This window comes from Tigheibacillus halophilus, assembly GCF_042683165.1.
Lineage (GTDB): Bacteria > Bacillota > Bacilli > Bacillales > Amphibacillaceae > Tigheibacillus > Tigheibacillus halophilus.
In genome coordinates this window covers 340,804-456,127 of record NZ_JBHUIZ010000005.1, presented here as the reverse complement: position 1 = coordinate 456,127, position 115,324 = coordinate 340,804, and the positions used below count along the sequence as shown (strand labels likewise).

104 protein-coding genes and 1 riboswitch are annotated in these 115,324 nt (G+C 43.1%); of the genes, 53 read left to right on the top strand and 51 right to left on the bottom strand.

What is annotated here, in order from left to right; genetic code table 11:
* Positions 1 to 44: 44 nt before the first annotated feature.
* Together ACFSMW_RS08470 and ACFSMW_RS08465 are read right to left on the bottom strand one after the other, a co-directional pair.
* Positions 45 to 1,685: a hypothetical protein gene (locus ACFSMW_RS08470; protein ID WP_390354740.1), complete on the bottom strand. Its 1,641-nt coding sequence runs from the start codon at positions 1,683 to 1,685 to the stop codon at positions 45 to 47.
* A complete protein-coding gene (locus ACFSMW_RS08465; protein ID WP_390354738.1) occupies positions 1,675 to 2,472 on the bottom strand; it encodes an ABC transporter ATP-binding protein in 798 nt (265 codons plus the stop codon). The genes ACFSMW_RS08470 and ACFSMW_RS08465 overlap by 11 nt, the downstream gene beginning before the upstream one ends.
* A gap of 226 nt (positions 2,473 to 2,698) precedes the next feature.
* On the opposite strand from ACFSMW_RS08465, the gene ACFSMW_RS08460 reads away from it, so the two are divergent.
* The 5 genes from ACFSMW_RS08460 to ACFSMW_RS08440 all read left to right on the top strand — a co-directional run bounded on the left by ACFSMW_RS08460 (position 2,699) and on the right by ACFSMW_RS08440 (position 7,715).
* The gene (locus ACFSMW_RS08460; RefSeq protein ID WP_390354737.1) at positions 2,699 to 3,706 is read left to right on the top strand and encodes a zinc-ribbon domain-containing protein; all 1,008 of its coding nucleotides are present in this window, start codon (positions 2,699 to 2,701) and stop codon (positions 3,704 to 3,706) included.
* 231 nt (positions 3,707 to 3,937) lie between these two features.
* Positions 3,938 to 5,047 (top strand): ABC transporter ATP-binding protein, encoded by a 1,110-nt coding sequence (locus tag ACFSMW_RS08455; protein WP_390354735.1) that lies wholly within the window; start codon positions 3,938 to 3,940, stop codon positions 5,045 to 5,047.
* Between the two features lie 19 nt (positions 5,048 to 5,066).
* Positions 5,067 to 5,840 (top strand): ABC transporter permease, encoded by a 774-nt coding sequence (locus tag ACFSMW_RS08450; protein WP_390354781.1) that lies wholly within the window; start codon positions 5,067 to 5,069, stop codon positions 5,838 to 5,840.
* 22 nt (positions 5,841 to 5,862) lie between these two features.
* The gene (locus ACFSMW_RS08445; protein WP_390354734.1) at positions 5,863 to 6,645 is read left to right on the top strand and encodes an ABC transporter permease; all 783 of its coding nucleotides are present in this window, start codon (positions 5,863 to 5,865) and stop codon (positions 6,643 to 6,645) included.
* The gene (locus ACFSMW_RS08440) at positions 6,642 to 7,715 is read left to right on the top strand and encodes an ABC transporter substrate-binding protein (protein ID WP_390354732.1); all 1,074 of its coding nucleotides are present in this window, start codon (positions 6,642 to 6,644) and stop codon (positions 7,713 to 7,715) included. Before ACFSMW_RS08445 ends, ACFSMW_RS08440 begins: the two co-directional genes overlap by 4 nt.
* A gap of 121 nt (positions 7,716 to 7,836) precedes the next feature.
* Here ACFSMW_RS08440 and ACFSMW_RS08435 read toward each other — a convergent pair whose 3' ends face one another.
* Complete coding sequence (locus tag ACFSMW_RS08435) at positions 7,837 to 8,289, bottom strand: hypothetical protein (protein WP_390354730.1); 453 nt, start codon at positions 8,287 to 8,289, stop codon at positions 7,837 to 7,839.
* Between the two features lie 146 nt (positions 8,290 to 8,435).
* Here ACFSMW_RS08435 and ACFSMW_RS08430 point away from each other — a divergent pair, with 146 nt between their 5' ends.
* The 5 genes from ACFSMW_RS08430 (at position 8,436) to pstB (ending at position 14,091) form a co-directional block, all read left to right on the top strand.
* A complete protein-coding gene (locus ACFSMW_RS08430; RefSeq protein ID WP_390354728.1) occupies positions 8,436 to 9,782 on the top strand; it encodes a sodium-dependent transporter in 1,347 nt (448 codons plus the stop codon).
* Positions 9,783 to 10,012: 230 nt separating this feature from the next.
* The gene (locus ACFSMW_RS08425) at positions 10,013 to 10,996 is read left to right on the top strand and encodes a PstS family phosphate ABC transporter substrate-binding protein (protein ID WP_390354726.1); all 984 of its coding nucleotides are present in this window, start codon (positions 10,013 to 10,015) and stop codon (positions 10,994 to 10,996) included.
* Between the two features lie 48 nt (positions 10,997 to 11,044).
* Entirely contained in the window at positions 11,045 to 12,007 is a 963-nt protein-coding gene (pstC, locus tag ACFSMW_RS08420; RefSeq protein ID WP_390354724.1) for a phosphate ABC transporter permease subunit PstC, read from the top strand.
* A gap of 1 nt (position 12,008) precedes the next feature.
* Positions 12,009 to 12,890, top strand: coding sequence for a phosphate ABC transporter permease PstA (pstA, locus tag ACFSMW_RS08415; RefSeq protein WP_390354722.1), 882 nt, complete (start codon positions 12,009 to 12,011; stop codon positions 12,888 to 12,890).
* 358 nt (positions 12,891 to 13,248) lie between these two features.
* Positions 13,249 to 14,091 (top strand): phosphate ABC transporter ATP-binding protein PstB, encoded by an 843-nt coding sequence (pstB, locus tag ACFSMW_RS08410; RefSeq protein WP_390354720.1) that lies wholly within the window; start codon positions 13,249 to 13,251, stop codon positions 14,089 to 14,091.
* 98 nt (positions 14,092 to 14,189) lie between these two features.
* Here the strand turns inward: pstB and lepB are convergent, their stop codons facing one another.
* The 5 genes from lepB to ACFSMW_RS08385 form a co-directional block, all read right to left on the bottom strand.
* Positions 14,190 to 14,738: a signal peptidase I gene (gene lepB / locus ACFSMW_RS08405; RefSeq protein ID WP_390354718.1), complete on the bottom strand. Its 549-nt coding sequence runs from the start codon at positions 14,736 to 14,738 to the stop codon at positions 14,190 to 14,192.
* A 53-nt stretch (positions 14,739 to 14,791) separates the two neighbouring features.
* The gene (locus ACFSMW_RS08400; RefSeq protein ID WP_390354716.1) at positions 14,792 to 15,001 is read right to left on the bottom strand and encodes a hypothetical protein; all 210 of its coding nucleotides are present in this window, start codon (positions 14,999 to 15,001) and stop codon (positions 14,792 to 14,794) included.
* A gap of 126 nt (positions 15,002 to 15,127) precedes the next feature.
* Positions 15,128 to 17,008 (bottom strand): molecular chaperone HtpG, encoded by a 1,881-nt coding sequence (gene htpG, locus ACFSMW_RS08395; RefSeq protein WP_390354714.1) that lies wholly within the window; start codon positions 17,006 to 17,008, stop codon positions 15,128 to 15,130.
* Between the two features lie 302 nt (positions 17,009 to 17,310).
* A complete protein-coding gene (locus tag ACFSMW_RS08390; RefSeq protein ID WP_390354712.1) occupies positions 17,311 to 17,736 on the bottom strand; it encodes a YwnF family protein in 426 nt (141 codons plus the stop codon).
* A 132-nt stretch (positions 17,737 to 17,868) separates the two neighbouring features.
* Entirely contained in the window at positions 17,869 to 19,035 is a 1,167-nt protein-coding gene (locus tag ACFSMW_RS08385; RefSeq protein ID WP_390354710.1) for a TraB/GumN family protein, read from the bottom strand.
* 418 nt (positions 19,036 to 19,453) lie between these two features.
* Between ACFSMW_RS08385 and ACFSMW_RS08380 the strand changes: the two genes are divergently transcribed.
* On the top strand, positions 19,454 to 19,672 hold the full coding sequence (locus ACFSMW_RS08380) for a hypothetical protein (protein WP_390354709.1): 219 nt from the start codon (positions 19,454 to 19,456) through the stop codon (positions 19,670 to 19,672).
* A 266-nt stretch (positions 19,673 to 19,938) separates the two neighbouring features.
* On the top strand, positions 19,939 to 21,162 hold the full coding sequence (locus ACFSMW_RS08375; RefSeq protein WP_390354708.1) for a dicarboxylate/amino acid:cation symporter: 1,224 nt from the start codon (positions 19,939 to 19,941) through the stop codon (positions 21,160 to 21,162).
* Between the two features lie 83 nt (positions 21,163 to 21,245).
* Here the strand turns inward: ACFSMW_RS08375 and ACFSMW_RS08370 are convergent, their stop codons facing one another.
* Entirely contained in the window at positions 21,246 to 22,658 is a 1,413-nt protein-coding gene (locus ACFSMW_RS08370) for a SpoVR family protein (protein WP_390354779.1), read from the bottom strand.
* Positions 22,659 to 22,823: 165 nt separating this feature from the next.
* Here ACFSMW_RS08370 and cbpA point away from each other — a divergent pair, with 165 nt between their 5' ends.
* On the top strand, positions 22,824 to 23,453 hold the full coding sequence (cbpA, locus tag ACFSMW_RS08365; protein WP_390354706.1) for a cyclic di-AMP binding protein CbpA: 630 nt from the start codon (positions 22,824 to 22,826) through the stop codon (positions 23,451 to 23,453).
* A gap of 110 nt (positions 23,454 to 23,563) precedes the next feature.
* Entirely contained in the window at positions 23,564 to 23,938 is a 375-nt protein-coding gene (locus ACFSMW_RS08360) for a protein YmzB (RefSeq protein ID WP_390354705.1), read from the top strand.
* Positions 23,939 to 23,994: 56 nt separating this feature from the next.
* On the opposite strand, the gene yhbH is transcribed toward ACFSMW_RS08360, so the two are convergent.
* The 3 genes from yhbH to ACFSMW_RS08345 all read right to left on the bottom strand — a co-directional run bounded on the left by yhbH (position 23,995) and on the right by ACFSMW_RS08345 (position 28,313).
* On the bottom strand, positions 23,995 to 25,164 hold the full coding sequence (gene yhbH / locus ACFSMW_RS08355) for a sporulation protein YhbH (protein ID WP_390354703.1): 1,170 nt from the start codon (positions 25,162 to 25,164) through the stop codon (positions 23,995 to 23,997).
* 182 nt (positions 25,165 to 25,346) lie between these two features.
* Positions 25,347 to 27,242, bottom strand: a complete 1,896-nt coding sequence (locus ACFSMW_RS08350) for a PrkA family serine protein kinase (RefSeq protein ID WP_390354702.1) — start codon at positions 27,240 to 27,242, stop codon at positions 25,347 to 25,349.
* Between the two features lie 216 nt (positions 27,243 to 27,458).
* Entirely contained in the window at positions 27,459 to 28,313 is an 855-nt protein-coding gene (locus ACFSMW_RS08345) for a hypothetical protein (RefSeq protein ID WP_390354700.1), read from the bottom strand.
* 296 nt (positions 28,314 to 28,609) lie between these two features.
* Between ACFSMW_RS08345 and ACFSMW_RS08340 the strand changes: the two genes are divergently transcribed.
* The 3 genes from ACFSMW_RS08340 to ACFSMW_RS08330 all read left to right on the top strand — a co-directional run bounded on the left by ACFSMW_RS08340 (position 28,610) and on the right by ACFSMW_RS08330 (position 30,935).
* The gene (locus tag ACFSMW_RS08340; protein ID WP_390354698.1) at positions 28,610 to 29,383 is read left to right on the top strand and encodes an amino acid ABC transporter substrate-binding protein; all 774 of its coding nucleotides are present in this window, start codon (positions 28,610 to 28,612) and stop codon (positions 29,381 to 29,383) included.
* Positions 29,384 to 29,496: 113 nt separating this feature from the next.
* Positions 29,497 to 30,156, top strand: a complete 660-nt coding sequence (locus ACFSMW_RS08335; protein ID WP_390354696.1) for an amino acid ABC transporter permease — start codon at positions 29,497 to 29,499, stop codon at positions 30,154 to 30,156.
* A gap of 35 nt (positions 30,157 to 30,191) precedes the next feature.
* A complete protein-coding gene (locus ACFSMW_RS08330; protein WP_390354695.1) occupies positions 30,192 to 30,935 on the top strand; it encodes an amino acid ABC transporter ATP-binding protein in 744 nt (247 codons plus the stop codon).
* A gap of 25 nt (positions 30,936 to 30,960) precedes the next feature.
* Here the strand turns inward: ACFSMW_RS08330 and ACFSMW_RS08325 are convergent, their stop codons facing one another.
* Positions 30,961 to 31,245: a hypothetical protein gene (locus ACFSMW_RS08325; RefSeq protein WP_390354694.1), complete on the bottom strand. Its 285-nt coding sequence runs from the start codon at positions 31,243 to 31,245 to the stop codon at positions 30,961 to 30,963.
* 120 nt (positions 31,246 to 31,365) lie between these two features.
* Between ACFSMW_RS08325 and ACFSMW_RS08320 the strand changes: the two genes are divergently transcribed.
* Both ACFSMW_RS08320 and ACFSMW_RS08315 read left to right on the top strand, forming a co-directional pair.
* Positions 31,366 to 32,118: a hypothetical protein gene (locus ACFSMW_RS08320; protein ID WP_390354692.1), complete on the top strand. Its 753-nt coding sequence runs from the start codon at positions 31,366 to 31,368 to the stop codon at positions 32,116 to 32,118.
* A gap of 213 nt (positions 32,119 to 32,331) precedes the next feature.
* Positions 32,332 to 33,585, top strand: a complete 1,254-nt coding sequence (locus ACFSMW_RS08315; protein ID WP_390354690.1) for a dicarboxylate/amino acid:cation symporter — start codon at positions 32,332 to 32,334, stop codon at positions 33,583 to 33,585.
* 288 nt (positions 33,586 to 33,873) lie between these two features.
* Here the strand turns inward: ACFSMW_RS08315 and ACFSMW_RS08310 are convergent, their stop codons facing one another.
* The 3 genes from ACFSMW_RS08310 to ACFSMW_RS08300 all read right to left on the bottom strand — a co-directional run bounded on the left by ACFSMW_RS08310 (position 33,874) and on the right by ACFSMW_RS08300 (position 37,645).
* On the bottom strand, positions 33,874 to 34,458 hold the full coding sequence (locus ACFSMW_RS08310) for a hypothetical protein (protein ID WP_390354689.1): 585 nt from the start codon (positions 34,456 to 34,458) through the stop codon (positions 33,874 to 33,876).
* A gap of 10 nt (positions 34,459 to 34,468) precedes the next feature.
* Positions 34,469 to 35,647 (bottom strand): Alp7A family actin-like protein, encoded by a 1,179-nt coding sequence (locus ACFSMW_RS08305; RefSeq protein ID WP_390354687.1) that lies wholly within the window; start codon positions 35,645 to 35,647, stop codon positions 34,469 to 34,471.
* A 705-nt stretch (positions 35,648 to 36,352) separates the two neighbouring features.
* Positions 36,353 to 37,645 carry a hemolysin family protein gene (locus ACFSMW_RS08300; protein ID WP_390354685.1) on the bottom strand — a complete coding sequence of 431 codons (1,293 nt, stop codon included), beginning with the start codon at positions 37,643 to 37,645 and terminating at the stop codon, positions 36,353 to 36,355.
* A gap of 620 nt (positions 37,646 to 38,265) precedes the next feature.
* Here ACFSMW_RS08300 and ACFSMW_RS08295 point away from each other — a divergent pair.
* Positions 38,266 to 38,544, top strand: a complete 279-nt coding sequence (locus ACFSMW_RS08295) for a hypothetical protein (RefSeq protein WP_390354684.1) — start codon at positions 38,266 to 38,268, stop codon at positions 38,542 to 38,544.
* A gap of 80 nt (positions 38,545 to 38,624) precedes the next feature.
* On the opposite strand, the gene qoxD is transcribed toward ACFSMW_RS08295, so the two are convergent.
* The 10 genes from qoxD to ACFSMW_RS08245 form a co-directional block, all read right to left on the bottom strand.
* Positions 38,625 to 38,981: a cytochrome aa3 quinol oxidase subunit IV gene (qoxD, locus tag ACFSMW_RS08290; protein WP_390354682.1), complete on the bottom strand. Its 357-nt coding sequence runs from the start codon at positions 38,979 to 38,981 to the stop codon at positions 38,625 to 38,627.
* On the bottom strand, positions 38,982 to 39,587 hold the full coding sequence (gene qoxC, locus ACFSMW_RS08285) for a cytochrome aa3 quinol oxidase subunit III (protein WP_390354680.1): 606 nt from the start codon (positions 39,585 to 39,587) through the stop codon (positions 38,982 to 38,984).
* Complete coding sequence (gene qoxB, locus ACFSMW_RS08280; RefSeq protein ID WP_390354678.1) at positions 39,580 to 41,523, bottom strand: cytochrome aa3 quinol oxidase subunit I; 1,944 nt, start codon at positions 41,521 to 41,523, stop codon at positions 39,580 to 39,582. Before qoxB ends, qoxC begins: the two co-directional genes overlap by 8 nt.
* 15 nt (positions 41,524 to 41,538) lie before the next feature.
* The gene (gene qoxA, locus ACFSMW_RS08275) at positions 41,539 to 42,501 is read right to left on the bottom strand and encodes a cytochrome aa3 quinol oxidase subunit II (RefSeq protein ID WP_390354676.1); all 963 of its coding nucleotides are present in this window, start codon (positions 42,499 to 42,501) and stop codon (positions 41,539 to 41,541) included.
* A gap of 355 nt (positions 42,502 to 42,856) precedes the next feature.
* The gene (locus tag ACFSMW_RS08270) at positions 42,857 to 43,615 is read right to left on the bottom strand and encodes an SDR family oxidoreductase (RefSeq protein WP_390354674.1); all 759 of its coding nucleotides are present in this window, start codon (positions 43,613 to 43,615) and stop codon (positions 42,857 to 42,859) included.
* A 39-nt stretch (positions 43,616 to 43,654) separates the two neighbouring features.
* Positions 43,655 to 44,212, bottom strand: a complete 558-nt coding sequence (folE, locus tag ACFSMW_RS08265; RefSeq protein WP_390354777.1) for a GTP cyclohydrolase I FolE — start codon at positions 44,210 to 44,212, stop codon at positions 43,655 to 43,657.
* Positions 44,213 to 44,545: 333 nt separating this feature from the next.
* A complete protein-coding gene (locus tag ACFSMW_RS08260; RefSeq protein WP_390354672.1) occupies positions 44,546 to 45,874 on the bottom strand; it encodes a CitMHS family transporter in 1,329 nt (442 codons plus the stop codon).
* Positions 45,875 to 46,006: 132 nt separating this feature from the next.
* Positions 46,007 to 46,741: a response regulator gene (locus tag ACFSMW_RS08255; protein WP_390354671.1), complete on the bottom strand. Its 735-nt coding sequence runs from the start codon at positions 46,739 to 46,741 to the stop codon at positions 46,007 to 46,009.
* Between the two features lie 2 nt (positions 46,742 to 46,743).
* Entirely contained in the window at positions 46,744 to 48,381 is a 1,638-nt protein-coding gene (locus ACFSMW_RS08250; protein WP_390354670.1) for an ATP-binding protein, read from the bottom strand.
* A 237-nt stretch (positions 48,382 to 48,618) separates the two neighbouring features.
* The gene (locus ACFSMW_RS08245) at positions 48,619 to 49,500 is read right to left on the bottom strand and encodes an SH3 domain-containing protein (protein WP_390354668.1); all 882 of its coding nucleotides are present in this window, start codon (positions 49,498 to 49,500) and stop codon (positions 48,619 to 48,621) included.
* 414 nt (positions 49,501 to 49,914) lie between these two features.
* On the opposite strand from ACFSMW_RS08245, the gene ACFSMW_RS08240 reads away from it, so the two are divergent.
* The 6 genes from ACFSMW_RS08240 to ACFSMW_RS08215 all read left to right on the top strand — a co-directional run bounded on the left by ACFSMW_RS08240 (position 49,915) and on the right by ACFSMW_RS08215 (position 58,688).
* A complete protein-coding gene (locus ACFSMW_RS08240) occupies positions 49,915 to 51,312 on the top strand; it encodes a cytochrome ubiquinol oxidase subunit I (protein WP_390354666.1) in 1,398 nt (465 codons plus the stop codon).
* Positions 51,302 to 52,315, top strand: coding sequence for a cytochrome d ubiquinol oxidase subunit II (gene cydB / locus ACFSMW_RS08235; protein ID WP_390354665.1), 1,014 nt, complete (start codon positions 51,302 to 51,304; stop codon positions 52,313 to 52,315). Before ACFSMW_RS08240 ends, cydB begins: the two co-directional genes overlap by 11 nt.
* On the top strand, positions 52,315 to 53,955 hold the full coding sequence (gene cydD / locus ACFSMW_RS08230) for a thiol reductant ABC exporter subunit CydD (RefSeq protein WP_390354663.1): 1,641 nt from the start codon (positions 52,315 to 52,317) through the stop codon (positions 53,953 to 53,955). Before cydB ends, cydD begins: the two co-directional genes overlap by 1 nt.
* Positions 53,956 to 53,986: 31 nt before the next feature.
* The gene (cydC, locus tag ACFSMW_RS08225; RefSeq protein ID WP_390354661.1) at positions 53,987 to 55,717 is read left to right on the top strand and encodes a thiol reductant ABC exporter subunit CydC; all 1,731 of its coding nucleotides are present in this window, start codon (positions 53,987 to 53,989) and stop codon (positions 55,715 to 55,717) included.
* Positions 55,718 to 55,962: 245 nt separating this feature from the next.
* Positions 55,963 to 57,165 carry an ornithine--oxo-acid transaminase gene (locus ACFSMW_RS08220; protein ID WP_390354659.1) on the top strand — a complete coding sequence of 401 codons (1,203 nt, stop codon included), beginning with the start codon at positions 55,963 to 55,965 and terminating at the stop codon, positions 57,163 to 57,165.
* Between the two features lie 296 nt (positions 57,166 to 57,461).
* Positions 57,462 to 58,688, top strand: coding sequence for a DUF819 family protein (locus ACFSMW_RS08215; RefSeq protein WP_390354657.1), 1,227 nt, complete (start codon positions 57,462 to 57,464; stop codon positions 58,686 to 58,688).
* 25 nt (positions 58,689 to 58,713) lie between these two features.
* Here the strand turns inward: ACFSMW_RS08215 and ACFSMW_RS08210 are convergent, their stop codons facing one another.
* A complete protein-coding gene (locus tag ACFSMW_RS08210; protein WP_390354655.1) occupies positions 58,714 to 59,610 on the bottom strand; it encodes a LysR family transcriptional regulator in 897 nt (298 codons plus the stop codon).
* 152 nt (positions 59,611 to 59,762) lie between these two features.
* On the opposite strand from ACFSMW_RS08210, the gene ACFSMW_RS08205 reads away from it, so the two are divergent.
* On the top strand, positions 59,763 to 60,983 hold the full coding sequence (locus ACFSMW_RS08205; protein WP_390354653.1) for an MFS transporter: 1,221 nt from the start codon (positions 59,763 to 59,765) through the stop codon (positions 60,981 to 60,983).
* A 201-nt stretch (positions 60,984 to 61,184) separates the two neighbouring features.
* On the opposite strand, the gene ACFSMW_RS08200 is transcribed toward ACFSMW_RS08205, so the two are convergent.
* Complete coding sequence (locus tag ACFSMW_RS08200; RefSeq protein ID WP_390354652.1) at positions 61,185 to 62,192, bottom strand: DUF3231 family protein; 1,008 nt, start codon at positions 62,190 to 62,192, stop codon at positions 61,185 to 61,187.
* A gap of 208 nt (positions 62,193 to 62,400) precedes the next feature.
* Here ACFSMW_RS08200 and ACFSMW_RS08195 point away from each other — a divergent pair, with 208 nt between their 5' ends.
* Positions 62,401 to 62,760: a Lin0512 family protein gene (locus tag ACFSMW_RS08195; protein ID WP_390354650.1), complete on the top strand. Its 360-nt coding sequence runs from the start codon at positions 62,401 to 62,403 to the stop codon at positions 62,758 to 62,760.
* 111 nt (positions 62,761 to 62,871) lie between these two features.
* Here the strand turns inward: ACFSMW_RS08195 and ACFSMW_RS08190 are convergent, their stop codons facing one another.
* The 5 genes from ACFSMW_RS08190 to ACFSMW_RS08170 all read right to left on the bottom strand — a co-directional run bounded on the left by ACFSMW_RS08190 (position 62,872) and on the right by ACFSMW_RS08170 (position 65,573).
* Positions 62,872 to 63,012 carry a YpzI family protein gene (locus ACFSMW_RS08190; protein ID WP_390354649.1) on the bottom strand — a complete coding sequence of 47 codons (141 nt, stop codon included), beginning with the start codon at positions 63,010 to 63,012 and terminating at the stop codon, positions 62,872 to 62,874.
* A gap of 43 nt (positions 63,013 to 63,055) precedes the next feature.
* Complete coding sequence (locus ACFSMW_RS08185; RefSeq protein ID WP_390354647.1) at positions 63,056 to 63,289, bottom strand: hypothetical protein; 234 nt, start codon at positions 63,287 to 63,289, stop codon at positions 63,056 to 63,058.
* Positions 63,290 to 63,548: 259 nt separating this feature from the next.
* On the bottom strand, positions 63,549 to 64,355 hold the full coding sequence (locus tag ACFSMW_RS08180; RefSeq protein WP_390354645.1) for an SDR family NAD(P)-dependent oxidoreductase: 807 nt from the start codon (positions 64,353 to 64,355) through the stop codon (positions 63,549 to 63,551).
* Positions 64,356 to 64,368: 13 nt separating this feature from the next.
* Positions 64,369 to 64,803 (bottom strand): MarR family winged helix-turn-helix transcriptional regulator, encoded by a 435-nt coding sequence (locus tag ACFSMW_RS08175; RefSeq protein WP_390354644.1) that lies wholly within the window; start codon positions 64,801 to 64,803, stop codon positions 64,369 to 64,371.
* A 14-nt stretch (positions 64,804 to 64,817) separates the two neighbouring features.
* Positions 64,818 to 65,573, bottom strand: coding sequence for an SDR family NAD(P)-dependent oxidoreductase (locus ACFSMW_RS08170; protein WP_390354642.1), 756 nt, complete (start codon positions 65,571 to 65,573; stop codon positions 64,818 to 64,820).
* A 223-nt stretch (positions 65,574 to 65,796) separates the two neighbouring features.
* On the opposite strand from ACFSMW_RS08170, the gene pbp4 reads away from it, so the two are divergent.
* From pbp4 to ACFSMW_RS08135, 7 genes are all read left to right on the top strand, one after another.
* Positions 65,797 to 67,836, top strand: a complete 2,040-nt coding sequence (gene pbp4, locus ACFSMW_RS08165; protein ID WP_390354640.1) for a penicillin-binding protein PBP4(5) — start codon at positions 65,797 to 65,799, stop codon at positions 67,834 to 67,836.
* Between the two features lie 178 nt (positions 67,837 to 68,014).
* On the top strand, positions 68,015 to 69,418 hold the full coding sequence (locus ACFSMW_RS08160; protein ID WP_390354638.1) for a DUF1565 domain-containing protein: 1,404 nt from the start codon (positions 68,015 to 68,017) through the stop codon (positions 69,416 to 69,418).
* A 156-nt stretch (positions 69,419 to 69,574) separates the two neighbouring features.
* On the top strand, positions 69,575 to 69,964 hold the full coding sequence (locus ACFSMW_RS08155; protein ID WP_390354636.1) for a BlaI/MecI/CopY family transcriptional regulator: 390 nt from the start codon (positions 69,575 to 69,577) through the stop codon (positions 69,962 to 69,964).
* Complete coding sequence (locus ACFSMW_RS08150) at positions 69,961 to 71,769, top strand: BlaR1 family beta-lactam sensor/signal transducer (RefSeq protein ID WP_390354634.1); 1,809 nt, start codon at positions 69,961 to 69,963, stop codon at positions 71,767 to 71,769. The genes ACFSMW_RS08155 and ACFSMW_RS08150 overlap by 4 nt, the downstream gene beginning before the upstream one ends.
* A gap of 159 nt (positions 71,770 to 71,928) precedes the next feature.
* Complete coding sequence (locus ACFSMW_RS08145) at positions 71,929 to 72,723, top strand: hypothetical protein (RefSeq protein ID WP_390354632.1); 795 nt, start codon at positions 71,929 to 71,931, stop codon at positions 72,721 to 72,723.
* Positions 72,724 to 72,727: 4 nt separating this feature from the next.
* On the top strand, positions 72,728 to 73,195 hold the full coding sequence (locus ACFSMW_RS08140) for a hypothetical protein (protein WP_390354630.1): 468 nt from the start codon (positions 72,728 to 72,730) through the stop codon (positions 73,193 to 73,195).
* Between the two features lie 28 nt (positions 73,196 to 73,223).
* Positions 73,224 to 73,679, top strand: a complete 456-nt coding sequence (locus ACFSMW_RS08135; protein ID WP_390354628.1) for a CBO0543 family protein — start codon at positions 73,224 to 73,226, stop codon at positions 73,677 to 73,679.
* A gap of 6 nt (positions 73,680 to 73,685) precedes the next feature.
* Here the strand turns inward: ACFSMW_RS08135 and ACFSMW_RS08130 are convergent, their stop codons facing one another.
* Entirely contained in the window at positions 73,686 to 74,582 is an 897-nt protein-coding gene (locus ACFSMW_RS08130; protein WP_390354626.1) for a LysR family transcriptional regulator, read from the bottom strand.
* Positions 74,583 to 74,696: 114 nt separating this feature from the next.
* Between ACFSMW_RS08130 and ACFSMW_RS08125 the strand changes: the two genes are divergently transcribed.
* Positions 74,697 to 75,887, top strand: coding sequence for a coenzyme F420-0:L-glutamate ligase (locus ACFSMW_RS08125; RefSeq protein ID WP_390354624.1), 1,191 nt, complete (start codon positions 74,697 to 74,699; stop codon positions 75,885 to 75,887).
* Positions 75,888 to 76,104: 217 nt separating this feature from the next.
* Here ACFSMW_RS08125 and ACFSMW_RS08120 read toward each other — a convergent pair whose 3' ends face one another.
* Positions 76,105 to 79,338 (bottom strand): efflux RND transporter permease subunit, encoded by a 3,234-nt coding sequence (locus ACFSMW_RS08120; RefSeq protein ID WP_390354622.1) that lies wholly within the window; start codon positions 79,336 to 79,338, stop codon positions 76,105 to 76,107.
* Positions 79,339 to 79,637: 299 nt separating this feature from the next.
* On the opposite strand from ACFSMW_RS08120, the gene ACFSMW_RS08115 reads away from it, so the two are divergent.
* Together ACFSMW_RS08115 and ACFSMW_RS08110 are read left to right on the top strand one after the other, a co-directional pair.
* On the top strand, positions 79,638 to 80,543 hold the full coding sequence (locus tag ACFSMW_RS08115; RefSeq protein WP_390354620.1) for a TetR/AcrR family transcriptional regulator: 906 nt from the start codon (positions 79,638 to 79,640) through the stop codon (positions 80,541 to 80,543).
* Between the two features lie 63 nt (positions 80,544 to 80,606).
* Complete coding sequence (locus ACFSMW_RS08110; protein WP_390354618.1) at positions 80,607 to 81,794, top strand: class I SAM-dependent rRNA methyltransferase; 1,188 nt, start codon at positions 80,607 to 80,609, stop codon at positions 81,792 to 81,794.
* A gap of 57 nt (positions 81,795 to 81,851) precedes the next feature.
* Here ACFSMW_RS08110 and ACFSMW_RS08105 read toward each other — a convergent pair whose 3' ends face one another.
* The 5 genes from ACFSMW_RS08105 to ACFSMW_RS08085 form a co-directional block, all read right to left on the bottom strand.
* Positions 81,852 to 82,385, bottom strand: coding sequence for a hypothetical protein (locus ACFSMW_RS08105; protein ID WP_390354616.1), 534 nt, complete (start codon positions 82,383 to 82,385; stop codon positions 81,852 to 81,854).
* A 74-nt stretch (positions 82,386 to 82,459) separates the two neighbouring features.
* Positions 82,460 to 83,101: a CPBP family intramembrane glutamic endopeptidase gene (locus ACFSMW_RS08100; protein WP_390354614.1), complete on the bottom strand. Its 642-nt coding sequence runs from the start codon at positions 83,099 to 83,101 to the stop codon at positions 82,460 to 82,462.
* Positions 83,102 to 83,141: 40 nt separating this feature from the next.
* Positions 83,142 to 84,311: a GNAT family N-acetyltransferase gene (locus ACFSMW_RS08095; protein WP_390354612.1), complete on the bottom strand. Its 1,170-nt coding sequence runs from the start codon at positions 84,309 to 84,311 to the stop codon at positions 83,142 to 83,144.
* A gap of 173 nt (positions 84,312 to 84,484) precedes the next feature.
* Complete coding sequence (locus ACFSMW_RS08090) at positions 84,485 to 84,634, bottom strand: hypothetical protein (protein WP_390354610.1); 150 nt, start codon at positions 84,632 to 84,634, stop codon at positions 84,485 to 84,487.
* A 303-nt stretch (positions 84,635 to 84,937) separates the two neighbouring features.
* Entirely contained in the window at positions 84,938 to 85,831 is an 894-nt protein-coding gene (locus tag ACFSMW_RS08085) for a LysR family transcriptional regulator (RefSeq protein WP_390354608.1), read from the bottom strand.
* 214 nt (positions 85,832 to 86,045) lie between these two features.
* Here ACFSMW_RS08085 and ACFSMW_RS08080 point away from each other — a divergent pair, with 214 nt between their 5' ends.
* The 3 genes from ACFSMW_RS08080 to ACFSMW_RS08070 all read left to right on the top strand — a co-directional run bounded on the left by ACFSMW_RS08080 (position 86,046) and on the right by ACFSMW_RS08070 (position 89,716).
* Positions 86,046 to 87,266, top strand: coding sequence for an MFS transporter (locus ACFSMW_RS08080; RefSeq protein WP_390354606.1), 1,221 nt, complete (start codon positions 86,046 to 86,048; stop codon positions 87,264 to 87,266).
* Between the two features lie 337 nt (positions 87,267 to 87,603).
* The gene (locus ACFSMW_RS08075; protein ID WP_390354604.1) at positions 87,604 to 87,801 is read left to right on the top strand and encodes a hypothetical protein; all 198 of its coding nucleotides are present in this window, start codon (positions 87,604 to 87,606) and stop codon (positions 87,799 to 87,801) included.
* Positions 87,802 to 88,114: 313 nt separating this feature from the next.
* Positions 88,115 to 89,716, top strand: a complete 1,602-nt coding sequence (locus ACFSMW_RS08070; RefSeq protein ID WP_390354602.1) for a catalase — start codon at positions 88,115 to 88,117, stop codon at positions 89,714 to 89,716.
* A gap of 190 nt (positions 89,717 to 89,906) precedes the next feature.
* Here ACFSMW_RS08070 and ACFSMW_RS08065 read toward each other — a convergent pair whose 3' ends face one another.
* The gene (locus ACFSMW_RS08065; protein WP_390354600.1) at positions 89,907 to 90,611 is read right to left on the bottom strand and encodes an SDR family oxidoreductase; all 705 of its coding nucleotides are present in this window, start codon (positions 90,609 to 90,611) and stop codon (positions 89,907 to 89,909) included.
* Positions 90,612 to 90,880: 269 nt separating this feature from the next.
* Complete coding sequence (locus tag ACFSMW_RS08060; RefSeq protein ID WP_390354598.1) at positions 90,881 to 91,411, bottom strand: hypothetical protein; 531 nt, start codon at positions 91,409 to 91,411, stop codon at positions 90,881 to 90,883.
* Positions 91,412 to 91,677: 266 nt separating this feature from the next.
* Here ACFSMW_RS08060 and ACFSMW_RS08055 point away from each other — a divergent pair, with 266 nt between their 5' ends.
* Positions 91,678 to 92,364, top strand: coding sequence for a hypothetical protein (locus ACFSMW_RS08055; protein WP_390354596.1), 687 nt, complete (start codon positions 91,678 to 91,680; stop codon positions 92,362 to 92,364).
* 55 nt (positions 92,365 to 92,419) lie between these two features.
* Here the strand turns inward: ACFSMW_RS08055 and ACFSMW_RS08050 are convergent, their stop codons facing one another.
* From ACFSMW_RS08050 to cidR, 3 genes are read right to left on the bottom strand one after another with little or no spacing between them, the layout of a single operon-like run.
* On the bottom strand, positions 92,420 to 93,586 hold the full coding sequence (locus ACFSMW_RS08050; protein ID WP_390354594.1) for a tetratricopeptide repeat protein: 1,167 nt from the start codon (positions 93,584 to 93,586) through the stop codon (positions 92,420 to 92,422).
* 49 nt (positions 93,587 to 93,635) lie between these two features.
* Complete coding sequence (locus ACFSMW_RS08045; protein ID WP_390354592.1) at positions 93,636 to 94,130, bottom strand: GNAT family N-acetyltransferase; 495 nt, start codon at positions 94,128 to 94,130, stop codon at positions 93,636 to 93,638.
* Positions 94,131 to 94,161: 31 nt separating this feature from the next.
* Positions 94,162 to 95,058, bottom strand: a complete 897-nt coding sequence (cidR, locus tag ACFSMW_RS08040; protein WP_390354590.1) for a cidABC operon transcriptional activator CidR — start codon at positions 95,056 to 95,058, stop codon at positions 94,162 to 94,164.
* A gap of 115 nt (positions 95,059 to 95,173) precedes the next feature.
* On the opposite strand from cidR, the gene ACFSMW_RS08035 reads away from it, so the two are divergent.
* The 4 genes from ACFSMW_RS08035 (at position 95,174) to ACFSMW_RS08020 (ending at position 98,643) form a co-directional block, all read left to right on the top strand.
* Positions 95,174 to 95,545: a CidA/LrgA family protein gene (locus ACFSMW_RS08035; protein WP_390354588.1), complete on the top strand. Its 372-nt coding sequence runs from the start codon at positions 95,174 to 95,176 to the stop codon at positions 95,543 to 95,545.
* Positions 95,542 to 96,225 carry a CidB/LrgB family autolysis modulator gene (locus ACFSMW_RS08030; RefSeq protein WP_390354586.1) on the top strand — a complete coding sequence of 228 codons (684 nt, stop codon included), beginning with the start codon at positions 95,542 to 95,544 and terminating at the stop codon, positions 96,223 to 96,225. Before ACFSMW_RS08035 ends, ACFSMW_RS08030 begins: the two co-directional genes overlap by 4 nt.
* A 156-nt stretch (positions 96,226 to 96,381) precedes the next feature.
* Positions 96,382 to 98,151, top strand: coding sequence for a class I adenylate-forming enzyme family protein (locus ACFSMW_RS08025; RefSeq protein WP_390354584.1), 1,770 nt, complete (start codon positions 96,382 to 96,384; stop codon positions 98,149 to 98,151).
* Between the two features lie 15 nt (positions 98,152 to 98,166).
* The gene (locus tag ACFSMW_RS08020; RefSeq protein ID WP_390354582.1) at positions 98,167 to 98,643 is read left to right on the top strand and encodes an acyl-CoA thioesterase; all 477 of its coding nucleotides are present in this window, start codon (positions 98,167 to 98,169) and stop codon (positions 98,641 to 98,643) included.
* An 83-nt stretch (positions 98,644 to 98,726) separates the two neighbouring features.
* Here ACFSMW_RS08020 and ACFSMW_RS08015 read toward each other — a convergent pair whose 3' ends face one another.
* Positions 98,727 to 99,329 carry a YdeI/OmpD-associated family protein gene (locus ACFSMW_RS08015; protein WP_390354580.1) on the bottom strand — a complete coding sequence of 201 codons (603 nt, stop codon included), beginning with the start codon at positions 99,327 to 99,329 and terminating at the stop codon, positions 98,727 to 98,729.
* Positions 99,330 to 99,511: 182 nt separating this feature from the next.
* Here ACFSMW_RS08015 and ACFSMW_RS08010 point away from each other — a divergent pair, with 182 nt between their 5' ends.
* From ACFSMW_RS08010 to ACFSMW_RS08000, 3 genes are all read left to right on the top strand, one after another.
* Positions 99,512 to 100,570, top strand: a complete 1,059-nt coding sequence (locus ACFSMW_RS08010) for an LLM class flavin-dependent oxidoreductase (protein WP_390354776.1) — start codon at positions 99,512 to 99,514, stop codon at positions 100,568 to 100,570.
* 12 nt (positions 100,571 to 100,582) lie between these two features.
* Complete coding sequence (locus tag ACFSMW_RS08005) at positions 100,583 to 101,149, top strand: NADPH-dependent FMN reductase (RefSeq protein ID WP_390354578.1); 567 nt, start codon at positions 100,583 to 100,585, stop codon at positions 101,147 to 101,149.
* Positions 101,150 to 101,496: 347 nt separating this feature from the next.
* A complete protein-coding gene (locus tag ACFSMW_RS08000; protein ID WP_390354576.1) occupies positions 101,497 to 102,900 on the top strand; it encodes an alanine/glycine:cation symporter family protein in 1,404 nt (467 codons plus the stop codon).
* A gap of 30 nt (positions 102,901 to 102,930) precedes the next feature.
* Here the strand turns inward: ACFSMW_RS08000 and ACFSMW_RS07995 are convergent, their stop codons facing one another.
* Positions 102,931 to 103,551 carry a fumarylacetoacetate hydrolase family protein gene (locus ACFSMW_RS07995; RefSeq protein WP_390354775.1) on the bottom strand — a complete coding sequence of 207 codons (621 nt, stop codon included), beginning with the start codon at positions 103,549 to 103,551 and terminating at the stop codon, positions 102,931 to 102,933.
* 303 nt (positions 103,552 to 103,854) lie between these two features.
* Positions 103,855 to 103,960: riboswitch (SAM riboswitch) on the top strand.
* Positions 103,961 to 104,102: 142 nt separating this feature from the next.
* On the opposite strand from ACFSMW_RS07995, the gene ACFSMW_RS07990 reads away from it, so the two are divergent.
* Genes ACFSMW_RS07990 through ACFSMW_RS07975 form a run of 4 tightly spaced genes read left to right on the top strand, consistent with a single transcriptional unit; the run spans position 104,103 to position 107,926 of the window.
* Positions 104,103 to 105,128 carry a methionine ABC transporter ATP-binding protein gene (locus tag ACFSMW_RS07990; RefSeq protein ID WP_390354574.1) on the top strand — a complete coding sequence of 342 codons (1,026 nt, stop codon included), beginning with the start codon at positions 104,103 to 104,105 and terminating at the stop codon, positions 105,126 to 105,128.
* Entirely contained in the window at positions 105,118 to 105,780 is a 663-nt protein-coding gene (locus ACFSMW_RS07985) for a methionine ABC transporter permease (RefSeq protein WP_390354572.1), read from the top strand. The genes ACFSMW_RS07990 and ACFSMW_RS07985 overlap by 11 nt, the downstream gene beginning before the upstream one ends.
* 47 nt (positions 105,781 to 105,827) lie before the next feature.
* Positions 105,828 to 106,694 carry a MetQ/NlpA family ABC transporter substrate-binding protein gene (locus ACFSMW_RS07980; protein WP_390354570.1) on the top strand — a complete coding sequence of 289 codons (867 nt, stop codon included), beginning with the start codon at positions 105,828 to 105,830 and terminating at the stop codon, positions 106,692 to 106,694.
* Between the two features lie 14 nt (positions 106,695 to 106,708).
* Entirely contained in the window at positions 106,709 to 107,926 is a 1,218-nt protein-coding gene (locus ACFSMW_RS07975; RefSeq protein WP_390354568.1) for a M20 family metallopeptidase, read from the top strand.
* 97 nt (positions 107,927 to 108,023) lie between these two features.
* Here the strand turns inward: ACFSMW_RS07975 and ACFSMW_RS07970 are convergent, their stop codons facing one another.
* The 4 genes from ACFSMW_RS07970 to ACFSMW_RS07955 all read right to left on the bottom strand — a co-directional run bounded on the left by ACFSMW_RS07970 (position 108,024) and on the right by ACFSMW_RS07955 (position 115,110).
* Positions 108,024 to 109,145: a DUF4145 domain-containing protein gene (locus tag ACFSMW_RS07970; RefSeq protein ID WP_390354566.1), complete on the bottom strand. Its 1,122-nt coding sequence runs from the start codon at positions 109,143 to 109,145 to the stop codon at positions 108,024 to 108,026.
* A 67-nt stretch (positions 109,146 to 109,212) separates the two neighbouring features.
* A complete protein-coding gene (locus ACFSMW_RS07965; protein ID WP_390354564.1) occupies positions 109,213 to 110,154 on the bottom strand; it encodes an MBL fold metallo-hydrolase in 942 nt (313 codons plus the stop codon).
* 162 nt (positions 110,155 to 110,316) lie between these two features.
* Positions 110,317 to 111,741 (bottom strand): aldehyde dehydrogenase family protein, encoded by a 1,425-nt coding sequence (locus ACFSMW_RS07960; RefSeq protein ID WP_390354562.1) that lies wholly within the window; start codon positions 111,739 to 111,741, stop codon positions 110,317 to 110,319.
* A gap of 180 nt (positions 111,742 to 111,921) precedes the next feature.
* The gene (locus tag ACFSMW_RS07955) at positions 111,922 to 115,110 is read right to left on the bottom strand and encodes an SNF2 helicase associated domain-containing protein (protein ID WP_390354773.1); all 3,189 of its coding nucleotides are present in this window, start codon (positions 115,108 to 115,110) and stop codon (positions 111,922 to 111,924) included.
* Positions 115,111 to 115,324: the final 214 nt, after the last annotated feature.

Sequence of the window (115,324 nt, the reverse complement as noted above, 5' to 3'; positions counted from 1 at the left end):
TGCCGGTGCTGGGACACCCCTTGTCAGGGCGTAAATATACCACTTCATTCAAGCATTTTCCTGCTCGAAAAGATGTTTTTCCATGCTGCAATGGTTACGATCAGCAAAACGACCAGGTAGATGTACTTTCCGAGGACAATCAAAGTCGATACATAGTGTAAGGCAGCAAACACACCAACAAACGCCATCATCATGAAATACTTGATAGTGCTGCCAGCTTGACTGGTTGCTTCGAACTTTTCAGAGAAAGGAAAGTCATCTCCCTTCAGCAGCTTATATGAAATCAATGTCTGCAATATCGCGACAACACCTACAATCAGCATATCCGGTATGATACGCACCGAAAAAATCCCGACAAATATCACTGCCACCAAGATAAAAATGGGGAGCAGCAGCTTTACCAGCATGGCCTTCAATGCGGCACTGTAGCTTTTCAATGCATCTTCCACAGGGGCCGCACTTAGTACCCATGCCGCCTTGTATTTGCTGGAATAGCGCAGCATCGACACCGTCACTCCGATAATGATCAAAGCAAAATAAACATTGAGATAGCCTTTACCCTGCACAACCTCCGCATAGCTTTGGGAATGGAGCAGATTAAAGATGAAAATAAAAGGAAATACAATGGCCATTCCAAGGGAAGGGTACACCTTCAGCTTAAAATCACGTTCTTCCCCCATCAAAATATAAGAAAATCGAAAGTAAGCACGCTCTGCTTTGCTTCGGCACAGTAGTTTTTCCCACATGGTAATCAGCGGACGTCTTTTTTGTTTCCCTTTAGCTGGCTGTTCCAATAGCTTTTCGAGATTTCTTTCAAAGGCAGGCATGAGACGATAGTACAAATAAATCGCTATCAACGGAATAAGCAGAGCCATAATCGATAACATCATAATATGGGCAGCCGTATCATGATGCAATATCAGCTCAAATGGCGCCGCAAACCAAATTGGCGGAAGAAACACATGCCACCAGCTGAAATGATAGACAAAGCTTAAATCGACAAAATCAAACACCCTGATGGCCACCTGGTAACCGATTATCAGGCAAATGGATAGAATGATTTGCACATAATTAATAATATCTTGCAGCTTATCACCATTGAAATAACGAAGAATGAAGATGTAAACTAGTGCTGTCAATGCAATGATGAATAAGATCATCCAAATAGTCGATAGAAGAAACAAAAGGAAATAGCCGATGCCATGTTTGATTAGCATGACAATAGACGGTACCCCCAGAAAAGCACCCGTCATCATCAGCATATACAGTGTTAAATGTACCATTTTTGCAGCATTGATCGTTCGGTCATCCACCGGCTTTGTATGCAAAATAGTTTTGTCCCGAACATCAAGCAGTACCGTGGAGAAGTCGGAAATCATGGATGTCATCGAGATGAACATGCTGATACCGAAAACGATGGCCAGTTGAAACATGTAATTATCGCCGATCAAGATGAAAAAAATCAATGCAATGCCATATAGTGCGTATATCCATAAGGATTTGACAAACTGATTACCTTCTTTTTTCTTCGAAGCATTTCCACTGAAAATTGTCGGCACCCTGCGCTGGTCCATGATCAGCTTCACTTCCAGAATTTTACGCATGACTGGGTAGTTAATGCCAAATTTGCGGAAGAGGGATTGCAAACGGTCGAGCAGCTTTAATGAACGAAATTCATTCTTCATGTCCTGCTGCCTCCGTGATCAGGTCAGCAATGCCATCCGCTCTTTCTTCATGTCCGACAAAGCCCGTAAGCTGATTGAAAATATCTTCCAAAGATCCTTCTTTACTTTCTTTGCGAAGTTCCTCAAATGACCCATCAGCCGCAATATGACCATCCGCAAGTAATACAATTCGATGGCTGATTTTTTCCACCACATCCATGATATGTGAGGAATAAAAAATCGTCTTCCCTCTTTCTGCCAATTTTTCCAAAAGCTCTTTGATGATCATCACACTATTTGCATCAAGTCCACTTAGCGGTTCGTCCAGAAAAACCAAATCGGGATCATGCAGCAGACTGGAAATGATCAGTACCTTTTGCCGCATGCCTTTAGAAAACGAAGATAACCGTACATGAGCCGATTCTTCCAGCTCAAAAGCTTCCAGCATCTGCCCAGCTTTTTGCTCAGCATGTTGCCGCTGCATACCATACAGTTCACCCACAAAGGTGAGGTATTCCATTGGTGTAAGTTGGTCATATACATCCGCATTTTCCGGAACATAGCCGATTTTTCGTTTATAACTATCATCCCCGGATGCGATGTTTTTCCCAAAAATTTCTACCTCGCCATCATATCCACTTGCAAGTCCGAGGATAATTTTGATGGTTGTACTTTTACCAGCTCCATTAGGTCCAATGTAGCCGATAATCTGACCACGGTATACGTCAAGATTGATGCCGTTAAGTACCTGTTTGTTCGGATAACGCATGAACAAATTTGTTAGTGAAACGATTTTTTCGTCAACCACTCACTAGCCCCCCCTTATTTCGAAAGAATTTCTGCACTTCTAAAATTTCTTTCTACAAACATATCAATCCGGGAAAATGATTGCAAGAGCGGTCCAGGTAATGAATACCTACGTTGGCTTTATGCACATCGTCTGGCCGCTTGCTTCTTTTGGGTCATTTCCTTCAAAAAACATTTCCCGAATATCCCATCTTAATGTTAAAATTTAATGGAAATCTCTTTAGAAAATGCTGCATTTCTGCGGCGTATCTTCCTATACAGATGTTATCGAAAGGCAGGTGTCCATCCTGTATTGTTCTAATTGCGGCTCCCCATTGCCAAAAGACGTTTATTTTTGCCCAAATTGCGGCACGGCGCTTTCAACAGAGGTAGTATCTACGCTTACCTCATCTCCTGCCGGAATAAACACGAAGCAGTCATCAGCAAATACAAATAAAGACCTGACAGATGAAATCGCCAATTTTGTCGGTCCAAATGCACTGTACTACCTTCGGGGCTGGCAGAAGTCTTCTAAAAAACGCTGGCAGATCAACTTCGCCGCGTTATTCCTTTCTTTTTTCTGGCTCGGTTACCGGAAAATATATAAGCCTATTTGGATTGGTGCCTGCATTTATCTGTTGCTCATGCTATCGCTGGCAATAGGCGGGTATTCGTTCAACACGCCATTCATTCTTGATCCCGCAAATGTACTTTTTACTGCTGGCTTTCATTTGCTTGCGGCATTATTCGGCAATAAATGGTATGAAAAATATGTAATGCAGCATATTGCAGTGATAGACCGTCTGGATATACCCAACGGTCAAAAAAAGATGCTCTTTGAAAAACATGGCGGGGTCGGTTTTGCAGGTGTAGCATTTGCCGTGATGGTGCTTGCCGTGATGTTTATCATTCCGCCTGCTTTCTATCCTGCACCTGCACACCATGATACGGTCAACGCTATTCGCTATAGCCATTTTGAAGAAAATCCAGATTTGGTAGTCGATAAAGTTCTCGACTTTGTTTTTGAAAATGGCAAATGGAGTCTAGCGGACAGGTATGGGCAAACAAGCATCGTTTCTTATGTTGGCACTATTATCGAAGACGAGAAGCCACATGAAGTCACTATCGAATTCTACAAGCTTGATGATACAAAGAAGTTTGAAACGGATACAATCATAGTGGACGGCAAAAAATTGGATCAAGCCTCTGCAAAAAGCTTTTTGGACTATATATATGGGAGATACAGGCAAAGGTGAAACAAAGTGGGCGTATCGCCGCCATCAAGCATTTTTACAAGCTATATCGCATACATTCCACACCAAAAAAAACAATTCCATTTTCACTGCATTCATGCAATAATAAATCGACATGCAATCATGTCGTTTCAAACGGGAATGATGATGAATAGATCAATCCGGTCAGTCCGTCCCTATAGCACTTCAATACAAGAGTGCAACGGGGGGCTGTCCTTCTACAGGAGGTTGAAAATGAGCGATAACACGATTATTAAGTTTGAGAATGTGACAAAGCAGTTTGGCGTGGATGCTCCTGTGCTGGATCATGTGAATTTTGAAATCGAGCGCGGTAAATTTTACACACTGCTGGGTCCTTCTGGCTGCGGCAAAACTACGATATTGCGTTTGATAGCCGGTTTTCTTCAGCCGACCTCAGGCGAAGTGCGTTTCGACAATCATATATACAATCATGTCCCTGCCAACAAAAGACAGGTTAATACAGTATTTCAGGATTATGCGCTTTTCCCGCATTTAAATGTATTTGAAAATGTTGCCTTTGGATTGCGCATCCAGAGATTCAAACAGAAAAAAATAACGGAAAAAGTGAAAGAAGCTTTGAGCTTTGTAAATCTGGCCGGATATGAGCAACGGGAAATCAGCGAAATGTCCGGTGGCCAAAGGCAACGCGTCGCAATAGCACGTGCAATTGTAAACGAACCGCAAGTGATTTTGCTGGACGAGCCGCTGTCTGCTCTAGATTTGAAACTGCGGACACAAATGCAGTATGAATTGCGCGAGCTCCAGCGCCGGCTCGGCATTACCTTCATTTTTGTCACCCATGACCAAGAGGAAGCGCTGGCCATGTCAGATGAGATTTTTGTCATCAATAAAGGCAAAATCCAGCAGAGTGGAACACCGACCGATATTTATGATGAACCGGTCAATCGCTTTGTCGCGGATTTCATCGGTGAGTCAAACATTGTCAAAGGCACGATGATTCGGGATTTTCTCGTGTCATTCACAGGTAAGGAATTTGAATGTGTCGACCAAGGCATTCAAGCGAACAGGAAAGTAGAAGTCGTCATCCGCCCTGAAGACTTACAAATCGTTCCTTGGGAAAAAGGTAAGTTGCAGGTCAGTGTGCATTCAACACTATTCCGCGGCGTGCATTATGAGATCATTTGTCATGATAAAGATGGCAATGAGTGGCTCGTACACTCTACCAAGAAAGCCAAAGCAGGTGAACAGATTGGACTTTACTTCGACCCGGAAGCGATCCATGTCATGGTCGTAGGGGAAACGGAGGAAGAATTCGACCGCCGGCTGGAGTCTTATGCGGAGGAGGATACCATTGGGGAATAAGCGATATCAAAAATTGTACATGATTCCTTATGTTTTATGGATTGTTTTCTTCGTTGCTGCACCGCTGCTGCTCGTGCTTTATTATTCATTTTTCGATGTAGAAGGGCACTTTTCACTGGTCAACTATCAAAAATTTTTCACACCTGTATACTTGAAAATGACATTCAGTTCTTTCTGGTACGCGTTCTTGATCACATTGATCGCGTTAATCGTTTCTTACCCGACTGCTTATTTATTGACAAAAACCAAACATAAGCAGTTCTGGCTGTTGTTGATCATCGTCCCCTCATGGATCAATCTGCTTTTGAAGGCTTACGCGTTCATTGGTATATTCGGCCAGTATGGACTTGCCAATAGCCTTCTGGAAGTTTTCGGCATTGGGCGGCAGCAAATCTTGTTTACTGATTTCAGTTTCATTTTTGTCGCAGTATATATTTTTATACCGTTCATGATTCTGCCAATTTTCAATGCGCTGAACGAACTGAATGACACCTATATAGATGCCGCAAAGGATCTCGGCGCATCCAAATGGACAACCTTCCGCAGGATCATTTTCCCATTGACAATTAATGGCGTGAAATCTGGCTGCCAGATTGTGTTCATCCCGGCGCTATCATTATTCATGCTGACAAGGCTGATAGCAGGAAGCCGTGTGGTCACACTTGGTACAGCGATTGAACAACATTTTCTTGTGACCCAGGATTGGGGCATGGGTGCGACAATTGCAGTCTTTTTGATCATTGCCATGTTCCTGATCATGTTCCTGACAGGTGACAGAAAGCGGGGTGTGTAAATTGAGAAGAAGCTTATCGCCAATGGCGCGAATTTTTCTGGTTGTGGTCTTTTTCATTTTGTACGCACCCATTTTTTACCTTGTATTCTACTCATTTAACAAGGGTGGTACCATGATTCATTTTACCGGCTTCACACTGGACTGGTATCGTGAATTGTTTCATGATACGCGTCTGCTGATCATCGTATTAAACACACTGATCATTGCGCTGCTGTCTTCCATTTTTGCTACGATTATCGGTGTGTTTGGCGCACTCGGTATTTATACATTAAAGAAAAAAAGGACGAAAAACACTTTTTTATCTTTAAATAATATATTGATTGTCAGTCCGGATGTCATCATGGGAGCGTCGTTCTTGATCCTTTTCACGTTGATCGGTTTGAAACTCGGCTTTTATTCAGTGCTGTTATCCCATATCGCGTTTTCTATTCCGATCGTTGTGCTGCTTGTCTTGCCAAAACTTTCCGAAATGAAGCCGTCTCTGCTGGATGCAGCGCGGGATTTGGGGGCCAATAACTGGAACGTATTGACAAAAGTTGTTTTCCCTTATATCACTCCAGGCATTTTTGCAGGCTTTTTCATGGCGCTGACTTATTCATTGGATGATTTCGCTGTCACCTTTTTTGTAACTGGCAATGGCTTTTCCACGTTATCAGTTGAAATTTATTCACTGGCCAGACGTGGCATTTCATTGAATATTAATGCATTGTCAACAGTACTGTTCGTTGTCACGATTGCCCTGGTCGGCATTTACTACATGGTTACCCGCCGAGTGAACATGAAAGGAGTGAATGTTCGCAAATGAAAAAACTCCTGGCCTTTTTAGCCGCTGGACTGGCGGTTTGTGTGTTGCTATTGTATATCGTCCATGATTTGAATAAAGGTGAAGGATATGCTGGTGGAAAAACGCTGACTGTCTATAACTGGGGCGATTACATCGATACCGATCTGATCAAACAATTTGAGAATGAAACAGGAATCAAGGTTATCTATGAAACATTCGATTCTAATGAGGCTATGCTGACAAAGATTCAGCAGGGCGGGACTACCTATGATGTGGCAGTTCCTTCCGAATATATGATCGATAAGATGATCAAGGGAAATTTGCTTCTCCCGCTTGATCGTTCCCAGCTCCCCAATTTAAAAAATATCGATAAACGTTTCATGGATTTGCCTTTTGATCCAGGAAATAAATATTCTGTGCCTTATTTTTGGGGGACAGTCGGCATTGCCTACAACCCAAAACTGCTGGGTGGAAAAAAGCTGCGGAACTGGAACGATTTATGGGACCCTGCGCTGAAGCATAAAATACTGCTGATTGACGGAGCACGTGAAGTAATGGGCATGGGGCTGAACAGCCTTGGATATTCGCTGAATGACACGAACCGTATACATCTGCAGGAAGCCAAACAAAAACTTTCCTCCCTGATGCCAAACGTCAAAGCTATTGTCGGTGATGAGAATAAATTGCTTATGCAAAACAATGAAGCAGCTATCGCAGTACTTTGGTCGGGTGACGCGGCAGATATTATGGCAGAGAATGAAGACATCGACTATGTGGTGCCTTCAGAAGGATCGAATTTATGGTTCGATAACATGGTTATCCCAAAAACAGCTAAGCACGTGAAAGCTGCCCATCAATTCATCAATTTCATGCTGGGTGCCAAGGTGGCTGCGCAGAACACGGAATATGTAGCGTATTCTACACCGAATAAAGCTGCCTTGAAATACATGCCTAAGGATATGACGGAGGATAAGCGATTTTACCCGCCCCCTGCATTAACTGACCGGCTGGAAGTTTACGAAAATCTGGGGCAAAAGAACTTGGCTTATTATAATGACTTGTTTTTGGAATTCAAAATGCATCGCAAATAGTGATATTCATTTCTGAAGCATGGCGGGGCCGTTTATCGGGACATCCCCTCGTTTGCAACAGCTCATTTGCAAATAATCGATAGCAAATGGGCTGTTTTTGTTTGCAAATACGCTATTTATATCAACCAATGAAGTTAATGAGCAAAATCATATACAACCAGCAGCCCACAAGCGCACCCAATCCAACAGCCGCTCGCTTCATACTATACACAGGCCTTCGTTTATCCAGGACGTTATCCAGCACAAAGAAGATAACAGCAGCAATCATGCTGACCTGCCATAATATAAGCCCAAATGCAATGTGAAATAATAATGAGAAAAGGCGTTGTGGCCATAGTTGTGGCCATAACGGTATTTTTTTGGAGATATAGCCTGCCATTATATCTGAAATAAAAGACGCAAGAGTGCCATAGATTATAATAATCGGCCCGCTGTACATCAGGTACACCGTCCACCAGCCAATTGTATTAAAATCAATTCCCTTTACATAATTAAACGCAAGCAGAAAGCTTATAAGGAGACTTGTACCAGAAGCAGCTATGACTTTTCTGCAAAGCATACTTTCTATCTTCACATGTGTGACCCCCGTGCTCGATCCTTTTTTATTGTTTGGTGATGTTATTTATTTCTTTTTCGCAACAAAACGTATCAATCTATTGACAACCGCCTGGCAGTAGATGAAAATTAGCCTATTATAAATATATCAGAAAGGTGAAATTCATGGAACATAGAGAACATTTCGCAACGAAAATCGGCTTTATTCTGGCTGCAGCAGGATCTGCTATCGGTCTTGGCGCCATTTGGAAATTCCCTTATACAGCAGGACAAAATGGCGGGGGAGCCTTTCTGCTTGTCTTTTTACTTTTCACCATCATCCTTGCCCTGCCATTGCTGCTTGGTGAATTCAGTGTCGGCCGTTTCGCCCAACAGGATGCAGTCCGGTCTTTTAAAAAAATCGCGCCGGATGGCGGATGGCATTGGATCGGTATCCTGGGTATGGTGACCTGCTTCATCCTCCTTTCTTTTTATAGCGTGATTGGCGGATGGATCGTCGTTTATCTGATTAAAGTTGCCAATGGCAGCTTGTTTGATTTAAGTGCATCGCAGTATGCTGATGCATTTCAACAGACAATTTCCAACCCTTATATCAGTTTGGGCAGTCAATTGATTTTCTTGCTTTTGACCATTTTCGTGGTTGCCAAAGGTGTCCAGAAAGGGATTGAAAAAACATCCAGCATCATGATGCCTGCACTGGCCATTCTTTTTATCATCTTAATCATTCGTTCGGTTACATTGGATAACGCTGTAGCGGGAATGAAATTCCTATTTGTTCCTGACTTCTCCAAGTTGACATCCCATACGATTTTAGATGCGATGGGGCAGTCTTTCTTCACATTAAGTCTTGGTGTATCCGTAATGATTACTTACAGCTCTTATTTACCAAAAAGCGCCAGCTTGCCGCGCTCAGCACTGTCCATTGTCGGCATGAACATTCTGGTGGTACTGTTTGCCGGCCTTGCTATCTTTCCGGCAGTATTTTCATTCGGTTTGGAACCTGATGCTGGGCCCGTTCTTTTATTTAATGTATTGCCGACAATCTTCAGCCAGCTCCCGCTGGGAATGATATTTTTCGCAGCATTTTTGCTTGTATTTCTATTCGCTGCCCTGACCTCAGCCTTTTCCATGCTGGAAATTATTGTCGCAGTGATTTCACAAGGAAATATGCAAAAGCGCAGAAAGTGGTCATGGATCATCGGCGCTGCCATATTTGTTGTCGGTATACCTTCCGCTTTGTCATATGGTGTGCTGTCAGATGTAAGTATCTTTGGAAAAAGCATATTTGATTTGGCGGACTTCACAGTAAGTAATGTTTTGATGCCAATTGGCGCTCTGCTTATCGCACTGTTCGTTTCATGGAAAATGAAAAAATCCGACCTCTATACCGAAATGCAGCAGGGAAGCAATATCAAGAAAGGTATATTCAACACCTGGTTCTTCCTGATCCGCTATCTTGCGCCCATCCTAATCATCGCCGTCATGCTGGATGTATTGGGTATATTCAGTTGACTAGTGGGACTGTCCCTCTCGACGCTAAATTGTTAAAGCGTTGTGGGGGTTTTTTTTTGCAAAAAAGGTGCCCTCAAATGACAAGTGGCGGCAGGTGAACTAGGAAAACCTTACTGCGAAAGCAGCGTTATTTACATTGTTTTTACATTGTACTTACGTTGCATTCACAATTCTCTCTTATACTGAAGATGCAAGAAAAATAGCTGTATAAAAAGGGGAGGAATGACAAGATGAAAGGGAAAGTTTTCATTACTGGGCTGTTGCTGGCAGCAATAGTTATCATGACAGCATGCTCATCCGCAACAAATGAAGATGGAACAGAGGCAGCTGCTAAAAAGAACAATAACGCACAGGAGGCCTTGGAAGGCAGTGTGACCATCGACGGTTCTGGTACAGTCTATCCACTCATGGCAAGGCTTGCAGAAGAATATATGTCCACAAAAGCTGAAAATGTATCTGTCGAGGTCAGCCGGTCGGGAACAGGCGCAGGTTTTAAAAAGTTCCTTACAGCAGGCGGCACAGATTTCAATGACGCTTCTCGTAAAATAAAGGATGAAGAAGCAGAAGAAGCGAAAAAGCAAAATATTAACTACCGCGAGATCAAAGTAGCACTGGACGGGCTGACATTCGTAACGAGCAAAGACAACAACTGGGCAAATGAAATGACAGCAGAGGATTTAAAGAAGATATTCCTTGCTGATAGCAAGGTGACAAAATGGTCGGATATCAATCCAAAATGGCCAAATGAAAAGATCAATACCTATGGTCCTAACGAAAACCACGGCACCTATGAATTTTTCTATGAAAATATCTTGGAAGAAAAGGATCTGGTCAGCAATATCAATTTGCAGCAGGACTATTCCACACTTGTCAAGCTTGTATCAGAAGATAAGAACGCCATCGCCTTTTTCGGTTTTGGTTATTATGCGACCAACAAAGAAAAAGTACAGGCTGTAGCTGTTGACTTTGGCAAGGGTTCTATCGTCCCTTCACTGGATTCGATTGCGGAGGATGGTGATTACGCAGACTTTACCCGTCCGGTGTTCACTTATCTGAATGTGAATGCTGCCAAGGAAAAACCGCAAGTGCTTGATTACAGCCAGTATGTGGTAGAACATGCCAATAAATTTGCGGGAGAAACAGGTTTTGCGCCTATCACTGACAACGAGGTGCAAGAAAACTTGGCATTTCTGAGGGAACTTCAAAACGAATGACAGCAGTAATTCAGTCATATCACTTTTTGAAAGCAGGTGAATAAACCGATGATTCCAGAAAAAACTGCCCCACAGCCTGATGGGGCACAGCAACAAGTCCGGATACTTATTGCTGAAAACAGAAGTAAACGGAAGTGGTCCAGGTGGCTTGAAAAGATGATGCCTACATTGCTTTTCCTGCTTACCAGTGTAACCGTGTTAACAACCCTGACAATTTTATTCACTTTGCTGACAGAAACAGTGTTGTTTTTCAAACAGGTCTCCATACTGGAGTTTTTCACTGGCACCATTTTAAAACCGTTGAGTCAGCAGCCGGAATTTGGTATCCTGCCGCTTATCAATGCGACATTGATTTCTACATTCATCGCCATGATAGTCGCTGTACCTATCGGTATGATGACAGCTATTTATCTAAGTGAATTTGCATCTCCTGGTATCCGCAGGATTGTCAAACCAATTTTGGAAGTATTAGCTGGCATCCCAACCATCGTATATGGTTTCTTTGCTATCACTTTTGTCACGCCATTGCTGAAATATATCATTCCGGGGCTGGAAACGACTAATATTCTCAGCCCCGGTATCGTCATGGGCATTATGATCGTACCAATGATCGCTTCCATGTCAGAAGATGCGATGGGAGCTGTCCCGCTTGATATGCGTGAAGGAGCATTGGCACTCGGTGCAACAAAATTAGAAGCGTGTCTGAAAGTAGTTGTGCCCGCAGCATTATCAGGCATCATAGCATCATTTGTTTTAGGGATTTCCAGGGCAATTGGTGAAACAATGATTGTTACCATTGCCAGTGGCAGCTCCAAGCAATTCACATTTGATATCACACAGTCCATGCAAACGATGACCGCTTATATTGTTGAAGTGACCGGCGGCGATGCTTCTGCCGGCTCGACTATCTATTACAGCCTATACGCAGTCGCTATGACACTATTCGCTTTCACATTCATCATGAATCTAATTGCCAGAAAGATCACCAAGCATTTTCGGGAGGGATACTAGCATGAAGAGCATTCCGGCTGTACAGCTTGAAAAGTATATGCACAGACGTATCATCAAGAATAAAATCGCACGTGGTATCTTTTTCCTCTCTGTTCTCTTCTGTTTATCTGTTCTGGCCATGTTGCTGGGACGGATTTTCACACAGGGGATCCATTGGATCAATTTCGATTTTCTTTCCGGTAAATTATCAACCCTGCCGGAACGAGCGGGTATTTTCGGTGCCATCCTTGGTACAGTCTGGCTGATGCTGGTTGTCATCCCTGTCACGATGATTATCGGTATCAGCAGTGCCATTTACCTGCAGCTTTATGCGAAAAAGGGCAGAATGCAAGGTTTTATCCAAACCAATATAGCTAACCTTGCAGGGGTACCATCCATCGTATACGGCATTTTAGGATTGACTGTTTTTGTCCGTGCACTGGATTTGGGGAGCGTTGTTTTAGCTGGCGGATTGACGATGGCCCTGCTTATTCTTCCAATCGTGATTGTAGCAAGCCAAGAAGCTATATTGGCAGTCAACGATGATATCAGCAGCGCCTCTTACGGAATAGGGGCCAGTAAATGGCAAACGATCAGACACATCATTATTCCCGCCGCACTTCCTGGGATTCTGACTGGAGCCATTCTATCTTTATCACGGGCAATTGGTGAAACAGCACCATTGATTGTCATTGGCATACCAGCTTTTCTGATACCTTTTCCTGGAAGTATCATGGATAAATTCACTGTATTGCCGATGCAAATCTATTATTGGACGCTGGACGCCACGCTCGTCAGCGAGTATGCTAATTTGGCCGCCGCGACCATCATCGTCTTACTTTTCTGCTTACTGTTTTTAAATGTATCAGCCGTTTTCATACGAAACAAATTTCAACAAAAATAAATTAAAAGACCTGCGATTGTCAAGGTTACGTTTGTTTTTCTAATGTGGTTAAACCACAAGGAGTGAAAAGAATGGTCCCAAGTGATTCTAAGACCATTATCCAGGCAGATGATAAACTCATTTTTGAAAAGTTCACAAACCGAGTTACCTGTAACGAAAGGCGGCGACTCCTGGGGGAAAAGCATGCGTCTTGAGACGAGTCCCCACAGCGAACGTTTTTGTGAGTGAGAAGGCTCGAGCCATGCCCACGGAAAGCATCCAGCTGCAGTGAAAGATAACGGAGTTACAACAGCTTGTATATATCAGAATGAATAGGCTGAAAATCAATACCTAAATATATTATACGAGGAGTGTTATGATGGGAGCTATTGCAGATATCCAAAAAGCAAAAACAATCCCTTTCCAACAAAATATGGAAGACAAGAAAGCGGGAGCAGCAGCCGGGAAGCGTATCTCTTTTGAAACCCAGCATCTGAATCTTTGGTACGGCGATAAACAGGCATTAAAAGATATTAATCTGCGAATCTATGAAAAAGAAGTGACTGCCATTATTGGTCCTTCCGGCTGTGGAAAATCCACTTTCTTAAAAACACTGAACCGGATGGTGGAGTTGAGTGGTAATGTTTCTATCAAAGGAGATGTCACCTTTTCAGGCCAGTACATTTTTGAAAAATTACTTCCAGTCGAAGTTCTGCGAACAAATGTCGGTATGGTTTTTCAGAAACCGAATCCTTTTCCAAAGAGTATTTATGAAAATATTGCCTACGGGCCGCGTATTCATGGCATACGGAACAAAACTTTATTGCATGAAATCGTGGAAAAGAGTCTGCGCAGCGCCTATCTTTGGGAGGAAGTCAAGGATCGGCTGCATGATAAAGCGTCTGGACTATCTGGGGGCCAGCAGCAGCGTCTTTGTATTGCCAGATGCCTCGCAATTGAGCCGGAGGTGATCCTCATGGATGAGCCAACTTCCGCTTTGGACCCGAAATCAACCTTGAAAGTGGAAGAAATGATCAGGGAGCTAAGAAATGAATACACGATTATTATTGTTACACATAATATGCAACAAGCCGCCCGTATCTCTGACAAAACTGCATTTTTCCTGGATGGCCAGGTGATTGAATATGACCACACTAAAACTGTTTTTCAACAGCCAGCGGATAAGCGGACGGAAGATTATGTGAATGGAAGGTTTGGTTAATGTACAGGGAGCACCCTCCCACTGAATCAATTCCTGAAATGAGGTGTTTTTTCAGTGGGGGGCTGCTCCTCCGCAATGGTTTGGGCAAACACACCATTTTAGTTACCAAGTATTTTCATTTCACTAAATGGGTAGTAGACAATCTTTGTTGTTCCGATTACTTTTTCCATCGGAATGGCTCCAATACTGCGACTGTCCCTGCTTACCCGCCTATTATCCCCCATAACGAATAAATGCCCCTCGGGCACCACTTGTTCGCCTACTGCTGTATCTTTTAATGTAAATGAATATGTCAGCGGATTACCATCCATTACCTTTTCCTTATAGTCTGCCAGGTAAGGCTCATCATAAGGTTCGCCGTTGATGTATAGCGTATCCTTCTTATATGCTATATGGTCTCCGGGCAATCCAATAACCCGCTTCACATAATTCTCTTCATCTGTGGCATGAAAAACGACAACATCAAACCGTTTCGGCTCTCCTATCTTCATGATGATCAAGCGATCCTCATCCTTCAAGGTTGGCTGCATCGAAGCGCCCTTTACCAAACTCGGTTCAAAGAAAAAAGCCCGAATCACAAAAGCTAATACGACAGCTATCAGTAGCGGTTTTGTCCACTCCCAAATATCACGTTTTTTTATAGACATGGTCTTCTCTCCCATATATTTTTAGGACACATTTTACATTCAAAGCTCCCAGATTAGTTTGTTAGCTTGGCAGTTCTATTCACATTCACAGTCGTTAGTAATATAGAAATGATAATCGATAGCACCCCATATTGATTTTTTACAGCTGCCAAGAATACTGCAAGCATTGCAAATAAAATGGACACCAGTAGTAACATGAGCCATTTCCTGTCCTTTACAACGGGCCAATTCAATCTATCACCTTCATCCATAAATAATTCCATATGTTGGCATGATTATAACATATTTTATTGAAATGGATAATCACCGGTTTTGCCTAATCTAAAAAAGCTACGAACGACATGCATTCGTCCATAGCTTTTTTAATACAACACCATTTCCTTTTTCACTCAAGCCATCACTTTGCAAATATCATTCGTGAATGCAACCGGGTCTGCAACTTGCAGGCCTTCGATCAGGAGGGCTTGATTGTACAATAAATTTGTATATAATTTGAATTTGTCTTTATCCTTTTCAAATGACTGCTTCAATGCCTGATAAACATCATGTGACGGGTTGATTTCCAGCACTTTATTCGCCTCGATATGCTGGTTATTCGGCATCGCATTGAGGACCTTTTCCATTTCCAGGGAAATTTCTCCTTCAGCCGACAAGCAAACTGGATGTGATTTCAGACGCTTGGACACTTTGACATTGGAAACTTTACCAGACAGAATATCTTTCATTTCAGCAAACAAATCTTTGTGTTCGTCCGCCTCTTTTTCCGCCTGCTTATTTTCTTCCGTCATGTCAATGCCTAGATCATCACTGGAAACACTGCGAAATTCCTTCTCTTTATATTGCATCAGCATTTTAATGGCAAATTCGTCCACTTCATCTGTGAAATATAGAATTTCATAGCCTTTATCCGCCACCAGTTCTGTCTGCGGTAATTTAGCAATACGATCATTCGATTCGCCCGCAGCATAATAAATATATTTCTGCTCCTGTGACATACGGGATACATATTCATCCAACGTAACAAGTTTCTTCTCTTTGGAGGAATAAAACATTAGCAAATCCTGTAATGTTTCCTTATTTGCACCAAAATCTGCATAAACGCCATATTTCAACTGACGGCCGAAAGCCTCGAAAAATGCCACATAGCTGTCACGGTCTTCGCGCTGCAGCTGCTGCAGGTTTTGTTTAATCTTTTTATTGATATTCTTAGAAATCAATTTCAGCTGGCGGTCATGCTGTAACATTTCCCGGGAAATGTTTAGCGAAAGGTCCTCTGAATCTACCATCCCTTTGACAAAACTGAAGTAATCAGGTAATAAATCAGCACATTTTTCCATGATCAGCACGCCATTAGAATACAGTTCCAAGCCTTTTTCATAATCAGCTGTGTAATAATCATACGGCGTATTTTCCGGGATGAACATGATCGCATTATAGCGAATGCTACCGTCTACTTTGACATGGATATGCTTACGAGGTTTGTCGAATCCGTAATGCTTTTCCTGGTAAAAATTCGTATAGTCCTCGTCTGTCAGCTCGTCCTTATTCTTTCTCCAGAGCGGCACCATACTGTTGATCGTTTCTTCTTCTTTGAACTCCGTATATTCTTCGCTGCCTTCTTCTTTTGGCTCGCTTTTCGTCACTTCCATTTTGATTGGATAGCGAATGAAATCGGAATATTTTTTAATGATTTCCTTCAGCCGGTATTCCTGTGCGTAAGCATCAAAGTCTTCTTCCTCACTGTTTTCTTTCAGCTGTAAAATGACCTCAGTGCCAACGTGTTCTTTTTCACAAGGTTCAATCGTGTAGCCATCCGCGCCCTCTGAGCGCCATTTATACGCTGTATCGCTGCCAAGTGCCTTACTGATGACAGTGACTACATCTGCTACCATAAATGCTGCATAGAAACCGACACCGAACTGTCCGATGATATCATGACCGTCTTTAAGCTCGTTTTCATTTTTAAAAGAAAGCGAGCCGCTTTTGGCAATCACACCGAGGTTGTTTTCCATTTCCTCCTTGTTCATACCGATGCCTGTGTCAACCACTTTTAACGTACGTTTTTCTGCATCTGGCACAATTTCGATATAGTAATCATCTTTATTGAAACTGAGTGAGTCATCTGTCAATGCTTTATAGTAAATTTTATCAATCGCATCGCTGGCATTAGAAATCAATTCCCGTAAGAATACTTCTTTCTGTGAGTAAATGGAATTAATCATCATTTCCAGCAAACGCTTAGATTCCGCTTGAAATTCTTTCTTTTCCATCATTTTGCACTCCCTTTTTCCATTTTCTTATTTTATAATATAACATTATTTTAGCACTCTCAACTACTGAGTGCTAAACAAAGGATAAAATAAGCTGAATTCGTGCGTCATTTGGAAGGTTTCTGGGCCTCATTATGTACTCCTCCCCCAAACACCGCAAATGAGAAGAGAGTGAGACAAAACCTCAGGAAATGTAAAAAAGTTGAGCGGTACCATCTCGACATGGAACCACTCAACTTTTTTTATCCAGCTTATTTTTAGCTGTTTTTGGCTAGCTTTGTTCCAGCCTTTCCCCTATTTTTTTAGCTGATTTGATTTTCCATTTCCAAGAATTTGACGAAATGATACATTCCTCGAAGTGGTTGTTCCTTGATCAGCTTTATATATCTTTTTTTCTCCATTTCTGAAACGACATCACTCTTATCAATTCGTTTCAAAAAATAATTTGTCGACACATGCTGGATCTCTTTTTTCTTATGTTTCGCTTCTTTGGACAAAGCGAAGCCAAATGCCCCAATCACTGCCGTGACTATCAGAGAGATATAATCCTGACTGCCTCCCGGCAAGACGAACAATAGAAAAACCAAGTTAGCAAGCGAGACCCCTATCAGCGGCCAGGACCATAATGCATACTTGGATGCCTTTTTCATCAAGGGGGCGATCATTTTCTGCAGCTGTTCCATTTCTTTCTTTATAAAAGCCGGCATTTCCGTCATAAATACATTCATGCCATCACATCCTTTAATTATCCGTATCTTAACCAGTTAAATCGGTCTATTTCAAATACAACTCTTCGCAAGTCTACACATTTATATTATAACAAATGCAGCCAGTGAATGCTTCCGCGAAAACTGCTTTTGTCAGAGATTCTGGAAGAACAGGCGTATGACATCCGCGCCACCGACAAATGTGCCGATAGAACTTCCGATGTTCGCCAAAACGACAACCAGCAAAATACGGGAGACTTTATTATTCCAAAAACCTTTTAAACTATAAACGTCTTCAGATAAGGTCTCGAAATCTCTTACACTCGGCCTGCGTATGTATGCTTGCACAATACCTACAAACCATCCGGCTGCCAGCAACGGATTTAGCGAGGTGATTGGAGCAGCTACAAATGCCGTTACAATAGCAAGCGGATGGCCAAGGGCAATCAGTGTTCCAAGCGCTGATAAGCTTCCATTCCAGAGAATCCAGCTCAATGTCTGCTGCCAGCCAGCCGCCGGGTTGGAAACAAACGTATAGACAATTGCCGCTATAATCAAAACCGGTATCGACCAACCAATGATTTTTGGTATTTTCGATTTTGGCGGGACTTCAGAGAGCTTTTGCAAATCATGCTCCTTCTGAATTTCCCTTGTGATGCCAGGAACATGTGCCGCCCCTAATACAGCAACAACCTTCTCTCCAGGGGCATCTTTTATTTTTTGTGCCAAATACTGATCCCGTTCATCAATTAACGGTGTTTTCAAGCGCGGAAAGCTTTTTGTGAATTCATGCAGCATGGAATCGATCATATCCTGTGATTTCATCTGTTCCAGTTCTTCTTCAGAAATCGTTTCTCTGCTGAAAATACTGCCAACTACCTGTGTCAGTAGCATGGACTTACCTTTGAGGCCTAAATTATGCCAGATTCTTGAAAAGGTTGTCTGGATATTACGATCGGCAAGAACAAGCTCCGCACCAGTTTCCTTCGCTGAGTGAATTCCTTGAATCATTTCCTGTCCAGGCTGTATATCGAACTGGCTGGCCATACGCCGCTGAAAAGAGGAGATAGCCAGATTCATCAATAGCAATGTCGCCTTTTTATCCTTGATAACTTGAAAAATATCCGTATTCTTCCACTTATTCCCATCCATAATAGAATGATATCGGGCATCATCCAGCTCAATGCAGACAGTATCAGGGTTTTCTGCCGCAATGACTTCCTTCACTTGTTCCGCACTGTTTCTGGAAACATGTGCGGTTCCGATCAATATGTATTCTTTGCCATTCATTTCAATTCTTGTAATGTTTTCTTCTGACATGGGTACCTTCCTTCAGACATGCAGATTTTTTTCCATGAAAATTATGCTTATGTACTAGTTTAAACCACACTATCCGAAAATAGAATTGTTTTATTGAAAAATACGGAAATACAGGTGAATGTACAGACCGAAACTTCATGGGAGCAGTCCTCCGTCCCTTTTCTCCATCTACCTAATTTTGTCACAAAAATAAAGATACAGGGTAGACGAAACGATGATCTCCAGTGGGATACGTACTCCCGCGCCTCATTGGATGATCAATAAAAAATCGCTATGCTAGATATTGCCGCTAATTACCTTTACGCTTGAAAAATGATCTTTTAGAGGTTTCATTTTGCGGAATTGTGGGTATGAGCTACAAGGGTGAAATATATTATATATAGAAACTTTCTATTCTTTTAGAAAGGGAGGTTCAATATTGGGGGAAGAACGGGAAACACTATACGATAAAATATCCGAAGAATTATTGGCCGGTTTTTATTATCAAATCAAGATGAACATCGAGAAAGGAATTTTATCCAACACAATGCATAAAGAAATCAAGTTGATTAAACAAAGTGCAAAACGAAGGAAAATCCCCATGGAGCAGCTTCACGAGCAAGGTAAAAGAATAGTCTCCTCACACCGGACACCTTGATGTGGCATTCTTTTCGTAATCAGGACAAGCGGTTTCCGCCATACAAGAAACCGCTTCCTTCATTCCATTGATGTGTTGATATATTTTTGTTTTCTGAAGACCGAATTACTCCTCCGGCTTCCTCCCCATGACATCAATTTATTCCCAAGCTTATAGCGAGCATCATAGTGAGTATAGAAACCAACCCTACTAAAAATTACTTCCATGCGCAAAAGAAAAAGAGATATAATCAATTGTGTAAATTTAATCTATTAGGAGGAAACGCTATGAATCATAGCCTTTGGAAAAGCTATCGCTTTCCGATTATTTTGCTCTTTTCCATTATACTTGGTGCAGGAATCGGATTTTTATTTGGTGAAAACGCTGTGAAAATAAAACCATTAGGGGATCTATTCCTCAATTTGTTGTTTATGATCGTCATTCCACTTGTTTTCTTTTCCATTTCCTCAGCTATCGCAAAAATGGGAAGTGGCAAACGCTTTGGGAAAATCATGTTGGTGATGATGATTGTTTTCGTAGCGACAGGCATCATCGCCTCTGTTGTAACGATCATAGGGGCAAAGGTGTTCCCTCCTGCTGATGGGGTGAACATCTCCTTGGAAAAAGGTGATGTATCAGAAAAGACAGAACCGATTGCTACTCAGATTGTAAAAACAGTCACTGTTTCTGATTTCACTGATTTATTTTCTCGTTCGAATATGCTTGCACTGATTGTGTTTTCCGTATTGCTTGGCTTATCGGTTTCCCTTATTGGTGAAAAAGGAAAACCACTTGCTGCGTTTCTGGAATCAGGAAATGAAGCGATGCTCAAAATGGTGAAAATTGTCATGTATTATGCTCCGATTGGTCTTGGTGCATATTTTGCAGCTTTGATTGGCGAGTTCGGTCCTTCCCTGATGGGCTCCTATTTCAGAGCAGTGCTTTTTTATTATCCATTGTCCATTCTTTATTTTTTTGTTTTCTTTACCATCTATGCACTTATCGCTGTCGGAAGAAATGGAGTGTTGGATTTCTGGAAGAATATGTTCGCGCCATCTATTACTGCCTTGGGGACATGCAGTTCGGCAGCAAGTATTCCGGTGAATCTGGAATCGACCAAGAAAATGGGTGTTACCCCAGAAGTTGCCGACATCACAATTCCATTGGGAGCCACACTGCACAAGGATGGATCAGTCATGGGCGGTGTATTGAAGATCATGTTCGTATTCAGTATCTTTGATATCCCATTTGACGGACTGCATACGTACTTGCTGATTATCGGTTTGTCTTTGCTTGTAGGTATGGTGATGGGCGCCATCCCGCAAGGCGGAATGATTGGTGAAATGCTTATTTTATCCTTGTTCGGTCTCCCTGTCGAAGCCTTGCCAATTCTTGCAGCAGTTTCTGCGATCATTGATCCGCCAGCTACCCTGTTGAATGTGACGGGGGATAACGTCGCTAGCATGCTGGTCGATAAATTCACCAAAAAAGACAAAAAGCAATCCATATAGTTGATTGCTATTACTGTATTTTTTCGGCATTCACAGGCAAAAGGGATTGCTCTCCAGGCAGAAAGAGCAATCCCTTCTATTTGTTATAAATACCTGCGGTGTACCTTATTGCCATCATAGGTGAATATCGCTGTCCGTTGGTCGATTTCCGTTTCCAAATGAACGACTCTGCCCCACAGCTGGTGAATATAAGGCAATACATGCTCTAAATAGGAAACGTCCAGCTCCACACCTTCATACCCGTGCATCAAATACAATTCGCCATTTCGGAGATAGTCCCCATCCACTACTGTGATGTATGGGAACCCACCATTGACTCGGGTCGACACGAGCTGATCTCGGACATTCTCGTAATCTTTATCGGAGACCTGGTATGTATCTCCTTTTTTCTCAAAAAGATACATATCTTCCCTTGAGACCAGATCCTTAGTCAGGAAGTTGCGAATGAAGGAAATATCGGATTCCACTTCTCTTACTTCAAAAATTTTCTCGCGTCCTGTACCTGGTTTCACCCCTCTCGCTCGCATCTCCTCTGTCGGATTATCATAGCGTTTTTCAATATCTTCAAACATTTTCACACCTAAATAATACGGATTGATTTGTGTCCTTGAAGGCTGGACGACATTCGCATTCAGCTTGGCAAATTCTACTGTTTCAGATGATGTGAGATCCAGCTCTCTCACAATACGCTGATGCCAATATGATGCCCATCCTTCATTCATAATTTTCGTTTCCAATTGAGGCCAGAAATAGAGCATCTCTTCACGCATCATCGTCAGCACATCCCGCTGCCATTCCTCCAACTCACTGCTATATTGTTCAATAAACAGCAACAAATCTTTTTCCGGATGAGGCGGGAACTTTTTGCGCTTTTTGCGCCTGTAAGGCTTTTTATCCTTGTTTCGGTCATCCAAATCCCATAGGTCATCATAAGCAGTCTTTATTTTTCTTTCCGTTGATTCCGCTTCTTCCTCATAAGTCGGAAGCTTAGGACGCATAATGGATGGATCGATATGCTCCTGGATAGAGAGTACGGCATCCAAGAATTTTTCCACTTCGTCTTTGCCATGCACCATTTCGTAGTGGGCGATCCGCTCGGCAGTCGCAGTCATGCTTTCGACCATATCATCTCGCGTATTGGAAAAGCGGATATTATTTTTAAAGAAGTCGCAATGTGCCAGTACATGAGCTACTATCAACTTATTTTGAATGAGTGAGTTCGTATCAAGCAAAAATGCGTAACAAGGGTTAGAGTTGATGACGAGTTCATATATCTGGCTTAACCCTAAATCATACTGCAGCTTCATTCTGTGGAATTGCTTCCCAAAGCTCCAATGTGTATATCTGGTTGGCATGCCGTATGCGCCAAATGTATAAATGATTTCTGCTGGACATATTTCATAACGCATTGGGTAAAAGTCCAATCCAAAACCCTTTGCGATCTCTGTTATTTCGGCGATTGCTTTTTCCAATGCCTTTTCTTCAGTCAATCGGATCCCTCCAAATATGGTTTGTATAGTTTATGATGAGAGAACAAAAAACTTGAATGAAATAAGCATGTGATTTGAAGCAGACTTTATTTAGTAATAATATTTCATAATGATTGAATTTAGTAATCATATATAGCAGAATAGAGATATATCGTGGTGAGGAGTGACGCTATGTTAGTCAAAAATGATTACGTTGCAAAGCATGATGTGGTGTTCGTGAAAGAGAACGACACGAAACAGACTGTTTTCAAGAAGTTGAATGATTCCGGCTACCGCTGTATACCCGTGCTGGACGAAGACAAGAAAACATTTGTCGGCAACATTTACAAAGTCCACTTGCTCGAGTATGAAAAAAATTATGGGAAACTGGATGGAACCGTAAAAGAACTGATCAAAAACAAGAATGGCCATGCCAAGGAAGATGACCCATTTTTCACTGTATTTTCTTTGATTAAACAATTGCCTTACCTGGCAATCGTGGATGAAAATAAAACATTCCTCGGCATTTTGACGAACGGAAATGTCATACAGGTGCTGGAAAATGCTTGGGGAGCGAATAATGGCAGCTATTCGTTGACCATCGGAACGATTGAATACTCCGGTGCTCTGCAAAAGATGCTGCGCGTCGTGAATAAACATTGCAATGTGCAAAGTGTCATTTCCTTAAATAACAATTCCAACTACGTTCGGCGTGTCTGCATCGTCTTGCCAATGGAAGTCGATGAAGCACTGATGAAAAAGGTTTGTGACGACCTTGATAAAAATAATTTCACTGTTACGGATATCGAAACATTGAACTAGGACTTGCGGGCACCTTCATAAAGCTGAAGGTGCCTTCGTTTGAAAACACCTTTTTCCCCTGCATGTTCTTGTCCGATTTGGAAATCCTAAACTGCAGGAGGATGATAGTGTTGAACGAAAAAAACAAACTGGACATCGAAGGTTTGCATGCACAGCTTGAAAAATGGCACGGCAGCCATATTTGCATTAAGAAGGACGAATTACGTGATGTGGATGAAATTCGAATGGAACTGAACAGTATCTCATATGATAAAAACACAAGAAAGCTTGATAATTATCAGTCCCTGTACACGTTACATCTTAATGGCACAGGAAGCATACAAACTGACCGGAAGGAACAGCCGCTGCCTGATGCAGTTTATGACATTCCGCTGGAAGATACAGCCAGCTACAAGATGAATGGCAGTGCGCTGCAACTGCATACCACTCGCGGTACGTACGAAATTAGGCCAGATGGTGATCCGAACATGACACAGAGCGGGTGAAGAAAAGCGGTCACGACCCTTTCTTCATCCGCTCTGCATATTCTGGAAGCTACATTTTACACGGTTGCAGACACTTTTTTCTGAAAAAAGTTTTTCATAGCTGGATAGACATCATTTTTTTCCTTTAACACATAATGCCGAAATTTCGGATCTTCAATATTGCGGAATGTCTTCATCAATGTCGAATAACGGTCATACACATTTACTTCCCCATAACCGAACATATTTGAAATCTTCATGAGCTCCTGTATCAGCCTCGTGCAGCGTGCATTATCTGTCGAAAAGTTCTCCCCATCGGAGAAATGGAAAGGGTAAATATTATAACGGCTTGGCGGATATTTTTCATCTATGACTTCCAGCGCTTTTTGATATGCAGAAGAGCAAATGGTTCCGCCGCTCTCCCCTTTGGTAAAAAACTCCTCCTCTGTCACGACTTTAGCTTCTGTATGATGCGCAATAAATTCAATATCCACATGTTCATATTGCGAACGTAAAAATCGTGTCGTCCAGAAAAAGAAGCTTCTGGCAAGAAATTTGGCAAATGAGCCCATAGATGCACTTGTATCCATCATCGCGATCAAGACCGCATTGGATTCTTGTCTGATCACTTCATTCCATGTCTTAAATCGCAGATCTTCTTCATAAATGGGGGCAATGGTTGGCGTACCCTTGGTAGCATTCCGTTTCAATGCAGATAAAATTGTCCGTTTCTTATCCACATTACCCATCAACCCTTTTTTACGTACATCATTAAATTCCGTTTGTTCGACAATGATATTCGCTTGATCCTTTTCTTCCAGATCAGGCAGCTCCAGCTCCTTGAAAAGAAGTTCTTCTACTTCTGCCATCGATACTTCCGCTTCATAATAGTCTACACCAGGTTTGTCGCCGGCCTTCCCTTCACCTGATCCGCCTTGAGCCTTCTGTTTTCCTGAGCCATCCCTGGCAATGACATCCCCAACCTTGCTGTCCCCACTGCCCTGCCCAACATGCTTTGATTTGTTATGATTATAGCGGATTTTGTATTCATCCAAAGATCTGATCGGTATTTTCACGATATTTTTTCCATCGTTCATCACAATACTCTCTTCTGTGATCAAATCTGGCAAGTTATTTTTAATGGCATCCTTCACTTTTTCCATATGCCTTTCCTGATCCTGAAATCCTTTGCGATGGAGAGACCAGTCTTCTTTGGAAACGACAAAATTTTCCTTTTCCTCCTGCACACTATCCCCACCTTCAGTTTAAGATTACATCCCTTTCTCCAGCTTATGCATCCGTGATAATCAATGTTTGCGCTCTGGCCAAATCCCAGCGCTTTGTCCACGATCCCGGGACAGTCTTTTTTAAAAACAACAGGACTAACCATATTCATTAGTCCTGTTGTTTTTGCTGTTTATCTATAAAATCATCGATTCAGCAAGCTTCCGACGTAACGCAGCAATTCGTTTGCCGAAATGGAATTATAGCCATATTCGTCAATCAGACGGGCCACCACCTCGTTGATTTTTTTCAACTGCTGTTCATCCGGTGTTTTACTGGATGTCGTGATTTTGACAACATCTTTCAAATCGGCGAACAGCTTCTTCTGAATAGCTTCACGCAGCCGATCATGCGAATTGTAATCAAAACGTTTCCCCTTGCGCGCATATGCCGAGATACGAATCAATATCTCCTCGCGAAATGCCTTTTTTGCATTTTCTGAGATACCGATCTGTTCTTCAATGGAGCGCATCAGTTTTTCATCTGGCTGCATTTCCTCACCAGTCAATGGATCTGTCAATTTATTTTTATTGCAAAATGCTTCCACATTATCCAGATAGTTATCCATCAAAGTTTTCGCAGACTCTTCATAGGAATAGACAAATGCTTTTTGTACTTCTTTTTTGGCTATTTCATCATACTCTCTTCTTGCCACAGCAATATAGTTCAAATACTTTTCTTTCTCTTCATCTGTAATGGAAGGATGAGCACCCAAACCGTCTTTTAACGATCGAAGCACATCCAGTGCATTAACAGAAGGCACATCCTTTTGGATGATTGTCGATGAAATTCGGTTGATGACATAGCGTGGATCGATGCCGCTCATGCCCTCATCGTGGAATTCATTTTTCATTTCCGTTACGTCACCCTGATTGAAACCTTCGACAGTCTCACCGTCATAAAGCCGCATTTTTTTAACTAAATCAATACCATTCTTTTTCGATTCTTTCAGTCGCGTCAAAATGGTAAAGATAGCAGCGACTCTAAGTGCATGTGGTGCGATATGCACATGTGCCATGTCACTTTCACGAATCATTTTTTCATAAATACGCTCTTCTTCACTCACCCGCAGATTATATGGAATAGGCATGACAATAATACGTGAATGGAGCGCTTCATTTTTTTGATTGGAAATGAAAGCACGGTATTCCGCTTCGTTTGTGTGAGCGAGAATGACCTCATCCGCAGAAATAAGTGCGAATCTACCCGCTTTGAAATTCCCTTCCTGTGTCAATGACAGCAGATGCCAGAGAAACTTCTCATCACATTTCAGCATTTCCTGAAATTCCATCATGCCACGATTCGCTTTATTCAGCTCCCCATCAAAACGGTAGGCGCGCGGATCAGATTCCGAACCGAACTCGGCGATAGTGGAGAAATCGATGCTTCCTGTCAAATCAGCAATATCCTGGGATTTCGGATCAGATGGACTAAATGTTCCAATTCCGGCACGCTTATCCTCAGAGAAAAAAATACGCTCGACGATGACATCCTCTATCCGTCCACCATATTCTTGTTCTAAACGCATCGTATTCAATGGGGACAGACTGCCTTCAATGCGTATACCATATTCATCATAAAAATCTTCCCGCAGGTGATTTGGTATCAAGTGAAGTGGATCCTCATGCATAGGACAGCCTTTAATGGCATAAACAGCACCTTCATCTGTCTTTGTGAATTGCTCGAGTCCACGCTTCAACATGGTGACAATCGTTGATTTCCCCCCGCTGACAGGCCCCATCAACAGCAATATACGTTTGCGTACATCAAGCCTTTTGGCTGCTGGATGGAAATACTCCTCCACAAGCCTTTCAATCGCCTCCTGCAGTCCAAATATCTCCTTGCTGAAAAAGTCATATGATTTCCCATTGCCTTTTTTAGATACACCTGCATTTTTAATCATCTGATACATGCGCGAGTGGGCGGTTTGCGCCACTTCGGGACGTTCCTTCACAAGCTCCAAGTAATCGGCAAATGTACCTTCCCATTTCAATCTTGCCTCTTCTTCCCGGTAGTCCCTCACCTTGTTCAAAATGTCCAATATTTTCCCCTCCATCCGGGTTATGGGTTTCTATAGCTTATGCCTGACAAACGTTGAACATGACTTCCTTCAATTTCGGGTAAAGTCCATATATGATTCAACGTATTTTTCGATTGCAGCGGTATGTTTTCCAATCCGCCGCAAAATCTTCTGCCTGCCATTCCTTTTCACTGCCGGTTTACTTGTTCACTATCACAAAATCCTCGGCAGGAAAAGTTATGACTGTCTGCTTTTTTCCTTTGTCACCATAGCGATTGGCTGATCTTTGCGTGTCAGTAAATTATAAGCAAATGCAGAGGAGAGGCGAAAACCTTCTTCCATCTTGTCAGCCAAATGATTGGATCTTTCATAAATGATAGCCCGTAGACTATTAATTTGCCGCAACATTTTCTCCATTGCAGCTTCCTGGTTTTCCATCCGTTGCGACATTCGCGTCTGCCTCTCCTCTAAATCACTATTGACAGTCTGTACATGCTCCTCCATTGCGTTTTCCTGCTGCAGCATGTGCTCTTTCAATACGTTTTTATGGCTTTGCAGCTGTTCCTTGAACATATCCCCTTGACTGTATTGCACAGCTAGCTCTGCCAATGTTTGTTCTTGCATAATTTGTGTAGCTTCAATCGCTTGATTTATCATATGAAGCTTTTCATCTAATTTTAAAGATGCATCGTTTTGCTTCTCGGCCTTGGCGGCTAAATGTTGGCAGTACTCTCGCACTTGTTCCAATTCCTGCAGCACTACCTGCTTCGTTTCCTGCTCATCACCTATAGCTGACTGGACCAAGTCTTTGTTCTCTTCCATTGCGTTGAAAATTGCTTCATGAGCTATCTGTTGTTTTTGATTATCCTGCTGAAATGCCTTCAGTAACGCCTGTATATCCTTCCAGTTTTTTCCTGAATCCATCTGCCTCATTTTCAGATCAGTTAATGACTGCTGAATGGAAGCCATCTGCCGCTGTTGCTGCTGCAACAACGCTGCCCGCTGATCTGACTGATAATATGATTGGTTTGGAGCCGCTACTTGATTATTTTTAAAGATCCTTTTTCCTTTCTCATTTATATATAGACTCATTTTCTTCACTTCCCGGTAGAAGTTTTTACCATTCTATGCGCATACACCCATCCAGGAACGTCCACAGACAGAAAATAGGCTTTTGTCCTGTGTGACGATAATTCGGCCTTCAGCCTTGGACAGTAGACAACCGTGCCTGCAGCAGCCGAGCTTCATGAAATAAACCTTTAATCCATTTCACTGGTAAATATTTCTCTTGCAAACTAAATTTTCATCATGCTATAATAAATCAATACTTTAGTTAATTAAAGTGATAAAGTGGCAAAGAAAAACATACTTCAACAGGAGGAAAAAACATGAAACGTTTAGCAATCATTCTAGCATTCATACTTGTACCGACAATCCTTGCTGGATGTACTTCTTCAGAAGCAAAGAAAAATGACAACAAACTGGTCATAGGTGTGGACGACAAAATGGCACCACTTGGCTTCCGAGATGAAAACAACAAATTGGCAGGATTTGATATCGATTATGCAAAAGCTGCCGCCAAAGAAATGGGAAAAGAAGCCCAGTTTCAACCAATCGACTGGAGTACGAAGGAATCTGAACTGAATAGCGATCGTATTGATTTAATTTGGAACGGCTACACGATCACGGATGAGCGCAGCAAAAAGGTGCTTTTTACCAAACCTTATCTGGAAAACAGACAAGTAATCGCAACGTTGGCAGACTCCAAAATACAAACATTGCAAGATCTTAACGGAAAAGTAATCGGTCTGCAGTCTCTTTCATCAGCCGGAGATGCACTGGATAAAAGTCCGATCAAAGATAAAGTGAAAAAAGTCTCCGAGTTTGCAGACAATGTGACTGCGTTAAACGATTTGAAAAACGGCAGACTTGATGCAGTCGTGATCGATGAAGTGGTGATCGACTACTATATGGCGCATGAAAAAAATACATTCAAAGTGCTTGATCATTCGCTTGCTTCGGAAAAGTACGGAATCGGAGTTAAAAAAGGAAATGGTAAGCTGTTGAAAAGTTTGCAGCAAGCACTCGATAAACTAAATAAAGACGGTACTGCCGATAAAGTCTCCGAAAAATGGTTTGGCGAGGATAAAATATTAAAATAAAACGGCATTTTCAGCAAATAATCTGATTGGGAGGTGTCGGAAAGCCACACAACACTTTCATATTGCATAAAGTTAGCAGCAGGTGACTGCCTGTTTATCTGGAGGAATAAATTATGTCTTTTGACTATATTGTTTCACTTATCAAGCCAATGCTGCAGGGCGCGGAAATGACGATTATCTTGTTTTTCATCGCCATCATTATTTCAATTCCCCTTGGCTTTTTACTTACCGTGGCTGTCAATAGCAGTTTCAAGCTATTGTCATTGGCCGCCAAAGCTTATATATACATTGTCCGTGGGACTCCCCTTTTGCTGCAGTTGCTGATCATCTGTTTCGGTCTGCCAATGCTGCCTGTTATCGGTCCGTACCTTGTTCTTGACCGGTTTGTCGCTGCATCGATTGGTTTCATCATCAATTATGCTGCATATTTCGCTGAAATTTTCCGCGGCGGCCTATTGGGAGTAGACAGCGGACAATATGAAGCCGCGCAAGTGCTCGGATTAAACAAATGGCAGACGATGCGCAAGATTATAATGCCACAGATGTTTCGCATCGCACTCCCTGCTGTAGCCAACGAATCCGTTACACTGATTAAAGACACCGCTTTGTTGTATGCTGTTGCCGTGCCGGAATTGTTGCATTTTGCTCAAACAGCCGTCAATCGCGATTTCACCATTCTGCCATTTTTCCTGGCGGCACTGATTTACCTGCTCATGACTGTAATGATATCGCTAATTTTCAATATGCTGGAGAAGCGGATACGTTTTGAATAAAAGAAATTGATTTTTCATAAAGGGAACGATGAACTATGGCTATCATGGAAATTATGGAACTTGGCAAGACATATAACGAGACAAAAGTATTGAAGAATGTAACGTTTTCTGTTGGAAAAAATGAGGTGCTCGCGATTATTGGCCCATCAGGGTCAGGTAAAAGCACATTGCTCCGAAGTCTCATTCATCTCGAAGAAGCCGACAGTGGCGCAATCCGTATCGATGGGGCTTATTTGGCAAAAGACGGAAAGTATGTAAGTGCTGCCGCTATGAAACGTATCACTGCTAAAATGGGAATGGTGTTTCAGCACTTCAACTTATTTCCAAATTTGACCGTTAGCGAAAACCTGGTGCTTGCACCGAAATATGTCAAAAAAGAGGCCAAGTCCCTGACAAAAAAAAGAGCAGGAGAGCTGCTTAAAAAAGTGGGCCTTGCTAAATGGGCTGATCATTACCCCGCAAAGTTATCCGGCGGTCAAAAACAGCGTGTCGCCATCGCCCGGGCCCTAATGATGGATCCTGATATTATGCTATTTGATGAACCAACTTCCGCACTGGATCCGGAACTTACTGCTGAAGTGCTACAAGTGATGAAAGAGCTCGCCAAAGAAAGCATGACAATGGTTGTAGTCACCCATGAAATGGACTTCGCCCGCCATGTAGCCGATCACGTCATTGTACTTGATCAAGGAAAAATCATTGAATCCGGGACTGCGAATGATATCTTTGAAAATCCGCGATCCGAACGGACAAAGGCATTTCTCCATCGCAGCCGGTAAAATCCGCAAAACGGAACGCCACTATTCAAGGTTTTCCAGAAAGTTTCCGATAGGTTTTCAGAAATTCGTCTGGTTTTATTTTCAATTTAAATGTAAAAATCCCGCTGTTTGTATAGACGTAAAGCAAACCCGCTTTGCCGAATTTCCGAAAGGTCATATCCATCACTTCGTGCAGCAAAAAGGTATGGTGCTTGGATGTGACTTTATCCTTGTATAGCTTCAATAGTCTTTCTTCTTCTGTATCAATCTGTTCCACACTCTTCACTTCGCGAATCACCTCGAAATAAGGTAAAACAGCTTTCAGGCTCATACTTTTCCCTCCGTACTTGCATCGCTGTCACTATGATAACATATCCAATTTATCTCTCTTATTGATTGTATTCTGCAAATTAGGGTAATGTAAAGGTATCTAAGGGGGGAGTTGAGGACGATGAATAGTGCATTTGCTTCTTTTTTACCAGTATTGGAAAAAATGGCTGCGGACAAAATAGAGATTACCAAGCAAAATATATTAAATAGCCCCCTTTTGCTAATGGGACGTTCAAGCGGGTTGGAAATGTTCTATTCTCCTCATAATGAATACATCAATTATGATGCTCCAGTTGTTATTGCTGGCATCACACCAGGCTGGCAGCAAATGAGAGCAGCTCTCATTCAATTCTTACATAGCTATAACCAAGGAAAAACACTGCACCAGGTACTTAAGGAGACGAAGGAAGCCGCAAGCTTTATCGGCTCCATGCGGATTAATTTGGTCAAGATGCTACAGTCGTGTGGATTATTTGATGTGCTGCATATTTCGGCAAACTCCTTGTTTTCGGAGCACAGACACTTGCTGCATACAACCTCCATCGTTAAATACCCTTTGTTTCGCAGCGGCAAAAATTACACTGGTTATCAGCCCGTTTTACAACGGGTCCCCGCCCTGCATACCTATTTAAATGAGGTATTCCCTAATGAAATGGAAGCTATTCACACAACGAAACTGATCATACCGCTTGGAAAAGTTGTTGATCAGGAAATCCAAAGACTAATGAAAGAAAAACAAATTACAAATGCTTATTGCCTGAGTGGATTTCCACATCCATCCGGTGCTAACGGCCATCGTCAGCGCATTTTTTCGAGAAATAAGGGCATGTACAAATCAGTCATCCAGGAGTGGGCACAGATGCGGAGTGACTGAAGCAAGTTTTTTGACAGTCATTAACAGAAAGCGTAAAGTAAGTAGCGCATAAAACCAAGTGAAATAATCAGGTTTAGAGTTATCACGCTTGATATATCGTAATCCTTCCGGTTTTAAGCGTGAATAATTCAAATCCTGTCCACCAAATGAACATTCAACAAGCTAAACAAACAGCGATGGAATGAAGGTTCATTTTATATAGGAGGTCGAATTGTGAAAACTCTTTTTCACAAATACCTGGATGCATCGTTAATCCTAAAAATAACGATTGGACTAATTCTGGGTATCATTGTCGGTTTGGTATTTGGAAAAGAGGCTGCAACTGTACTTGCGCCATTCGGGGATTTATTGTTGCGTCTCCTGCAGTTTCTTATCATACCGTTGATTTTATTCACTCTCATCGTAGGTGTGAATCAGACAAGTATTACCAACCTTGGCAGAATGGGCGGAAAAGTGTTCAGTTATTATGTAGTGACTTCCGCTTTAGCCATCGTCGTCGGTATCCTCGTTTCCATGGTTTTCAAACCTGGGACAGGGATCCAGTTAAAATCCAGTGATGCCGTAGATATCCCTGAGAACCCTGGAGCGGTCCATGTATTGCTCCATATCGTGCCTGACAATATTGTCCAGGCTTTTACCGAAATGAACCTGCTGGGCATGATTTTTACTGCTTTTGCTTTCGGAATCGCTATTGCATCGCTTAGGGGCTCCGACAAGTTCAAACAGACAGGGGATACTGTTTATACTGTCATCGAAGGGCTGAATGAAGCAACGTTTCGTCTGATGAACGTTATCTTGCAATATGTGCCTATAGGCATCTTCGCTATTATGGCTAAAACGGTCGGTACACAGGGAGTGCATACGTTGCTTTCGCTGGGACATGTCGTCATGGTACTGTATATCGCTTTAATCGTCCATCTTGGTGTCTATGTGCTTTTCATGCTTATTAGCGGTATATCGCCATTAAAATTCTTTTCGGCTGCCAGAACACCGATGCTCACCTCATTTGTGACACAAAGCAGTTCAGGCACACTGCCGCTTACATTGCAAGCGGCACAGAAATTAGGGCTTTCCAAAAGCCTGTACAGCTTCAGCTTGCCGCTTGGGGCGACAGTAAACATGGATGGTGCAGCCATCCGGATTGCTGTATCTGCCGTATTTGCAGCCAATGCTATGGGGAGCCCATTAAGTTTCACTGACATGCTGCAGGTAGTGCTGGTTGGAACATTGGCTTCTATAGGTACTGCAGGTGTGCCAGGGGCGGGAATTATCATGATTGCCACCGTCTTCTCGCAGATAGGGCTCCCGATGGAAGCAGTCGGTTTGCTTACTGCAATCGACGCACTTGTAGGTATGGGCTGTACTTCCTTGAATGTGACAGGGGACCTGGTTGGAACATGTATTATCAACCAATCCGAAAAGAAGCGTTCGCGTGATTTGTCATGTATCCAGGAAAGCGGACATTGATTTGATATGAGAAACAAAAACAGCATCTATTGCAGTCTTCAGCTGCGATAGATGCTGTTTTGATTAATTATTTTCTTGTACTGCTGGTTTTTTACATAGTGATGCATTAATTCCTTGCAGTTGTAATTCGTGTACCAGTTTTTTTAATTTTTCCAAGTAGCCGTTAGCCATATGTACATCACCTCTGGGCTGCTTCATCATAATACATTTTATCTACTTCCATACTAATTTACGTTTTTACGCATGTCAATGGAGTTTTGGAGAATTTTAAACTTTCCCAAGTCATACTTATTTATTCATTTTCGATAGAAAATCTCCCAGCAAATCGTCCAGGTCAGCCTCATTATCTTCATCTGATGCTGCAGCCGTTTCTTCCACAGCTTCACGCTGATCTTTCATCGCTGCTTCCCAATCAATGCTGTCCATGTCAGCGCTGTTTTCTTTGTTCGATGAAACTGGCTTTTCAGCTGCCGGCTTTTCTTGCACCACCGGCTTATCATCCAGGACTTCTTCTTGTAAATACAGCGCTTCATCAATGTCCAGCGCGCTACTATTCATTGAAGCCAGCAAAGACGTTGCCCTGACAGGATCCGCTAGTATGTGGTAGACAATGCTGCCAAGCAGTGCCTCTGAATGCTCGTGTTTCAGCCAGTCGCGCTGTGCTTTGCTAAGCTGGTGGGGAAGCGGGACTGTTATCGATTCACGTTTGCGCTGATATGATTGCCCCAAGCCATTCATGACATACTCGGCTATTTTACTGGAAAAGTTCCGGCGTTCCTGTTTTTTCAATGCATCCAAGTGTTTCAGCAGGTGGTCCGGTGTATCAGAAGGAACGCGAAACGATATAGTTTGTCCTCGCTTGATCTCACTCAATGTTATTCACCTAGTTCGTAGCCTTGCTTGTTTCCTTGGCAGGCTTTGCCTTTTTTGATCTTCTTTCAAAATCTTTGACAAGTTTATAATAAGCATTGGCCATCATCCAGATACTTTCCTTTTCGTTCTCGAAGAAATCGATGTTATAACCTTCCAGATTGTTATTAAGCGTTTTTAGATAATCCTTCAAAACATTGGAGCCGCCACCTACAAAATAGCATATTTCCGTCTGGGAGTTCTTTTGCCACACATTCCGAAGCAATCGATATTGCTTCTTGGCAAGCTCCAGCAATATCCTGTCTGTAATATCATGGACACTTGTACGGCTGCCTTTTACCATGATATGGTTACGATCGTTCTTTTTTGTAATAATTTCCACTACATCACTGCGGCTGTCTAGTTCAACTCCGTGCTTGGACAGGATCTCGTCGCGGATCGCTTCCAGAGATTCTGAAACACCAAGGTTGAACCCCTGTGCCTTGTCATCATCTACAGTACGGTTTTTAATAACAGCAATATCTGTCGAAAGTCCACCGATGTCTTGAATGATAATGCGTTTGTCAATCAAATCTTTGTTCGTGATTTTCCCATCGTTATCCATAACCAAGTTGATAAAGGCCGCAAAACCTTCCGGATAGACTTTAACGTCTTCAAAATTGATATTAACCTTTATGCCTTGATATTTCGGTGTGACCAGGAATTCTACTTGATGGACAGACCCCAACAATTTGGAACGATACCCTGCGTCTCTTCCTTCTTTTGCTTCCCGGAGCGGCAGACCTGTTCCCAGTAAGTAACTGGCATCGACTACATTGTTCTTCTTTGTAAAAGCGGATTCGTTTTCTTTGCGCACCGCATCTAAAGCCAGGGTGGTGAACAGCATAACCAATGTTTGATCCTCTTCTGACTTACTGCTTCCCGGATCCAGTTCAGTCGAGTTATTACTTTTCGCGGCAAGTGAGCCGACACGGTAAATCACACCATTTTCATTCAATGCAGGGGAATGGACTCTAACATGTATCCCTTCCAAAGGGTTTTTAGAATCCAATTCTTCAATCCCGATTACCGGACGATCTTCTGTATCTCTCGCAATAACGTTTGGGATGTTCAATTCATAATCCAAATCTCCAAATATAGCTTTAATAGAATCGTTACCTACATCTACTGCAGCAATTCTCGTTTGTGTCATTCTCATCATTCCTTCTCATTTAATGATTTCATGGCATATCCGTCTTCTTCATTCTCTTATGTATCAACTAAAGGAGATTGACTGGATAGCATCTACTCTATTTATTTTAAATGTAATTACTGGTTACTGCAATGTCATTACGGAAAAATTAATAAACTTGTAAACATGTTTACGTTTCTCTCCAATTTGTTTACAAAACCGTTTACTTGCATACTTTTTATGCATACACGTTTACACCTTAATATACCAGCATGCATACCCATTTGTATACAAGTATACAGTTATTGTTTACTTTTGTTTACGCTAATGTATACTTGTAGTCATAAATGTAAACAAGTTTATATTACAAAGTTTCGTGATGAAGTGGCACATATTAAATTCGTAAAAGATTAAGTTGCGCATCCTTTCATTTATTTCTGAATTAAATGTTTGATAGATTTAAAATGAGGAAGAAGAGAAAATAACAGAACGAAGCCAAAACAAAAAACAATCGACTCAAGAAAATAGCTTCACACGGTAAAATATGCTAATTAAGCTTATTTGAGCGATTTTTAAACAAATAACACTCACGTTATCAATACTTCTATAAAACGCCTTCAAATAAGCTTAAAATGATGCGGTTTTCACTTGCTATTGGGCTCCCTTATTATATTTCGCATCAAAAAATCCCCTATCCTGATTTGGGATAAGGGAAATGAGTCTCCTTTATATATTTGTTGCGGCGATTTTAACTTTTTTAATTTGATAGCCATCTATTTCCTCGATGATGAAATCAAAATCACCACAGGTCACAGTAGTTCCTTTTTCAGCTTCCAAATTTTTGGTGATGATCCACCCTCCGATCGTATCTACCTCATCATCCTCAAGTAAATCCGAGCCGACAATCTCATTCACATCTTCCAGTAAAAGCTTACCATCTACAATATATGTTTTATCATCAATTTTGGTAACCATTGGTTGTTCATTGTAATCGAACTCATCACGGATTTCACCAACGATTTCCTCCAGGATATCTTCGACCGTGACCAACCCGGAGGTCCCGCCGTATTCATCAATGACAATCGCCATATGAATTCGTTCCTTCTGCATTTTCAGCAATAATTTCTTGATGGGTGTCGCTTCCGAAACGTGAATAATTGGTCTGATTAATGGTTCAATAGACACTTGCTCCTGCTTTATATGCTTCGTTATCATTTCCTTGATATTGACCAGACCAACAATATGATCTTTATCGCCCTCTGCCACCGGATATCTCGTAAATTGACCATCGTTCATAATCGCGATATTCTCAGCAGCATCTCTGTCCTTGTAAAAACATACCATTTCAGTACGGGGCACCATGATTTCTTTTGCGACCCGATCATCAAATTCAAATATATTATTCACATACATCATTTCTGTCTGGTTGATCTCCCCGCCCTTATAGCTCTCCGAAAGAACAAGCCGCAGTTCTTCCTCTGTCATTGCTGCTTCGTTCTCACTTGCGGGTTTGAAGCCCAGCACTCGCAGTATCAAGCGTGAGGACCCATTCAAGAACCAAATGAACGGAAACAATATCTTATAAAATATAATCAATGGTCTGGCGAGAAATAAAGTGAAATTTTCCGCCTTTTGGATCGCGATCGACTTTGGTGCTAATTCACCAATGACAACATTTAAAAATGTCATCACTGAAAAAGCGAGAACAAAGGCAATGATTTTCGATACAGCCGGACTAATTGCAAACTTATCAAGCACTGGCTCGATTACCGCAAGCACTGTCGGCTCACCAAGCCACCCTAACCCTAAAGCAGCAACTGTGATTCCAAGTTGGGTAGCTGATAAATAACTATCTAAATGATCAATAACTTTTTTTGCTGATACTGCCTTCTTATTACCCTCATCAATCAATTGTTCGATTCTGGTAGCTCTTACCTTTACGATGGAAAATTCGGCTGCCACAAAGAAAGCTGTAAAAGCAATCAATATGACAACCCCAAGTATGTTAACTATTTCCAATGAATAACCCTGTGCCAGAATGGCACTCGGGTTTCACCTCCTGTGGTGTTTACAAAATTAGATGTCCGCTGTGGTTCAATTATTCGGCTCCTTTTTTCGCAAATAGAAAAAAAGCTGCCTGTCCATGTTATCGACTTCCCACTTGAACCACCCCCCTGATTGATAAAAATTATATCGTACTATAAAAGAGAAATGCAAGAATTAATGATAAGGAACGAATAGCTTCATTTGTACATCATCGCAAGGACTCTGCCATTCTAGCGGCGATGGTAGCAAGTGAAATCCGTTCATACAGTTTTTCTGGACAACCAATCTTGTCAAAAATGTACAATCTCCCCCCCCGAGGACTTATCCACTGGTCCAATAGTAATCAACAGGATGACTTTTTCTGCTTTTTGAAAAAGCTGTTACGGTTTGATGAAGCTAATGGGATTCACTTAGACATGATAGACATAACCAAAAGGATTCAGACAAGTCCAACAAATTGTCGTTCCAATACATTTTTTTGTAAATACACATTTATGAACTTTTTGTGTCTTTTTTTCGATAAATCTGTTACAATAAACATATAAAGTAAGGAGAGCGCTTTCAAATTGAAGTTTACAGGGAGATGATCATCAATGGGTATTGTTGTCATGTTCATGGCACTGGCGTCGCTGACTCCGTTCCTATTCGTTCAATTGAACAAAAAGATAATCGCTGCTGTACAAACAGTGATGCTGATTGGAATGTGGATCTATTTTTTCCAAGCATTATTCCATACCGCTCCCCATGCATTCTCCATCACCTGGATTATGTTTTACGCCAGCCTGCTCATAGCTGAATTTGCATGGATCATGTTTATCGGATTCCTTATAAAAGAATATGAAGCGGCCAAAAAAACAACCACCACTTACTAAACAGTGAAGCCATCCTTTTCAGACATGAAAAGGATGGCTTTTTCGATCTTGATGATTTGGCAACAATAAATCTTACATTTTTAATGACCATGTTCCATATGGCTGTCCTGCTCCATACCATCTCCATGGTCCTGATGCCCGAATCCATAGGACATGGTAAACAGGGAGCCAGCAACAATAATCGCGACAATCACAAACCCGTGGAACATCATATTCCACGGCGCATGGCCGTTACCGCTGGCGAACTCCGTCACGTGCATGAACATAAATAGCTGAATGGCAGCCTGGATGACAGCAAGTGTCATGATCCCGGCAATAATCCAACTCTTAGGCAAATCAGAACCAAGTGCCGCCCATGCAGCCACAATAGTCAGCGCTAGCGATAAAATAAAGCCGATGATATGTTTGACAGGAAACTGTTTTGACCTCTTTTCCATTTACATCACCATCCCAAACAGGTACACGCCGGTAAAAATAAAAATCCAAACGACATCGAGAAAGTGCCAATATAGTCCGATGATAAAAACTTTTCGGCTGGTTACCCTTGTAATCCCACGCTGACGCAGCTGGATGAGCAGCAGAATCATCCATCCTGTCCCCAATGTGACATGAACACCGTGCGTGCCGGCCAGAATAAAGAAGGCTGACCAAAAAGCGCTGGATTGCAAAGTGGCACCTTGCTGGACATACTCCATAAATTCATGGATTTCAAACCCAAGAAAGGAAAAACCAAGCAACAATGTAAGAATCAGCCACGCCATTAGTTGCTTTTTTGCCCCATGGCGCATTTCATGAATTGCGATACCGCATGTGAAGCTACTCGTTAATAACAAAAACGTCATGATCAAAGTGCCTGTCGGCTCGAACAATTCGCTTGGTGAAGGGGCATCCGCTATTCTCCCGTAGAGCACCGCGTAGGTAGCAAAAAGCGTTGCAAACAATGCCAGTTCAGCAGACAGGAAAATCCAAAACCCGAGAATATTCAACTGTCCTCTTTCCGTTTGGTATTCAAGCGGTCTCGGTTGTGCCTGTTCTTCATTCATGGTCTAACCCCCTTCTGCCACGCTCCATCCGTTTTATTTCCGCTACTTCAATATGGTAACCTTCATCATAATCAAAGGAACGGATAATCATCATCACTATGCCGCCCGCAGCCATTACAGCCGCCAACGAAATCCATTCAAAAACAAGTGCAAAGCTTGCCAGAAACAGAATAAACATCATGATAAACGGCTTGCCCGTATTGCTCGGCATATGAATTGGCGAAAGTTTCTTTTCATCAAAAGTGGTTTCTCCATTTTTTTTCATTTCGACAAAGGCATCACGTTCACTGATGGTTGGCAGTGTTGCAAAATTATATGGCGGCACTGGTGTCGGTGTTGCCCATTCCAGTGTTCGACCGCCCCAGGAATCACCCGTTTTTTCCCGCGGACTGTACCTGAAACTGTAATAAACGTTGTAGACAAATATTGCAAATCCGATTCCCATGCCAAAAGCGCCAATTGTAGAAATGAAGTTTAGCGTGAACCATTCGGGCAAGATATAAAAGACTCGGCGCGGCATGCCGTCCAAACCGATAAAGTACTGCGGCAGGAAACAAACATGAAATCCGATCAGGAAGAACCAAAATGCCCATTTTCCCAGCCGGTCATTTAATTTCAGCCCGAACATTTTTGGATACCAGTAAGTCAGACCCGCAAAGCAGGCAAAAACCGTTCCGGCAATCAACACATAGTGGAAGTGGGCAATCAGGAAGTACGAATTGTGAAACTGATAATCCGCAGCAGACATTCCGAGCATCACACCAGTCACACCGCCAATCACGAAACTTGGAATAAACGCCAGAGCCCACAGCATGGCAGTGGAAAATTCAATTTTTGATTTATACAGGGTTCCAAGCCAGTTAAATATCTTAACCCCTGTTGGCACTGAGATTAACATCGTGGAAACCGAGAAAACTGAATTCACGAAAGCCCCAGCCCCCATCGTGAAGAAATGGTGAACCCAGACAAGGAAACTTAAGCCGGCAATGAGGATGATCGACCATACCATAGCGTCATAGCCGAAGATCCTCTTATGTGCGAACGTCGCAATGACTTCCGAAAAAATACCGAATGCTGGCAGTACAACGATGTAGACCTCCGGATGCCCCCACATCCAAAACAAATTCGCCCACATCATCGGCATACCTTGACCATCAAGTGAGAAAAACTGCGAACCAAAAACCCTGTCAATCGTCAAGAGTGCAAGTGCGATGGTCAAGATTGGAAAAGCGAAGACAATAATAAAGCATGTAATGAAGGTCGACCAAGTGAAGATAGGCATCTTGAACATTTTCATGCCTGGTGCGCGCATTTTTAATATCGTCACCATCAGATTAACGCCTGTCGCCAATGTACCGATACCGGCGAGCTGCAAGCCAAGTAAATAAAAATTTTCTCCAGGCCCCGGACTCATTGCTGCTCCTGCCAGCGGAGTGTAACTCGTCCAGCCGGCATCTGGCGACCCGCCTATGACAAATGAAATGTTGAACAGCATAGCGCCGAAAAAGAAGGACCAGAAGCTGATCGCATTCACATATGGAAAGGCAAAGTCTCTCGCGCCAATTTGTAATGGAACAACAATATTCATCAAGCCGATTAAAAATGGCATAGCCATGAAAATAATCATAACTGTCCCATGTGTCGTAAAAATTTCATCATAGTGTTGCGCGCTTAGAAAATTCAAATTGGGTAAAGCCAGCTGCGTCCGCATCATCATGGCGTCCATGCCACCGCGGAACAACATAGCCAATGCGCTCAGAATATACATTATCCCAATTTTTTTATGATCGACAGTTGTCAGCCATTCACGCCAGAGCCATTTCCATTTTTTAAAGTATGTCAGAATGAAAATAATGGCGGTCGTGACGAGCACAATAGCCACCATTCCGCCATAAACGAGCGGCTCACCGGTAACAAAAAAGTCATCAAGTTTCATGGAATCACCAACTTTCTAATTCTTATCCTCCTGAGGATCTACCTCACTTTTCCCGTTTTTTCTCTTCAATCCCATATCATCCTCATAGGCGTCGCGATAACGCTTGATAAAATAGTCCATACCAGCATGAGTGCCGTGGTCCACCCATTTCAGATGTGTAGAAGAAAATACTTGCTTATCCACAAGCCCAGGTTTGATGATGTTGTCATATTTTTTCTGGGTCAGTTTCGGCGCATTATTTTGCATGTCCTTCACCCAGCTTTGAAATGTGTCCTCTTTCTCCGCATGGACATGGAAAGTCTGCTCCGCAAATCCTTCTCCAGTGAAGTTGGCATTTCGTCCACGATAATCCCCCTCTTTATCTGCCTGCAGATAAAGGATTGTTTCCATGCCTGCCATATTGTATTTCTGTCCGCCAAGGCGCGGAATCCACAATGCCGCCATGGAACCAGTCGAGGATAAGCGGAATTCAACAGGGCGGTCAGTAGGTATGTGCAAATAATTCACCGTTTCTATACTTTCCTTCGGATAGCTGAAAATCCATTTCCAATCTGCGGAAGTTGCATAGATAACCAGCGGATCTTTTGTTTTTTCTTTTACCGCAGCCTCCGGTGGCTTTTCCAGATCAAACACAGCGGAAATCGTCGGAATCGCCAAGGCTGTCACGATGACAATCGGGATAATGGTCCAGATGGACTCCAAAAGATTATTCCCGTGCAAATCTTCCTTATAAGAACTCGCTTTTCGATTAGGATGGTTTCGATATTTAATTACAATAATCGTAAAAGCGACATAAACAACAAGGATAATTCCAGCCATAAAATATAACGAGTACATAATCAAGTCTTTTTGCCTCTGGGCAACTGGCCCTTTTGGATCAAAGACCGCTATCGAATCACAGCCGCTCAGGAAGATAAGGAAAAAAGCTGCTAATATGAGGATAAATCCTTTCTTGCTGCGTGGCCTCCAAAACCGCATTCGTAACACCTCCGTTTTCATGTCATATATCAATGATCATGTTTACCCTATTATCATTTCGTAGTTAATTAACGACCTAACCAATGTATTTCACGAAAAAAACAATGGGAAACGTATTTCCCAAAATGTTCAAGTTTTTGTTGCATTTACGTCAATGAATCGTAACATTTTATGTTTATCAGATCAGGCCGATTATAAACATCTCTTTCCCTTGCCTGGTGTAACCTCCACATTGGCACCAAGAACGACTGGTGAAAAAGAATGTTTGCACAGAACCCGATCCAAAACCCCCTTTATAGTAAAAAACCAATATCCCGCTAATGGGGGTATTGGTTTTTTGCCAGTACATTTTTATTTATCTTTTCCGATTCACCACATCGATGCCGCCAGAGCCTGCAATGACACTGCCGGTAATCAAGTCAGAGTCTTCGCTGCATAGAAATGCGATCAGGCGGGCAATGTCCCCCCCTGAACCCGGACGACCGACGGGAGTTTTGTCGTCTTTGACGGACTTAGCAGTTCGAATATCCGCTTCTTTCATTTCACCGGTGATATCACCTGGACAAACCATATTCGCGGTAATGCCATTGCCGGCTTCCTCCAAGGCAATAGACTTTGTCAAAGAGACAAGGCCCACTTTCGCGGCACTGAATGCAGAACGATACAGCCATCCTGGCGTGTGCTGAGCGTCCTGAAAACCATAGGTGATGATTCGGCCGAATTGTTGCTTTCTCATGATAGGAATGACACGCTTTACAAAATGAAAAACAGCACTGAGATTCCCCTCAATCATTTCATACCATTCTGCATCCTCATAATCCACCAGTTTCTTTTCTTCGAACACATATGGTCCTGCATTATTAATCAGATAATCCACACGTCCAAAACGCTGCATCGCTTGATCGACGATATGCTGCACATCTGCTTTCCTCGTCACATCCCCTTGTACGAAATGCAACCTGTTTTCATATGCTTGCCAGGCTTGTTTCAGTTCTTCTACTCTTTTTTTATCACTGTGGAAATTGACAGTTACCGAACAGCCATCCTGCAAAAAACGTTCCGTAACCATTTTTCCAAGTCCTTTCGATCCCGCGGTGATGATTGCATGCCTCAAAGAACAACATCCTCCCCATCAATCAGTCATTTTATGGTTTCAGTTTTTCAATAACGACAGGAATTCCTTACGTTTCTCCGGATTCTCGGCGAAAATTCCCCTACTGGCAGTTGATACTGTAACAGAGTCTCTTTTTTTCACGCCGCGTCCGCACATGCACATATGCTTGGCTTCTATAACAACCATTACTCCTTGGGGACGCAATACCTCTTCCATTGCTTCAGCAATTTGGTTTGTAAGCCGTTCCTGAACTTGGAAACGCTTTGCATAGCCATCAACCATGCGGGCAATTTTAGACAAACCCGTGATTTTCCCATTCGGAATATAGCCTACATGTGCCACACCGAAAATTGGAGCGAAGTGATGTTCACAGACGGAATCAAAGTCGATATCCTTTACCATGATCAAATCACGGTGGTCCACATCGAACAACTTCTCTAAATGTGCTTTCGGTTCTTCTCTGTATCCTTCTGTATACTCGAGGAATTTTTTCATCACACGGAAAGGAGTTTCCTGCAGCCCTTGCCGGTCAGGATCATCACCGCACACTTGAATCAGTTTCCTGACTGCTTCCATAAATTCTCGTGAATCTTTCATTTTGTTTTCCAGACTCTCGGGATCAGCATGCAGCATTTCCTTCAGTCTTATCATATTTATCTCATCTTGTGTCATTGACATCATGTAACCTCTTCTCTGAACAACTCTATTTAGAATAATTCTTTTTTGATATTAGATTCATGCATACATAATATTAGTGTAGTATATTGTTTTTGTATAAGTCAATGAAATTAGTCAAGCTGCCGTTAGTGTATGTGAAGTTTGACGTTTTACTCATTCTGTAATCGCAGTTTCAATTCCCAAGTGAAAATGCAAAAAACGCCTTTCTCGAAAGAAAAGCGTTCTCAGACTCCAATCATATGAGGTTCTTTCCTATATATGAATGACACCTGTGACTACAGAGACAAGCAGCAGCACAAGACTGATGCCCCATAGCCAGAATATGCTGTAGCGGATATGCTTGCCCATTTCTGCACCAGCTAAACCAAGTGCCAGCCATAGCGCTGGTGAAAACGGACTGATGAATGTACCGACGATATTGCCAACGATCATAGCATAGGACATGGATAATGAATCGATGCTGAATCCAGAACCGATACTGTCTGCTACTGGCAATAATGCAAAATAGTAGGCATCTGTACTGAGCAACAGTTCAAGCGGAATGCCAATTACACCCAAAACCAAATGAAGGTATGGACCGATAAACCCCGGTAATACTTTCACCATATCTTTCGCGATCGCATCCAGCATACCCGTACCGCTCAGAATTCCCAAAAATGAACCAGCAGCCAAAATGATGGAGGCCATTGTCAATGCATTGGGTGCATGCGTCCTGATACGTTCTGTCTGATCCTTGATTTTTGGATAATTCAGCGGTAAAGCGATACACAACCCAATCATGAAAGTAAATCCGGCAGGAATGACTCCCCAAACCAGGACAAAGATGACAGCGACTGTTAGTATAAAGTTGAACCACAGCATGTTAGGTCTGGCAAGCAGCCTTTTTTCACTTTCTTTTTTTGTATCCTTCACAGTTCCGGCCATCTCTGAAATGGCAGCCTGTGCATCAATGGCTCCATATGTACGTTCGATTCGTTTTTTCTCTCTGAAGCCAAGTAAAATAGCCAATCCCACCATCAATATCATCCCGATAATTTGAATCGGAATGAGTGGATGCCAAAGCTCCGCCACATCCATTTTCAAAACAGATGCCGTTCTGCCCAGCGGTCCGGCCCATGGCACCATGTTCATCACACTGGCACTTCCTCCAATGAGCAATAACAGTAAATATCGACTCATTTTTAAACGATTATACAACGGCAGCAATGCAGGTATGGTTATAAGAAATGTGGAAGCACCTGAGCCGTCCAGATGTGCAACAGCAGCAATCAAAACGGTAGCAACACTGACTGTGACCACGCTCCCCTTGGACCAACCGATCATTTTGTTAATTAAGGGGTCAAACAACCCTGCATCTTGCATTAGTCCAAAGTACAGAATTGCAAATATAAACATGACTACAACATCGAGAACGCTTCCAAGACCATCATGAAAAAAATCGCCTATTTCCCCAAAGCCAAATCCCATCACAAATGCCCCAATGATAGGGATCAGGACCAGTGGAATCATCGGGGTGAGCTTTCCGCTTAATAACAACAGGACAATTGCTAATATCGTTATAAAACCAATCAAACTTAACATGTTTCTTCCTCCCCAAGTTACATTGAATGCGTTTGCAAAATAACCCACATAATCTTTTGAACTTTCGAAAGTACAATATAGCTAAATGTAACATAGGGGGAAAATGGAAAAAACTTTCTTGCCATAATAAATTTATTCCTTATTTTTTTCATTTTGTTCATAAGTGCCACGGATGATGTACTGTCGTTCCGGCCTGCCCACCGTTCCGTATTTCAAGCTGGGCTGAAGCATCTTTATCGAAACCAGATATTCCAGGTATCTTCGTGCGGTCGTTCGACCCATGCCAGTCCGCTTACTCAATTCCACTGCCGTGATTCCCTGGCTCATCTCTCCCAGTAACAAAGTGATTTCACGCAAGGTAATCGGATCGACCCCTTTAGGCAGATCCGTTTTCTTAACCGCATGTTCATCCTTTGTGGTGAATTGAATTCCAATCAAGTAATCAATTTCTTTCTGGAGAACCGTTTTCCTCCCTGCAAGAAAAGCTTTTTTTTCCTGAAAGTCCTGAAGCGACCACTTAAGCCTTTCTGCGTCCACTGGTTTGATGATATAATCGAAAACTCCGCCGCGAATAGCATTTTGAACCGTACCAGCTTCAGTTGCAGCTGTAACCGCAATTAAACTGATAGTATGATATTCTTTGCGGATATGCCAGAACAAATCCAGTCCCTCTACATCTGGAATATAAATATCCAATAGAATCAAATCCGGCAGCTGGGCAACAGACTCCAAAAAATCTTTCGCCTCTAGTGCGGTTCTGGCTTCTTTTATGACTGTAAATCCATCTACATCTTCTACAAACTGCTGATGGATAGACGATATGCGAAAATCATCCTCGATGATCATCACTTTAATAGGATATGACATATTCAATCTCCTTCTTTTGGAATGGTCATAATGAAACAAGATCCATCCCAATCACTTTGTTCCACTGTGATTTCGCCACCCGCTTCATGCAAGAGATGCCGGACGAGCGCTAGGCCTGTACCGCGATGCTCTCCCTGCTTAGTAGAAAACCCTTGTTGAAAGATTTGGTGCAGATGCTCCTCCGCAATCCCCGAGCCGCTGTCACTGACCTCTACTAACACATCATCTCCTATGTCCGTAAAAAAGATTTCCAGCAGTTTTTCAGCATTTACCGGCAATCGTTTTAAATCTTCCATCGCATTATCGAGAAGATTGCCGATGCCCGTCAGAAGTGCCTGCTGTTTTTTTCCGGACACTACAGTCTGTAACTGGCTTTCTGATTGGATCGTCATATCTATATCCAATTCTGCCGCTTCATTCATTTTGGCCTGTAACAAACCTGAAACAAGCGGATCCCGGACATTTTTCAATAAAAATTGTGTCCATGCATGCTGAATCTCTTGCTCTCGCTTGATGAAAGAAATGGCTTCTTCGTATTGCTTCAACTGCAAAAGCCCGAGTACAATAGACAATTTATTGGAAAACTCATGTGTTTGCGCACGCTGGGCATTGGCATATTGTCTGACTTGTTTCAGTTCACTCGTAATGGCTTCCATTTCCTGCTTTTTGCGCAAAGTGGCTACTCCACCGATAACTGCATCGCCGTTCATGATTGGAACCTGGCTGACGAATACAATATCATTGCCAATCACTAGCTCTTGATTCATCCAGGAACCATACTCTGTGAACAAGTTTGCATGTGGGAGTAATTCATTGACAGGCAAGCCGATGCATGATTTCGCTCTGTGCTGCTGGTTACCCAGCATTTGCTGTGCAGCCTGATTAATCAACGTGATTCTTGCATCTGCGTCTACAGAAATGATACCTTCCTGTGCAGATTGCAAAATGGCCTCTTTTTGCTGCAGCGTATATGAAATTTCTTCCGGTTCCATATCAGATAGCCTTTTCTTAATGAATGACGCTATCCATATCGCGCCTAGAATGCCGATACATATGATTCCAAGCATTGTCATCCATAACAGCCTGCTTTGTTTTTTTACGATGGCTTTCACATTTTCATTGAGAAAACCTACCGAAACAACCCCGATAGGGTGTCTGTCATCATCCAGTACAGGGGTCTTGCCTCTAATAGACAGGCCAAGTGAGCCAATATTTTTTGTTACGTAAGACTTTCCCGCCTTAAGAGCTGGTTCATTATCGCCGCCTACCATCCTTTTACCGATTCTATCCGTATAGGGATGGGAATAACGGATTCCCTTTTTATTGCCAACAACAATGAATTGCGCCCCAGCTTCCTTTCGAATCGGCTCCACCAGCTTTTGTATCACTCCTGTCGGGTCATCCTGTTGAAAAGCATCTTTGAGCTCCGGCATACCCGCAATCGTTTTAGCAAGACCGAGCGCCCTTTTTTCAACCTGATCTTCAATAAGTCCTGATATAAAATAATGCAAAAAAAGAGAAAAGATGACGAATATCCCCACGATCAATACACTAATAGCCGTGATCAGCTTCATTTTCAAATTGAAGACGACAGGCTTATATAACGGCTTATCTTTTCGCTGTTCGGTTATATACCCCATCATAATTTTCCCCTTATAAAATGGATAAAAGCTCTGTCTACATTTTAGTTTCTTTTTACATCCATGTCCATGGAACAAATGGAAGTCTAGGTGCACACAAAAGGCAACCTCTTTGAGTACAAGAGGTCGCCTTTACCTTTGATTGCAATTGGCGTCAACCGGGAAAACAGAAACTAAGAATCCATGCAGATTAATGCGCTGTAATGCATGATGAATCTATATAGATTCTTTGATCGTTCAATAGCTTTTAAGCTGTTTTTGGTTGCTCATCTGGATGATATGCGATTTATTTTTCAAGCTCACCATCAGCTTTTTCATTTTTGCTTTCGGTATAGATACACATCCCCCAGTCGGCTTGCCGTTATCAACATGCAGGAAAAACGCACTGCCAGCCCCCTTTTTCGGTTTGGCAGTATTGTAGTTGATCACAATACCATATTGATAGGAAGTCGGATAATCGATAAGATGTTCGTCAGCTTTGTTTGATTTTTTGCGCTCCTGCCAAGTATTATATTTCGCATCTTTCACGTTGGAAATCCAATACGATTTCTCGGTAATCTTTCGAAACTTCTTCTTCGTCCCCGGGTTTGAAGTCCCAAAAGCATATCCAAGTTTATACGACCCTTGCGGTGTTTTGCTCAAACCCTCTTTTGCCTTGCCGACTCCCTTGGATCCGACATGCCCTTTTGTGAGAAAGGATCTGCTCCATTTGCCATTGCTCTTTTTCACCCAATATTCCACATATGCCTTCGATCCAGTTGCAACAACAGCAACAATTTGATTCGCCTTTTTAGCAGTTTTTGTTTTGGCGATTTCTTTAGCTGTCGAGCTTACCTTTCGGAGATAGGAACCGCTGGCATACGCATGTTTATTTTTATATTTGAATCGATACCAGCCGCTTTTGGTCTTTGCGTTCACATGGACGATATCCCCCTTATGTAACGTCCCCAGCTTTTTATACGTTGTTCCCGGGCCAGACCGGACGTTCAGGCTGCTGGCGGTGGCAGCGTACGCACCAGATGTTTTGGTTGTTTTAACAGCCGCGGATGTCGCCATCGGCATGACAAGACAACTTAACAGCAAGACAGTGGCAATAAAAACGATGGATGTTTTCTTCACATTTATCCTCTCCTTTGGTTGGATTATCGAATCCCTGTTTTCAATTATAAGTCGGGCTGCCCGAAATACATAGAATTTTTTACGCCGATTGATTTTCATTTTCTGTCTGGTTTCAAGTAAAGTGCATCCGATTTTCAGCATTTTAATGCATACGTCAACAATTAGTCATGAATAAGTCAAAGCTTTGTAACAGTTTGTGAATTAATTAACAAAATAACCAGTTATACTATGGGTGTAGTTACTTTACCACTGTATACATGTTGTTAAACATAACAAGACATAATCTGGCTGACTCCATTGTTTACAGCCTATTTTGATCACGAATTATTTGTGATGTTTTTCACAAAATTTCGGAGCGTTTGCTCCAAACGATAGCTCATGATGACAGAAGAACCAGTAAAGGAGAGAGAGCACATGGACGTTCTATCATTGGCACGTATTCAGTTTGCTTCCACAACGATCTTCCATTATTTCTTTGTCCCTGTTTCAATTGGACTCGCATTTACAATTGCGATCATGCAAACAGTATATGTTGTTAAAAATGATGACATGTACAAACGCATGACACAATTTTTCGGCAAGCTGTTTTTGATCAACTTCGCTGTTGGTGTCGTCACAGGAATCTTGCAGGAGTTTCAATTTGGCATGAATTGGTCGACATACTCCCGTTTTGTAGGTGATGTATTCGGGCCATCGTTGGCCATAGAAGGTTTACTCGCTTTCTTTATGGAATCAACTTTTATCGGCATTTGGGTTTTCGGATGGGATCGATTGCCAAAGAAAGTCCACCTGGCATCCATTTGGCTTGTATCAATTGGTACCATCATGTCCGCGTTCTGGATATTATCAGCGAACGCGTTCATGCAGTCTCCGGTTGGCTATGACATTGTCGATGGTCGAGCTCAGATGGCCGATTTCAAAGCTATTTTGACGAATCCACATTTATGGGTAGAGTTCCCGCACGTTTTATTCGCAGCATTATTAACCGGAGCATTTGTCATCGCCGGCATCAGTGCATGGAAAATCGGCCGCAAGCATGATATTTCCATGTTTAAGCAGTCCTTTAAAATTTCGATGGTTGTTGCATCGATTGCTGCGGTTTTCGTGATGATTTTCGGCCACCAGTCTGCACAACTGCTGATTAAAGAACAACCAATGAAACTGGCTGCTGCGGAAGGTCTGTGGGATACCAGTGATGACCCTGCGCCATTTACAGTTATCGCCAATATCGATACTGATAAAAAAGAAACCACAGGTGGACTGGAAATCCCATATATGCTCAGTTTGCTTTCCTTCAACAAATTTAGCGGAGAGATCCAAGGAATGAATCAGCTTCAGGAAGCGTACACCGAGAAGTATGGACCGGGGAATTACATCCCGCCAGTCAAGACGATATTCTGGACCTTCAGAACAATGGTGGCCGCAGGGGGGCTAATGCTATTGCTGTCTCTTTATGGTTGGTATGCTTCTCGCAAAGGTTCTTTGGATAAGCACCCGTTTTTCCTAAAAATGATGGTATTTGGCATCACACTGCCATTTATCGGTAATACCGCCGGCTGGATCATGACAGAGATGGGCCGGCAACCATGGATCGTATTTGGTGTCATGAAAACAGAAGATGCCGTATCACCATCGGTCACTGCCAATGAAGTACTGTTCTCACTCATTTCCTTTTCATCTATCTATTTAATTCTTGCCGGTTTGACCATCTATTTATTTGCTAAGGAAATCAAGAAAGATGAACCTGCACAGAAAAAAGGAACAGCCGAAAACGATCCATTTGATAAGGAGGAGATGATCAGTGTCTCTTAATGAATTATGGTTTCTGTTAATCGCCGTACTGTTTATCGGATTTTTTGTTCTGGAAGGATTTGATTTCGGCGTTGGTATCGTTGCAAGAATTCTTGGAAGGGATGATGTGGAAAGGCGTGTTTACATCAACACGATCGGTCCATTCTGGGATGCGAATGAAGTATGGCTGATTACAGCCGGCGGCGCCATGTTCGCAGCTTTTCCCCATTGGTATGCCACATTATTCAGCGGCTTTTATATCCCCTTGGTATTTATGCTGCTGGCGTTGATCATTCGCGGCGTTTCATTTGAATTCCGTGGCAAAATGAATCATTTGAAATGGCGAAATACATGGGATTGGGCAATCTTCACCGGCAGTATCGTTCCACCTATCTTGTGGGGCGTGGTCCTGGGAAATTTGATGACCGGCATGCCAATTGATGCGAATAAGGAAATGACTGGCGGATTTGTACAATTCCTTCATCCATTCGCTTTACTCGGCGGACTCATGTATCTGATGCTGACCATCACACACGGCTTGCAGTTCATCACCATACGTACAGAAGGAGAGCTACAAGAACGCGCCCGCAAGCTAGGGAAAAAAGCTGCCCCGTTGACTGTACTGTTTGTACTTGCCTTTGGTTTCGCCGGCCTGATTAAAACGGACATTTTCACATATCATGGTTTCTGGTGGGTTGCGCTGCCTGCACTCGGACTGGTGACTCTAGTCCTTTCCATCATTCTCAATGGAAGAAAACGTGATGGCTGGGCATTTGCCATGACAAGTACGTCGATTGTGCTGCTGATTGCCAGTGTGTTCATCGGGATGTTTCCACGTGTGATGATCAGCTCACTCCACGCGGCGAATGACTTGACGATTTTTAATGCCGCTTCCGGAAAATATGCTTTAAAGGTGATGTCTTATTTCTCCCTCACCTTATTGCCATTCGTTTTGGCCTACCAGGCGTGGAGTTATTATATATTCCGTAAAAGGGTGAAAAAACATGAAAAGCTGGGTTATTGATGTTTCGTGAACGGGGATTGCCCGCAGGAAAAAATAGCGTCCCATTTTATGGCGCAGCTGCATGTCTGACCGTTTTGGAAACGCTGGCCATCATCGGCCAGGCTCTATTTCTTGCCCGGGCAGTTTCCGCCTTGTTCGCAGGCAGTACAGTGAAGGAGTCCGCCTCCAGCATCCTGTTGTTTGTACTGGGCTTCTTACTCCGCACCATATTTGCACAGCTCCGAAGATGGATTGCGGAGAGATTTGCTGAACGAAAAGGAAAAGAAATGCGAAATAGGTTGATTCATGCCTATTTTCGGCACGGACAAGGATATATCCACACTTTAGGAACCGGCCGGCTAGTCACGCTCGCCATGGAAGGCACCGATAAGATGAAGAAATATGTTGAAATTGCCATTCCACGTATGGTTTCCATGATGGTCACCCCTGCGTTAATTGTCGTCTATGTTTATACAGTAGATAAAATCTCCGCAGTGCTTTTAATGGTGACAGTCCCTGTTATTGTGATATTCATGATCCTTCTTGGTAAAGCAGCACAGAAAAAAGCTGATAGCCAGTATGAAACATATCGTGTTTTATCCAATCATTTTGTTGATTCGTTAAAGGGACTCGATACATTGAAATTCCTTGGACAAAGTGTGCGGCATGAGCAAAAAATAAGCAAAGTGAGCGATCGGTACCGCCAAGCGACCAATAAAACACTGCGAATCGCTTTTCTCTCTTCTTTTGCATTGGATTTTTTTACCAGTCTATCAATAGCGTTCGTTGCTGTCGGGCTTGGGTTCCGGCTGATCGATAATGAAATCGCACTGCTCCCGGCGTTGACGATTTTGATTCTGGCGCCTGAGTATTTCTCACCGATCCGCCAAGTCGGGAAAGAATATCATGCTACGCTAGACGGACAAGCAGCCCTAAAGGAAATGGAGAAGATAATTGCTACAGCCCCAGCTGCTGAAAAAGGGCAGCATCTCCATTTCAGTCCGGAGAGTGAACTCATGCTGGAAGGTGTCACAGTACAATTGGGGGAGACAAAGGTATTGAAAGATTTTTCGTTTTCACATCACGGGAAAGGCATGATAGGTATCATCGGGCCAAGCGGATCTGGCAAAACAACCCTGATCCAAACAATTGCCGGATTCATTGTACCGCAAGCCGGGATAATTAAAATCAACGGAACGTCCATCCCTTCACTTGCGAACACGGACTGGCAGGAACAAATCGCTTATATTCCGCAGCACCCCTATCTCTTTCCTGCCTCCATAGCGGATAATATTCGTTTTTATGAACCGGATGCCAGTGACGAAGAAGTGAAGCAAATTATTGCGCAAACAGGTTTGGCATCGTTTATAGACGAATTGGAAAACGGCATGGATGAACAGATTGGCGAGGGCGGCAGGGCTTTAAGTGGCGGACAGGAGCAGCGGATATCTTTGGCACGTGCTTTGTTGAGCGAACGAAAGGTCATTCTGCTTGACGAGCCGACTGCGCATTTGGATATTGAAACGGAATTTGCTATCAAAGAACTGATGTTGAGTCTGTTTAAAAATAAACTTGTGTTCTTTGCAACACATCGTACACATTGGATCAAAGATATGGACAGTGTGATTGATTTGAATACACAAACAGCAACCAATTGTTGAGATAATTTTATGGCAGAGGAGAAGCGCGGATATGAAAACATTGCTTATACCTTATTTGAAAAAGTATACATGGCCGTTCACCACAGCACTGATATTCGGGCTGCTCGGTATTGCTTCCGGCGCTATGCTTTTATTCGTTTCCGGCTACCTTATCTCCAAATCCGCCCTCCAGGTGGAAAATGTCATGCTGATTTATGTACCTATTGTTGCGGTGAGAGCATTCAGTATCAGTAAAGCTGTCTTCCCTTATTTAGAAAAGCTGACCAGTCACGACCTGGTACTTCGCATATTGGCCACTATGCGGACCAAGCTGTATCACCTTGTGGAGCCTCATGCGATTTTTTTGCATTCCCGATATAAAACTGGTGACCTGCTTGCTGTTTTGGCTGAGGATATCGCACACTTACAGGATCTCTTCATCCGTACGATTATCCCCGGTATTCTCGGGGTCGTGCTATATACCCTGGTCATCATCATTTTCGGCGCATTTGACTGGACCTTTGCACTGCTGCTTGGTTTACTGCTCGGGGCGCTTGTCTTTTTGATTCCATTATTTTCTTTATTGCAGACAAAGCAGCGCCATGTGACACAAAAAACTAGCCGTAACCGCCTGTACCAGCAACTGACAGACGCCATTTTTGGAATGGCAGACTGGCAGGCAAGCGGCAGAACGACTCAATTGCTTGCGGATCTGCAAGCACGGGATGACCATCTGCAAAGAGAACAACGGTTATTGCAAAGATTCAGCCATTGGCGTGATGCTGCTACCCAGTTTATTATTGGCATTACCATTGTCGCTGTGATGATTTGGATCAGCATACAAACAGGCAGCGGCGTTTTTTCCAACACAATGATTGCTGCATTCACATTGATGATTTTCTCGATTACAGACGCATTGATGCCGCTGTCGCAAGCTGCAAGCGAGCTGCCTTCCTATACGGACAGTGTGAAACGTTTGCAGCAGCTGGCGGATGATAATTCAGTGACACAATCACAAAAATCCATAGATATTAGGTCAGAAGTGACCGAAAAACACGTAAGCACAGGAGACATTCAGCTGACTAATGTCAGTTTTCAATATGCAGCCGCCCAAAAAAGGGTACTCGATCATATCAGCTTAAATATCGAAGCTGGCAGGAAAATTGCAGTTCTTGGTCAAAGCGGCACAGGCAAGTCAACGCTATTATTGTTGCTTGCAGGGATGCTTGAGCCGACAAGCGGATATATCAATGTCGGTGGCATTCCGATGAACAGCTCGCTAATTTCTAAATCTGTCTCCATTTTAAACCAAAAACCACATCTTTTTGACACAACGATTGAAAATAATATCCGAATTGGGAAACCAGATGCGACAGATTCGCAAATAGCCAAAGTGATAAAAGAAGCACAATTAAGCAATTTAATAGACTCGCTCCCGAATGGCCTGCAGACAAACATGCATGAAATGGGCAATCGTTTTTCAGGCGGGCAACGTCAGCGGATTGCGCTGGCCCGGGTGCTGCTGCAGGACACCCCGATTCTTCTGGTGGATGAGGCCACCAACGGTCTTGATCCCGCCACGGAAACTGAACTGATCAATACCATGCTTACAGCTGCAAATAATAAAACGATTATTTGGGTCACACACCATTTGGCTGGTGTAGAAAACATGGATGAGATCATCTTTTTAAAAAATGGCTCCATACATTTACAAGGCAGCCATGACGCACTGTTTAAACACAGTTCTTACTATCGTAAGCTTTATGTAATGGATCGCGGCTGAGGATTCATAGTCGGGATATGAAGGTACATGCAATGCATTCGGGACAGGCATTGCAATTTCATTATTCTATCATACAGACAGCGTCTTCTGACGGACTTTTTACCAAACTTGTATTTAACGAATTTTAGATGTTTGTATATGGTTTTTGATAAGATAAATATGAAACTGCCATCTTGCAAATTCCTACGCAAACGGTACAATGAAGGAAGCGCATTCATATCATGCAGTACACAGGGGGTAAATATATGGAAATCACAACCAAAACAGAAGAAATCATTCAACAAACCGACCGGTTCGGAGCACATAACTACCATCCTTTGCCAGTTGTCATTGCGGAGGCGGAAGGAATTTGGGTCAAAGATCCAGAGGGAAATAAATATATGGATATGCTTAGTGCCTATTCAGCAGTCAACCAGGGACACAGACATCCGAAAATCATTGCAGCACTCAAGGAACAGGCCGACCGAGTGACATTGACCTCACGCGCATTTCATAATGATCAATTAGGGAAATTCTACGAAAAGGTGAGCAGACTCACCAATAAAAATATGGTTTTGCCAATGAACACTGGAGCAGAAGCTGTCGAGACAGCCTTTAAAACGGCTCGCAGATGGGCATATGATGTAAAAGGGGTAGCTGCGGGGCAAGCAGAAATCATTGCTTGTGAAGGTAACTTCCATGGCCGTACAATGACAGCGGTGTCCTTATCATCCGATCCCGACAACAAACGTGGTTTTGAACCAATGCTGCCAGGCATCAAGATAATTCCTTACGGAGATATCGAGGCGTTGAAAAGGGCAATCAACGACAATACAGCTGGATTCCTGTTCGAGCCAATTCAAGGTGAGGCAGGTATCATCATTCCACCAGAAGGATTTCTGAAAGAAGCGTATGATGTATGTAAGGAGAACAATGTTTTATATATTGCCGATGAAATTCAAGCTGGCCTTGGACGATCTGGAAAAATGTTCGCTTGCGACTGGGAAAATATCATTCCTGATATGTACATTCTAGGAAAAGCACTTGGCGGCGGTGTCATGCCAATCTCATGTGTTGCAGCTAATTCGGATATTCTGGGTGTCTTCGAACCTGGCTCCCACGGTTCAACATTCGGGGGCAACCCGCTTGCCTGTGCCGTATCGGTAGCAGCCCTGGAAGTGATCGAGGAAGAAAAACTGGCAGATACCGCTAATGAGCTTGGAGAATATTTCCGTGCTGAATTAACAAAGATCGACAATCCAGCCATTAAGGAAATACGCGGAAGAGGGCTGTTTATCGGTTTGGAATTGTATGAATCAGCACGTCCCTATTGCGAACATTTGAAGGAGTTAGGGTTGCTCTGCAAAGAGACACATGAAAATGTCATTCGCTTTGCACCGCCACTCATTATTAAACAAGAAGAGCTGGATGAGGCGATTGAAAAAATCAAGCAGGTGTTCAGCAAATAATTATTGCTGACTGCTGCTCCTCATTGCAGATTTGGAATACAGCCGATTAAGAACGGAAAACGTACCGATCTTCCATCCGATCAAGCCGGCCAACAAACCGACAGCTATATTGCTGTCGGTTTGTTCGTATCTTGAAAAATTTTCGCCAATCGGCGGCTCTCCTCATATCGGATATTCTTTAACAGTGGCTCCAACATTTGTGCTGCCGCTACTGGTTTTGCTAGAATCAATATAAGTATTGCATTCCTTCTTGCTATTATTCACTATCGCAAGATTTTCCACGGAGGATTCTGAACATGAACCACACGCTTATTCAACCGGATGATACCCTTACATTATGGGGAATCATCATCGTTTGGGCTTGCGCCAGCATTTATTTGGAACAGCGTTACAGCTGGGCTTCTAAAATGTCCGGTGCAGTCATCGCACTGATTGGAGCCATCATTTTATCCAATACAAATGTCATTCCGACCGAATCAGCAGTCTATGATGCTGTTTGGAGCGTGATAGTTCCACTGGCCATCCCGCTTCTGCTCTTCAATGTCAATATTCGGAAGCTATGGCAGGAAGGCGGCAAGCTGCTGCTCATCTTTCTGATAAGTTCGATAGGCACAGTTGCTGGAACGATCATCAGTTTTTCTCTTCTAAAAAATTCCATCCCATTTCTTGATAAAATCAGTGCGATGATGAGCGCTTCCTATATAGGGGGAAGTGTTAATTTCCTTGCAATGGCAACAAAATTCTCTGCACCGGGTGAGATGGTATCTTCTGCCGTCGTGGCTGACAACCTGATGATGGCTATCTATATCATCATCCTGATGGCGATTCCCGCAGTTACTTTCTTTCGGAAACGATATAGCACGCCACATATCGATGCACTTGAAAAACAAGTTGGAAATCAACAAAACGAAACGTCTGCGGAAGGGTTTTGGAAAAGAAAGGATATTTCTTTGAAAGATATCGCATTAGCTGTAGGTACGGCGTTTCTATTGGTTATCGTTTCGTTCAAAGCAGCTGACTATCTCGCTTCGGTCATCCCGTCCGGCAATGATGCTTTATTCATTTTCCATATTTTGCATGGCTTGTTTGGTGATCATTATCTGATGCTGACGACACTCACCTTCGCCGTCCTTTCGTTTTTCCCGAATCACTTTAAAAAAATCAACGGCAGCCAGGAATTCGGGACATTTTTAATTTACATATTTTTTGTGGTGATAGGTGTACCAGCTTCAATCCCGATGATCATCCAACATGCACCGCTGCTGCTTCTATTTGTGTTCATCATCGTTTTCATCAATATGCTTATTTCCCTGGCCGCCGGCAAAGTGCTTAAGATTAACCTTGAGGAAATCCTGCTGGCCAGTAATGCCAATATCGGCGGTCCTACAACCGCGGCAGCCATGGCGATTGCCAAAGGATGGAAGAACCTTGTAGGACCAATCCTAGTCGTAGGCACACTAGGATATATCATTGGAAATTATATCGGTACCATCATTGGCTATTGGTTCTCGACCCTCATGTAATTACGCTGGTAGAAAAGCCCCATGCTCACTTTTGAATATCGGACTTGTCTCCGAACAAGTCGATAAAGCGCCGGGCTGTATTGGAAAGACGGTGGTTTTTTAGCCAGACGATGGAGGGCTGGACATTTATGGAGAGGCCCTCCAATTCATATGCGACAATGTCGTGGTGATACGCCTGGTTCAATTCTGATTTCGGCACAATCGATATGCCTGTACCTGTAGCAACCAGCAATAATAAAGTAGATATGTCCTTGCACTCCATCACCACTTTTGGCGACAATTTGTTTTTGTGAAAGGTATGGATAATATTCTCATAAACAGCGTACCCTTCCATCGGCGCCAGCATTAAAAAAGGATGCTGCACGATTTGCTCCGCCTTTATCACCGAATTCGGGAACTGTGCTTGCCATGTTTTTGGTGCAACCACGACAAACGGCTCCTGCCGTAACGCTAAAAAACGATACTTTCCCAGTTCGATCGGGAGCAGCATCAATGCCATCTCAATATCGCCCGCTGTCAGCAATTCTTCTAAATAGGAGGAGTCCCCCTCCCATATTTTTATGTAAATATCCGGATACAACTCCCGGCATGCCTTGACTTTATCAGGCAACAGAGAGATACAGCTGGATGAAACACCACACTCCAGCTCTCCTTTTGTTCCACACGCTATTTCCTTTATTTCTTCCTGTATATCGGCCTGTTTTTGCAGCATGGCTGTCGCATGGCGATACAGCGCTTCCCCCGCCTGGGTCAACTCCCATTTTCTCGTATGCCGGTAAATCAGCGTGGCACCCAGCTCCTTTTCCAGCCGTTTCAACTGCTGGCTTAATGGTGGTTGCGCCATATATAACATCTCTGCAGCCCTGGAAATATTGCCCGCTTCCACGATCGTTTTAAAATACCGCAACTGTTTCAGTTCCATTGTCAGCCTCCGTTATACTTATAACATATAGCAGTATTATAATATATATATTTTTAATATATCAACCATCCTGATAAAATAGTAAAGTCGTGTAAAACCCAAACCCGCCATGTTCCCCTTTAGAGAAATAACTATAAAAGAAGGATGGTTATATGGAAACACAACATCACGTTTCGTCCAAACTGTGGACAAAGAACTTTATCATCATTGTTATCGGAAATTTATTTGTATATATGGGGTTTCAAATGCTGATTCCGACATTGCCCGTGTATGTGAAAGATATTGGCGGAACCGATATGCAGGCAGGGCTTGTCGTCAGCCTGTTCGCCTTCAGCGCCCTCATTTTCCGTTCAATCACAGGAAAGGCAGTTGACAGTTGGGGCCGTGCACCACTGTTGTTCATCGGATTCATCGTATTAATTCTATCCAATTTGTCTTTATTCGTCTTTTCAACCGTCGTCATGCTGCTTAGTATACGGGCCATCCAAGGAATTGGCTGGGGAATGACATCAACTACCATCGCTACGATCATGTCTGATAATGTTCCAGACAAAAAACGTGGAGAAGGGACAGGGTATTACGCCCTTTCCGTCATTCTCGCCACCTCACTGGCGCCAATCGTCGGCATCGCTATGCAAAACAAACTTGGTTTTAATGCCATACTGATATTTACCAGTATAGTCATGGTCGTCGGATTGTTGTTGATGAACATGATCCGTATTCCTAAACGCGCAAGAACGGCCATGCCAGCTAGTGAAAAACAGCCGATTTTGAAGCAGCTTTTTGAAAAGCAGGCGTTGCTTCCCTCGATTCTCTGTTTTTTGCTTGCTGTTCCGTTTGGTGGAATCATGAGCTTCATTGCATTATTCGGCAGAGAAATTGGTATTAACCAAATTTGGGTCTATTTCATCGGCCATTGTGCAATGATTGTCATTACCAGACCTTTTATCGGAAAACTATTCGATAAAAGAGGCCATGCCAGTGTCATTTTACCTGGTGCTATTTCCATGGCAATCGGGCTGATTACCCTTTCCTTTACCACAAGTATTGCAACACTGGTCATTGCTTCACTCTTTTTCGGATTTGGATTCGGTGCTGTACAGCCCTCTTTGCAAGCATGGGCTCTCAATCGTTCCCCATCCCATCGTAAAGGAGCAGCAAACGGAACATTTCTGTCGTTTATGGACCTCGGTGTCTCTCTCGGTATTGTCATATTAACACCAATCATCAGTATGACAAGCTATGCTCTGATGTATCGTTATTCCGCTTTATTTATGATTGCCTTTTTAATTATATACAGTATATATTTAATGCGAAGCAAACGGTACAAAGCCGCAGTTGAGAAAACCGAACCTAGTGAGCAAATAGTCTGATGGAGGACAGGCAATATGTTTTCGAAAATGTTTATAACAGAATCTGAACTGTCCCATGCGTCCCTTGTTAAAGTACGCGAGTAAAAAAAAGCGTCTGGCTTGACGGCCCGGCGCTTTTATACTAGTCTCTTCACCTCGGTAAATCACGTAATCACTCATTTGAGGAATAAGCAATAAGTCAGGGCTGCCGAACTGAAGCTGTCATTCGGCCGCTAAATCATTTCGATTGGCAGACATGGGCGGCTGCTCCATCCATTTATTTTCGATCATGATATTCGCTCCATCTTCCGAATACGATTGAATTTCCAAAGATAATTTATTATACATCATAGCAAGATCTGCTCTAGGACTTTCTGCAATACTTACACCATAGTAACCGATACTTGCCATGATCAATCCAGTTGTCACAAACATCATCAGCTTATCAGAAAATGTATACGCCGTGCTTTCTGTCACATCCGTATCCCAAGTCATGGGTACAGGAAGATTACCCTCTTTCATTTTCCTTGCAAATTTATCGATATGTTTCTTGGCAATATCTCTCCCGCGCAAAAAATATTTTGTGGACTCTTTAGACTGAGAGACTTGACTAAACCCTATTATGGTCGCCGTACCCAAGCCATTCCTTTGGATGTTAGCGAACAGATTGGATATTTCCATGACGGTCAAAGGTCTTTTTTCAGCAAAAACATCCCAGATGAATCCTTGTTTCTCCACGTACTCTACATGCGCTTTTACCGGCATAAAAGGGCCCCGTGTATACAAACCTTTTGACAGCAGCACGTCCTTTGATCGCTTATAAAGCAATGCAGTCTCCTGCAAACATGAGCTATAAAATTCAGTAATGTCCGCTCTGACAGATGCTGCTACATACCCAGCATATATTGTAAGGCCAATAGCAGCCATCTGGTGTACATTGTGTAAAAAATAAGTGTCTGTATATAGTCTTGGAGCAGTCAAATCTACGTCTTCCTCTAAACTGAATCCGTGTGGAATACTGCGATTTTCTTTTTTCATTATGGCAGTAATCTTTTGGATATGCGCTTTTGATAGCTGTAAGGCATGCTCCAGCATCGGCTTTATTTCAGGATCCTCCACCTTTTCAACAAAATATGAATATACACACACGTTTGCACTATCTGTTAAATATTGCGTCCACAGTGACCCGATTTCTGTAGCTGTCACAGGGATATGACTGCTTTCGTCCATTTGGCTATTCTCCTCCTTAAAGTTCAGTTGCTTATCTTTTAGTTATTTGTGTTGTGAAGAATATTATGTAAGCGATGATATTTTTCATTTCTGGAATGTGTACTACACAAGTGCAGTGGATATTTAACGTCCGCTTCGCTTCTTGGTTTGTTTTTCTGTCTTCATGGGAAAATCAGTATTACAAACATAAAGGAGAGGATAAAAACAGATGAAACAGCTGCTATTCATTCAAATCGGAACAGGAATAGATGTGCATGGTCAGAATATTACCAAAGCTGCACAGAGAGCAGTAGAGGATGCTATTCACCATAATTCCATGCCCGGCATCGAAAAGGCACTGCCAGAACAGAGACTCGACAATATGGTGGTAAACGTCAAACTTGCGGTCCCTGCTGACGAGGAAAAATTAGATACTGAAAAAGTGAAATCGATTATTCCATACGGCACAGTGTCAGTGGAAGTGATTCCGGGAGGCATGGCAACGACAAGCGGGATTTTCTTAGAAGACAAGCAGGATAAAAATGACATGATGTATATTGTCAATGCGGCTGTAGAAACAGGTTATTGATTCCTATCATCTGTGAGGGATGATGCATTTCTTTTGCAAAATCTTTCGCAGCCCTACTGTAAAAACGCGCATCCGATCAAGCTGGGTACGCGTTTTACGATTGATAAAAGATTATTTTTGTCCGTCGTTCAATCTTCTAGCTTCTTCTGGGCTGGACATCTTGGCACGGCCAGGATAGCGCAGTCCGACATCCCGGTCAGATTCCACACGTCCGCTTTGTTTAAGCTTCTTCTCTTGACGATCTTTTCCCATCATTAGCACCTCCCAGTTTTAAGATGGGACGGAGAACGGAAGATTATGCAAGATGGACATCGTTGCTTCCCAAGATTTTTCTATGTATCCATTTTGTATCAAGAGGGTGAGACAAAACCCCAGGAAATGTAAAAAAGTCGAGCGGTACCATCTTGACATGGAACCGCCCAACTTTTTTATCCAGCTTAGCAATTTCGTTGATTTGCACGCCAGGTGCCCCGACAAGGGGTGTGCAAGCGTTGGCCGCAAAGACCGTGTGTAGCTTGCCTTCCTTCAAAGAAAATCACTTCCTGCGGGGGCTTTAGACTCGTGCTGGGACTGCGATTACGCGTCCCATCGAAAAACATTGTTCCCACAGGACAAGGAACGCTTCGGCAGCATTCACATCGCATGCAGAAAAAGCGAATTTCTTTTTCAAGGAGTCAGCCGCCTTTCGCTCCAATCAACTAGATGTGAAATGGCACTTTATAGCTTTTTTTAGCTGTTTTTGGCTAGTTCAGTCTCACCCTCATCAAACTACCTGGAAACGAAACTTCTTAATGGCCAGTATCCGCCATCATCTCTTGCATATCAGGTATGGTCGGATTGGAGAGATAGTGTCCGCCTTCTACCTGAATGGTTTGCCCTGTGATAAATTTGGATTCATCAGATGCCAGGAATAAAACAGTATTTCCAATATCATCTGCTTCCCCATGATATGGAAGGGCATTGTATTTTTCAAACATATCCAGTATTTGTCCAGGCATGTTATTTCTCGCTGCAGGCGTAAGAATAAGCCCTGGCGCTACACCGTTACAGCGGATATGATGTTTACCATATTGCGCGGCGATGTAACGTGTCAGGTTGGCGACAGCCGCTTTCGATGCACCATAAGCTGAACGAGTGGCATCTCCTGCGAATGCTGCCATAGATGCTGTATTGATAATGGAGCCGCCGCCGGCTTTGATCATGTGCGGGATAGCAAAACGGCTGCCAAGCAGCACACTTTTCAGGTTTACGTTCATCAATCTGTCCCACTCATCTAAATCAATATGGACAACGTCCAGATCTTTCTTCAAATTCGTCACGCCAACATTATTGTACAGCACTGTAATCGTACCGTATTGTTCCACTGTAAAATCGACTGCATCTTTAATAGATGCCTCGTCACCTGCATCAAGGAAAATGCCGCTCACTTCTAATCCAAGATTCTTCAGTTCATTAGCAGCACTGGCAGCTCCCTGCTCATTAAAGTCCGCAATGACCACCCTGGCCCCTTCTTTTGCCATCAGTGTTGCAGCGGACAAACCGATACCCGATGCCCCGCCAGTTACCAATGCCACTTTTCCTTCTACCCGTTTCATTTTAACCCACACCTCACACGCCATCATTTTTTATATTTTGCAGCAATTTCTCGTGAATCATCAAGAACTGCCTGACTTCATTTTCAGTTAAGACGGAAAATAGTTCTTCCCTAAGCTCTTGCCCCTTTTGCTGTGCCTCTTTCAACAGCTGACGACCTTTTTCCGTGATCATCAATCGGACAATCCTGCGATCCGTCCCGTCAAGCTGTCTTTTGGCATAACCATCTTTCAGCAGTCTGTTAGCAATGTTTGTCATCGCACCAGGTGTATAACCGAGACTTCCTGCCAGCTGTGTCTGTTTCTGAGCGCCCTTTGTTTTTAGCTCATACAATACCAAAATAGGTGAAATGCCGATTTGGTGGCCAAAAGCCTTCGTCCAGCGGATAATCGTTTCATTTGTGAATGCTTCTACCGTCCGAATGAGCTGGAAGACATTTTGATCCTTCATATTTGTCTCACCTCTCAACGCAACTTGATTGCGCCGCCATCGACCATCAGCGTTTGGCCAGTAATATAATCAGAATCTGCACTGGCTAAAAACACTGCTGCGCGGCCAATATCATTTTCCAGCTCACCAAGTCTGCGCATCGGGATTTTGGAAAGCATCGCTTGATATTGTTCTGGTTCTGCTTTTGCCCAGTGCTGTACACCTGGCGAGTCAGCGATTGGAGAAATCAAGTTGACATTGATGCCATAAGGACCAAATTCATTTGCAGCCACTCGTGAAATACCGCGAATTGCTTCTTTTGCCGCCGCATAAGATGCTTGTTCCATATTACCGTCAATCCCTGCTCCTGATGCGAAATTGATAATTTTCCCCTTTGTTTCTTTTAGATATGGCAATGCTGCTTGCATTAAATAAAACGTTGGATAAAATCCGGTATCGAAGGACAGATCCAGCACTTCCTTGGTCACTTCTTCAAACGGCATATTTTTCGATGCGTGGGCATTATTAACCAGAATATCCAATTTACCGTATTTGTCGACGACTTGCATGACAAGATCGTTCAGTTTATCATGTTCCGCAAGATTTGCTTGAATGAATAAACATTCCGGCTCGTATTGCTGCAGAATTTCTATTGTTTCTTTTCCAGTTTCAGCATTCAAATCCACAATAGCAACCTTGGCACCTTCTTTGACAAATGCAGTGGCCATTCCCTTACCTATGCCACCAGCACCGCCGGTAATCAGAGCCACTTTATTGTCTAATCTCCCCATTACAGAACAACTCCTTTTCATCTCGATGGGTTTATTTTAACATTAAAACTTTTAATGTTAAAATAATTTGTCTGCTGCGTTCATACTTTCAACACTTGCTCTCCTTTTTATAAAAACAGTTTGCCGCTTCTCAACGACTATGCTATAATTCCATTACTACAAGTGTAGTTTTGTTACAATTACTACAGTTGTAGTAATATGCCAAAGAAAAGATGTGAACAATTTGCTGACTAGGATCAAACGAAGAAAAAACCTGACAAAACGTTATCTGCTGTTGACCGTTATCCTTCTTTTACTAGGTTTTGGCGGTTGGATCTCCTTCCAAGCCCTCTATAAAAACGATAATCACGAGGCAGAAGCTACTGCCAAAACCTTTATCAGGATTCTGGAAAATAAATCCTATCAAAAACTAGGGGCTGTCCTTGACAGGAAATCCCTACAATCAACTCAATACACGCTTCCTGAAATTAAAGAAAAGTATGATCACATTTTCAACGGAATCAATATTACACAGATACATTCCTCCCATATCCAAATCAACAAAAATAAATATGGTGAGCGAACCCTCTCCTATCATTTAACTATGAAAACGCCTCTTGGCAGACTGAAGGACCTAAAGTACCAAGCTACCTTGGTGAAAAGCAATGGAGAATTCAGGCTGAAATGGCACCCTTCTTTGATATTCCCTGGCATGGAAGACACAGATAAAATCGCCTTCCACCCTTGGATAGCTGAACGCGGAGAAATTGTTGACCGTTATGAAAACAAACTTGCAGCAAATGAAGATTTCAAATGGGCTGGTATTATCCCAAAAGAATTACATTCTGGCAGCAAAAAGAAAGCCATGCTGCGAAATATTAGCAAGCATCTTCATTTGTCACTGAAGGAATTGGATAAAAAATTACAGCAGAACTGGGTAAAAGATGATTTATTTGTTCCCTTGAAAATTATATCATCAGACCATGCTGATGTGGTTCCCGGAATCTCTTATCAAGATACGACAATCCGTTATTATCCATTGAAAGAAGCTGCGGCAAATCTGATTGGATACACAGGAAAAGTGACAAAAGAGGATATTCAAAAACATCCATATCTGGATGAAGGGGACACAATAGGAAAAACCGGCTTGGAGAGAACACTCGATAATACATTGCGCGGAATCAATGGCGGCGAAATTGTCATAATCGATGACACGGGAGAAGAAAAAGCAACCATACAAAAAGTCGATAAGACTGATGGAAAGGATGTACAGCTTACAATTGATGCGCATATTCAGAAGGATGCATATAAAAGCTTAAACGGCGAAGCTGGATCCACTGTCATCATGCATCCTAAGAAAGGCGCTCTTTATGCTTTAGCAAGTTCCCCTGCATACGATCCGAATAAGATGGTCCAGGGCATCTCGCAAGCAGAATATGATAAATACGCGAAAAATGAAAGGCAGCCCTTCATAGCAAGATTCGCTGTTCGCTATGCACCAGGGTCCACTTTCAAAGCAATTACCGCCAGCATTGGGCTTGATGCAGGTGTGACCCGTCCGGATAAGCACCGAACCATTCATGGTCTCAGCTGGCAAAAGGATGGCTCATGGGGTGGGTATTCTGTCACCCGTGTCTCTGATGTAACTGATGTAGATATGCGCCAGGCCCTCGTTTATTCAGACAATATCTACTTCGCACAGGAAGCTTTGGAAATGGGAGAACCCACATTTAGGAAAGGACTTCAACCGTTCATTTTTGGAGAGGATCTAAATCTGCCAATCGCTATGAAACCAGCCCAAATTTCTAACAAAAAGAGATTCGACTCCGATATCCTGTTGGCAGATACAGGATATGGCCAGGGCCAATTATTGCTGTCTCCTATTCATCAAGTAACAATGTATTCCGTTTTTCAAAATGGTGGAAAACTTGTCTATCCGCATCTGCTCGCTGATAAGGAGAACAGTAAAACAAAACAAGCCATCAGCAGTGCCGCCGCAGCGGAAATGAAAAAAACATTACAGACAGTGGTAAGTGATCCGCACGGAACCGCCCACGCCTTGTATGACCCGAATCGTCAGCTTGCTGCCAAAACAGGTACAGCGGAATTAAAAATGGAGCAAGGAAAGAAAGGAAAAGAAAACAGTTTTCTGCTTGCTTTTGATACAAAAGACGATCAGTTCATCATGCTTTCACTAGTGGAAGATTATTCGGCCGGGCTTTCCGCTACACAGTTAAACAAACCGCTGATAGAAAACCTGTACAACTACTTGCGGGAACCGTGAAAGTTGAATGGAGAATGAATACATGAAGGTGTAAAGCAACATCATCGTTTCGTACCATATTTTTTGAAGCCATCCACTGATTACCGGGATGAATGTGTTATGATATTACACGAAATAAACTGCATCAATGGCTTGCTGCAAACTCATCATAATAGGCTTGTAGAGAAGGATGGGCACAATGAAAATAATTTACATTTCACTATTGATCACAGTTGCTATCACTGTAATTTTGGTAATCAATGGTAAAAGTACAAACAAACAAGATAATCGCATTATCTATGTAGCACAAAATGGGAATGACCACTATTCTGGTACGAAATCACATCCTTTACGGACACTTAAAAAAGCCTCTAAAGAAGCGACACCAGGAACTACTATTTATATTCGAAAAGGAATCTATCAGGAAAAACTTATTGTAAAACATAGCGGCACAAAATCGAAACCGATCCTTTTCAAGGCGTATAAGCAGGATGAAGTCATCCTTACTGGAAAAAGGCTGAAAACAACTAAAAGTGATCCTTCCCTGATCGTCATAGATAACAAAAACCATGTAACTATAGATGGATTGACGATGCAAGACTTAACTGCTGCTTCAGCTGACGAGACAGCAATGGGAGTTACCGTGACTGGATCCAGCAGTCATATTACGTTAAAGAACAATCATGTCAAACGGATAGAAACCCTTGCGGAGGGAGGGAATGCACATGGAATCGCAGTGTATGCGACAGGACCGATGAAGGATATAAACATCTTGAATAATACGGTGGAAGATTTAAAACTCGGTTCGAGCGAAGCACTCGTTCTAAACGGAAATATCAATGGCTTCAGAATCGAAAATAACCTCGTGCGCAGAAATGATAATATTGGAATTGACTTGATAGGATTTGAAGGTACTTTTAAAGATGAAAAAGCTGACTTTGTACGTCACGGGGTCGTCAAAGGCAACATAGTCCACGATATCTCTTCTTACGGTAATCCAGCCTATGGAAAAGATTATTCAGCCGGTGGAATATATGTGGATGGCGGAAAAAATATTATTATCGCTAACAACACCATTTATAAATGCGATATCGGGATCGAAGCTACCTCTGAACATGAAAAAAAGTATGCGGATGATATTCATATTATAAACAATACGATATATGACAACACTTACACTGGCATATCAATTGGGGGATATGATGAAAATCGCGGAGGCACCAAAAACACCATGATCGCCCGAAATATCATCTACCGAAATGATACGAAGGGGCTGGAAGGCGGCCAGATTTTATTACAGCACGACACACAAAATAATATGATAGCAAAAAATATCCTGACAGCGGGGCCATCCCGCTTATTCATTGCTAATTATTTTACAACCAATCAAGGTAACTCCCTTACAGGAAATGTATTTCACAAAGAAAAAGCAAAAACCGGAATTTGGATATGGAAAGATAAGGCATATACTTCATTTATGGCGTTCAAGCGTGCTTCGCGAAGTGATGCAACATCCAGTTATGTAGATCCACGTTACCGAGATGCGGCTAAACATGATTTTAGTTTGAAAGAGAATTCACCTGCCAAAAGAATACTAGAGTAGTTGCCACACAAAAGGGCTGCCCCCAGATTATCTGGGAACTATGGTGTGTCCCTTTTTTAAAAATTCCCAGGAGCGAAATTAAATTAAATCCTTCTTTAAACTTAATATCCAGCTTGGTATAATAAATACTACAAACGTAGAATCAGGGGGATCATGATGAAGGAAATGCCACAAATATCCGAAGCTGAATATGAAGTGATGAAAGTCGTTTGGAAGCATGAACCACTTTCTACGCCAGAAGTTGTTGATAAAGTGTCACAAGAAATCGATTGGAAACCGAACACCATACAAACGATGTTGGCACGGTTAGTGAAGAAAAAAATTCTAAAAGCGAAAAAGGATGGCAGAGCCTACGTCTATACATCATTGGTCGCGGAAGAGGATTATGTAGAACAAAAAAGCAAATCTTTTCTCAACCAATTTTTTGATGGGACATTGAACGCCATGGTATTGAATTTCATCGAAAACGATCAGCTCTCGAAGGAAGATATTTCAGAGCTGCAGAAAATTTTATCGGAGAGAGACGCGAAGAAGGGAGAAAAATGATGGATACATTTGTACTGCGGCTATTGCTAAGCGCCATAACGGTATCTTTTTTCATTTTGCTCATCTCCTTGATCAAAAAATTTTTCGCTAAACATTTATCTCAGCAAATGCATTATAAAATCTGGCTTTTTATTGCAGCTCCCCCGCTTATTTCTTTCTTTCCCTGGTCGTCTTTTCGGCTTCAGGAATTGCTGCATTATTTTAAAAGCCTGCTCTTTGGCGGCAGTACACATACAGACCAGTCTGCCACTGCAAATCAAAAGAACCCATCGGATTTCGTGCAAGCCCATGAGACAAGTGCATGGCATGATTTTGCCTTGTCTGTCAACAAAACTGCCCCCGATCTGTTTTTCAAGATGGCAGTGGCTGTCTGGCTCGTTGGCATGGTCTTTCTCATCGTGCTTGCTATCTATGCAAGCTGTCGTATCCACAAATTGAAAAAATCAGCCACAGAAATGCAGGATAGGCAAATAGATGAGTTACTCAAGTCGTGTACCTTAGCTGTCGGTCTCAAGAAAAAAGTGAGGCTTCGGGAAACGCCGCTTCTCGCATCCCCTATCACGCTAGGTATTTTCAAACCATATATTTTACTGCCCGCAAAAACTGATAAATCATTTTCACAAAATGAATTGAAATATGTTCTCTTACATGAGTTATGCCATCAAAAAAACAAGGATCTCCTTGTCAATTACATCATGTGGCTGCTCCAAACGATCTATTGGTTCAATCCGCTCGTCTGGCATAGCCTGAAAAAAATCCACTCCGACAGGGAATTGGCTTGTGATGCCAGTGTTTTGGAACTGCTGGATGAGAATGGATATACGGAATATGGGCAAACCATTATCCATTTCGCAATGAAAAAGCAAGTACGAACATATGGACAATTTTCAACTGGGATAAGCGGTACAAAACAGCAAATCAAACAAAGGATTTTGTACATCGCCAAATATTCCGGGAAGGCAGGGTTTTCCAAATGGAAGAGCAAAGCAATCTGTACTGCGTTAGCATTATTGGTGCTATGTCTGACTCCGCTTACCGCAGCTATCGCCAGCCCCAATGATGTCTATCATTTCAAAGGGGAAAATGTCGTTGATGAAGACATGGCCTCCTATTTTAGCGGCAGCGATGGCAGCTTTGTGCTGTATGATTCTGCTAAGAACCAATACCATGTTTATAATCGTCCAATGAGTGAGTACAGAGTGTCTCCAGACAGCACCTACAAAATATATTCCGGGTTGATAGCTCTGGAGGAAAACGTCATTTCTCCCGCGAAAAGTGAAAGAAACTGGAATGGCATAAACTATCCTTTCAAAGCATGGAATAAGAATCATCACCTGGCTTCTGCCATGCATGACTCAGTTAATTGGTATTTCCAAAATCTGGACCAGGAAACAGGTACAGCCAAACTGCAGGACCATTTTCATCGCATCCAATATGGAAATGAGGACCTATCAGGAGGGTTGGATACCTACTGGATGGAATCTTCCTTAAAAATATCACCGATTGAACAAGTACAGCTTTTACATGCTTTTGAAGAAAATAAGCTTGGGTTTGATCAAAGAAACACCGACGCTATTAAAGATGCCATCTTTATCAATGAACATGAACAGCGTAAGTTATATGGGAAAACCGGCACCGGCACAGTAAACGGCAAAGATGTGAACGGCTGGTTCATCGGCTTTGTCAAAACAGCTGACAACACCTATTATTTTGCGCTCAATCTACAAAGTAAAAAAGAGGAAGTCAATGGCAGCAAAGCCAAGCAAATTGCCTCCCGGATATTGCAGGACAAACATATTTATTAGGAAATACAGGCACTCATCAACCAAACGGGAGTGCCTGTGTTTTATGGATCTTTCTTAAACACTTAAGCAATCACCGCCTATAAAAACGCGTATAAATTTCCCCAATTCAAAAATAATACATACGAGAACCCATTTAGTCAGTGTAAAGAGGAGATTTGTTTGCAGAATGATACGAATACAGATCGCGCGCGGCGATACAAAGCCTATGTCAGTCCACTGGGAACCACGCAAATTCATTTAAGGAACCCCAATATTATTGCATGGTGGTCCGCAGCCTTTCCCGGCTTTGGTCACCTGCTGCTTTCCAAATATCTGCGAGGATTCATCCTATTCATATGGGAAATTGTCGTGAACGTCCATTCCCAATTGAATTTATCGATGGTTTACACGTTTGAGGGGCGGTTTGAGCAGGCGACATCAGTATTGGAACCAAGATGGGTGCTTTTATATATCCCTGTTTATATTTATGCGATCTGGGACAGCTACCGGACCTCTGTAGACATGAATAAGGAATATTTATTAGCAGATAGGGAAAATGCCAATTTCATCAATTTCCAGGTTACATCGATGGAAATCAATTATTTGGATAAAAGGGAACCGTGGATTGCTGTCATGTGGTCATTTTTCATGCCGGGGACAGGGCAGCTATATATTCACAGAATCCTGACAGCCTTTTTTATCATCGTATGGGTGGTCATTATTGTATATCAATCCCATGCGTTGGAAGGCCTGTATTATCTTGTTATCGGTGACTTCCCGCTTGCGAAGACAGTACTCGATCCCGAATGGCTGTTGTTTTTCCCTTCTCTCTACTTTTTTTCCATGTATGATGCCTACGTCAATACCGTAGAAAATAATAAACTTTTTGATAGCGATCAAAGAAACTTTTTAAAACAGCGATACCAAGATCCTCATTTCAAATTACCATTGAATCTTGTCAAAAGAAATAGGTGAGCAAATGTATGTGCTGGCTACTTTCGATCACTCCATATATGTCGAATTAGCACTTTCCGCATTAGAGAAACGAAATATCCCGAAAGAAAATATTCTTGCTGTGCCACTTGATAACGCTAGCACTAGCAAAAAATTATTTGATACGATACACCGATCAGACGGTGCCAGTTTATTTGATATCGCTGCCGCTCTGGCAACAGCATTCTCCGTCATCGGAGCCAGTGTGGGCTTCCGATTGGCATGGGGTCCGATTATATGGGGGATCATTGGCGCTGTGGCTGGATTCATTATCGGCTTTACCATAGACCTTCTCAAGACGAAAAGAAAACAGCGTCGACAGCGGAAAACCAAAGGAAAAATAACAGAGCTAATTGTTATCATCTATTGTGAACACGAACAGACTGAAATGGTCGAACGAATATGTTGGGATAATCTTGCATTCGGGGTTGCGAAACTGGACAGGGAACTTTAGTTTGTAGGCCAATGTAAAGGAGGATAACATGATTTTATCAGTGATAACTTTCATGATGCTTTTGGTTTGGCTAATATTATCCAATATTCGTTTATCCCGTTTGGAAATATACAGCACGATTTTTTTTGCAACCACTCTGGCATATACAGTTGACCATATTCTGGGGTTGAATTTTCGCCTTTACTGGTATGCAGGGCTTTATGAAATGAAATTCCAGGATTTTATTATTGTGCTTGGTCTTTATCCGCTTGTGAATATCCTCTTCTTAAACTATTTCCCAGGACAAAAAAAGTTTATATGGAAAATCGTCTATTTGCTCATTTGGTCTTTATTCGCGCTTGGTTATGAATGGCTGGCTGTCCAGACAGGTTCTTTCAAACACACGGGATGGAAATTCAGATATTCCGCCCCCAGCTATCCAGTTTTATATTTAATACTTTTTTACAATTTAAAGTTTGTCAGATGGCTTCAAAGGAAGGGTTGAAAGCAATTAAATGCTGTCCTGCCTTCGTTCGATAAGCTCCATGAATTTTTTCGCCGCCGGGGTCAATGGCACGGTTTGAAGGAAGCAGGCACCGATGCTGCGTTTGGGAACAGGGTCTTCCAGCTTCACTTCGAATATTGTTCCCCTTTTCAGGTATTCTCTGGAAAATTCTTTCGTCACACAGGCAACCCCCAAATTGATCCTGGCAAATTCAAGGAGTAAATCATGGGAACCGAGTTCAAATTCGGGATTCACTCTTATCCCTTTCGATAGCAGATAATCATCGATGAATTTTCGTGAGTTTGCTTTTTGCTCCAGAAAGATCAATGGCAGCTTCACCAGCTTTTGCAGACTGACTGTTCCAGAAAGCACTTTTTTAAATTTTTCTCCGTAAACAAACATGTCATGGACATACATAAAAGGCCGTTGTTCCAATACAGCATCTTCTACGGGAAAATTACAAATGGCCATGTCTACCGCACCTTTTTTTAGCATTGCAATGGTTTCAGCGGTAGTACCATTGACAATTTTGAATTTGATGCCAGGATACGAATTATGAAATATCTCCAGATACGGGAGTAAAAAATACCGCGAAATCGTATCACTCACACCTATTTTCAGCTCGCCGGTTGCTAAATGCTTATACGCAGCGATTTTTTCCTCTCCTGATTCTAATAAATGCATAGCGGACTGGACATATTCAAAAAGGTGGCTGCCTTCATCAGTCAACGTCACTCCTTTAGGTGTGCGGTTAAAAAGGCGTGTATCCAGCTCTCTTTCCAGCTGCCCAATTGCTTGGCTGACAGCCGATTGCGTTAAGAATAACGATTTGGCAGCCTTGGAGAAGCTCTCATGCTTCCCGACCACCCAAAAAATTTTGTACGCATCTAATTTCCCTACCATATTAATACTCCTTATATGCACTATTACTATAATTAATTTTACTTATACCACAAATGGGATGTATAGTACAAGTAGGAGTTAAATAATGAAATCGAGCCATGAGGAGAGATTTGAATGGATAGAGTAGTTGGAACTGTTGTAAGAGGGCTTCGCTGCCCCATCATTAATGAAGGAGACAATATTGCTGACATTGTTGTGGACAGCGTACTGCATGCAGCCGAAGCTGAAGGATTCAGTATTGGCGACCGTGACATTGTTTCTGTAACAGAATCCATCGTTGCCCGTGCGCAAGGAAATTACGCAACTGTCGACCATATCGCACAGGATGTCCATGATAAGTTCGGAGAGGATACCATCGGGGTCATTTTCCCTATCCTGAGCCGCAACCGGTTTGCCATTTGTTTGCGCGGTATTGCAAAGGGAGCTAAAAAAATCGTCTTGATGCTTAGTTATCCTTCTGATGAAGTAGGCAACCATCTTGTCGACATCGATGAGCTGGACGCTAAAGGCGTCAACCCCTGGACAGATGTCCTCACAGAAGTCCAATTCCGTGAATACTTCGGTTATAACAAACATGCTTTTACAGGTGTCGACTATATCGATTATTACAAATCACTAATCGAATCTTATGGCGTGGAATGTGAAGTGATTTTCTCCAACAACGCGAAAACAATTCTAGATCATACAAAATGTGTACTTACTTGTGATATCCATACAAGAGCAAGAACAAAACGGATTTTAAATGCGAATGGTGCGGAAAAAGTGTACAGTCTTGATGATATACTGGCAGCACCTATTGATGGCAGCGGGTTTAATGAACAATATGGTTTACTCGGATCTAACAAATCCACAGAGGACAAAGTCAAATTGTTCCCACGGGATTGCCAGCCTGTCGTCGATAAAGTCCAACATGTCCTAAAAGAAAAGACTGGCAAAAACGTGGAGGTCATGATTTATGGTGATGGCGCATTCAAAGATCCAGTAGGTAAAATTTGGGAATTAGCCGATCCAGTTGTATCCCCTGCGTACACGCCGGGTCTGGATGGCGTGCCAAATGAAATCAAGCTGAAATATCTGGCAGACAACAACTTCGCTGACCTTCGCGGTGAGGAACTGCAGCAGGCTGTCTTCAAATATATTGGCGAAAAAGAGAGCGACCTGGTTGGCGCGATGGAAGCACAAGGCACTACACCAAGGAAATTAACGGATTTGATCGGATCTTTATCTGATTTGACCTCAGGAAGCGGTGACAAAGGAACACCGATTGTATTCATCCAAGGTTACTTTGATAATTATACGAAATAATGAAGAGGGGCGGCGTCCTCTCTTTTTTAATGGATTGGCAGACAGGCTGTGCCCGCATTCGGGATTTATTGCTGCAGAATTTCGATCGAACCTAGCCAGGCTGTCACTATATGGGAAAGGCCCCAGCCTGGCCCATTCCGACACCTTTCTTAGAAGCATTTTGGCCACACAAAAAAGGACAGTCTGTCATCAAAGCAGACTGTCCTTTCCTATTCATTTATTTTTCTTTTTTACGGAACTTGGCTAGCACTTCATACACAATTGGCACAATGACAAGTGTCAATAATGTAGAACTGATCAACCCGCCAATAACAGTGATACCAAGCCCCTTGGAAATCAAACCGCCGCCTTCTATGCCAATCGCTAACGGAATCAGCGCGCCAACTGTGGCCAAGGCTGTCATCAGGATCGGACGCAAGCGTGTAGCACCTGCTTCCAGCAAGGCTTCTCTGGTTGTGAAACCTTCTTTTTCCTTGTGAATGACACGGTCCACCAGCACAATTGCATTTGTAACTACAATCCCGATCAGCATCAGCGCACCAATCATGGCTGATACGCTCAAAGGCTCCCCGGCAATCCACAAGGCGACAAGACTGCCGATAACGGTGAACGGCAGGGAGAACAAAATGGCAAATGGCGCCAATGCTCCATGGAACGTTACCACAAGTACAAAATAGACAATCGCGATTGCCGCAAGCATCGCCAAACCTAATTGCGTGAAGGAATCATTGATATCCTCTGTTACTCCGCCAAAGTCAATATTCACTCCGTCAGGCAGGTCGAGTTTGTCAATTTTCTTTTGTACTGCATCTGAAACAGCACCGGCATCGTTCGTCTTGATATCAGCTTTGACAGATGCATATAACTTGCCGTCTTTTCGCTGTACAGTATCTGGTGACTTTCCTTCTTTCACGTCTACGACATCACCAATTTCGACTGTCGTGCCGAGCGGCGTCTCTATTTTTTTCTTTTTGAGTTCCTTGATATTATCATAATCATCTTTCTCTACTTCCACATAAACATTGACATCATCACCGTTGTGCTTCACTGTCGTCAGCGGTGAGCTGTCTTTATTATCAGCTAATGCCATACCGATTTGAGCAGTGGTCAAGCCATACTCGCTCAATTTTTTCTGATTGGCGACAAGTGTGTACTGATCATAGGCTTCAGAGATACTGGAATCGACTTTTTCCAGATCTTTGTTGTCCTTCAGAATATTTTCCACTTTGTCGGAAGCCTTCTGGATATCCGTCAGATTATCCCCATAGACATACAGTTCTAGGCCGCTGCCCATACTTGCGAAGTCCATGCTTTTCCATTCGCCAACATCTGTTTGTTTGTTCAAGTCTTTGATGATCTTGGTGCTTTCTTCGCTAAAATTCTTGTAGTCTTTATCGTATTCGATGAAGAACAGTGCGGAATTGTCACCGCCACCCATACCCATGGAGGCAAGTGGGCTGCTGCCGCCAAGTGAATACTGATACGTTTCGATACCATTTCGTTTGCTGATCATTTTCTCAGCATCACTTGCAACTGCTTTGGCTTCTTTATGCGTTTCTCCAGGTTCTGGCGTATAAGTAGCCATGACCATTTTCTGCTCATCATCAGCAAGGAAGTTCACGCCGATTAGAGGCATCAGGAACAAGCTGAGTACAAGCAATACGACAGCACTTCCGAAGGTGATGATTTTATGATTCAGAGCCCCCTCGAGCACTTTACGATAAAACGCAGCCAATCTGCTAGGTTTTTTCTCCGCTTTTGCTTTATGCTGCTGTGCTTTTTCACCCTGCAGCTGTTTTTTGAACAGCGAATGTGCCAGCATCGGAACAACTGTGATTGCCACAAGCAGCGATGCTGCCAGTGCAAATACGACCGCTAGTGCAAACGGCAGGAAAAGCTGGCCTACTTGACCATGTACAAGTCCCATTGGCAAAAATACCGCAATCGTCACAATAGTAGATGACATGATTGGAATGAACATTTGTCTGGTTGCTTCACGGACAAGCTCTTTTCCATGTAATTTTTCATCCGGGAGCGACATGCGCCGGTAAATATTTTCCATTACGACAATCGAGTCATCGATTACCCGGCCAATGGCTACAGTTAAAGCCCCAAGTGTGAGGACATTCAATGTGATATCCATATAATTTAATACGAAAATCGCGATTAATAATGATAATGGAATCGAAATGACAGAAATGATGGTTGTTTTAAAGCTTCTCAGGAACAGCAAAATGATGATAACCGCAAAAATAATCCCGAACAAAGCTTTATCAAGCATTGTGCTGACGGATTCTTCAATTGGCTCTCCCTGATCAAACGTCGATGTAGACGTAATTCCAAGTTTTTTTTCAAATCCATCCATCTTATCTTTGACGGCATTGACTACATCGACCGTATTGGCTTCAGATGATTTAACGACCTGAATACCGATCGAATCCTCGCTGTTTGTTCTGGAAATCGACTCAGATTCTTTTACCAGTTTAACATCGGCCAATTTGTCCAATGAAACAGTTGGCAGCTTCATTTCCATTTGTGCTTGTGCTGCAGCATCACCCTGCTGCGCAGCTTGCGCATCGGACATTTGGTCTTGCTGTGTGGCTTGGGAACCTGGCATTTGTCCTTGTTGTTGTGCATTGCCTGCTTGCTCTTGCATTGCCTGGTCTTGGTCCATACCACCCATTTGTCCCTGTTCAGCGCTTTGCTGTGGCGTATAAGGAATCTTTAGCTTCTGCAAATCTTTCATATCTGCAACCTTGCCATCGATGACAAGATTTTTCACTTTGCCTTCAAAATTATTCAGGCCCAGCGGGTAAGTCATATCAGATCCTTGGATAATCTGTTTTACTTTGTCTTCGTCCAAACCATATTTGTCCAGCTTCTTCTGGTCAAATTCTACTGTCACCTTTTGCAGCTGCTGGCCAGTGACTTGTACATCAGAAACACCATCAATTCCTTTCAAAGATGGGATGACGTCTTTTTCAACTGTGTTTGTCAGTTGTTCAAGTGTCTTATTCTGATCGCTGACACTTAAAGCAATGACCGGAAATGCGTTGATATTAAGCCGCGATACATCGGGATCTTTCGCCCCATCCGGAAGATCCGCATTGGAAACGGCCTCTTTCACATCATTTAGCGCATCGTCCATGTTTGTATCAAAATCGAATTCCATTTGTATAGACGAAGCATTTGCCATCGATGAGGAACTGACTGTTTCGACACCTTCCAAATTTTTCACCAAATCCTCGATTGGTTCTGTAACTTTATCGGCCACTTCATCAGGGGCCGCCCCTGGATAGGTGGTCATAATCGAGATATTTGGCAGGGTGATATTCGGCATGGTCTCCTGTTTCATATGAAGACCAGAATAAAGCCCTGTAATAACTACCAGAATGGTCAATATCCATATGGCAAATTTATTGTTCAGGGCAAAATTGATAACCTGCTTCACATTGTACACTCCTCTTCCCTTTTATATTTCAGCAGCAGAAGGGCTTTCTTTCGCTTATGTAAACCGTTAATCTATACGATTCAGCTGTGAATAAGATTCAAATAAAAATCTAACTCCGCCGTTTACATTGTAAGATTTCTTCTGACTGATCGGTCAAAAAATGATAATTCTGCATACAGAACTTCAAACCATAGTAATTATCTTAACTGACCGGACAGTCGAATACAAGTATAAATTATTCATAGATTGAACTTTCTTTGACATTTACTGACCACTTGGTCATAATAAAAGCAACGGGAATGAAACGGGTGATTCGTATGAAGGAAGAAAAGAAAGAGGAAATTATCGAATCCGCAATCAAGCTTTCAGCAAAGCACGGATTCTATAACACTTCTGTTCAAGGTATTGCAGATGATTGCGGCATATCAAAAGGTGCTTTCTATCATTACTTCGACTCAAAAGAAAAATTGCACATCGCTATTTTCCAGTATTACTTTGAACAAATGCATGAAATGCTGGGTAAAATTGACAACTCAGGTCTGTCTCCCCGTGAAATTATGAGACAGCAATTGCGGGTACCTTTTGATCAACTAAGTAAACAACGTGAATTTTTCATTATATATTTACGCGAACAGAACTTTTCCATCAATAAGGAACTTCAAGGAGTGATGCACCAGTCACAGCTTGATATGGTTAAGTGGTACAAGCAAAACCTGGAAAGAATATACGGAAATGCCATCCAGCCTTTTATCAGTGATATTATCCTGTTGATTGAAGGAATGCGAAACAGTTATATGGCAACTATCCTTTTCCACGATCTTCGACTGGATGCCGACCGGATTGCCCACTTTTTAATGAACCGCATGGACGATGTAGTACAAGCATTCCATAATGGTGAAAAACCAGTAATCAAATCCAGTGATGTTGCCCATTTGCTTCCCAACCATTCTCTTTCAACTGCTGATAAACAGAGGCAGGCAGCAGGATTGCTGACAGATGCGGAGGAAAAGCTTGAAATTATGGACATAGCCGAAACACAGAAACAAGGTTTATTAGATGTGATACAATTGCTTAAGGAACAGCTGGAGAAACCTGAGCTGAACACATTTGTGTTCCAAGGATTGCTCGCTAATCTGAAGGTCGTGAAAGATTTTGATACATATCGTGATAGGATAGCAAACTTACTGGGCGTGGAAGTGTTGTAGTCAGAATTAACTGGGGGACTCCCCCAACGCCTGATGACAAAGGATATAAAGGATGAATCTGGAATGTGGGAAATACAACTTAAAGATAGCTTTGCCAAACGTTACAGCAATGGGTATCCACTCATTACGAAAGATACAGTTCAGTCAATGCCTGATCGAATGGAAGAAGGAAGCATTGTTCAACTGACAGATGCAAAAAAAAGATTCATCGGCAAAGGGTATTACGGGATTCAAAATAAAGGGCTCGGCTGGATGTTGACGCAACAACAGGAAGAGACAATTGATGCTGCCTTTTTCAAACAAAAAATCAAAAGCGCTTTAGATAGGAGAAAGTCTTTTTTTCAAGATAACAGTACGGATGCTTTCCGTGTTTTTAACGGGGAAGGAGACGGCATTGGCGGATTGGTCATCGATTATTTTGCAGGAAGCTATCTCATCCAATGGTACAGCCAAGGAATTTTCACTTTCAAATCAATGATTGTTCAGGCACTGGATGCGACAACGGACTATCAAGCCATTTATGAAAAAAAACGCTTCGATACCAAAGGGCAGTACGTGGAAGATGATGATTTTGTCAAAGGAAAGCGACAAACGTTCCCAATCATTATCAAAGAAAGCGGCATGCGGTATGCTGTTGATTTAAATGATGGCGCCATGGTCGGTATATTTTTAGATCAGCGTGACGTGCGACGAACCATTCGGGAGAAATACGCCAAGAATAAACATGTATTGAACACTTTCTCCTATACAGGGGCATTTTCTGTTGCTGCCGCTCTGGGGAACGCTGCGAAGACGACAAGTGTGGATCTTGCGAAACGAAGCAAACCGAAAACAATCGAACAATTCAGCGCCAATGATATCGATTTCGAAAAACAGGATATCATTGTCATGGATGTTTTCGACTATTTCAAATATGCCCGCCGAAAAAAACTACTTTTTGACTTGGTGGTACTCGATCCCCCAAGCTTTGCCCGTTCCAAAAAAAGGACTTTTTCCACCGCCAAGGACTATCCTATGCTGATGAAGGAGGCTATCAGCATCACAGAAAAACAAGGTATCATCATTGCTTCCACAAATAATGCCTCCTTCGGCATGAAAAAATTTAAAGGATTCATTGACAAGGCATTTCGTGAAACAAACACACGTTATACTTTTTTGGAGCAATTCTCCCTGCCAAATGATTTCCGTACCAATCCCCATTTTCCGGAAGGGAACTACCTAAAAGTTGCTGTGGTAAAAAAAGAAAGCTGACTTTTCTACCTTGCAGCCATGCAGACACAGGGGCTGCCCCTATCGTTGCATGGCTGGTCAAGCCTTCCGCGGCCAAATGAAATAAGTCACTGAAATACCATTGTCAATCAATACGATAATCCCCCAATATTTCAGTGTATTCCAGAGTTCCGCTGTTTTCCCGCTATCCCCTATACAGAGAATCATTCCCAGCAGCATAGCGCCGCCGATTACATAGGCGAGGACATGCAGCAAGGAGCCTTTCATGCTATGTATGGCATAGTCCATACCTGCTTTTCGCTCCGGCTTGGGCCCCTGGCGTTTGACATAATACAAAAATCGTTCATCTGCCCACCGGATCATACTTTTTCCATAAACGACAGAAATAGCAATATACAGTGGTGCAATACTGTGTGCAATGGTTGCTGTTGCACCAGAATAGATGTCGATACTGGTTACAATCAAAAGCGCAACATCGACTAGTGGAGTCATGGCTAAAAGAAACAGCCCGATCCGCTTTTGATTGAAAATATATCTGGTAACCAAACCGGATATGATAAAGATCCAAAATCCAATTTCACAAGCTACAATTGTCCATGCTACAAAGTTCATTTTTTCCTCCGCCTTTTGAATGCCGCAATGATTAAAAAAATCCATATTTCTTGTTTTTTATTTTCCGATAACTGTCACAAAGGAACAAACAGATGATTGCTTAGATTGTATATTCCATGCAATAGAACACAAGCGTAAACAGAATCCGTTTTGTTTCTTACCCAGCCGAATAAAAAACCGATGGCGATCGCAAAAATCATTTGCCCCAATCCCCAAAGCATGTTGAAATCGGCCCCAAGCATTACGTGCCATACAACCCCTGGAAGGAAATGAATGAAACCAAAGCCAATAGAAGCGATCCATATCCCGAATTCCGATTGAATGAATCCTCTCCAAAACAGTTCTTCGCCAAAAGCAACATAGATCAGCTGGAAAAAGACAGTCGTCCATAATGGGATTTGAAACCCCAACGGTCCTTCCGTAAAAAAAGCAATACCTCTTGTTGTAAACAAAAAAAGACCTGTCAGCAGAGCGTACCATCGTATCCACTGTTTCCATAAACCTGCATGCACCCCGAAGCATCCGAGATTTTTCCCACTCCATCCCGCATATATTGCAAACAGAAAATAATTCGCGGCGATTCCGATATAATTCCAGTTCAGATTCTCGCGCTGCCATTCCATCAAACTCCGTGTACCAGCAGGGATGAAATATGGAAGCTGAAGCAGCCCGATAAGCGCTAGTATCCAATACAATGCGCGCGTTTTTTTCCTCACTTGCTTCCCTCCGTCTCCACCAATGATACAGCACGTGTTTTTAAAAGAAATCAGCGAAATATGTTTGTCTTTCTGGTATTAACCATTCCAATTCTCTTACTGAGGCTTCTGATCCTTGAATCAAACCAAGGCGATGAAGTTCCATCGGGCGGGCAAAGCCGAACAGGATTTGCGTGAGCTGCTGGACCTTCATATGTATGTCTTCAGCTGTAATGTGACCTTCTTTCGTGAAATTAACATATGTATCTGTATCACGTTTTTCTATCACATAGCTACCACTATTCTCCGGAAGGAATTCATCCGCTACAACCAGTTGCACTGCGTGCGAGCCTTTGGCAAATGAATATTCTTTCAAAAAAGCAGGAATATCTACGATTCGGGCCATGAAATAGGATTGTATTTTTTGCTCCAAAACCGGCTTTTCCAATAATAGTGAAAGCGGCTCGTTCTCTGGTACGGTCAATTCCACCTGTGCTGCCATCGAATCATGATTGGCAATGAATTGGAGCAGCAGCTTCCATCCATTCATGGATGTGTAAGCAAAATCCACTATTTCCAGCTTATCCTTTTGCACATGATAAATAATGTATCCTTCTGGTTGATTGCTATCATTATATGCGGCAGCAATATGAAAATCCTGGCGAAGAATACGTTGCTGCCACCATTTCTCATCACGGGTCATCATCCCATTATATTTCTTGGCATACCCGGTATAAATGGCGTGTAACAGCGGAATATCCGTGCTTATTCGCCGCACATACCCTCTGCCTTCCCAGTTTTGCCGCATGCCTTCCATCGGGATGGTACATTTTCTCTCCATGAAACAGAGCTCCCAGCCGAATTTACGATAAAAGGGAACCGAGAAGGGATGAAGGTATGAAATCATCTGTCCGTTTTTTCTCATGTACTGCAAAGCATGGTGCAGCAGATGCTTCACCATTCCTTGTCTCCTGTATTCAGGCCAAGTCGCCACCGCACTTATCCCGCCCATGGCAAAAGGCTTCTCATTTAGATAACAAGTCAGCGGAATCAGATGAACTTTTGCTGCTATTTTAGCATTGTCATCCATCCACCCCCAAATAGTGTGGCGGGATGCTTCCTCTTTTTTCTTTTGCAATTCTTCTGGTGAAAGCTTATACTGGAAAGCGAATTCAGAAAGCTGAAAAATTTCATCGTAATCCTCTGCATACAATACTTTGATTGGCTTCATATTACTTCCCCCTAAGATCACTCTTTTGTCAAACACGAGATCTGCCGCCACAATGAGTGCTGCTGTTAAAAATTCAGACAATCCTGCCAATGTAATAGAGCTGACAATCTCATCTACGTTATGTACCAGCAGCCATTAAGCAAAGCTAGACGAACAGAATCCATTGTATATTCTTACGGCGCTGTTGTTGTAATCCACCGTTGCAAACAAAACGACCTTTTCAGAATATCAAAAATGATACCGATCAGGAAGGCAATAACTGCCACAAAGCGTGTTTTGCCCAGAATGTTCAGATCTTCGAACGGTTCATCTTCTCCGCTCACGAGAAACAATCCTCTCCTCTAATCAAAATGGATCGTTCAAGAGGTGTCAGTCATTTGGAAATAGTTTAACAGATAAAGAGTTAACCGTAAATCTGCAAAACTACCTGACACCAAACCAAGTAGTTGGTTTTAAAGAAACATCGGATATGTTTTCATTTTTTTATTCGGCAACAGAGCGTGTAGTGAAATGAAGTTCTTTTCAACCAGCTCTTTTCAATATTCAACTGGAATATCGGCTTTCAATGCCTGTATGTTCGTATGCAACATACACAATGCAACTTTCCAGCCTAGCACTTTAACGTGTTAGTCCAGTGTGGTGCCTTCTGCAAAATAGTTGACGACAAAATCTTTGAAGCGTTCTGCTGCGGGAGATAGATATCTCCCCTCAATCCACGCCATTCCCAGTGAGCGTTCACACATTGGTCTGGTGACTTGCAGACGGGTGATTTTATGAAAATCCAACCCTTTGACGTCAGGTATAAGCGACACACCGAGCCCAGCACCAACCAGCCCGGCAAGTGTGTGAATCTCCTCCCCTTCGAAGAGAATTTTTGGACGCATCCCTGCTTCCTGGCAAAAGTAATCTGTCATCTGTCTCAGGGAGTTTCCTTCTTTGATGGCAATAAAATCCTCACCAGCTATTTCATCCAGTGTGATATGTTTGCGGTTTGCCAAAGGATGGCCCAAAGGAACAATCACGAATAATTCTTCACGCCATAACCTCTGCCAATTGATTTTCATGCTGGATGCAATCGGTGTCGTCAAACATAAGTCGAAAGCCCCCGCTTCCATTTGCTGAATGAGGGCATAGGAGTTGTTTTGCGTGAATTGGAAACTTAACCTGGGATACGCCGCCCGAAACGCACCAATCAACTCCGGGATCTTCTCCGTCCCCAAGGTGTGTAAAAATCCAAGCGACACCTCCCCGCTTTCCGGATCGATCAAATCTCTTATTTCCTGTTTACCTTCCACAAATTCCTCTAACATACGATAAACCCTTTTTAAAAATAGCTCGCCGTAGCGATTCAGCAGGATGGTCCGTCCTTTACGCTCAAATAGCGGAACCCCGAGTTCCTCTTCCAAGCGTGACATGGAGCGGCTCAAGGCCGGCTGGGAAATCGATAATTGCTCAGCAGCTCGCGTCATATGCTGCAGTTCAGCGACCGTTTTAAAATAGGATAGTTGCTGCCATTCCACTTAGCATCACTGCCTTTCCAGCCAGAGAGGTTGAATCTTTGGCTTCTTTCAATTCATAACCAATATGCATGAAAACAATGAAAATAATGCATTATACATTTGGTTTATTACGTATTATAATAATACATAGATCCATAAATGAAAAGATGTTGGCGGTATGTATTCCGTTTGCGGCAGGAGATCATATGCCGCTTTTTAATTTGGAGTGATTTAGATGGAAAATAATTATGTTCAAAAAGGCACCGCAGCCTTTCGCAGAGTGAATCTCGCTTTGTTTATCGGAGGTTTTGTCACTTTCGCGAACTTGTATGTCGTGCAGCCGCTTATGCCGGCTTTTTCTGATGAATTCAATACGACACCGGCTGTGGCCAGTCTGACATTATCAGTCACAACAATATTTCTGGCTATTGCGATGCTGTTTACTGGTTCGCTTTCAGAGTCCTGGGGTCGCAAAGGCATGATGGAAGCCAGCGTCATTGCGGTCTCTGTATTGGCGATTGTGCTTGCATTCGCACCAGGTTTTCATAGCATGCTTGTGCTAAGAATCCTTCAAGGTATTGTTTTCGCTGGCCTGCCCTCTATCGCCATGGCCTATCTGGGTGAAGAAATCGAGCCTTCCAGCCTTGGGATAGCGATGGGTATTTATATTAGCGGCAACACCATTGGCGGTCTGAGCGGCCGGGTCATCACCGGAACTGTTGCTGACTTTTTTGACTGGCGCACTGCATTGATCGTTATGGGAATCATCAGCTTAATCGCCAGCCTGATTTTTTACTGGGCGTTGCCGAAATCAAAACATTTCCAGCCAAGGCGGCTGCAAATCAAACAACTGATCAAATCCATGGGCAGCCATTTGCGTAACCCTGCATTGCTTTGCCTGTACGGAATGGGTTTTCTGTTGATGGGAAGCTTTGTCACGATGTATAACTATGTGGAATTTCAGCTTGTGGCCCCGCCCTTCTCTTTAAGTCAAACACTCGTGGGATGGATTTTCATCATTTATCTCGTAGGTACAGTCAGCTCGACATGGTTCGGTAATTTGGCCATGAAACATGGCCGGCGCAGCATGCTCATGCTTGGATTATTCATCATGTTCGTTGGGGCCCTGATCACGCTTGACACGAACCTATTCATTAAGATTTTCGGCATGGCAGCATTCACGTTCGGATTTTTTGCCAGCCATTCCATCGCAAGCGGCTGGGTCGGTTATCTGGCCGGTCACGACAAAGCTCAGGCCGCATCATTATATCTGTTCTTCTATTATTTCGGTTCAAGCGTAGGCGGAACTGCAGGCGGTATATTTTGGACCGATTTCGGATGGGAAGGCGTCATCGCCATGATTGCCGGTTTTATTTTGCTGTCATTTATACTTTTGGTATTTTTATCTAGAACCGTAACGTTGGCAAAACAGGAAGGGACCCTGGTTTCCCGATAACGTGCACTCATGCCTATACTGACATGCAGGTACTGCATTTGGTTTGTCCCTACAATTTTTAGCAGTGGGCAATTCAAACGCAAGCAGCATCAGTTAGACGAAGTATCTCTCAAGCTGCGCCTGCATCAAAAATCTGGTCAAGCTAAATCTCTGTATTATGTCATGTTCTGCAATTTTTTTCATAATAATGGTATAGAAAAGGCTGGTATAAAACAGAAGGGAGAGAGTTGACATTAGCGATAATAAAAATCATGTTAAGAAAGAAGATAATCTGATAAAGAAAACTTCCCAGGAAGCAACCGATCTTTTTGGGAATGTCGTGGACACATCCGGAAAAATGGTTAAATCGGTTTCGGGTGAGGGCGGCCTTGTTGGAAAAGCAGCTGATGCTTCAGGCAGAGTACTTAAAGGCACAGCCAAAAAAGCCAACGAAGTGATTGGCAAAACTTCGGAAGCGCCAGGAAAATTCTACCGCAATGCCAAAGGTCATTTTAAACACAAAAATTCCCAGGATGATACGGATCAGAAGAACTGAGCCTGTACCGTTGGACTCAGTGTCCACAATCAGAGAGCTACATACATCCTTTGCAAAAGCTGCGTACTCAGATTTCAGTTTGGGTGCGCTGCTTTTTCTTTATTCTTTGTTTACAAATGGACTGTAAAAGCTGTAAAAAACAAATTACAGTTTTTTTATCAATTAAGTCTGCACCATTCTTAGCGATGCCGTGGTTTTTAGGGACTTAGGGGTTTGAGCCAGGAAGACTGTATGTTTCCGGTAGAACGTGACACAATTATTGGATAAAGCGTGTATTTCTACAAACAATAACATCAGTTCATACATTGGAGTGATGGAATTGGAAAAAAATCTGCAGCAGAAACAAACAAACATAGGACAAGAGGATACACTAACGACCAGACAGGGGCATCCTGTCACAAACAACCAAAACATTCGCACAATCGGCAACCGCGGACCAGCAACACTTGAGAATTATGATTTCATTGAAAAGATTAGCCATTTTGACAGAGAGAAGGTGCCTGAGCGCATTGTCCATGCGCGCGGTGCTGGTGCCCATGGATATTTTGAAACATACGGAACGGCCGGCGATGAGCCCGTATCCAAATACACCAGAGCCAAAGTATTTCAGGATAAAGGCAAGCAAACTCCTGTCTTTGTCCGCTTTTCTACAGTTGTCAATGGTAATCACTCTCCCGAAACCGTACGCGATCCACGGGGGTTTGCTGTGAAATTCTATACGGAAGACGGAAACTGGGACCTGGTCGGAAATAATATCAAAATATTTTTCATCCGTGATGCCATGAAGTTCCCGGATATGATCCATGCCTTCAGACCGGATCCTGTAACCAATATACAAGACAGCCAGCGTTTCTTTGACTTTTGCGCCAATTCGCCTGAATCCTTCCATATGGTCACTTTCATCTACTCCCCTTGGGGAATACCCGCGAACTATCGCATGATGCAAGGTTCTGGGGTCAACACATATAAGTGGGTCAATCAGGATGGAAAAGCAGTCCTCGTAAAATATCATTGGGAACCAAAACAAGGAATTAAAAATCTCACCACAAAGGAAGCAAATGAAATTCAGGCTGCCAATTTCAGCCATGCCACACAAGATTTATACGATGCCATCGAGAGAGGTGAATACCCGGAGTGGGAATTATTTGTCCAAATCATGAGCGATGATGATCACCCAGAATTGGATTTCGATCCGCTGGATGATACCAAATTATGGCCAGAAGATAAGTTCCCTTGGCTGCCTGTCGGAAAAATGGTATTGAACAAAAACCCGGAGAACTATTTCGCTGAAGTGGAGCAAGCTGCTTTCGGCACGGGAGTACTGGTGGACGGTCTTGATTTCTCCGATGATAAAATGCTGCAAGGCAGGACGTTTTCCTACTCAGATACACAAAGATACCGCGTTGGAGCGAATTATTTACAGGTACCGATTAACGCAGCTAAAAAATATGTCGCGACAAATCAGGAAGGAGGCCAATTACGCTATGAAAACGATAAGGCACCAGGACAAAATCCGCATGTGAACTATGAACCATCATCACTGGGCGGGTTAAAGGAAGCTGAGCAGACAGGCAAAGAATATACGCCGCAGGTTGAAGGAAAACTTGTGAGAGAATCAATCGACCGGCAAAATAATACCAAACAAGCCGGGGAAACATACCGCCGTTTTGAGGATTGGGAAAAAGATGAATTGATCAGCAATCTTGTCGGTGATTTATCACAATGTGTTAAGGACATCCAAGACAAGATGATAACTCTCGCCGAGGAGGCAGATGAAGAATATGGCCGGCGTTTGCGAGAAGGCTTGGCCAATACCAAAAAGGATGGTTCCAGTATGAACCCGCTAGGAAATAAAGACGCAGAAAAAGCCCCTGAACAAGCTATCAAAAAAGGACACGATGCAGAGCCTTATTAAATATAAAGTCGAGCGATACAAACCCCGGTACATGTAAAAAGTGGAGCGGTACTATCTTGACATGGACCGTCCAACTATTCTTTATCTAGCATAGCACTCCAGGCAACTAGAGTTCCATCCCAAAAAGTTCCGATCACCGATCGGAACTTTTATTTTTGGTTATGAATGCTACCATTCCTGCTTGCCTGCTCTACTGCGGTCTGACTGTGATTTCATTGACATTGACATAATCAGGCTGGGTAAGCGCATATACGACCGCATTTGCGATATCTTCTGCCTCTAGTTTCTTTCTGCCGTTACCCCAGGAGCTGCTCCCGCTTAAACGAGTGTCTACCATGCCTGGAGAAATATTAGTCATCCGCACCCCCGTCTTCGCCAATTCTTTTTCCAATCCGGCAGAAATGGCGCGTACGGCAAATTTCGTCGCACTGTATACTGTGCTTGTTTTGGTCACCTCAAACCCGGAGACAGAAGCGATATTGATGATATGACCAGCTGATTTTTCAAGCATGGCTGGCAGCACCGCATGCACACCATAGAGCACCCCTTTGATATTGACATCAATCATTTGCTCCCACTGTTTTACTTCACCAGAACGAACAGCTCCTGCAAGCATCTGTCCGGCACAATTGACGAGCACATCGGTTTCACCGAAAGCTTCATTCGTCCGTTTAATGAGATTATCCACGTCTGCCTGCTTGCCGATGTCTGTCTTGACGGCTAACGCTTTGCCATTGCTCTGCTGATTAATGGTATTCTCCAGTTCTTGTAAACTTTCCAATCTACGGGCAGCAAGAACAACTTGCACCCCCTCGCTGGCAAGTTTTTCTGCAATCGCCTTGCCAATTCCGCTGCTTGCCCCAGTTACAATTGCCGTTTTCCCTTCTAATTGCATATTCAAAGCCTCCTAATTTGTATATCTTGACCTCATTCTATCAATTGTCATTTATCAAAAACAAATCCTATAAATTTATATCCCATGAAAGCAGCGCCCTTCTTAAAAATGTCTATAAAAATGTCTTTAGGAAAACAATTTGCATAGATTACGTCCTGAGGCAATACAGACACTTATAACAGCATAAAGATGCAAAGCTTCCATCCCCTTTTTGGGAATAGTGCTTCTTAAACCCTGGACCATGCGTTTAAGATTTTGAACAGGATACGTCAATCAGCCTGGTCATGTAATTTATCCTTTATAATATTGCCATCATAATATCGGTCAATTTTCAATCCGTTCTTCGTATCTATAACAGTCATCTGCCCCTTCATTTTCACCTTATCGATCTCATTTCCTGCCCGATCCGTAAATATCAATGTGAAGGAATGGTCAAAATCAAGTGAATTACTTTCTTCTTGATTACCATCATATTTATCTAACGCAATACTTTGTACAGAAATTGTATTGTTTTGTTTATTTGCTACTTGTTTTGGCAAAAGGAAGAATCTGGTAGCTGCCAGATTCGCAAATTCCTTTTTCGTAAAGTAAGTTGAAAACCTATTTTGCACATCATTTATTAATTCAATATTATCAAAATCAAAATCGGGATCATCCACAGTATATACTTCTTTAAGGAATTGCTCTCCAAGCTTCACCGCATCGCTCGTAAAATTTGGGGGAGCGTCTCTGTTTTCACAAGCAGCAACTATATATAGAAGCACAAAAGAATAACACAATAAAACGAGCAGCCTTCTCATCCGAACACCCCTTCAAATTCCTCCAAATAATGCAAGTAAAGGCATCACCGATAGTTGTTTCCGTGTATAAAACCATCCATTTCTGATCCAAAAAAACCGCTTATAAAATATACGAACGAGAACGAAAAACGTTTCATTATTCTAATAGTAATCCAGGTTTGAGAACATAGAATTGTAGGCTTCGAAATTTCCATCCCTTTATCTAGGAATCTGTGTTTACTATACAATTCCAAGTGGAAAATAAAAAGTAGATGGGAGTGAAGGAAATGAAATTATTTCAAAAGAAAAGCATTCTGACCATGATGATGTCCTTGGGGCTTGTGCTCACGGCTTGCGGAAACCAAGCGGGCAGCAGTGCCAGTGATGACAACGCCTCCCAAACACAGACTAACAGCCAACCCGTCAAAAATTCAGACAGCAATTCTGACAAAGGGGCATCCAAAGATTTGAAACAGTACTCGAAAGACCCTGATAAAAATGATCCTTCTGAAGGTGACTTTGATATTGTCGGAAAACTCGTCAGCGAAACAGACGGAGAGCTGATATTAAATATAAAAGGTGATAAGATAACGATTCAAAAGAAATCTTCTTTTGACAAGGATATGAAAGGTTTCAAACGTGATTTGAAAGGAAAAATGGTCGATGTGGAGATTTCTACAAAGAATCAGAAAGCCGAAAGTTTGAAACCGACCCGTCAGACCCGCGCAGACCAGGATGGTGTGTTCAAAAAAGAGGATGACGGCAAGAAACTTGTTGGCAAGCTCGTTTCCGACAAGAAAAATGAAATCACTGTCCATGTGAAAAGCGGTGACAAAACGTATCAGAAATCCGAAGACTTCGAAATGGATAAATCTGCGAAAAAAGATAAGATCAATGGAAAAGTCGTGCAACTGGATATAGATGAACATGGAAAGGCAGAAAAACTGAAATACAGCTGGGCAGATCAGGCATAACGAAAGCAGCCGCTCATCTCTTATGAGATGGTTGGCTGCTTATACATATCAAACTTCATTGCTTTTCTTCCTGTAGTTTAAGAGATTCTTCTTTATGGTTGTGGTACAACGGATTATCCGGATCGGCCGCAATAGCCATTTCAATCGCATCAATCGCCTCCTGATGCCTCCCTAATGCTCGCAAACTGTTGGCCAAATGGAATGCAAAATCATAACGGTCCGGTTGCATGTCCAGCAGCTTCTCCATTACTGTCACCGCTTCTTCATGTCTGCCGAGTTCGCGCAGATAATTGGACTGGTGGTACCAGAAGAAAATGCTGTCACCTTTTGCCGCTCCTTCCTCAAACATTGCCAGTGCCCTGTCCGGTTGTTTCAACGAACGCAAGCAGTTTGCGATATAAAAATAGAATTCCGACGCCTGCGGATGACCTGTAAGTGCCTTTTCAAACCGATTCATAGCCTCTTTATAACGCTTCAATACCATCAGAAAATGTCCACTATAGAAAAGAAAGTCTGGATTGTCCGGTGTCTTATGCAGAGCCTGTGTCATGAGCTCCAGTGCTTTCTCAAATTCATTTTTCTTCGCGGATGCTTTTGCCTGTATCATTTCTGCTGACTGCTCTATCTTCTCACCTTTTAGCATCCGAACCACTTTATCCTGGCCAAGCGCCTCGGCATGTTGTACAGCTGTCAGGTGCTTTCTATCGGCAAGACCGATATTGGCTCCGGCATTAATCAGTTCTTCAATCACATCGGTGTATAACCGTCCGCCATTTCCCAAAATGACTGCTTCCAGCAGCGCAGACCAACCTAAGTAATTCACATGATTTACCGGAACCCCTGCATCCAAACATACTTGGACAGTACGCAAAAATCCTTTTTCTGCAGCTGGCAGGAGTGCCGTGCCTCCGAAGCGATTAACATCGGCTTTATCCGCTCCGGCAGATACCATCAGATTCAAAATATCAAAAAAACCATTCGCACCAGCACAGATGAATGGGGACAACTGTGTATGATCTTTGACATTGGGATTACTCCCAGCCTTCAGCAGCAATGCTGCTGCGTGTATCTGATTATTTTGCGTTGCCGCCATCAATGCTGTTCTGCCGAAAACATCTTTGAAATCTACTTGCAATCCTTGCTGAAGCAATTGCGCCATTTGTTCTGTATCTCCGGTTTCACTAAAGGCAATCAGCTGTTCTTGCAATTTATTTTTCTCCATTGTTGTGACCCTCTCTGAGTTATTAAATTGAAATGTTTGCTGATGGAGATCAGCAATTTCTTACCATCAGCATAAATGCAGTCACACTTCCTGCACGGCTATTCTCAAACCCCCTCACATGTTGAAAACCTGCTTTTTCATAGAGTTTTATTGCCCGCTGGTTAAATACAGCGACACTCAAGCGGAGCATATTTGGCTCGTATAAGTGTTTCGCAAACACGATGCCTGACATTAAAAAGGCCAGGCCCAGCCCCTTTCCCGTCCGATCAGGATGCATGCCAAGGCCGATATCCAAAACTCCATGCCCCTTGTACACTCCCGCACGCCGCACGCCGGGAACTTGAGCATTTTCCCCAAAGCAGAAATAACCGGCCAATTCACCTGCCCTGTCGTCCGCTTGAAAATATGTGCCATCCAGCAGCTCCTGTATGGTTTCTTCATCATCTGTCATATTATACAGTTGATAAGGTGTCTCATATGTCCACTTGATAATTTCATTAGCAGACTTCGATGTCATTGGCTGTATGTCGTATGTTTGTCCCATTTTTCCGCCCCCTTACCTCCAAAATACCTTGCTATATCTCCTTATTCTGTTGCGTTACCTTCTTCATAAAGCGGATCCATTCCCGTGCTGCAAACGAAAGATACCGTTCTTTGCGCCAGACAATCCCCAGATTCCATGGTATCCCAGGGTCTACCAACGGAATCATTGCTACGTCGGCAGGATTCATCTGTCTGCAAATAGATTCTGGCAGCAAGGCAACCCCAAGGTCAGCTCTCACCATTTCACCGATGAAATCCCATTGCGAGCTTTCGTAGATGATATTCGGACGAAACCCTGCCCTCTCACACTCATCTATAATCCGATCATGTAAAGTGAAATCCCTGCGAAACAGGATAAAAGCCTCCTCCTTCAAATCTTTCAGCCGAACCGCTTTTTTATACCGTAAAAGATGTTTTGCGGGAGTCACCAGCATAAGATTTTCTTCAGCAAAAGCATAACCATCAAACTGTTTTTCATCTACCGGTAATACGACAACCCCCAAATCAAGCGTACCGTTTTGGACGGCACTTTCAATCTTCACTGCACCATCCTCCACAACGTGCAGCTTGATATTCGGATATTTACGATAAAAAGCCTGTATGATTTTTGGGAAAAATCGCGCCCCCACCATAGGCGGCAGACCGATATGCAGCTCCCCTTTTTTTAGTGCCATCAGATCGTCAAGCTCAGAGGATAAGTTCTGATAAGCCCGGAGCATGTGCTGTGCCTGTTCCAAAACCACTTTTCCTGCATCTGTCAGCTGTACGTGTTTGCGAGAGCGGTCAAACAGCGTTACGCCGAATTCCGTTTCAATGCTGCGTACCATTTTACTAATGGTCGGCTGTGAAACGTACAACTTCTCCGCGGCCCGAGTGAAATTCCCCTCCGTTGCAACAACCATAAAGTACTTCAAATGCTGCATATCCATTTTCTACAAACCCTTTCATGCCTTTTTCAAATCATAGCCATTCTAAACATTCATTTTACCTATTGTACCAAGCTTTGTATACTTAACACGTTATCATTTTTTAGAAGGTGTCATATTGAAGAAATTATGTATCAGCATGGGGCAGGTTTGCCTGCTTTGGTTATTTGCAATCTTCATGAATAAATTAGCGGAGTGGCTTCATCTCGCTGTGCCGGGAAGTATCATCGGATTGGTTCTTTTATTTGTTCTGCTGCAAACTGGACTCATCAAACTGAAATGGATAGAAATCGGAGGAAGCTGGCTCGTCGCCGAATTGCTTTTGTTTTTCATTCCATCAGCCGTGGGTCTGTTGCAATATCAGGATATACTCATGTCTAATGGTTGGAAAATCATTATGATCATATGTATCAGTACTTTTCTCGTCATGGCTGGTTCCGGTTTTCTTGCGGAAAAACTGACGAAACGAAAGGAGATGCGTTTAAAGTGATAACCGGACTGTCTTTTATAGTACTCACACTTGGTTCCTATTGGGGAGCTAAACTAGTGTACAAAAAATGGAACATTCCCTTCTTCTCTCCACTTTTGATTGCCCCGTCAGCAATTATTGTCGTTTTGCTTGTCGGCGGAATTAGCTATGACAGCTACAATGCCGGAGCAAAATGGCTCACAGAAATCCTTCAGCCTGCTACCATCGCCCTCGCTATTCCACTTTATCGCTATTTTCCTGTATTGAAAAAATATTTGCGGGAAATTTTTATCAGTGTTCTGTTTGGTTCAACACTTGCTGTGATGGCATCATTTTCACTGGCAGGGCTGGTGCATTTGAACAAAGGACTGATCAGCAGCATCATCCCCTACTCTGTCACCACCCCAATCGCGATGGGGGTATCTGAAAAGATTGGCGGCATACCTGCCATTACGGCTGTTTTCGTCATATTGACTGGGATTACAGGCTTGATTCTCGGTCCTTGGACGATTCGTATGTTTCGCTTTCACAGCGATATCGCCAAGGGTATATTGCTGGGTACCAGCTCCCACGGCGCAGGCACCTCCAAAGCACTTGAGCTTGGCAGCATTTCGGGAGCTGTATCCAGTGTATGCATGGTGCTTGCGGCAATATTAACGTTTGTTATTTCACCTTGGATTTATATGCATGTTTTTAGTTGAAATTTTCACATCAAAATGGGCATACATGCTTCAAAGCTACCGTCCCCCCTCTGGAGCAATGGACAGTCGGATAACCTATATGTTTTGTAGGCATAATGAAAAAAACTTATAATGAGTATGTATGTCAAATTGCCATCAATTAAAGGGGGAATTTTTTTGACTGCGGCACACAATCAAACGACATTAAAACTGCCAAGTCCTTCCGAAAGACGGGAAGCATTGGAAAAACAATATCCAGAATGGCGGCGGCATACAGTCGCTGATCATTTTGCACATATAAACCGAAATTACCAGCAAAGACCGTTTATACATATATCTGATACGTCTATTACCTATGGTGAAACATGGGAGCAAGCGCGTTTTTACGCCAAAGCTTTGTTGCAACTAGGCGTGAGACGCCGCGACCACGTCGCGATACTGATGGAAAATGATATCGCATATCCCGCACTGATGATTGCTGCATCTCTTGTCGGAGCAGTTTTTATTCCGGTTAACACGATGCTTGGCAAGGAAGAATTGGCATATATTCTATCACAGTCAGACAGCCGATTCCTGTTCATGCATCAAGCAATCAAAGGAAAACACCCGGCCGAAACAGTCAGCAACCTGCTGGATGACTCTGATTTTTGTGCCAATAGCTTGTTGGAACATATTATTTACATTGAAAATGGTGATTTTGCAGCAGATAAACGATTCATTTCTTGGCAATCCTTTTGCCATGGTGCTGGATCAATCAGTGATGAGGTGCTGAATCAACGCTGGCAAAATTCAAGCTATCCTGACGAGGTGGCTGCATTAATCTATACATCCGGGTCCACCGGCAAAGCGAAAGGTGTCATGCTGACGCATGATATGTTGCTGCGCTGTTCTTACAGCACTTGTATGAGCAGAGCGATAGAAGATGGCCGCACTACGTTTGCAGCTTTGCCTTTTTACCATTGCTTCAATATCATAGAAGGCATTTTCGCAATGTCTTTTGTCGGCGGGTCACTCATTGCACCGAATACATTCACTCCTTTGTCCGCACTGCAAATGATGGAAAGGTACCGGGCAAACGACTTTCTTTGTGTCCCATCGATGCTCGTACCATTATTGAACCATCCAAGCGTATCAGCTTTTGATTTATCACAACTTTTTGCAGTATGGTGTGGTGCTGCACCAGCACCAGGTCCAGTTTGGAAAAGAGCAGTCGAACTTCTCGGCTTGACAGAGATTCTGACGGGTTATGGACAAACGGAAGTCACCTCTTCCGGTGTAACAACAGAGCTTGGGGATCCTATCGAACGTATCACCACACGTGTCGGAAGGCCAAAACTTGGTGGCGTTTGCGGTCTGCCTGAATTCAATGGCAGCACCGTCCAGTATAAAACGATCGACCGTGATACAGGTGCAGATCTGCCTGCAGGAGCAGTAGGTGAACTTGCCGTAAGAGGAAATACGGTCACACACGGTTATTACAAAAAACCGGAAGAAACCGCCCATACCATCGACAAAGACGGTTGGCTGCGCACCGGAGACGTGGGCAGAATCGATGAAAATGGCTATATCGAAATGCTGGGCAGGAGTAAGGAAATGTACAAGGTATCTGGCGAATTGGTAGCGCCTAGGGAAGTGGAAGAAGTAATCATTAAGCACCCTGCAGTCAATCAGGTGTATATTGTCGGAGTGAACGACAGCGTTACAACCGAAGCTGGCGCCGCTTTTGTAGAACTGAAAGCAGATCAGCATTGCACACGGCGCGATATCCTCAGCTGGTGCAGTTCTCGTATTGCCCGTTTCAAAGTTCCCCGCCATGTATGGTTCGTTTCTGAAACAGACTGGCCGTTGACCAGCACCGGAAAGGTGAAAAAACTGCGTTTGCAGGAAATTGCGGAGAAGAAGCTGACCGCAATGAAAAAGAATAGGGAGAGAACTTCTAAGAAGTAAAGGAGCGAATGGAAAATGAAACAAACTTGGCATCAGGAAAAAATGCGCGTACATTATAAAGATACAGATCAAATGGGGGTTGTCCATCACGCCAATTATGTCACCTGGTTTGAAATCGGCCGAACAGAGGCAATGCGCCAGGCAGGTATGGCCTACAGCAAAGTCGAAGAACTTGGACTGATGTTGCCGGTTGTCGACGTAGAAGCGTCTTATCATAAGCCTGCCCGCTATGATGATCAAGTCATCATTTTTACCAGCATCACAGAACTCTCTCCTGTTCGTCTGCGTTTCGCTTATGAAGTACGCAAGATTTCCGATGAAAAACAAGATAACACCGCCATTGAACCCTATGGCGAGCTGCTCACCAGCGGGACCACATTACATATGTGGGTCAATCAAAAGTGGCGTCCGGCACGCATCGATAAAAAAGCCCCGAAAATTTATGCACTGCTGCAGGAGCTTACTGCCTCACAAGATGCAGAAAACGATTAAGTAGAATTTCCCGTGGTAATCCCGACAGTGTATACGGGAAGTCCTTCTTTTAAAGCCCGGCGTGAAATATTTTCTAACTGGTTCTACCGGTCATGCAATCCTTTTCCATCGAGGATCTGCTGCATATATTTTTCAACCCTTGACTCCCTTGTTTTGGATTGTTTGGCAGCGCCAAAATAGAGAAGGTATGCTCTTTGCCGCCCCGGTGTCAAAGATGCAAAAGCAGTTTTCAAAGCAGGGATTTCGTCTAACTTCTTTTGAAATTCTTCAGGAAAAGCAGGCTCTGTTTGCCGCTTAAAATTCACTTTCAAGCCTGCTTTTTCCACCTCTATGGCTTCATGAATATAGGCTTTCAAAAAGGGCGCCATGTCCAATATTTCTTGCGCACTGGTGAAACGAATTTGCCTTGCCGCCTGTACATTCTCCGTTTGTTGGGTGAGAATCCCATGGGAGTCTTTCAATAAAGCACCTTTGTGAAACAAAAGCGCACAATATGCTTTAAAACCATGTATCAGCACTATATTCTTTCCCTTATACGTATAACAGGGATGCATCCATTTAAATTCTTCCGTCAACCCACAGCCACGAACAATCTCCCGTAATATCTCAGATTCCTTTTTCCACCTTTTGGCTTTACCTACATATTCGTCCACCTTGGAATTCATGCCTGTATTTCCGTTTTTCATCTTCCTTCCCCCTTTCATGTCTATCCATAGTATATACAAATATAGATTAATAATAAATTGCTTGCTGTGCCTCGAATAGATGAATAGATGTTCAGCAGGAAGCTTATAGTTACTTTTTGTATGTATATATTATATAATTACCTTGTGAAAGTTAATTCGAGAGGAAGATACCCATGTCTACAATGGAAAAATACCGCATCGATCCAAGCAAAGGCTTGGAATTCGGCATCTATACACTTGGCGATCATCTGCCAAATCCGTTAACCGGAGAAAGAATCCCTGCCCAGCAGCGCGTACAGGAAATCATTAAATTCGCTCAACTGGCTGACCAGGCAGGTATCGATTTTTTTAGCGTTGGAGAAAGCCATCAGGAATATTTCGCTACCCAGGCGCACGCCGTTGTTCTATCAGCAATTGCCCAAGCAACATCTCACATAAAAATAGGCAGTTCATCCACCATTATCAGCACATCCGATCCTGTCCGTGTCTACGAAAACTTTGCCACGATTGACCTGCTGTCTGACGGACGCGCTGAAATTATCGCTGGCCGAGCTTCCCGTATAGGATTGTTCGATCTGTTGGGGTATAATGTACGTGATTATGAAGCATTATTTGAAGAAAAGTTTGATTTGCTTTTGCAGCTCAATGAACAAGAGATTGTCAATTGGAATGGAGAATTCCGTGCACCTTTGAAAAACGCCCAAGTCCTTCCGCGTCCAAAAAGTGGCTCATTACCAGTTTGGCGGGCTGTCGGCGGCACACCAGCCAGTGCAATCAAGGCAGGTTATGCTGGGGTGCCAATGTTCATGGCTCACCTTGGAGGGCCCGCGACCATTTTTAAGCAGACGATTGACGCTTATCGTGAAGCAGCACGGCGAAAAGGATTCAATCCAGCAGATTTGCCTGTGGCGACTGCAGGATTCTTCTATGCTGCAGATACCACACAGCAGGCATTGCAGGAAACCTACCCATTCATTAACGAAGGTATGAAACGAACTAATGGGCAGGGTTTTTCCAAGCAGCTTTTTGCGCAAGGCGTCGACCCGCATCATATTATGAATATAGGCAGCCCTCAGGAAATCATTGAAAAGATTCTCTATCAGTATGAAACATTCGGTCATCAACGCTACATTGCACAAATGGATTTTGGCGGCGTGCCATTTAATAAATTGGAGAAAAACATTGACCTCATCGCAACGGAAATACTTCCTGCGATCAGGAAATATACAGCCCAAAAATAGGATGTGAAGAGAATGAAGATTGTCGGACTTTCCGGCTCGAACATCGGAACGAAAACAAGAACTGCAATGAATATCACCATGGACACGGTGAAGGAAAAATATCCCGATGCAGCATCAGTACTGCTCGATTTAGCTGATTATAATATCCAATTCAGCGACGGCCGCAGTTATCTGGATTATGAAGGGGATACGAAATATGTTGCGCAGACTGTCATGGAAGCGGACGCTCTAATTATCGGAACACCAATTTTCCAGGCTTCTATTCCAGCGACATTGAAAAATGTATTCGATTTGCTGCCCGTAAATGCATTTCAGGATAAAGTCGTCAGTATGATCATCACAGCAGGTTCCCCAAAACATTTTCTGATTGCCGAACAACAGTTGAAGCCGATTTTGGCTTACATGAAAGCACAAATTGTGCAAACCTATGTATTCATCGAAGAGCGGGATTTTTACCGCAAAGAAATCGTCAATGATGACGTCCTTCTGCGTCTCGATCGTCTTGTGGAAGATACCGCAGTTTTAGCCGAAACCTATACACATATTCGCCAAGCAAAAGAAGCGGAATATGGTTTTTAATTGGATTAGAAGGTTATTAAGCAATGCCTCAGTGGCAGCTTGATAGCCTTTTTTGTATGGTTGACATTTCAGTTATTTGATAAGATTTCTCCTTATGGAGCCATGTTACCTTCCTTAAACTGTAGCCCTCGTGCATGGTATTTGTCCGCAAATATCACACCCACATATAAAGTACCTAAAGTAAGACTATCAGATATGATAATGCATACGCTTGCCAGCCCCTCAAATAGGCAGAAATGTCTCTGCAGATTCATTCACCTGTTTATCAGCGGTTCGATTGGACGTTTTAAATGAATGATTTCAAGGTATGGAATAGTAATTTACGTCCATTGGAGGAGAAGTGAAAAATGGTTGCTTTTGAAAGCATCGTATCACATGTATCGGATTTTTTAATGACATATATTGTTTCCATGTTCTTGATTTTTACTGGCCTTCTATATACGATCAGACTGAAATTTTTCCAATTTCGTTTTTTTCCACACATCATTCGCAATACGATAGGGAAAATGTTCCACCGTAATAAAAAAGAAGGTACCATCACTCCTTTTCAGGCCTTTACCTCGAGTCTGGGGACCACTGCAGGCGCAACGAACATTGTCGGTGTAGCGATAGCCATTGCGCTTGGGGGGCCTGGTGCGCTTTTTTGGATGTGGGTAGTCGCTCTCATTGGCATGGCGACAAAATATGCCGAAATTGTCCTTGGTCTTCGCTATAGAGAACAAAACAAGGAAGGTGAATGGGTCGGAGGTGCGATGTACTATATTAAAAAGGGACTTGGCTGGAAACCATTGGCAAACCTTTTCGCTTTTTTTCTAATGCTGGAAATCTTCGCAAGTACGATGGTGCAGTCCAATTCCATTTCTACACAATTGGAAAGCGCATTTGGCTTTAATAAAGTTATTGTCGGTATTTTTCTTGTCATTTTAATAGGGATCATCGTGGTTGGGGGGATCAAACGAGTCGGAAAAGTTACCGATAAATTAGTTCCATTCATGATTCTGACATACATCATCGCAACGTTGACAGTGGTCATCTGGAACTATGATCAAGTACCACAGATGTTCGCACTTATCTTCAGCCATGCATTTACTCCGATTTCAGCAACCGGCGGGTTCGCTGGTGCAGGTATTGCTGGCGCGCTGCGCTGGGGACTCGCCCGCGGTCTATATTCCAATGAAGCTGGAATGGGAACAGCACCTTTTGCTCATTCCGCAGCACAAACAGACCACCCTTCCAAACAAGCAATTTGGGGAATGTTAAGTGTCTTTATAGATACTGTCGTCATCTGCTCGCTGTCAGGATTTGCTGTATTATCCACAGGTGCCTGGCGGGATGTGGCTCCTTCCAAGGCTTCCAGCATGGTGGATATCGCCTTATCAACCATTGTGGGAGATTTTTACGGCAGCTTGTTTATAGCCGTTTTCCTTTTCTTGTTCGTCATCACGACAGTAATGGTCATCATCTTTTACGGTGAAAAGCAAGTAGAATACTTGTTTGGACTCAAGGCCGCCAAAACAAGTCGTTTTATATATCTCATTGCCGTTTTCATAGGAGCCATTGGCGGGCTGCAGTTGATTTGGCAATTTCTGGACTTGCTGCTTGCGGCCATCACGCTAATCAACGTGGTTCCTCTGCTGCTCTTGAATAAAGAAGTACGAGACATCACGCAAGATTATGTCGATCGCGTCATCAGGCACAAGAACCATGAACCCGTTATCAGCCTGTTTGCGGAAAAACAGAAAGCAGAATAAAAAGCCAGGGGGCTGTCCCCTTGGCTTTCCTCAACGCAAAACGATAATACATGACCCGACTTCTGTGTCATCCCACAGGAAAACCAACTGGTCACCGTCACTTAGCGGACCGACCCCTGCCGGTGTACCTGTGAAAATGATGTCTCCCGCTTTCAGCCCAAAATGGCTGGCAATATAGCGGATTTGTTCATCCAAATCAAAAATCATGTCACGAATACATCCCTCTTGCACTTTTATCCCATTAAGCAGGAGAGAAAATGTTTTTTCGTTGCACTGCTCCACTCCTGGAAACGAAAAAAAGTCACTGATGATAGCCGATTGTGGAAAACCTTTCGCAAGCAGCCAAGGATGCCCGTTTTCCTTCAGTTTCTGCTGGACATCTCGTAATGTCAGATCCAAGCCTATTGCCATTTCATCGACCAAATCATCTACTTGCATTTCTGGTTCAAAATCTCTCCCCATCTTGATAACCAATTCCGTTTCATAATGAACAGCCCCCTGGCCCGATGGCAATGCAATTGATTGTCCATCTGCTGCAGCCAAGGCATGTGTCGGTTTTGAAAAAACAACCGGTTTATCTGAACGTTGATTGTGCAGCTCTTTTATATGCTTTTCATAGTTTCGGCCAATGCAAAAAATATTTTGAGTCATTTTCTTCACACCCTTCCCACTCCCTATCAATTATAGTCTCTGTATTAATGCTATATTAACACGGCCCTTCTAGTTTATGGAATTTTCACCCTCACAGGCTATATGTATCTGCAAAGAAATTCCTATAGTGAAAAATATATCAATGGAGGGGACACCGAAGCAGCTGACATAAAGTTGCCTGACCTTCCAAACACAGCTTTGGCTTTTGCAAAACAATATTTTTTAAAAAGTATTTGACAATTCCTGCGGATTGAGATAATATTAATCTCAATTCTTACAACAACAACTACATAGCAACACAATTTCTTATCAAGAGAAACCGAGGGATGGGCCCTATGACGTTTCGGCAACAGGTTCAATTTGAATACTGTGCCAATTCCTACAAGCATACATGCTTGAAAGATGAGAACCGGATTGTTTTTCATAATTGAAGAGCCTCCTTTTCTTATCTGTCACGATAAGGAAAGGGGGCTCTTCTATTTTCTGCAGAAAGCCAGATTGCTGACACCCGTTGTTTGTGAGGAGGAGTAAACATCAGGAGGTTTATACATATGATCGCATTCGAGAATGTTTCCAAGACATTCCGCCTGGAAAAACGGGAAGTCCAAGCAGTCCGCGATGTGACGCTGACAGTCGAGGAAGGCGAAATATTTGGCGTTATCGGTTTCAGCGGTGCAGGTAAAAGTACCTTACTGCGGCTGGTCAATATGCTGGAGCGCCCGACGAAGGGAACTATTACCATACATGGAGTGGATATCAGCACGCTGACACCGAAAGAGTTGCGTCAGAGGCGACGCAATATCGGGATGATTTTTCAGAACTTCAATCTTTTCCAATCCAGGACAGTTGCGGGGAATATCGCCTATCCGTTAAAGCTTGCTGGCTGGACAAAAGCGAAAATAAAGGAGCGAGTCAATGAGCTGTTGCGTTTCGTCGGTCTTTCTGACAAGGCCACGGATTATCCAGACCAGTTATCTGGGGGACAAAAGCAGCGAGTTGGCATTGCAAGAGCGCTTGCGACATCACCTGACGTGCTTATATGTGATGAGGCAACGTCGGCACTTGACCCGGAGACTACTGCTGAAATTCTCCGGCTGCTGAAAAAGGTGAATAAAGAATTCGGTATTACCATATTGCTGATCACGCATGAGATGTATGTCATCCAATCCATCTGCCACAGGGTGGCCGTCATGGAAAACGGCCAGGTAATTGAAACCGGCGATGTATTTGATGTATTCACTGACCCGCAGCACAGCACGACGCAACGCTTTATACAATCCGTCCAACAGGATCTGCCGTCACCGCATATTTTGCAGGACTGGAGGGCCAAAGGCGGTAAGAAATTATACAGGGTTCTTTTCAAAGGCAGTATTACCAACGATGCCGTACTTTCCCAAGTGACGCAAAAGCATTACATTCATTTCAATATCGTGTACGGTTCAGTCAAAGAGCTTCAGGAGAAGCTTTTCGGCAATCTGCTCATCTCATTTGCCGGGGATGCCGATCGCATTCATGACGCACTGAATGAACTAAGACAATTAGTAGATATCGAGGAGGTGACTGATCTTGAAGGTTGATTGGACAACATTTTGGCCACGGGTGACAGAATCTACTGGTGAAACGCTCACCATGGTCATTTTCACGCTACTATTTGGATCGATCATCGGCATTTTAATCGGCCTGCTGCTATTCGTCACACGGGAAAAGAACATCTTGGAAAATAAATGGGTATTTCAGGTGCTGAACATACTGATCAATATCATCCGGCCGATTCCATTCATCATTTTCCTTGTTGCCATTTCTCCGTTGACAAGGTTAGTGGTCGGTACCACTATCGGAACAACCGCAGCGATTTTTCCGATGACGATCGTTGCCAGCTTTTCCATAGCCCGGGTAGTTGAAAACAATCTGGTCAGTATTGACCCAGGCGTGATCGAAGCTGCACAGGCAATGGGAGCAAGCCCGCTAAAAATTATTTTTACCGTCTTAATTCCTGAAGCATTAGGTCCACTTATATTGGGACTGACCTTCATTTCGGTTAGCCTGATCGACTTTTCTGCTGTGGCAGGAACGGTTGGCGGCGGCGGTCTCGGCCACTTGGCCATGACATATGGATACCAACGTTTTGACAGTAGTGTCATGCTGGTGACAGTCATCATTTTAATCGTACTCGTCCAGCTGGCACAGTGGGTTGGGAACACGTTATCCAAAAAATTCATGAGAAGATAGCACATGTCACACACATAGAAAAATACAAACTAACGAGGAGAATTCACATGAAAAAATTCAGTTTACTTTTTTTAGCCGTCATTTTGGCAGCTGCACTTGCTGCCTGCGATGACTCCAAGGACAAAGCCGGTGCAAAAGAAAACACCAAAGTAAAAATTGGTGTGAATGGATCCGATGGCGCCCAGTGGCCAATTTTGAAAGAAAAAGCAGCAAAAGAAGGCATTGACATTGAACTGGTAGAATTTGAAGATTACACCCTGCCAAACAACGCATTGGCACAGGGGGATATCGATTTAAATGCATTTCAGACGCTTGTTTTCCTGGCACAGTATAACAAAGAAAGCGGCAATGACATCGTACCGATCGGCTCTACTCAGTTTGCACCGCTTGGTCTGTATTCCAAAAAAATCAAAGAGCTTTCCGACGTGAAGAAAGGTGATCAGATCGCTGTTCCTGACGATCCGACCAATCAGGCACGTGCGTTGAAGCTGTTGGAGGCAGCGAAATTGATTAAACTGGATACTGATTTCGGGTTGTTTGATGGACCGGATAAAATTGCTGAAAATCCATTAAACTTGAAAATCACACCAATGGTAGCCCAGCAGACACCACGTTCCCTGGAAGATGTGGCTGCAGCGGTGATCAATAACGGAATTGCCGGTCAGGCTGGATTTGAACCTGCGAAGGATCCTATATTCAAAGAGTCAGCTAAGGATGATGCTTCCATTCCATATGTGAATCTGATCGCAGCCCGCGAAGAAGATAAAAATAATAAGGTTTATAAACGCATTGTGGAGCTGTACCAGGAAGATGATGTGAAGAAAGCCATCACAGAGGATACAAAGGGCGGTTCCATCCTGCAGGTAGTGCCGCAAGACAAATTAGACCAGGAATTTCAAAAACTAGTTAAATAAAGGGGCGTATTATAATGACCATCACAACTGAAACAAGAGATGTTATTTATCAATCGATTACAGACAACCGTGATTTGTATATTCAAACCAGCCACGACATACACGAACACCCGGAAATTGGAAACCAGGAATTTTATGCCAGCGAAAAACATGTGACACTGCTAAAAAATGCCGGGTTCGATGTACAGACAGCTGTAGCAGGCCATGAAACATCTTTCTTCGCTATAAAAGACAGTGGCAAGCCAGGAACGACTGTCGCTTATCTGGCTGAATATGATGCACTTCCCGGTTTAGGCCATGCTTGCGGTCATAACATTATCGGCACGACAAGTGTCGCAGCAGCCATTGCACTCGCGGAAATTTTACCTGAAGTCGGCGGCCGTGTAGCCGTTCTTGGAACACCCGCTGAAGAAGGCGGTCCGAACGGCAGTGCAAAAGGCAGCTTTGTACGGCATGGGTTTTTAAAAGATGTGGACATCGCCTTGATGATCCACCCAAGCGGAAAAACATCATTAACAAGCGAAACGTTAGCTGTGGATCCGCTGGATTTCCATTTCTATGGCAAACCTGCGCATGCTTCCGGTGCACCGGAAAAAGGAGTCAATGCACTGGACGCCGTCATTCAATTATTTGTCGGGATCAATGCCCTTCGTCAGCAATTGCCATCAGATGTCCGTGTACATGGGATCATCACACACGGCGGTGATGCACCTAATATTATTCCGGAATACGCTGCTGCACGTTTCTACATCCGGGCAGAGACTTGGAAAAAAACAACAGAGGTTGCTGAGAAAGTTCGCGCCATCGCCAAAGGGGCGTCGTTGGCAACAGGCACAACAGTCAAAATCGAACGTTTTCAAAATGAAGTGCGTGACTTCGTCCTGAATACAGTATTGGATGATGTCCTTCGTGAAGAATTGGAGCGCGTCGGCGAGACTGTAGTCGAGAATACAGTTGAAGGCAAGCAGGGAAAAGGTTCCACAGATGCAGGCAATATCAGCTACTCCGTGCCGACTGCGCATCCCCATATTAAAATCGGGCCAGATGATCTCATCGGCCATACTGCGGAATTCCGGGAAGCTGCAAAATCACCTGAAGGAGATGAAGCACTAATCAGGGGTGCGAAGGCATTAGCCGCATCAGGATTTCGGATTTTGACGGATAAAGAACTTTTGGCAAATATTCAAGCTGATTTTAAAGCAGAAGTTGCTAAAAAAGAACAAGCAGAATAGCAGTTTGAGACCCGCCAGATACAACGGCGGGTTTTGTACTGTCCAATGTAAGAGAAGGGTAATCCTTCATAAAAACTAAAATACAGTTTTATTTGTCTTACTTTTCTTTCAGCTGTTCAAACAGCTTCTCCACCGTTCCAATCCCGACATTCTTGTACTTTGCCAAAATCACCAACTCCTGTGGCAACTGACCGACCTGGAGGATCCCGTCTTCGTTCAATTGCCGCAAAAGGCTGGGAATGCCACTGAATTTCCCCGAGGCCAGGGAAACTTTCGCCAGTTTTTCTGTAACAACGATATAATCATCTTTATAGAAGAAAAACAATTCACCTGGCCTTTCCATAAGCAGGCGGCGGCGGCTTTTTTCTTCTTCTACGTAAATCTTCAATTCTGCAAAAAAAGTTTGATCATTGGAGGGATTATACCGTTTCACATAGGTGTGCAAACCTTCCAAATCCGCCGGGAGTTCACTTATGATCCGCGCCTGTTCTTCTGCGCCTAGCCGGACAAGAAAACGTTCGGATTTGGCAAACCGCTGGGGCAGCAAGAAAGCATCCCGTAAGAAATAGGGAATTTCTATGTACGCATCCTGATATGAAATTTTCCGGATGGTTGTCAAACCAGGTGTGTGGTTTTCCTGCTCTATTTCTCCTGTTCGCACACGCTCCAAATCTACAGCCGCTGCAGTTTCCGCTGAACCTTCCGACTGCATATCTTCAATGGAAGCAGACAGCAGCCGTTCTAACTTATCAAGACGTACCTGAAGCTCTGCCATATCATATGATTCATGTTGTTTAGGGTGGGGGTCCTTATAATCAGGGACATTCATATTAATTGGCCCGTAAACCTCGATATACCACTTTACAATGATATACAAAGCTTCCCATGAAAACAGTGCTTCGGAAAAACGAAAGTGCCGCACATCATGCGCCGCCCTATTTCCATTTAGCCTGACTGCATGCAAGGCATCCCGGACCTCTGATTGCAGAATGCCATGCTCATCCAATATACCCAGCTGTTGCATGAAAGTGGTATGTTTATTTAAAGATATCTTTTCGGTCAAAATGACTTTTTCAACAATTGCTTCTGTGAAATTACGTGCATGTGTCAGCATTGTTCTTGGGCTCGTGAATATACTATTCTCCAACTCTCGCGCCACATAAGCAAGCTCTTTGGAAAATGGTTCAAGAAATGCATAGAAATAAGTTTGTTCGTTCATGGATGTATCCTCGCGCTTTCAGTTGAAAATGTGATATGAATGATTATAACAAAATTGAGCCAGAGGGTCAGTCCCCCTGTCCAGTCACTTCAAATCTCACAACCCCATTATCTACCTTCCTTGCTACTTTACCTTCCGCTTCCAGGTACAACAGCCTTGTCAAGGTCGCCATGAATGAACTGAGCTGAAGTATGATATCGATCGTGCCATACATCTCCCGGCATACTTCATATGCCGTCTTTGGTTCGCGGCTTACAATGTCCATCACTCCCTGCAAGCGGTTGTAATGACTTTCCTTCAGTTTTGCGGAACGTTCAGCCAGATGATATACTGGCTCGCCATGGCCGGGTAAAACTATATCCGATGGAAAGTTAGCAATCAAATCGAGTGATGGCAGATAATCAGCCAGCGGATTCCCCTCTTCTCCTGACCATAGGCCAATCACCGGTGAAATATTTTTTAAAATATGATCCCCGATCAGCATGATCTTTTCTTGGCGATTATAGAAACAAAAATGGTCAGGTGCGTGTCCCGGCGTCCAGATGGTTTCATATAAATCATCACCTAACTGGATTTGCTCGTTGTTATGAAACGTTCCATCAGGCTGGAAGTCATAAATGAATGAATCTTCACCCATTTCAGGAGAAACTCTAGGGCCACCATGTTGTGCAACCAAACGGATAAGTTTTTTCACCGTGCTTTGGCCGCAATATTTCTGCATCTCTGCAACTCCCGGCTCTGAAACGAACACAGGCACACTGAAATCCTGCTGAAACCATTTGGCAAGTCCGATATGATCTTGATGAGTGTGCGTCAAAACAACTTTTTCTACGGAAATGCCAGTGTCGAGAAGACGTTTCCAAATTCCTATCGATTCATTGGAGTACATGCCAGTATCGACCACTGTATAACCTTGTTTTCCCTTCACCAGGTAAGCATTGACTGCGCCCATGCCGCCTGGGAAGGTGATGACCATTTTATAAATGTTTTTAGCTATTTCATTTAACATTTCCTTTCCCCTTTACCCCAAAAACTTCCTATCTTTCTTCTATTGTAACGTTTTAGCCAGACGGAAAGGAAATATTGCGCTTTCCACCCTAAAAAGGTTGCTTTGCGCATTTAGCGCAAAGCAACCTTTTTATCTGCAATCATATCCGCCATTTTTAAGTCTCTAATCCATCCCAAGAATCGCTTTTGGTTCCAGATATTCCTCGATACCAAAGTCTCCCCATTCGCGGCCGATACCAGATCGCTTATAACCGCCAAACGGTGCGGAATAATCCGCTTTTGCATTGTTGATGGTGATTCTTCCAGCCCGGATACTTTTGGCCACTTTTGCCAATGTTTCTTTATCTTTGCCAACCACATAACCGGCAAGACCATAGTCCGTATCGTTCGCGATCTCCATCGCTTCATCCAGTGAATTGGCATAAATTACAGACATGACCGGACCAAAAATTTCCTCACGCGCGATTGTCATTTGGTTATCGACATCGGTGAAAATCGTCGGTTTTGCGAAATATCCCTTTTCCAGACCGTCAGGCTTACCAGTTCCGCCGGCAAATAGAGTAGCTCCCTCGTCGATCCCTTTTTGAATATAATCCTGCACTCTGTTGAATATTTTTTCTGCTACAAGCGGGCCAGTGACCACATCCTCATCCAGCGGGTCGCCAACTTTATATTTCGGCAGATTTCGCTGTAACGCTTCTTCAAAATCTGCTTTCATATTAGCGGGGACAATGATTCTTGTAGCTGCGGTGCAGACTTGTCCGGTATTCATCATGATATGATGGATGGCGGTATTAGCCGCATATTCGGGATCCGCATCATCCAGCACGATGAGCGGGGACTTGCCGCCAAGCTCGAGTGCTACCTTTTTAATTGTTTTGGCGCCATTTTCCATTGTTTTTTGGCCAACGCCTACAGAACCAGTGAACGACACGAAGTCGATATCCGGGTGGGAGCTAATGCCATTTCCGATTTCCTCTCCTGTTCCATTTACCAGATTGAACACACCTTTTGGCAAGCCGACTTCATCAAATATCTCAGCCAATATCATTGCTGCAAACGGGGTCAGTTCAGCAGGCTTTAATACCATTGTACTGCCAGCCGCTAGTGCGCTGGCAATTTTCGTGGTTGTTTGGTTGGTAGGAAAATTCCATGGCGTGATTAATCCACTCACCCCAATGGGTTCTTTGATGACAGTGGAACGCTCACGCTCGTCTACAAATTGGAATTTTTTAAGCTCCTCTGCGGCTTGCGTGAAGTGGGCATAGCCCATTTGAAAATGGATTTCTTCTGATTTCTTCTTAGGGGAACCAAGCTCTTCCGTAATGGTTTCTACGATGTCTTCCTTGCGACGCTTATATTCTTCCGCGATTCTTTGCAGAAAGTCAATTCGCTCTTCACGCGTAGTTTGAGAAAAAGATGGAAATGCATCTCGTGCTGCCTGTACTGCTTTATCCAAATCTTCTGCTGTACCCAAACTAATTTTTCCAATCACTTCCTCCGTAGCTGGATTGTATACTTCAGTCATGTCTTTTCCGGTGGAATCTACCCATTCACCGTTTATATAATGCTTGAGATAGTTACGCATATTCATGTCTCCTTTTAAAGGTTTCGATGATCTTTACACTCATTTGTTTTCCCCTAACAAATGAATTGAAACGTACATCCCCGGCTTTGTTTTAAAGAGCATGAGTAACCTGTAAAAGGAACAAAGAGATACATTCATACAAATAGTAAAATAGCGGGCGCCAGAATTTCCGGCGTCCGCCTATATCATCAATAATTCCCGAATGTCTTCTTCTGTCATCATCTGCTCGGAAACTTCTTTTGCATCGATCACTTCCTCTGCCAGATGCCGCTTTTTCTCTTGCAACTCATTCATTTTTTCCTCGATTGTACCGCGAGCGACAAGCTTGATAACTTCTACAGCATGCTTCTGTCCGATGCGGTGCGCCCGGTCGGCGGCCTGTTCTTCGACGGCAGGATTCCACCAGTTATCATAAAGAATCACTGTATCAGCGCCAGTCAAATTGAGTCCGGTGCCGCCCGCTTTCAAGGAGATAAGAAATATATTCCGTTCCCCGCCATTGAATCGATCGCATCTTTGTATCCTCTCTTCGGAAGATGTATGGCCATCCAGATAGAAGAACGACATTCCTTTACCGGCCAACTCTCTGCCAATCAGTTTCAGCATTTCCGTGAACTGGGAAAAGACAAGCAACCTTCTGCCCGCATTCCTGGATTCCTCTAAAATCTCCATTAGCTGTTCGAATTTGGCAGAGCGGCCTTGATAGCCTTCTACAAATAATGCAGGGTGGCAGCATATTTGCCGAAGCCGTGTAAGACCGGCAAGTATTTTAATGCGATTTTTTCGCAATGTCTCTTGATCAAGATGCTTCAATGTATCATGTCTCAGTTTTGCCAGATAAGCAGCATATAGCTTCTTTTGCTCAGGAAGCAATTCCGCAGATTCCAGTGATTTGTTTTTTTCAGGCAGTTCCGCAAGTACATCTGCCTTTGTTCTCCTCAGCAGGAATGGACGAATTCTGCGAATGATTTTTTTTCTGGGAAGAAAGCTATACTCCCGCAATCCTTGAAACAGTTCAGGAAATACCACATGAAAAATTGCCCATAACTCTTCCAATGTATTTTCAATTGGTGTACCAGTAAGGGCAAAACGATACTTTGCCTGAACCTTTTTCACTGCCCTAGCTGTTTGTGTAACTGGATTCTTAAATGTCTGGGCCTCATCAAAAAATGCTGTATGAAAGTTTTGTTTTTCATACCATCTACTATCTGCACGAAGCAAAGGATAAGAGGTAACAATCACATCTTTTTTCATGGCATTCTTTTGCAGCATGATTCGTTCTGTCTGATTTCCATCGATGACTTCTGCCTTCATATCCGGAGCAAAGCGGCTAATTTCATGCAGCCAGTTATACGTTAGCGAGGATGGGCAAACAATCAGCACAGGCTGTTTGCTGTTTCGAATATCAGAAAGGTTGGAAACGATGAAGGCAATGCTTTGCAATGTTTTTCCCAGACCCATATCATCAGCAAGTATTCCTCCGAACCCATAACTGGCAAGGAATTTCATCCATTGGTATCCTTGTTTTTGATAGTCGCGCAATACAGGATCCAGATTCTTTGGCACCTCAAATCCCGATCTATCCATTTGCTGTAAATCTGCTAAAAACTGACGGAACGAATCTTCAAACTGAAATACTTCCGCGTCATTGGCAGCGTCCAGAAGGCGAAATCCGCGGATGACCGGGACATTTAATCCGCTTTCCACATCCTCTTCCTGTGCCCCTGCTGCATGCAAAAAACGATGGATCTCCTCAAACTCTCTCGTTTCAAGTGATAACAAGGAGCCGCTTGCTAAACGATAATACTTTCTCTTTTCCTCTAATGCTCGCAGAATATCCTTGACCTGCTGATCGGGGATGCCGTCCATATCAAAGGTGAATTCCAGCCAATTAGTTCGTTCCTTCTTGAATTTTACCCGAATCCGCGGATGGGCGTGCTTTTTTAAAACCCGGTTCCTCACTGCTGTTGTCGCGTAAACCTGCATCTGTTTCTCCAAATCAGGGAGCCGATGGTATAAAAAGGTATATTCCAATGCTTCATTATGCATATAATAACCCGATTCCGTTTCGGTAAATTGGCTGTCCCGCATCGATTGTAAAATAGCCTCCTCTTTCGCTTCATCTCTTACAATCATGAAACTCACCGGCTCCTCCTGCAGCGGATTGAAGACAACACCTTCATAATGGAATTCCAGGCCGGCCAGTAAACGATTGTTCACACGGTCCAGGTAGAGCTTGGCTTTCAACGGCGTTTTCACCAGCTGGTTTGTCATGGAGACAGGCAGTGTCACCTCCCCCATTTTTTTCAAACCGGGAACCACCTTCTTCAAAAAGTAAGGTACTTGGGCTTTAGAAATCGGTATATGTCTGGAATCAGCAGAGGCAAGCATTTGCTGCAATTCAGAAAGTCGTCGGCTTTCTTCCGCTTCCAATTGCATCAATTTTCCTTGGGATATAACAGTATGATAAGCGAGCATCTGCTTGATATGTTCCAACCCTTTTATTTCCAGTGCATAAGTATCGTTAACCGTATCGAAAAAAACGAATTGTAACGGGAGCGGATGACTTGCCGTGCAAAGGCCGCTATATATCTTATCCCGGCATACCAGTTTTACATGTGGAGCCTCGGAGAGCAGCGGGACAAGCTTTTCCCAGGCGGATGGCGGGATAATCAGTGTATGGCTGCCGATTGGATGGCCCAGCGGTGGCATTGCGTCTTGATAGAGTTTTTCATCCCTGGCCACTTGAATCAGCTGTTGTATCACATCATCTGTTTCATTTTGAAAACAGTGCAAGCTTGGTTCATATGTAAAATCAGTTGATATGACACTTGGTATCCTTGTTTCCACATGTTCTAAAAAATCCCGGATATTGCGTACCTGGTGTGTACCGATCATCATCTCCACACCGAACATATCCTCCCTCTTATCCATGGAAACCGGTTTGCAAAAAAACATCACCTCGAGCAATTGCCTGCTTTCAAAATGACGCTGATAACCGCTTGGCAACTTTTCTGGCTCATGAAAGAGACGCAGCATACCATCTGATAATACCCTATTGGTTTGCAAAGCCGATGGGATGTTCTTTTGCCGTTGTGCCGTTATAGCGAGCATCACTGCTGCCACATGCTGACATGCATATTTCACAGAAGCCAGCTCGGGACAGCTGCAGGCTGTATGTACACCTAATTTATTGGAGGGTTTCCTTTCGATCATGACTCGGAAATTCTCCGTTCCGGAGACGGTTGCCTCACATCGATCAGGGCTGTCATATTCAAATGCAACTTTATTTGCCCGATAATAGGTATTGCCTTTTTTGAAGGAGACGGCCCCGCATATTTTTTTTATTTCATCCTGGGTCCAAACCATATCCACGCTACTCCGCTCCTTTTCGACAGATGAATGACCAGCTCGTTTCCGAATGTCCCATTTGAATAAGATGCACCAAAAACGGAACTTATGATCCTGACTGTATTATAATGCCAGCGAAATTTTACTGCAATGCCTGAGAAACATCCATCTGCATAGGTTTTGCGACCAGTGATTCGCAAAGTCCTATCCTCGGCATAAAAGCCCCCACAAT

Excerpts from the sequence above, each read along its gene's own strand:
- ACFSMW_RS08400 (WP_390354716.1), bottom strand. The coding sequence starts at position 15,001 with ATGGAATTATTTATGGATGAAGGTGATAGATTGAATTGGCCCGTTGTA.
- ACFSMW_RS08425 (WP_390354726.1), top strand. The coding sequence starts at position 10,013 with ATGAAAGGGAAAGTTTTCATTACTGGGCTGTTGCTGGCAGCAATAGTT.
- pstC (WP_390354724.1), top strand. The coding sequence starts at position 11,045 with ATGATTCCAGAAAAAACTGCCCCACAGCCTGATGGGGCACAGCAACAA.
- ACFSMW_RS08115 (WP_390354620.1), top strand. The coding sequence starts at position 79,638 with ATGAAACGGGTGATTCGTATGAAGGAAGAAAAGAAAGAGGAAATTATC.
- ACFSMW_RS08215 (WP_390354657.1), top strand. The coding sequence starts at position 57,462 with ATGAACCACACGCTTATTCAACCGGATGATACCCTTACATTATGGGGA.
- ACFSMW_RS08045 (WP_390354592.1), bottom strand. The coding sequence starts at position 94,130 with ATGGGACAAACATACGACATACAGCCAATGACATCGAAGTCTGCTAAT.
- qoxA (WP_390354676.1), bottom strand. The coding sequence starts at position 42,501 with ATGCGGTTTTGGAGGCCACGCAGCAAGAAAGGATTTATCCTCATATTA.
- ACFSMW_RS08195 (WP_390354650.1), top strand. The coding sequence starts at position 62,401 with ATGAAACAGCTGCTATTCATTCAAATCGGAACAGGAATAGATGTGCAT.
- ACFSMW_RS08175 (WP_390354644.1), bottom strand. The coding sequence starts at position 64,803 with ATGAAGGATCAAAATGTCTTCCAGCTCATTCGGACGGTAGAAGCATTC.
- ACFSMW_RS08375 (WP_390354708.1), top strand. The coding sequence starts at position 19,939 with ATGAATCATAGCCTTTGGAAAAGCTATCGCTTTCCGATTATTTTGCTC.
- ACFSMW_RS08335 (WP_390354696.1), top strand. The coding sequence starts at position 29,497 with ATGTCTTTTGACTATATTGTTTCACTTATCAAGCCAATGCTGCAGGGC.
- ACFSMW_RS08055 (WP_390354596.1), top strand. The coding sequence starts at position 91,678 with ATGAAATTATTTCAAAAGAAAAGCATTCTGACCATGATGATGTCCTTG.
- ACFSMW_RS08340 (WP_390354698.1), top strand. The coding sequence starts at position 28,610 with ATGAAACGTTTAGCAATCATTCTAGCATTCATACTTGTACCGACAATC.
- ACFSMW_RS08250 (WP_390354670.1), bottom strand. The coding sequence starts at position 48,381 with ATGGGGTATATAACCGAACAGCGAAAAGATAAGCCGTTATATAAGCCT.
- ACFSMW_RS08190 (WP_390354649.1), bottom strand. The coding sequence starts at position 63,012 with ATGGGAAAAGATCGTCAAGAGAAGAAGCTTAAACAAAGCGGACGTGTG.
- ACFSMW_RS08205 (WP_390354653.1), top strand. The coding sequence starts at position 59,763 with ATGGAAACACAACATCACGTTTCGTCCAAACTGTGGACAAAGAACTTT.
- cidR (WP_390354590.1), bottom strand. The coding sequence starts at position 95,058 with ATGGATATGCAGCATTTGAAGTACTTTATGGTTGTTGCAACGGAGGGG.
- ACFSMW_RS08130 (WP_390354626.1), bottom strand. The coding sequence starts at position 74,582 with ATGGTAGGGAAATTAGATGCGTACAAAATTTTTTGGGTGGTCGGGAAG.
- ACFSMW_RS08295 (WP_390354684.1), top strand. The coding sequence starts at position 38,266 with ATGGGTATTGTTGTCATGTTCATGGCACTGGCGTCGCTGACTCCGTTC.
- ACFSMW_RS08065 (WP_390354600.1), bottom strand. The coding sequence starts at position 90,611 with ATGCAATTAGAAGGGAAAACGGCAATTGTAACTGGGGCAAGCAGCGGA.
- ACFSMW_RS08450 (WP_390354781.1), top strand. The coding sequence starts at position 5,067 with ATGATTCCTTATGTTTTATGGATTGTTTTCTTCGTTGCTGCACCGCTG.
- ACFSMW_RS08180 (WP_390354645.1), bottom strand. The coding sequence starts at position 64,355 with ATGAAACGGGTAGAAGGAAAAGTGGCATTGGTAACTGGCGGGGCATCG.
- qoxC (WP_390354680.1), bottom strand. The coding sequence starts at position 39,587 with ATGAATGAAGAACAGGCACAACCGAGACCGCTTGAATACCAAACGGAA.
- ACFSMW_RS08080 (WP_390354606.1), top strand. The coding sequence starts at position 86,046 with ATGGAAAATAATTATGTTCAAAAAGGCACCGCAGCCTTTCGCAGAGTG.
- ACFSMW_RS08320 (WP_390354692.1), top strand. The coding sequence starts at position 31,366 with ATGAATAGTGCATTTGCTTCTTTTTTACCAGTATTGGAAAAAATGGCT.
- ACFSMW_RS08305 (WP_390354687.1), bottom strand. The coding sequence starts at position 35,647 with ATGACACAAACGAGAATTGCTGCAGTAGATGTAGGTAACGATTCTATT.
- ACFSMW_RS07960 (WP_390354562.1), bottom strand. The coding sequence starts at position 111,741 with ATGCGTAACTATCTCAAGCATTATATAAACGGTGAATGGGTAGATTCC.
- ACFSMW_RS08440 (WP_390354732.1), top strand. The coding sequence starts at position 6,642 with ATGAAAAAACTCCTGGCCTTTTTAGCCGCTGGACTGGCGGTTTGTGTG.
- ACFSMW_RS08140 (WP_390354630.1), top strand. The coding sequence starts at position 72,728 with ATGTATGTGCTGGCTACTTTCGATCACTCCATATATGTCGAATTAGCA.
- ACFSMW_RS08385 (WP_390354710.1), bottom strand. The coding sequence starts at position 19,035 with ATGTCAGAAGAAAACATTACAAGAATTGAAATGAATGGCAAAGAATAC.
- ACFSMW_RS08075 (WP_390354604.1), top strand. The coding sequence starts at position 87,604 with ATGGTTAAATCGGTTTCGGGTGAGGGCGGCCTTGTTGGAAAAGCAGCT.
- ACFSMW_RS08125 (WP_390354624.1), top strand. The coding sequence starts at position 74,697 with ATGGATAGAGTAGTTGGAACTGTTGTAAGAGGGCTTCGCTGCCCCATC.
- ACFSMW_RS07965 (WP_390354564.1), bottom strand. The coding sequence starts at position 110,154 with ATGTTAAATGAAATAGCTAAAAACATTTATAAAATGGTCATCACCTTC.
- ACFSMW_RS08445 (WP_390354734.1), top strand. The coding sequence starts at position 5,863 with ATGGCGCGAATTTTTCTGGTTGTGGTCTTTTTCATTTTGTACGCACCC.
- ACFSMW_RS08430 (WP_390354728.1), top strand. The coding sequence starts at position 8,436 with ATGGAACATAGAGAACATTTCGCAACGAAAATCGGCTTTATTCTGGCT.
- pstA (WP_390354722.1), top strand. The coding sequence starts at position 12,009 with ATGAAGAGCATTCCGGCTGTACAGCTTGAAAAGTATATGCACAGACGT.
- ACFSMW_RS08105 (WP_390354616.1), bottom strand. The coding sequence starts at position 82,385 with ATGAACTTTGTAGCATGGACAATTGTAGCTTGTGAAATTGGATTTTGG.
- ACFSMW_RS08255 (WP_390354671.1), bottom strand. The coding sequence starts at position 46,741 with ATGTCATATCCTATTAAAGTGATGATCATCGAGGATGATTTTCGCATA.
- ACFSMW_RS08070 (WP_390354602.1), top strand. The coding sequence starts at position 88,115 with ATGGAATTGGAAAAAAATCTGCAGCAGAAACAAACAAACATAGGACAA.
- ACFSMW_RS08170 (WP_390354642.1), bottom strand. The coding sequence starts at position 65,573 with ATGGGGAGATTAGACAATAAAGTGGCTCTGATTACCGGCGGTGCTGGT.
- cydD (WP_390354663.1), top strand. The coding sequence starts at position 52,315 with ATGTTTCGTGAACGGGGATTGCCCGCAGGAAAAAATAGCGTCCCATTT.
- ACFSMW_RS08470 (WP_390354740.1), bottom strand. The coding sequence starts at position 1,685 with ATGAAGAATGAATTTCGTTCATTAAAGCTGCTCGACCGTTTGCAATCC.
- ACFSMW_RS08050 (WP_390354594.1), bottom strand. The coding sequence starts at position 93,586 with ATGGAGAAAAATAAATTGCAAGAACAGCTGATTGCCTTTAGTGAAACC.
- ACFSMW_RS08160 (WP_390354638.1), top strand. The coding sequence starts at position 68,015 with ATGAAAATAATTTACATTTCACTATTGATCACAGTTGCTATCACTGTA.
- ACFSMW_RS08260 (WP_390354672.1), bottom strand. The coding sequence starts at position 45,874 with ATGTTAAGTTTGATTGGTTTTATAACGATATTAGCAATTGTCCTGTTG.
- ACFSMW_RS08210 (WP_390354655.1), bottom strand. The coding sequence starts at position 59,610 with ATGGAACTGAAACAGTTGCGGTATTTTAAAACGATCGTGGAAGCGGGC.
- ACFSMW_RS08020 (WP_390354582.1), top strand. The coding sequence starts at position 98,167 with ATGAAACAAACTTGGCATCAGGAAAAAATGCGCGTACATTATAAAGAT.
- folE (WP_390354777.1), bottom strand. The coding sequence starts at position 44,212 with ATGAAAGATTCACGAGAATTTATGGAAGCAGTCAGGAAACTGATTCAA.
- ACFSMW_RS07990 (WP_390354574.1), top strand. The coding sequence starts at position 104,103 with ATGATCGCATTCGAGAATGTTTCCAAGACATTCCGCCTGGAAAAACGG.
- ACFSMW_RS08345 (WP_390354700.1), bottom strand. The coding sequence starts at position 28,313 with ATGAGTCTATATATAAATGAGAAAGGAAAAAGGATCTTTAAAAATAAT.
- ACFSMW_RS08135 (WP_390354628.1), top strand. The coding sequence starts at position 73,224 with ATGATTTTATCAGTGATAACTTTCATGATGCTTTTGGTTTGGCTAATA.
- qoxD (WP_390354682.1), bottom strand. The coding sequence starts at position 38,981 with ATGGAAAAGAGGTCAAAACAGTTTCCTGTCAAACATATCATCGGCTTT.
- cydC (WP_390354661.1), top strand. The coding sequence starts at position 53,987 with ATGAAAACATTGCTTATACCTTATTTGAAAAAGTATACATGGCCGTTC.
- ACFSMW_RS08240 (WP_390354666.1), top strand. The coding sequence starts at position 49,915 with ATGGACGTTCTATCATTGGCACGTATTCAGTTTGCTTCCACAACGATC.
- ACFSMW_RS08390 (WP_390354712.1), bottom strand. The coding sequence starts at position 17,736 with ATGAATGTATTTATGACGGAAATGCCGGCTTTTATAAAGAAAGAAATG.
- ACFSMW_RS08150 (WP_390354634.1), top strand. The coding sequence starts at position 69,961 with ATGATGGATACATTTGTACTGCGGCTATTGCTAAGCGCCATAACGGTA.
- ACFSMW_RS08220 (WP_390354659.1), top strand. The coding sequence starts at position 55,963 with ATGGAAATCACAACCAAAACAGAAGAAATCATTCAACAAACCGACCGG.
- ACFSMW_RS07980 (WP_390354570.1), top strand. The coding sequence starts at position 105,828 with ATGAAAAAATTCAGTTTACTTTTTTTAGCCGTCATTTTGGCAGCTGCA.
- lepB (WP_390354718.1), bottom strand. The coding sequence starts at position 14,738 with ATGTCTATAAAAAAACGTGATATTTGGGAGTGGACAAAACCGCTACTG.
- ACFSMW_RS07955 (WP_390354773.1), bottom strand. The coding sequence starts at position 115,110 with ATGGTTTGGACCCAGGATGAAATAAAAAAAATATGCGGGGCCGTCTCC.
- ACFSMW_RS07970 (WP_390354566.1), bottom strand. The coding sequence starts at position 109,145 with ATGAACGAACAAACTTATTTCTATGCATTTCTTGAACCATTTTCCAAA.
- cbpA (WP_390354706.1), top strand. The coding sequence starts at position 22,824 with ATGTTAGTCAAAAATGATTACGTTGCAAAGCATGATGTGGTGTTCGTG.
- ACFSMW_RS08325 (WP_390354694.1), bottom strand. The coding sequence starts at position 31,245 with ATGAGCCTGAAAGCTGTTTTACCTTATTTCGAGGTGATTCGCGAAGTG.
- ACFSMW_RS08455 (WP_390354735.1), top strand. The coding sequence starts at position 3,938 with ATGAGCGATAACACGATTATTAAGTTTGAGAATGTGACAAAGCAGTTT.
- pstB (WP_390354720.1), top strand. The coding sequence starts at position 13,249 with ATGGGAGCTATTGCAGATATCCAAAAAGCAAAAACAATCCCTTTCCAA.
- htpG (WP_390354714.1), bottom strand. The coding sequence starts at position 17,008 with ATGGAAAAGAAAGAATTTCAAGCGGAATCTAAGCGTTTGCTGGAAATG.
- ACFSMW_RS08330 (WP_390354695.1), top strand. The coding sequence starts at position 30,192 with ATGGCTATCATGGAAATTATGGAACTTGGCAAGACATATAACGAGACA.
- ACFSMW_RS08060 (WP_390354598.1), bottom strand. The coding sequence starts at position 91,411 with ATGAGAAGGCTGCTCGTTTTATTGTGTTATTCTTTTGTGCTTCTATAT.
- ACFSMW_RS08460 (WP_390354737.1), top strand. The coding sequence starts at position 2,699 with ATGCTGCATTTCTGCGGCGTATCTTCCTATACAGATGTTATCGAAAGG.
- ACFSMW_RS08000 (WP_390354576.1), top strand. The coding sequence starts at position 101,497 with ATGGTTGCTTTTGAAAGCATCGTATCACATGTATCGGATTTTTTAATG.
- ACFSMW_RS08010 (WP_390354776.1), top strand. The coding sequence starts at position 99,512 with ATGGAAAAATACCGCATCGATCCAAGCAAAGGCTTGGAATTCGGCATC.
- ACFSMW_RS08155 (WP_390354636.1), top strand. The coding sequence starts at position 69,575 with ATGAAGGAAATGCCACAAATATCCGAAGCTGAATATGAAGTGATGAAA.
- ACFSMW_RS08110 (WP_390354618.1), top strand. The coding sequence starts at position 80,607 with ATGTGGGAAATACAACTTAAAGATAGCTTTGCCAAACGTTACAGCAAT.
- ACFSMW_RS08095 (WP_390354612.1), bottom strand. The coding sequence starts at position 84,311 with ATGAAGCCAATCAAAGTATTGTATGCAGAGGATTACGATGAAATTTTT.
- ACFSMW_RS08015 (WP_390354580.1), bottom strand. The coding sequence starts at position 99,329 with ATGAAAAACGGAAATACAGGCATGAATTCCAAGGTGGACGAATATGTA.
- ACFSMW_RS07975 (WP_390354568.1), top strand. The coding sequence starts at position 106,709 with ATGACCATCACAACTGAAACAAGAGATGTTATTTATCAATCGATTACA.
- ACFSMW_RS08005 (WP_390354578.1), top strand. The coding sequence starts at position 100,583 with ATGAAGATTGTCGGACTTTCCGGCTCGAACATCGGAACGAAAACAAGA.
- qoxB (WP_390354678.1), bottom strand. The coding sequence starts at position 41,523 with ATGAAACTTGATGACTTTTTTGTTACCGGTGAGCCGCTCGTTTATGGC.
- ACFSMW_RS07995 (WP_390354775.1), bottom strand. The coding sequence starts at position 103,551 with ATGACTCAAAATATTTTTTGCATTGGCCGAAACTATGAAAAGCATATA.
- ACFSMW_RS08200 (WP_390354652.1), bottom strand. The coding sequence starts at position 62,192 with ATGGACGAAAGCAGTCATATCCCTGTGACAGCTACAGAAATCGGGTCA.